This is a genomic window from Nonomuraea sp. NPDC051298 (assembly GCF_055586305.1).
On sequence record NZ_JBVJIM010000016.1, the window covers coordinates 1 to 110814 of the forward strand.

Here is a 110814-nt window from a genome sequence, read left to right on the forward strand (position 1 = left end):
GACAGGACCTTAGACAAGCCCCATCCTCCCAGCTCAGAAGCACTTTTCTCATGTAACTGGTCTACTCGCGGGAAATTCGCCGCGAAAGCCCGAGGCTAGTCGTACTCCAGGTCCGGGAGAGCCGAGGGGGGATCGGGGCTGCGCCAGACGACCACGACCCCGTCGTGCGCCGAGTCGGCCGCCACGGCCAGCCGGTCGAGGTCGAAGTCGGGCAGATAGCGCAGGCGGGTGAGAAACGTGGCGTCCGTGGCCGAGCGGGGCACAACACAGCCCTCGCCGTCACGGTCGAGCAGGATGAACAGGACGTCTTCGCCACTTTCGGTGACGACACGGACCTCCACCACGTCCTCCCAGGCGAGGGCCTCGACGCTCCCGTCCGCATAGTGACGAGTGACGCCCTCTTCCGTGACATACACGTAGGAGTCCGGCATCGGATTGCCGTGCATGGCCGCGATTCTTGCGAGTTCTGGGGCTGTCTCGCAAGGGTTCGCGCGCATTGGTGCTCATGCACCGGACGACCCGCCGATCGCCGGGCTCACCGCTGAGTGCGCTCGCCGCCCCACGAGTGACCGAGATGGGCCGCCACCGCCGCCCGCGCGACCTCGACCGGGCCGTTCGCGATGGCGTCGAGCAACTCCCGGTGCTCGCGGATCAGCACGTCCCTGTCCTTGTACACCTCGCGCAGTCGCACCACCCCGAGCTGCGTCTCGGCGGCCAGCGTGCTGTAGAGCCGCTCCAGCCGCGGGCTGCCGACGGCCTCGATCAGCGCCTGGTGCAGCAGCATGTGCTCGGCCACGGTGTCCGACCACGGCGCCTCGGGGGGCAGGGCGGCCATCCGGTGCAGCGCGGCCTCCGCCTCCGGCACCCTCCGCCCGACCACGGCGCGGGCCATCAGGTCCTCCAGGGGGCGGCGGACGTACATGAGGTCTTCGAGGTCCGAGAGCGTCACCTCCGGGACGTAGGCGCTGCGGTTGCGCTCGCGCCTGAGCAGCCCCTCGTGGACCAGGCTCGCCAGCGCCTCCCGCACGGTCGGCCTGGCCACGCCGTACGTCGCGGCGATCTCCTGCTCAGGCAGCGGGGTGCCGGGCGCGATCTCGCCGGACAACACCCTGCTGCGCAGGGCGTCGGCGAGCGCGCCAACGGTGGAGACGGGTCTGAGCGGCAACGTCACGGCTGCGACTCTAGCTCCATTTCCGGCCCGTGATCCGCCGCGCGTGTCGGCCCCTCGGCCTTCGGCACGGACCCGCGTTCGGGCCCTGGCTCTGGCTCTGGCTCTGGCTTGGGCTTGGGCTCAAGCCCGCGTTCGGGTACGGCCGCCGCGAGCAGGCTCGCCCCCAGCAGGACCAGCCCGGCGATCGAGACCGGGGACAGCCGTTCGCCCAGCACGACCAGGCCGAGCAGCGCGGCGACGGCCGGCTCGGTCAGGGCCAGCGTGGCGGCCGTGGCCACGGGGGTGGTGCGCAGGCCCCGGCCGTACAGGAGGTAGGACAGGGCCGTGGTGCCGAGCCCCAGGTAGAGCACGACGAGCAGGGCGCGCGGCTCGGCCGCCCACCCGGGCCAGGTCAGCGCCAGGACGGGCAGCATGATGATCGCCGCGCCGCCGAACATCACCCCCATCACCGCGTCGGAGTCGCCGCCGCGGCCGATCGCGCGGGCCGCCATGACGGCGTAGTACGCGTACACCAGCCCACCCAGCAGGGCGAACAGCACGCCCGACACCGCCCGCGTCCCCGCTTCTGCCCCGCCGCCCACGATCAGCGCCGCGCAGCCGCAGATGGCGACCGCGGTGGTCAGGGTCCAGCGCCGGGTGGGGCGACGGCCCTGCATGAGCCAGGAGAGCAGCCCGGTGAAGACCGGCCCGCTGCCGATCGCGACGACGGACCCGATGGCGACCCCCGTACGCGTCACGGCGGCGAAGAAGCAGAGCTGGTACGCGGCCACGGCCACCGCGCCGAGCAGAAGGCCGGGCCTGATCACGCGCCTGAGCCCCCTACGGGCGACGAACGCGAGCGCCGCGCCTCCGATCACCAGCCTGGCGGCGGCCAGGGCGGTCGCGTCGGAGGCGGAGCCGGTGGACACCAGCAGTCCGACCGTGCCCGCAGTCCCCCAGAGCACAGCAGCGCCGATCACGGCAAGAGGTCCGTTCCCCATGCCGTCATTGTCTGACAATTAGACACGCTTCGTCTAGTTGTCAGACAATTCTTCCAGAAGCTGGCCGATGAGCCGCGCCGCCGGAGCCGCCACCTCCCCCACGTAGTCGTCGAACACGGCCAGCCCGTCCCGGACGCCGGGCAGGCTCTTGCGTGGCAACTCCAGCAGCGGCTCGCCCTCCGCCTCGACCCCGCCCTCGACGTGGAACGCGCCCCCGGAGGCGGCGATGGAGACCTCGAACCGGACCTCACGGCCGTCCGGCAGGACGAACGTGACGCCCACGCGCGCGCCCGCGGGCGGGAAGAAGTGGGAGAAGCGCTCACTGCGCACGAACGGGTGATGTAACTCCGCGAGGATCTCCGACGCCCGGCCCAGGGCCGCCAGCAGCCCAGCCGCGGCCAGACTCTCGCTGTCCATCCGCAAAGATTAGTTCAGCGACCCCGAGCCTCACCAGGCGAACCACATCACCCCGACTGCGACCCCGACTCCGACCTCGGCCGCCGGTCGGGGCCGGACGGCGCGACGGCCGGACGGTCAGCGGCCGGACGGTCAGTGGCCGGGCGGGATCAGTGGCGCCGGAGGGTCGGTGGCCAGGCGGGCGTGCCGTTCGACGTCGTAGCGGACACCCTCGTAACTGAGCTTCCCCCGCTCGACCCCCTCGGGCAGGAACCCGGCCTTCACCGCCACCCTGCACGAGGCGGGGTTGTCGGTCCTGTGCCCGAGTTCGAGCCGGAAGAGCCCCCGCACCTCGAACGCCCACCGGGCCAGCAACTCGGTGGCCGCCACCGCGACACCTCTCCCCCTGGCCTCGGGAACGACCCAGTAGGAGACCCACCCATTACCGTGATCGTCGATCCGCGCCACGGCCACGTTCCCGACGACCCGCGCCCCGTCACCCCCGTCCGCTTCACCGACCGTCACCGCGAACGCGTGCCCCACCCCGGACCAGGCGGCGATCCACCCGGAGGCGTCCTTGAGCGTCACGACGGGCCAGGGGGCCTGCCGGCGCAGGTCAGGCGACTGGAAGGCGCGGAGCACGACGGGGGCGTCATCGTCGCGCCACTCCCGCAGCCGGACGTTCGCAGGGGTCACGACGCCCGAGATTACCCGGACTGCACCCTCTGCCCGATCGGGTGGGTGGCCTCGAAGTCGGCCACGAGCTGCTTGGGCGCGGTCAGGCACCACGCCTCGGCCACCAGCTCGAACAGCTCATCCGAGTCGATCCTGTCGAGATGCACCACCACCCAGCCGAACCGCCCCGCCGTGAACTGCACCTCGAACACCTCGGGCCGCTCACTGACCAGCGCGATCTGCTCCTCGATCGTCGCCTTGAGCCCGACGGTCTCCGTCGCCTCCCACAGGTAGGCGAACCCCTTGTCGCGCACCTTGAGGCCGACCCACTCGCCCCCGTGGCTCAACCGGACCTCGGGCAACTCGTCCAGCATCGCCAAGAACTCATCGACGGTCACACCCATGCCGCCTGTGTACCAGACCGCCCTGACACTTCAGAACCCGAGGTGGACGTGCACCTCTACGTCGAGACCCTGACCGGGAGGCCCTGCGGCTGGAGACCGGCTGGAGCCGTACGAGGGCGTGGACGCTCAGTCGTAGTACCGAACCTCGATCACGTTCCCGTCGGGATCGGGGAAGTAGATGGTCTCGGGCGCGATGCCCTGAGCCCCGAACGAGTTCGTGCCGCTCCCGGTGATCTCCACTTTGTGCTGCTTCAGCCGTACCTGGAGGGCGTCGAAATCCTCCTTGCCGACCGCCAGGCAGAGATGGTTGAGCGGATGCCCGGAACTGCCCTGCACTCCGGTGCCCTCGTCCACGCCCCGCATGGACTCGAAGGTCATCAGGTCGATGACGCACTCCGGCGAGATCCGCACGCTGGGAAAGGGCGCCTTCCCCTCGCGGAACTCCACTGCCCGCACCCCTGGCAGGCCGATCACCCGTTCATAGAAATGCAGGGAGACGAGTTGGTCGGAAACCCAACAGACGAGATGGTCAAGGCGTGCGTGCATCAAAACACCTCCGCTTCCCCCCTAATATCCGGTTTCTGAATCCCCGTGTCCACCTGCCGCCTCAGATGGCCGCCTGTTTGCCAGAGGCGGTTCATTCCGGGTTCAACGGACTGTCCTCCATAATCCAAGGCATGACGCCCTCGTCCACGGCCTCCGAACGAATGCCGGGCACCGTGAAAGCGGCTCAATACGTCCTGACGTTCCAGATGGCCTTCGGGCTCGTGGGGTTCGCCGCGGGGATCGGCGGCTTCTTCGCCACGTTCCACTGGATGCCGCTGATCCCGCTCGGCTACGTCGCCGTCAGCCTGTCCGCCGTTGGCTGGCTGCTGAGCCGCTGGTCCACGCGTCGGAGGGCGGTGCGCGTGCTGATCGTCGGCGTCGAGACGGCGTACATCGCGGGCGGCCTCGCGCTCCATGCGATGGATCCGGGCTTGACCTGGCGCGACACGATTCTCATGGTGGCGGGGTTCCCGCTGGTCGCCATCGTCCTCATGCTGCTGCCCCCGGCCGGGCGCTGGTTTCACGTCACCTCGCAGTCACGACCGTTCACCGGGACATGAAACCCGCCTGCCGCTGATGGGCCGTGGAAAGTCACCACGAAAGGCCGGAAGTTGTCGCAGGAATTATCCGGAAATCGTGACGGCAATATAACGGCCTGCCATCAGAGGCGAACTTTCCGTGCCGATACGCCCTCCAACAGGAAAGCGAGGGCCGGCACCACGTCGAAACGGGGAGATCATGAACTTGACCACCTGCCTGCGGACCGCATCGGTGATCACTCTGGCGGCGCTCGGCTCCGCCGTACCCGCGTCGCCTGCGACGGCCGCGACCGGCGCCCCGCCGCCCGCGCTGCCCGACTCGGGGGCGGGCCGAGCGACGTTCGCCTACCTGTGCGTCAATCCCAAGGACCGCGACAGCATCCCTTCAGGGCCCTGCCAGAGCTGGCGCCTGGTCACCGCCGACGGGCAACGCTTCACCGTCCCCGACGCGCTGGGCTGGGAGAAGAGCAAGAACCCCGACGAGCTGGGCGAGTCCGGCGCGCTCGCGATCAGCCCCGACGGTACGCGCATCGCCTACCAGCGGGCCGCCGACGACGCCGTCGTGGTCCGCGACCTGGCTTCCGCGCAGACCTGGACGGTCCCCTACCGGGTGCCGCGCGACTCCGTGGGCTCGCCGTTCACACTGCGGTTCGTACGCGACGGCAGCGGGCTGGCGATCACCCCGGCCGACACCGACGTCCCCTCGGTCACGTTCGCCGACGTGGCGGCCGGGACGACCCGACGCCTGCCGAAGGGCTGGACCCTCCTGGACGCCGACCCGGACACGGGCCGCCTCACCCTGCTCAAGCCACCCGGCCTGTCGGACCGCGGAGCCTTCCGCACCATCGACGGCACCCGCGGCACCACCGTCAAGATCCCGACCCACGCCCACAAGCACCTCATCTGGGGCGCCTTCGCCGCACGCGACGGCCGGGCCGCCAACCTGGTGCCCAAGCAGGCGCCCGCCTGCGGTCCCGACATGACCCCCGTGTGGCTGGCCGCGTTCTCCACCCGGACGGGCAAGATGACCACGGTCAAGCCACGGCTGCCCGCCGACGTCTACCAGGCCGACGTGATCGACTGGCTCGGCGACGAGGAGATCGTCGCCGCGGCGGGACGGGAGCGTCCGGGCAAGGCGGCCACCAAGCCCGTCGGCTCGTACGTCTACGCCCTCAACGTCTCCACCGGCGCGGCCCGCCTCCTCGCCACGCTGTCGACCCCCGACCAGATCTACGGAGACCGCCTGACCGTGGGCGGCTACCTGGGCCCGCAGAACGGCGCGGCAGCCGGCAAGACCGCCAAGCCCGGCCGCCGCGGCTGCGGCTGACGAGGCCACACCCCGAGCGCCCGCCCCCTATGCGGAACCACGCACCTGCGGGTCCCCCGCGCCGGACGCACGTGACGACCCTCACCCCTGGACGCTCCCGCACGCCGTTCTGTGCCAGGGTGGGGGCCATGCCGGAAACCACAGCGGCGACCGAGGACGGCCGCCGACTGGTCGGAGCAGGCGAGGAAGCCGTCGCGACACTGGTCGACGGGCTGGGACCGCACACCTACAGGTTCGTGACCCTTCAACGAATCCCCGACCTGCCGGACGTCTTCCTGCAGGTATGGCATGACGGAGCCGCCTACACGATCGAGCATCGTGCAGGCGGGGCCGACCGGCACTTCCAGGTCATCCTTCCTCGACAGTCCCGACCCAGTGATCGCAACCATGACCGCGTGGCCGCGCCAGGACAACGGTCGGCGGTCCATGCTCTCCTGGACCCGTTGCCCATGCTCTCCTGGACCCGTTGGATCTGACCCCGCCCGAGCCACCTCCCACTCAGCCTGGAGGCCGACGATCGGGAGTGCTGTGGGTGACCCTGCGATGGCCAGCCTGACCACGGTCTGGTTGTAGCCCCGCGACGGCCCGATCGTGGTGGACATGAATGACAAGCACAATCTGGCGATCATCATTGGCAGCGTCCGCGAGGGCCGGTTCGGCCCGGTGGTGGCCTCGTGGGTCGCCGATCAGGCCCGCGGTCATGGTGGGTTCGAGGTGGAGGTCGTCGATCTGGCGCAGGTCGAACTCCCGCTGGCTCTCCCAGACATCTCGCCGAGCCTCTCCGACGAGGACTACCCGCGTCCGGCCGGAATGGCGCCGCTGACCTCGGCCCTGGATCGCGCTGACGCGTTCATCGTGGTCACGCCGGAGTACAACCACAGCTACCCCGCGTCACTGAAGGCGGCCATCGACTGGCACTTCACCCACTGGACGGCCAAGCCCGTGGCCTTCGTCAGCTACGGCGGCGCGGCGGGCGGGCGGCATGCCGTGCTGCACCTGGAGAACGTACTGACCGAGCTGCACGCGGTGACCATTCGCGACGGTCTGTCCTTCCCCTACTACTACACGGCGTGGCAGGACGGCCGCCCGCTCGACCCTGAGTCGTCCGGGTACGCCAAGACACTGCTCGACCAACTGGCCTGGTGGGCAGGCGCACTCCGATCAGCCCGCGAGACCACCCCTTACCCGGCATGAACCCGACAACACCGACGAACGCCCCACTCACCTACACCAATGCCCTGACCCGCCGATCGCCCCCAGCCCGATCCTGAGATCAACCAGACTCAGGCGTTCGTAGACCGCACCAGAGCACGGCGCTCGAACCAGCCCCCTGCGAGCGGCTTGCCTCCTCCCACCGGGACCGGCCCTCGGGCCGCACGCCCGGCGAGGGGGCAGCCCGAGCGGCGCCAACGCCTTGACCCCGTTGAGAAGATCGTCGCCGCGAGCACTCCGCGTGTTCTTCGAAGCGACCAGGGCTACGGTCGGCTGAGCCAATGGTCGTAGTCAGCCTGGATCTTCTCCCGTCCACCTGGCTGGTCATCGCGAAAGCGCGAGAAGCGCTCGATCGCATCGAAGAGAGTGCTCACAGCGACCATGTTGCGCTCCTCGTCCATACCGGCGAGAAGGGGCCCGACAGACTCGCCGGGAAACGCCAGCATGAGCACCAGCGCCTCCCATATGAGGTTGCTGCCGCCATTCACCTGAGGTATCAGCCACTCCCGGAAAGTGTGACCGCTGCCCGCGTCAAACCCGGCGATGTACGTCGTGAACAGCTTGTACGAGCCGTCCAGTCCGTACATCCCCGGTCGTCTGCGAATCAGCTCCATGTGCTCCCGAGGAGTGTGTAAGCGCACCTGCTCAGTCCTCGCCGAAGGTCAAGCCGACCGGGCAGAAGACGCCCGTGCCACCGATGCCGCAATAGCCGTTCGGGTTCTTCCACGATCATTGCTGGTGGTAGCGCGTGGCTTCGCGCTACAGATCCAGTTGGGGGGACTTCAGCCGGCTCGAAGGGCAGCGACCGCTTCGATGAGGCCCGCTGACTCCAAAGCGTCGAGCACATCATCAACGGTCTCCGGCGGGCTGGTCCGCGAGTCCGCGATCTGCTGCACACAAGCCCAGACGACCCTTCCGTCCAGGTCGATTTGGTCCAGCACGAAGTCATCGGGCGACTTCACCTCGATATCCCATGGAGCCAAGTAGTCGGCAGGGAAGTCCTTGGGTTCGACGTAACGATGACCTCGCGCCCACCTTGATCGCCGCAGCCAGCACATGCCGATCGTCGGCGTCGGGAAGTTTCAGCCCTTCGATCAGTGGCTCATACCCCTCGACAAGGCAGTCTCGGACAGCGGAGGTCATCAGGCGCCGGAGCTTGTCGAGCTTCTCCGCGGGAATGTCGGGCCGGTTGGCGGCGAGGTTGCGCTGCATCTCGTCAAGGATGCGCCACCACGAATGTCATGGCTCAGATGCCCAACTCTTGCCCCAGCGCAGCGAGTTCGTCGGCCGCGGTCCGGCGCTTGGCGTCATCGCGACGCTTGTATTCCTGGAGATCCTCGTACTTGATTCGGCGGTGCTTGCCGATCAACCGGAAGGGAATTTCTCCCGTCTCCAGAAGTTTGATCACATACGGGCGGGAGACGTTCAGCATGTCCGCCGCTTGCTGTGTCGTCAGCTCAGCATGCGATGAAATCACCGTGACTCCACGCCCTTCGGCTGCTTGGGCAAGGATAAAGGCAAGCAGAGTCAGGGCTTCACGAGGCAGGATCAAGGGGCCCTCGTCCCCGTGCTCACCTACGACATGCACGGTCGGTCGACGCCTCACTCGCCGGCAGGCGCGATATCGACCGGGCAGGCGACGCCCGTGCCGCCGATCCCACAGTACCCATTGGGGACTTTGTACAGGTACTGCTGGTGATAGTCCTCGGCGTAGTAGAACGGGCCCGCTGGGGCGAGTTCTGTGGTGATCTCGCCGTAGCCCGCCTCCTTCAGCACCCGCTGGTACGCGTCCCGCGACGCCTCCGCCGCCTTCTGCTGCTCCGGCGAGTGGTAGTAGATCGCCGAGCGGTACTGTGTCCCGACGTCGTTGCCCTGGCGCATGCCCTGGGTGGGGTCGTGGGCCTCCCAGAAGACCTTCAGGAGCTCCTCGTACGAGACCTTCGCGGGGTCGAAGACGACCCGGACGGCCTCCGTGTGGCCCGTAAGCCCGCTGCACACCTCTTCGTACGTGGGGTTGGGCGTGTGGCCCCCCTGGTATCCGACGGCCGTCGTGACGACCCCCGGGGTCTGCCAGAACTTGCGCTCGGCGCCCCAGAAGCAGCCGAGCCCGAAGTCGGCGGTCTCCAGCCCCTCCGGGTAAGGGGGCGCCAAGGGGGCGTCGAGGACGGCGTGGCGGGGCGGCACGGGCATCTGCTCCGCGCGGCCGGGAAGGGCGTCTTCAGGTCGGACCATCGATGTCTTGTTGCCGCCGAACAGCCAGCCCATAGCGCTACCTCCATAGGTCAGATCCAGCCTACACAGAGGTCAACACTTTAGGATCGCTACACATTTCCATTCAATGGACGAAATTTGTGTTTAAAGGTGGTAATGCTCGAAACTGGAGGACATGCCTGACCTTCGGCGTGGCGTCTTGTTCGGGATCGCCGCCTACACCATGTGGGGCCTGTTCCCCCTCTACTGGCCGCTGCTCAAGCCCTCCGGATCCGTCGAGATCCTCGCCCACCGCATGGTGTGGTCCCTGGTCGTCGTCGTCGCCGCCCTCGCCGTACGCAGGCACTGGTCCTGGATCAAGCAGATCGCCCGGCAGCCCGCCAAGCTCGCCCTGCTGACCGTGGCCGCCATCGTCGTGACCGTCAACTGGGGCACCTACATCTACGCGGTCAACACCGGTCACGTGGTGGAGAGCGCACTCGGCTACTTCATCAACCCGCTCGTCAGCGTGTTGTTCGGCGTCGTGCTGCTGCGTGAGAGGCTGCGGCCGTTGCAGTGGGTGGCGGTGGGGTTCGCGGCGCTGGCGGTGCTGGTGCTGACGATCGACTACGGGCGGCTGCCGTGGATCGCCCTGACGCTGGCGTTCAGCTTCGGGCTCTACGGCCTGGTGAAGAAGCAGGCCAACGTGGCGGCCACGGAGAGCCTGGCGGTCGAGACGCTGGTGCTGCTGGTGCCGGCGCTGGCGTACCTGGTCTTCCTTCAGGGCAGCGGTGCGGCCACGTTCGGGCGGGAGGGGATGTGGCATACGGCGCTGCTGGTCGGGGCCGGGCTCATCACGGCCGTGCCGCTGATCTGCTTCGGGGCGGCGGCCATCCGGGTGCCGTTGAGCACGATCGGGGTGCTGCAGTACATCGCGCCGATCCTGCAGTTCGTCTGCGGGGTGCTGATCATCGGGGAGGTCATGCCGTCCAGCCGGTGGATCGGGTTCTCGATCGTGTGGCTGGCCCTGGCGATCTTCACGTACGACGGCTTCCGGACGGCTCGCACCGCCGCCCGGAGCCGCGTCACCACCCCGAAGGCTCAGCCCGAGCGTTCGACCACGTAGTCGCAGAGGGCCAGGAACGCGTCCTTGGCCGGGATGTCGGGCAGGCCCGAGATGTCATGGCGCGCCCGGTTCACCCAGGCGTCCAGTTCCGCCCGCGCCCGCGCCATCCCCGAGTGGGCGCGGAGCAGCGTGAGGGCCTCGTCGAGGTCCTCGTCGGCGACCGGGCCCGACATCAGGGCGGTCAGGCGGGGGTGGTCGCCGGCGGCGAGCGCGTACAGGACCGGGAGGGTCTTGACGCCCTCCTTGAGGTCGGTGCCGGGCGTCTTGCCCGACTCGGCGCCCGTGGAGGCCACGTCGAGCAGGTCGTCCCCGAGCTGCCAGGCCACGCCGATCGCCTCGCAGGCGCGGCTCAGGCGCTCCTCCACGTCGGCGGGGGCGCCGGAGAGCAGGGCGCCGAAGCGGCCGGAGGCGGCGATCAGCGACCCCGTCTTGTCGGCCAGGACGTGCAGGTAGTGCCCGACGGGGTCCTCCCCGTCCCGCGGGCCGATGGTCTCACGGATCTGCCCTTGGACGAGGCGGGAGAACGTCTGGGCCTGCACCCGGATCAGCTCGGGGCCGAGGTCGGCGAGGAGGTCGGAAGCCTGAGCGAACAGGTAGTCGCCGGTGAGGATGGCCACGGTGTTGTCCCACCGGGCGTTGGCGGAGGGCGAGCCCCGGCGCACCGGGGCCTCGTCCATGACGTCGTCGTGGTAGAGCGAGCCCAGATGGGTCAGCTCGATGACCACGGCGCCGGGCACCACGCCCGGCGCCGACGCGTCGCCGAACTGGGCGGCCAGCAGCACCATCAACGTACGGAACCGCTTGCCCCCCGCCTCGATGAGGTGCTTGGACGCCTCCGTGACGAAGGCGTCCTCACTCTCCACCGACGAGCGTAGGAGCTTCTCGACCGCGGCCAGTCCGTTGGCCACATCCTGCGCCAACCGTTCGTCCTCAATGGGAAGGTCAACCACGGGAGGCGCAGACATACAGATCCCCTTATCTGATGAACAGGCTGCTTGCAGCGTCGTTGGCTACACCGAGCACGGACTCCGGGTAGAGCCCCACTCCTACCGTAACCAGCAACGAAACTGCGATGACGGCCACGGTCCCCATACTCGGGACCGCGATGGCCGGGCCGTCGGCGGCGGGCTCGCTGAAGAACATCAGCACGATCACGCGGACGTAGAAGAACGCCGCGATCGCGGAGGCCACGACACCGACGACGACCAGGCCGGCCATCCAGCCGCCCATCGAGTCGCCGGGCTGCGTCCCGCTGTTCAGCGCGGCGGCGAAGACGGCGTACTTGCCGAAGAAGCCGCTCGTCAGCGGGATGCCGGCGAAGGCCAGCAGGAAGAAGGCGAACACCCCGGACAGCACCGGCGCGCGCTTGCCGAGCCCGGCCCAGCGTGACAGGTGTCCCGCCTCGCCGCCCGGGTCGCGTACGAGCGTCAGCACCGCGAACGCCCCGACCGTGGTGATGCCGTAGACCGCCAGGTAGAACAGGATCGCCTTGAGCGAGCCCGCGTTCCCCTCGGCGCTGCCGAACGTGGCCATCACACCGACCAGCAGGAAGCCGGCGTGCGCGATCGACGAGTACGCCAGCATGCGCTTGATCTCGGTCTGCGTGATCGCCAGGATCGAGCCCACGATCATGGTGAGCGCGGCCACACCCCAGATGACCGGCCGCCATTCCCAGTCGAGGTTCCCCAGACCCACCCAGAACACCCGCAGCACGGCACCGACGGCCGCCACGAGCGTGCCGGAGGCCATGAGGGCGGTGATCGGGGTGGGGGCGCCCTGGTAGACGTCCGGCTTCCACGCCTGGAACGGCGCCGCGCCGATCTTGAACAGCAGGCCCACGGCGAGCATCGAGAACCCGATCAGCAGCAGCGGCTCGAGCCCGGTGGCCCCGGCCAGGGCCTGGTTGATGCCCGGCAGCGAGACGGTGCCGGCGAAGCCGTAGACCATGGCGGTGCCGTACAGGAAGAACGCCGAGGAGAACGCGCCCAGCAGGAAGTACTTCATCGACGCCTCCTGCGACAGGAGGCGACGCCTGCGGGCCAGGCCGCACAGCAGGTACAGCGGCAGCGACATGACCTCGAGGGCCACGAACATCATCAGCAGGTCGTGCGCGGCCGGGAACAGCAGCATGCCGCCGACCGCGAACAGGACCAGCGGGTAGACCTCGGTCTGGCCGCTGCCGTTGTCGTGGGCCTCGGCCTCCTCCTCGTCGGCGCTGCCGGGTACGGCCGCGGCGGAGGCCACGAAGTGCCCCTCGTCGTTGATCAGCAGCACACAGACGAACGACAGGACGAGGATGACGCCCCAGATGAACAGCGACGGCCCGTCGACGGCGACCGCGCCCATCGCGGAGGCCGTGGTGGACACCTGGCCGCGCATCGTCTGCACCAGGACCAGCGCGAACGCGCCGGCCAGGCTCAGCAGGGTGAGCGGCACGTGGATGGACTTGCGCAGGTAGCGCGGTGCGAACGCCTCGACGAGCACGCCGATGACGGCCGCGCCGAAGACGACCAGCAGCGGCGCCAGCGTGCCGTACTCGATCGTCGGCGCTTCGATGGCGGGGTTCACTGGCCTGTCCCCTTCTCAGCGATGGTGGAGGTGGGTACCTTCACGTTGGTCAGCGTGTGTTGCACCGACGGGTTGATCACGTCCAGCAGCGGCTTGGGGTAGAAGCCGAACCCGATGATCAGGGCGACCAGCGGGGCCAGCACCCAGACCTCGCGGGCGTTCAGGTCCCTGAACGCCTTGACCGGCTCGGCCGTGGGACCGTTCATGACCCGCTGGATCATCCACAGGATGTAGACGGCCGCCAGGACCACGGCCACCGCGGAGATGATCGCCGCCGCCGTCAGCGCGCCCGAGCCGTGGGCCGTGCTGGAGTAGGTGCCGATCATGACCATGAACTCGCTGACGAAGGACGACAGGCCCGGCAGCGACAGACCGGCCAGACCGGCGACCAGGAAGAAGCCCGCCAGCAGCGGCGCGACCTTCTGCACGCCTCCGTAGTCGCCGAGGAACGGCGAGCCGCGCCTGGCGATGAGGAAGCCCGCGGCCAGGAACAGCGCGCCGGTGGCGAAGCCGTGGTTGACCATGTAGAGGGCCGCCCCGGACTGGGCGACGCCGGACATGGCGAACACGCCCAGCACGATGAAGCCGAAGTGCGAGATCGACGTGTAGGCGATGAGCCGCTTCATGTCGGTCTGCCCGATGGCCACGATGGCGCCGTAGATGATGCTGATGACCGCCAGTACGACGATCGGCATCGTGAACGCCTTGGCGGCGTCGGGGAACAGCTCCAGGCAGAAGCGCAGCATCCCGAAGGTGCCGACCTTGTCCAGCACGCCCACCAGCAGCACCGCCGCGCCGGCCGGGGCCTGGGCGGCCGCGTCGGGCAGCCACGTGTGCACCGGCCACAGCGGGGCCTTGATCGCGAAGGCGATGAAGAACCCGGCGAACAGCCACTTCTGCATGACCGGGTCCTGGATGGCCCCCACCAGCTCGGGGAACATGAACGACTGCTTGCCCGCGACCACGAAGAGCCCGATGACCGCGACCAGCATGAGCAGGCCGCCGAACAGCGAGTACAGCAGGAACTTGACGGCCGCGTACGACCGCTGGGCGCCGCCGTACGACCCGATCATGAAGTACATCGGGATCAGCATGGCCTCGAAGAAGACGTAGAACAGGAAGATGTCGGTCGCCGCGAAGACGCCGATCATCATCGTCTCGAGCACCAGCAGCAGCGAGAAGTACGTCTTCACCGACCGCTTGGGCGTGATCAGCGTGCCGTCGGCGGCCTTCACGCCGTCGGCGTCGTGCCAGGAGGCCAGTACCACGATCGGCACGAGCACCACCGACAGGGCGATGAGCACGAGCGCCACGCCGTCCACGCCGACCCCGAACTTCACGCCGAAGCTCGGGATCCAGTTGTACTCGGCGGTGAACTGGAACCGCTCGCCGCCGGGCTTGAACCCGGCGGCCATGACGCCCGTCAGGACCAGCACCAGCAGCGAGACCAGCAGCGTGACCTGCTTGGCCAGCTTGTCACTGCCCTTGGGAAGCAGGGCCACCACGATGGCGCCCACCACGGGCACCGCCATGAGTATCGGAAGCCAGGGTGACATCAGATGTTCCCAACGAAGAGCAGGGCGCCGGTCAGCAGGGCGGCGCCGATCAGGATGGACAGCGCGTACGTTCTGGCGAAGCCCGTCTGGATCCGCCGCAGGCGCCCGGAGGTGCCGCCGACGCCTGCCGCCAGACCGTTGACCAGCCCGTCGATGCCCCGGTTGTCGAAGAACACCGCGATGCGGGTCAGCCACTGGCCGGGGCGCATGAAGAGCGACTCGTTGAGCGCGTCACCGTACAGGTCGCGCCGGGCGAACGTGGTGAGGAAGGAGCCGCGCGGCTGCACCGACGGCACCGTGGCCCGGCCGTACCGCATCCAGGCGATGACCGCGCCGACCGCGACGAGCGCCAGCGTGGCCAGACCCGGCGTGGTGAACGGGTCGAAGTGCGGCGCCCCTTCCGGCGTGCCGCCCACGGCCGGACGCAGGAAGTCGTACAGCGTGCCGCCCAGGACGAGGTAGCCGCCCAGGCCCAGCGCGCCCAGCGAAAGGATCATCAGCGGCACGGTCATCACGGTCGGCGACTCGTGCGGGTGGGCGTCGTCGGCCCAGCGCTTCTCGCCGAAGAAGGTCATGAAGACCATCCGCGACATGTAGAAGCCGGTGATGCCCGCGCCCAGCACGGCCAGCCAGCCGAGCACCGGCTGGTGGTGCACCGCGGTCTCGATGATGCCGTCCTTGGTGAAGTAGCCGGACAGCAGCGGGAACCCGATGATCGCCAGGTAGCCGATGAAGAACGTGACGAAGGTGATCGGCATGTACTTGCGCAGGCCGCCGTACTTGCGCATGTTCACCTCGTCGTTCATGCCGTGCATGACCGAGCCGGCGCCGAGGAACATGTCGGCCTTGAAGAAGCCGTGCGTGATCAGGTGGCCGATCGCGAACGCGTAGCCCGCTGGGCCGAAGCCCGCGCCCAGCATCATGTAGCCGATCTGCGACATCGTCGAGCCGGCCAGGCCCTTCTTGATGTCGTCCTTGGCGCAACCGATGATCGCACCGGCGAGCAGCGTGGCCGCGCCGACGATGGCGACGGCCAGCGCGGCGCCAGAGCCCTCGGGGAAGAAGAACGCCCCGGAGCGGACCACGAGGTAGACGCCGGCGGTGACCATGGTCGCGGCGTGGATCAGGGCCGAGACCGGGGTCGGGCCCTCCATGGCGTCGAGGAGCCAGGACTGCAGCGGGAGCTGCGCCGACTTGCCGCACGCCCCGAGCAGCAGCAGCAGGCCGATGGCCAGCGTGGTGCCGTTCTGCACGCCGTTGACCTGGGCGCCCAGGTCCTTGAAGGCCAGGGTGCCGAACGTGGTCCAGATGACGAACATGCCGACCAGCAGCCCGAAGTCGCCGACGCGGTTGACCACGAACGCCTTCTTCGCCGCGACCGCCGCCGACGGCTTGAACTGCCAGAACCCGATCAGCAGGTACGACGCCAGACCGACGCCCTCCCAGCCGATGAACAGCCCCACGTAGTTGTCGGCCAGCACCAGCAGCAGCATCGCCGCGACGAACAGGTTGAGATAGGCGAAGAACCTGCGCCGGTGCTCGTCGTGGGCCATGTAGCCGATGGAGTAGATGTGGATCAGCGAGCCCACACCGGTGATCAGCAGCGCGAAGCTGATCGACAGCGGGTCGATGAGCAGCCCCATGTCGACCATGGCCGGCTCGCCGGGCATGCCCGGGATGAACTCGAAGAGATGGACGGCCCGGCGGCGCGTCTCCTCCCCGAATCCGATCAGCTCGAAGAACGCCAGCACCGCCACGACGAACGAGGCGAGGGACATGGCCACGCCCAGCAGATGGCCCCAGCGGTCGGTGATCCGGTTGAACACCAGCAGGATGAACGCCCCGACGAGCGGGAGGGCGATCATCAGCCAGGAGACGCCGATCACTCCACCGGTGTGCTGGACGATCTCAGCGATTTGAGATTCCACCAGTCACCTCTTAGTACTTCAGCAGGTTCGCGTCGTCGACAGACGCTGACCTGCGGGTTCGGAAGATCGTCACGATGATGGCCAGGCCGACCACGACCTCGGCCGCGGCCACCACCATCACGAAGAACGCGATGATCTGGCCTTCCAGGTTGCCGACCTGCCTGGAGAAGGTGACGAAGGCGAGGTTGCAGGCGTTGAGCATCAGCTCGACGCACATGAACACCACGATCGCGTTGCGCCTGACCAGCACGCCGATCGCGCCGATGGCGAAGAGCAGCCCGGACAGGACCAGGTAGTGCGTGGTCACTTGGTCACCTCATTGGTCTCGGCGTCCCGCTCGGCGACCTTGTCGACGTCGGCGGGGGCCTCGTCCTCCTCGGCCGTGTGCTTGATGGCCGCGGCGAGCTTGGGGTTCTCGGGCAGGTGGTCGTGCTCGACGTCGTAGCGCGCGATGTAGCGGTTGACCGAGGACTCCGCGACCGACCCGTCGGGCAGCAGCGCCGGCATGTCGATGGCGTTGTTCCTGGCGTACGTGCCGGGGCCGGGCAGCGGCGAGGGCTGGTCGCCCAGGAACCGGGCGCGGGCCAGGTCCTTCTGCGTGACCTTCTCGGTGAGCCGCTCGCGGTGCGCCAGCACCATCGCGCCGAGCGCGGCGGTGATCAGCAGCGCCGAGGTGATCTCGAACGCGAACACGTACTTGGTGAACAGTTGCAGCGCGATCGAGCGGATGTAGCCGCCCTGCTGGGTGGCCGCCGCCAGCCCGACCTGGGGGGCGAAGACCGCGTTGCCGATGGCCAGCACGAACAGCGCCAGGAAGCCGAGGCCCGCGAGGACGGCCCAGAAGCGCTGGCCCTTGAGCGTCTCGACGAAGGAGTCGGAGGAGTCGACGCCGACGAGCATGAGCACGAACAGGAACAGCATCATGATCGCGCCGGTGTAGACGATGATCTGCACCGCGGCCAGGAAGGGCGCGTCCTGCACGGCGTACAGGACGGCCAGGCAGAGCATCACCGTGCCGAGCATCAGCGCGGAGTAGACGGCCTTCCGGTTGAAGACCATGCCGAGCGCGGCGCCGACGGAGACGACGGCGAGCACCCAGAACGTGATGGTCTCACCCATTGGTCCGCCCCAGCCGGTAGTAGTCCTCTTCGGTCTCACCGAGCCGCATGGGGTGCGGCGGCTGTTCCATGCCCTGGGTCAGAGGCGCGAGCAGCATCTCCTTGGTGTAGATGAGGCTCTCGCGGTTGGTGTCGGCGAGCTCGTACTCGTTGGTCATGGTGAGCGCGCGGGTCGGGCACGCCTCGATGCACAGGCCGCACAGGATGCACCGCAGATAGTTGATCTGGTACGTGCGCCCGTAACGCTCGCCCGGCGAGAAGCGCTCCTCCTCGGTGTTGTCCGCGCCCTCGACGTAGATCGCGTCGGCCGGACACGCCCAGGCGCACAGCTCGCATCCGATACATTTCTCCAGCCCGTCGGGCCAGCGGTTGAGCTGGTGACGCCCGTGGAAGCGCGGAGCCGTCGGCTTCTTCTCCTCCGGGTAGTTCGTCGTGACAGGCTTCTTGAACATCGTGTGGAAGGTGACCCCGAAGCCTTTGACGGGGTTCAGCCAGTCAGTTAGTCCCACTGGGAATCTCCTTGTGCTGCACCCCGTGGTAGTGCGGCAGGTCGAGCGGCGGCACAGGGAAGCCGCCGGCCGTCGGCTCGTTGGACAGTTCCTCGAACTCGGCCTCTACCTGTGCCTTCATGGCCTCCTTGCGCCGCTGGTTGACGGTGTCGAACCGCATCCAGATGGCCAGCGCGCCGATCACGATGACCACGCCGAGCGCGATGCCGAGCGTCCTGTCGCCCTCGTTGACCACCAGGTTGCGGACCGCGGCCACCAGCAGGATCCAGGCCAGGTTGACCGGGATCAGCACCTTCCAGCCCAGGGACATGAGCTGGTCGTAGCGGACGCGCGGCAGCGAGGCCCTGACCCACACGATGAAGCTGAAGGTCAGCACGAACTTGATGAAGAACCACAGCACCGGCCACCAGCCCAGGTTGGCGCCCTCCCACAACGAGATCGGGAACGGCGCCCGCCAGCCGCCCAGGAACAGGGTGACGGCGATGGCGGAGGCGGTGAAGGTGTGCAGGTATTCGCCCATCATGATCAGGGCGAACTTCAGCGACGAGGAATATTCGGTCTGGAAGCCGCCGACCAGCTCGCCCTCGCCCTCCGGCAGGTCGAACGGGATGCGCGCGGCCTCGCCGAACATGCAGATCACGTAGATCAGGAACGACGGGATCAGCAGCACCGCGAACCAGGTGCTCTCCTGCGCCTTGACGATCTCCGAGGTGGACAGCGTCCCGGCGAACAGGAAGACGGCCACGAACGACAACCCCATCGCGATCTCGTACGAGACCACCTGGGCCGCCGAGCGCAGACCGCCGAGCAGCGCGTACGGCGAGCGCGACGACCATCCGGCGAGCACCACGCCGTAGACCGACAGCGCGCCCATGGCCAGCATGAACAGCACCGCCACCGGCAGGTCCACCAGTTGCAGCGGCGTCTCCACGCCGAACAGGTTCACCTTCCCCGCGAACGGGATGATGGAGAACGCCAGGAACGCCGGCACCACCATGATCACCGGTGCCAGGAAGTAAAGCACCTTGTCCACGGTCCGCGGGAAGATGTCCTCCTTCAGCCCCATCTTCAGCGCGTCGGCCACCGACTGGAGCAGGCCGAACTTGCCGGCCCTGTTGGGGCCGCGCCGGTTCTGCATCCAGGAGATGAGCTTGCGCTCGTACCAGACGAACATCATGACGCCCAGCATGAGGAAGAGGAACAGCATCACGGCCTTGATGATGGTGATCCACAGTGGGTCCTTGCCGAAGTCGGCGAGGGTGGGATCGGCCGCGAGAACGTGGGTCATGAGGCGCTCCCGATGGTGACGATGTCGCCGGCCACCGCACGCAGGTCACGCGTGACCGAGCAGCCGCCGTTGTTGGCCGGCACCCAGACCACCCGGTCCGGCAGGTCGGCGATCCTTACCGGCAGCGTCACGGAGCCGGTCTCCGTGTCGCCCACGACGAGCTTGTCGCCGTCGGCCACGCCCAGTTCGGCCGCGGTGCTCCCCGAGACCAGCGCTTCGGCGGTGCGGGCGGTGCCCGCGAGGTACGGCTCGCCGTCCTGCAGCCTGCCCTCGTCGAGCAGCAGGTGCCAGGTGGCCAGCAGCGCCTGCCCCGGCTCCGGCATCTCCTGGGTGCGGGTCAGGGCGTTGGGCGCGCTGACCCGGCTGCCGCGCCAGGCGCCGAGCCCGGACAGCTCGCGCCGGGCGGCCTTGGCGTCCGGCAGGCCCAGGTGCACGTCCAGCCGGTCGGCCAGGTTGCCGACGACCGCCAGGTCGGACTGCAGGCCGGGCACCCTGAGCGGCGCCTCGAACGAGCGGCCCCTGCCCTCCCAGTTGACGAACGTGCCGCTCTTCTCCTGCACGGCGGCGACGGGCAGGACCACGTCGGCGCGGTCGGTGACGGCGCTGGCGCGGATCTCCAGGCTGACGATGAACGGCGTGTGCTCGAGGGCTTCGAGCGCCGTCGCCGGGTCGGCCAGGTCGTAGGGGTCGACGCCGGCGACGACCAGCGCGTCCAGCTCGCCGTCGCGGGCGGCGGCGAGGATGCCGGCGGTGTCGCGGCCGGGGGCGGCGGGCAGCGAGGCCACGTTCCACGCCCTGGCGACCTCGGCACGGGCGCTCTCGTCGTCCACCGGGCGGCCGATCGGCAGCAGGTTGGGCAGCGCGCCGGCCTCGACCGCGCCGCGCTCACCGGCCCTGCGCGGGATCCAGGCGACCTTGGCGTCGGAGAGGGCGGCCAGGCGGACGACCGCGGACAGCGCGCCCGGGATACTGGCCAGGCGCTCACCGGCCAGCACGATCGTGCCCTCGGCCAGCGTGCCGACCAGGTCGCCGATCGCGTCGGCCTCGGCGCCCGGCGCGGTGCGGATGAGCGTGCCGCCCATCTTCGCAAGGCCCGGGGAGGCGAACGGCGCGATCGAGGTGACCTTCAGGCCCTTCTTCAGCCACGCCTTGCGCAGGCGCAGGAAGACGATCGGCGACTCCTCCTCGGGCTCGAACCCGACGAGCAGGACGTGCGGGGCGTTCTCGAGGTCGGCGTAGCTGATCTCGATGCCCTTGCCGGCCACCGCGTGGGCCAGGAACTGCGCCTCCTCGGCGGAGTGCGGCCGGGCGCGGAAGTCGATGTCGTTGGTGCCGAGCGCGAGGCGGGCGAACTTGGCGTAGGCGTAGGCGTCCTCGACCGTGACCCGGCCGCCGACCAGCACGCCGGCCTTGCCGCGGGCCTTGGCCAGCCCTTCGGCGGCCACCGCCAGCGCCTCCGGCCACGAGGCGGGCACGAGCACGCCGTCCTCGTTGCGGACCAGCGGCTGCTTGAGCCGGTCGGGCTGCGTGGCGTAGGTGAAGGCCCAGCGGCCCTTGTCGCAGTTCCACTCCTCGTTCACCTGCGGGTCGTTGCCCGCCAGGCGGCGGGTGACGCGACCGCGCCGGTGGTCGGTGCGCTGGGCGCAGCCGGAGGCGCAGTGCTCGCACGCGCTGGGCGTGGAGACCAGGTCGAACGGGCGGGCCCTGAACCGGTAGGCGGCGCCGGTGAGCGCGCCGACCGGGCAGATCTGCACCGTGTTGCCGGAGAAGTAGGAGTTGAACGGCTTGCCCTCGGCCGTACGCACCTGCTCCTTGGCCCCGCGCTCGAAGAACTCGATGAGCGGGTCACCGGCGATCTGGTCGGAGAAGCGGATGCAGCGCGCGCACTGGACGCAGCGCTCGCGGTCGAGCAGCACCTGCGTGGACAGCGGCAGCGGCTTGGGGAAGGTGCGCTTCTGCTCCTGGAAGCGCGACTCGCCCTGGCCGTTGGACATGGCCTGGTTCTGCAGCGGGCACTCACCGCCCTTGTCGCAGACCGGGCAGTCGAGCGGGTGGTTCATGAGCAGCAGTTCCATGGCCCCGCGCTGCGCCTTCTCGGCGACCGGGGAGGTGAGCTGGGTCTGCACCACCATGCCCTCGGCGACCTCGATCGCGCACGACGGCTGCGGCTTGGGGAAACCGCGGCCGTTGCCCGCGTCGGGGATGTCGACCAGGCACTGACGGCAGTTGGCCGCCGGGTCGAGCAGCGGATGGTCGCAGAACCTGGGGATCTGGATGCCCAGCAGCTCGGCGGCTCTGATGATCAACGTACCCTTGGGGACGCTGACCTGGAACCCGTCGATGGTCAGGGTCACCAGGTTCGTCTGGGTCTCTACGACTGTCACTGCTCACCCCAGAGAGTGGACTTCTTCGGGTCGAACGGACAGCCGCCGATCTCGAAGTGCTTGAGGTACTCCGCACGGAAGTGCTTCACCGAGGAGTGGATGGGGCTCGTCGCGCCGTCGCCCAGGGCGCAGAACGAGCGGCCCAGGATGTTGTCGGCGATGTCGGTGATCGTGGCCAGGTCGTCCTCGCTGCCCTGGCCCTTCTCCAGGCGCTTGAGCACCTGCTTGAGCCAGTACGTGCCCTCGCGGCAGGGCGTGCACTTGCCGCAGGACTCGTGGGCGTAGAACTCGGTCCAGCGCAGCACGGTGCGGACCACGCAGGTGGTCTCGTCGAAGATCTGCAGCGCCCGGGTGCCGAGCATGGAGCCCTTGGCGCCCACCGCCTCGAAGTCGAGCGGCACGTCGAGGTGCTCGTCGGTGAAGATCGGGGTGGAGGAGCCGCCCGGGGTCCAGAACTTGATCCGGTGCCCCTCGCGGACGCCGCCGGCCATGTCGAGCAGTTCGCGCAGCGTGATGCCGAGCGGGGCCTCGTACTGGCCGGGCCTGGTGACGTGGCCGCTGAGGGAGAAGATGCCGAAGCCCTTCGACTTCTCGGTGCCCATGCCGGCGAACCAGTCGGCCCCGTTGGCGATGATCGAGGGAACACTGGCGATCGACTCGACGTTGTTCACGACAGTAGGCGAGGCGTACAGGCCCGCCACGGCCGGGAACGGGGGCTTGAGCCGCGGTTGACCTCTGAAGCCTTCGAGCGAGTCGAGCAGGGCGGTCTCCTCGCCACAGATGTAGGCGCCCGCGCCGCTGTGCACGACCAGCTCCAGGTCATAGCCGGAGCCGAAGATGTCGTTGCCGAGATACCCCTTCTCGTACGCCTCCCGCACGGCCGCGTGCAGCCGCCGGATGACGTGCAGCACCTCGCCGCGCACGTAGATGAAGGCGTGGTTGGCCCTGATCGCGTACGCCGTGATGATGATGCCCTCGACCAGCGAGTGCGGGTTGGCCATCATCAGCGGGATGTCCTTGCAGGTGCCCGGCTCCGACTCGTCGGCGTTGACGACGAGATAGTGCGGCTTGCCGTCGCCCTGCGGGATGAAGCCCCACTTCATGCCGGTGGGGAAGCCCGCGCCGCCGCGGCCGCGCAGGCCCGAGTCCTTGACGGCCTGGATGACGGCGTCGGGGTCCATGCCCAGCGCCTTCCTCGCGGCCCCGTACTCGCCGTAGACGTCGAGGGTGAAGGAGTTGGGCTGGTCCCAGTTCGCGGTCAGGACCGGTGTCAGAGTCGTGGTCATGCTTCTGGGGCCTTCCATCCCTTGGCCTTGGCGACCTTCAGGCCCTCCAGCGAGGCGCCGGCGGCCGACGGGCCGTCGCCCGCGAGGTCGTCGGGCAGGCCGGCGAGCACCCGCGACGCCTCCTTGAAGGTGCACAGCTTCTTCGGGCCGCGCGTGGGCCGCACATCCTTGCCGTCACGCAGGTCGTCGACGAGCTGCTTGGCCGACTCGGGCGTCTGGTTGTCGAAGAACTCCCAGTTGACCATCATGACGGGGGCGAAGTCGCAGGCCGCGTTGCACTCGATGCGCTCCAGCGAGACCTTGCCGTCGGGGGTCGCCTCGTCGTGGCCGACGCCAACGTGCTCCGACAGCTCCTCCCAGATCTGGTCGCCGCCCATGACCGCGCACAGCGCGTTGATGCACACGCCGACGTGATAGTCACCGGCGGGCTTGCGCTTGTACATGGTGTAGAAGGTCACCACGCCCGTGACCTCGGCCTTGCTGACACCCAGCATCTCGGCACAAAACTCCTGCCCGTCGTCGGAGACGTAGCCGTCCTCCGACTGCACGAGGTGCAGCAGCGGCAGCAGGGCCGAGCGCGCCTTGGGGTAGCGGCCGATGATCTCCTTGGCGTCTCTCTCCAGACGCTCACGGACCTCTGGTGAATACGTCATGACCGTGCCTCCGGCGCACTCATGACATCAACCGTGTGGTGACCCATCGTTCGCTCGCGCAACGCGCTCATCTGTCCACACCTCCCATGACGGGGTCGATAGAAGCCACCGCGGCGATCACGTCGGCGACCTGGCCGCCCTCCGCCATGGCGGGGAAGCTCTGCAGGTTGCAGAAGGACGGCTCGCGGAAGTGCACGCGGTAGGGGCGCGTGCCGCCGTCGCTGACCACGTGGGCGCCCAGCTCGCCCTTGGGCGACTCGATGCTGGCGTACGCCTGCCCGGCCGGCACCCGGAAACCCTCGGTCACCAGCTTGAAGTGGTGGATGAGGGCCTCCATCGAGGTGCCCATGATGTGGGCGATGTGGTCGGGCGAGTTGCCGAACCCGTCGGGGCCGAGCGCGAGCTGCGCGGGCCAGCCGATCTTCTTGTCCTCGATCATCACCGGGTCGCCCTTGAGCGGTCCTGCGATGCGGTCGAGAGCCTGCTCGACGATCTTGAGGGACTCTTCCATCTCCCTCATGCGGACGAGGTAGCGCGAGAAGACGTCGCAGCCGCGCTCGGTGGCGACGTCGAACTCGTACGTCTCGTAGCCGCAGTAGGGCTGCGACTTGCGCAGGTCCCACGGGAGGCCGGCGGCGCGCAGGATGGGCCCGGTGACGCCGAGCGCCATGCAGCCGGTCAGGTCGAGGTAGGCCACGTCTTTGGTGCGGCGCAGGTAGACGGGGTTCTCGTCGAGGAGCTTGCGGATGTCCTTGATCCGCTTGGGCATCTCCTTGAGGAACTCACCGACCTTGTCGACCGCGCCCGCGGGCAGGTCGACGCTCACGCCGCCCGGCCTGATGTAGGCGTGGTTCATGCGCAGCCCGGTGATGTACTCGAACAGGTCCATGACCATCTCGCGGTCGCGGTACCCGAACAGGAACGGCGTGGTCGCGCCCAGCTCCATGCCGAAGGTGCCCATGGCCACCAGGTGCGAGGCGATGCGGTTGAGCTCCATCATCATCACGCGGATGGCCTGCGCCCGCTCGGGGATGCGCTCGGTGATGCCGAGCAGCCGCTCCACGCCCAGGCAGTAGGCGGTCTCGTTGAAGATCGGCGAGAGGTAGTCCATGCGGGTCACGAACGTGGTCCCCTGGGTCCACGTCCGGTATTCCATGTTCTTCTCGATGCCGGTGTGCAGGTAGCCGATGACGCCGCGCGCCTCGGTGACCGTCTCGCCGTCGAGCGTCAGCACCAGCCGGAGCACGCCGTGCGTGGACGGGTGCTGCGGGCCCATGTTGACGACGAGGCGCTCTTCCTCGGAGTCGCGTACGCCGGTGACGACCTCGTCCCAGTCGGCGCCGGTGACCGAATAGACCTTGCCCTCGGTCGCCTCGTCATAAGCGGTGCTCATGAGTAGCTCCTCCTCTGGTCGGGCGACGGGATGGTGGCGCCGCGGTATTCGACCGGGATGCCGCCGAGCGGGTAGTCCTTGCGCTGGGGGTGCCCGTCCCAGTCGTCCGGCATCATGATCCGGGTGAGCGCGGGGTGGCCGTCGAAGACGATCCCGAAGAAGTCGTACGTCTCGCGCTCATGCCAGTCGTGACCAGGGTAAACGCTCACCGTGGATGGAATGTGCGGGTCGGAGTCCGGCGCGCTCGCCTCGACGCGCACCCGCCGGTTGTAGGTGATCGAGCACAGGTGGATGACCGCGTGCAGCTCCTCGCCCACCAGGTGGGGGTAGTGCACGCCGGACACGCCGAGCGAGAGCTCGAAGCGCAGGGCGGGGTCGTCGCGCAGCTTCTGGCAGACCTCGACCAGGCGCTCGCGCTTGACGTGCAGGGTCAGCTCGCCGCGGTCGACGACCACCCGATCGAGGGCGTCGTCGAGGGCCAGGCTGTCGACGATCTCGTCGAAGTAGCCCCCGTACGGGCGCGGCGTGGAGATCTCCGGCGCCCGGCGTACGACGAGGCCGCCGTAGCCGGAGGTGTCGCCGGTGTCGTGGGCGCCGAACATGCCGTGCCGGGCGATCGGCGGCTCCTGGGCCGCCGGTACCTCGGGGACCTGCGCTTCTGGGACCTCGGGGAGGTTGTCGGGCGAGGTCACTTCGCGGCCCCCTGCTCGATCAGCGGCAGCGTGCGCAGCGCCTGCAGCTCGAGCTCCTCGATCTGCTTGGCCCGGTGCGCGCCGAACTTCATGTTCTGGATCTTGTCGTGCAGCTTCACGATCGCGTCGATGAGCATCTCCGGCCGCGGCGGGCAGCCCGGCAGGTAGATGTCGACGGGGACGACGTGGTCGACACCCTGCACGATGGCGTAGTTGTTGAACATCCCGCCGCTGGAGGCGCACACGCCCATGGAGATGACCCACTTGGGCTCGGCCATCTGGTCGTAGATCTGGCGCAGGACGGGGGCCATCTTCTGCGACACGCGCCCGGCGACGATCATGAGGTCGGCCTGGCGGGGAGACGCCGAAGCGCGCTCCATGCCGAAGCGCGCCAGGTCGTAGTGGGGGCCGCCGGTGGCCATCAGCTCGATGGCGCAACATGCGAGGCCGAACGTGGCCGGCCATACGGAGTTCTTGCGCGCCCATCCGGCGGCCGCTTCGACCGTGCTGAGGATGAACCCGCTGGGGAGTTTTTCTTCGATTCCCATTTTCAGTCCCAGTCCAGACCCTTGCGGCGCCACACGTACGCGTAGGCGACGAGCACGGTGACGATGAACAGCAGCATCTCGACGAGCGCGAACAGGCCGAGGCCCGAGGAGAGTACGCGGCCGAGGTCGTCCGTCTGCGGAGCGAACGAGACGGCCCACGGGTAAAGGAAGATGATCTCGATGTCGAAGACGATGAAGAGCATCGCCGTGATCATGTATTTGAGTGGGAACCGTCCACCACCGACAGGCTGGGGCGTCGGCTCGATGCCGCATTCGTAGGCGTCAAGCTTGGCGCGGTTCCAGCGCTTGGGACCGGTGAAGGGAGCGATGGCGACCGAGAAGATCGCGAAGCCCCCCGCGAGAACGGCGAGCACCAGGATGGGCACGTAAAGGTCCATCGCTACGCCTCCTCCGGAGTCGCCGCGCGCGCGGGCGCGCAGCCGGGTCTGTTGATTACGGGATTCATGCTGGTGGCGCGACCTTCGAGAGAGCGTTTATGATCATGTCGGACGCATCGCCTCGCCGGTCGGTGAGATTACCAAGGAGTTTGAGCGCGAAGCGCATCAGCCTCGGGTGGGGCAACCCGTGCCTGGTGCCGAAGCGCATCACGCCCGGCGTCCCGATCGCCTCGACGAACCACCTCCCGAGCGTGAAGTATCCGCCGTAGGCGTCCTTCAGCACCCGAGGATAGGTCCGCAGCGTCCGTTCGCGTTGCGCGGGGGTGGCGTCCTTGTACGCCCGCGCGATGACCTCGGCGGCGATCTCGCCGGTCTCCATGGCGTAGGCGATGCCCTCGCCGTTGAACGGGTTGATCGACCCACCGGAGTCTCCGACGAGCATCAGGCCGCGCGTGTAGTGGGGCTGCCTGTTGAATGCCATCGGGAGCGCGGCGCCACGGATCGGGCCCGTCATGTTCTCCTCGGTGAACCCCCACTCCTCCGGCATCGACCGGCACCAGCGGCGCAGCAGGTCGCGGTAGTCGATGTTCTTGAACTGGGCACTGGTGTTGAGCAGGCCCAGCCCGACGTTGGAGGTGCCGTCGCCCACGCCGAAGACCCAGCCGTAGCCGGGCAGCAGCGTGTCGCCGTCCCACAGCTCCAGCCAGGTCTCGAGGTAGTCGTCGTCGTGGCGCGGGCTCTCGAAGTACGTCCGCACGGCCACGCCCATCGGGCGGTCCTCGCGCTTGTGCAGGCCCATGCCCAGGGCCAGGCGGGTGCTGTTGCCGTCGGCGGCCACCACCAGGGGGGCGCGGAACTCGCGCTCGTCCTTGGTCGTCACGCCCACGATGTGGCCGCTGCGGTCGTCGAGCAGGGGGCCGGTGACGGTGACGCCCTCCATGAGGCGTACGCCGTTCGCGACCGCGTTGGCGGCGACGATCTGGTCGAAGTCCTGGCGGGTGCGGACGAGGCCGAAGTCGGGGAAGCGGTCGAGTCGCGGCCAGTCGAGTTCGAAGCGCAGGCCGCCGCCCACGACGCGCAGGCCCTTGTTCCTGATCCAGCCCGGCGCGTCGATGTCGACGCCCATGTTCTGCAACTGCTTGACCGCGCGGGGGGTCAGGCCGTCGCCGCAGACCTTCTCGCGGGGGAATCTGGTCTTCTCCAGGAGCAGCACGTCGAGCCCGGACCGGGCGAGGTAGAAGGCGGCGGCGGAACCGGCGGGACCTGCGCCGACGACGATGACGTCGGCGTCGACAGTGCTCATGGTCGCGCCCGCTTCGCCACTCGTCGGCTCCTGCGTCGCTCTCTCGCGGCGCGCTCCCGCACTGGGCGGATGGCTGTTGGCACGGTCACTGGACTGTCCTGTCCCTACACGCTCGAAGGCCGTGGGGTGTCGCGCCTTCGTTCCTTTGTGAACCCCTTCACAAACTTACCGGCCCGCAGTCTACTGCTTTTCCTGCACATAGTGGCAGTCGGGGTGCTGTCTTGTGATCCAGGAGGACGGCGTGTCGCCTGTGGTGGCGCAGACATGATCGTCACGCTAGCAGCAGGCTCCGCGCCGCCCGGAGCCCTGCGGGTGAGGCGATGCCGTCTCGAGACTTCCGCGGGGCCGCGCCGGGGCGCCGGAGTGATTTCGCGGCCCGCCCCGCCCGCTCCCGGGAATCGGCCGCCAAGAATTGCGCTTGTTTTGGACGATCCACACCCAGGAAAACGGGCCGACCAAAAACAGCAAGGACAGAAAAGGCCCGGGTCAAGTCAGGCGGGCTTGAACCCTCGGTGCATCGCGACGATCCCCATGCTGAGATTGCGCCAGGCCACCCGCTCCCATCCGGCGTCCTGGATCGTGCGGGCCAGGGTGCGCTGGTCGGGCCAGTCTCTGATCGACTCGGCCAGATACTCGTAGGAGTCGTCGTTGGAGCCGAACACCTTGGCCACCTTCGGCAGCAGCCGCATCAGGTATTCGCGGTAGACCAGGTCGAACGCACCCACCGTCACGTGGGAGAACTCCAGCACCACCAGCCGCCCGCCCGGCCGCGTCACGCGGAGCATCTCCCGCAGCGCCCGCTCGGTGTCGTGCACGTTGCGCAGCGCCACCGAGATCGTCACCGCGTCGAACGCGTCGTCGGCGAACGGCAGCCGCAGCGCGTCACCCGCGATGAACGGCACTCCCGGCCCCGACAGCGCGTTGCCGCCGTGCCTGCGCACCCCCGTGCTCAGCATGCCGAGCGAGAAGTCGGAGGCGATCGCCCGCGCGCCCAGCGTGGTGAACGCGTCGGTGGACGTGCCCGTGCCCGCCCCCAGATCGAGGACCAGCTCGCCCGGACCGGCGTCGACGGCGGCGGCCACCGCCTTGCGCCAGAGCCTGACCTGCCCGAGGGAGATCACGTCATTGACCAGGTCGTAGCGCCGGGCGGTGCGATCGAACATCGCGGCGACCTCGTCCGGCTGTTTGTCCAACTGAGCGCGCGTCATGCCCCACAGCCTATTGCGACGGGCCCTCGGGGTCGCTGCCATGCCCATCCGGGACAATCAACGGAAAGTAGTCTCATGACTACCGAACGTCTGCTAGATATTGGCGAATGTTTGCCCGTGTCGCCCTTGCGGCGATCATCGCCTCGGCTCCCGTCCCGCATTCGCGGGTCGTGTCGGCCGACCCGATCGACAGCACCCCTCACGTGCTCGACGGCATCGTCAACGCCATAGCCGTCGTCGGGCGCACCGTCGTCGTCGGCGGCTCGTTCACCGAGGTCGCCGACTCGGCCCGCCGTACGGCCCAGCCACGGGCCAACCTGTTCGCCTACGACCTGGCCACCGGTCGCATTCTGCCCGGCTTCGCGCCGAGCGTGGCGGGCCCGGTCTACAGCCTGGCCGCCGGCGACGACGGCACCCTCTACGTGGGCGGCGAGTTCCACGGCGTCGACAACCAGCGAGCGCGCGGGCTGGCCCGGGTGCGCCTGGCCGACGGCTCGCTGGTGGCCGGCTTCGAGCCGCGCATCGGCGGAGGCATGGTGACCTCGCTGGCCAGGCAGGGCGCCAAGCTCTACGTCGGCGGCGACTTCGCCAGCCCGCGTGTCGCGCTGGCCAGGCTCGACGCCACCACAGGAGCGGCCGACCCGGCCTTCGACATCGCGCCGGACGATCCGCTGACGGCGAAGGTGAAGGTCTACGCGCTGGCCGTCTCAGGCGGCAGGCTGGCCGTGGACGGCTCGTTCACCACGCTGGGCGGCCAGTCCCGGCCGCAGCTCGGGCTGATCGACATCGGCGGCCGCACCGCCAGGGTGGCCCCGTGGCGCACCGACGCGTACGCGCGCCCGTGCAACAGCAGCGCCTTCCCCTCGTACGTGCGCGGCCTCGACTTCTCCCCCGACGGCCGCTATTTCGCGGTCGTCACCACGGGCGGCCCCAGGGGCGGGATGTGCGACACCACGGCGCGGTTCGAGACCCACGCCAAGGGCACGGCCATCAAGCCCACCTGGGTGAACGCCACGGGCGGCGATTCGCTCTACGCGGTCGCGGTGACCGGGGCCGCCGTGTATGTCGGCGGGCACCAGCGCTGGCTGGACAATCCGCGCGGACGCGACTCGGCGGGCCCCGGCGCGGTGGCCCGCGAGGGCATCGGGGCCATTCATCCGCGTACGGGAAAGGCGCTGAGTTGGAATCCCGGACGCGAGCGGGGGATCGGCGTGAAGGCGTTTTACGCGCACAGCAGTGGACTACTTGTCGGTAGTGACACAACACGACTCGGACGGGAGTACCATGCCCGAATTGGCATGTTCCCCCTGCCCTAGTCGTCCTGCGGCTTCGGCCGGTCGATCTTGGCGCTGAGACGTTGACTCATGGCGTCGCGCTGCTTGGAGAGCAACACGTAGCTGACCACTCCGCTGATCAAGAACGAAACCACGATCAGCAACAGTGGCTGTTGCAGACCGAGCAGCGCGAGGACAGCGGCGGTCACGCCAAACAGCAGGATCCGCAGCAGGGTGTAAACGAGAACTGGACGCACGGGTTCGAGGTTACTCCGACCTGCGGAGCGGTCGCTCTTCGCATCGGACGCGAGCACTGCTACTGTTCCCAGTTAGGGAGTTTCGTAAAGAAACACCCACGAGAGCCCCAAAGAGGCTCTATCATATAACAATCGGGCAGTCAGCCGATAACAACCCGTGATCTTTGTAGAAAACCACGGATAAATCAGGCTTCGCTCGACACACTGGTACCTGTCCGCCCGCTGGCAGGAAGCGGGATGCGAGGGGGAGAGATTGGTGGAGAGTAGCAGCGAGCGTCTGCTGACCCCAGGAGAGGTTGCCGCCCTCTTCCGGGTTGACCCAAAGACGGTTACGCGCTGGGCTGCGGCAGGCCGCATCAGCAGTATCCGCACCCCCGGAGGGCACCGGCGCTTCCGCGAGTCGGAAGTCCACGCCCTTCTGCGAGGCGAGGACGTTCTCACGGCCGACAGGCCGGCAGGTGAGTCCCCGCGCGTCTGACGTTCCGTCAAGTCGGTGATCCTGCACGGTGGGCCGCCTGATCCGCGGCCCTAGCCGCCAGGATCACCGCTGGCGGGACCCACTGTTCGCGTGCTTTCCGGCCACACGCACGTACGGGAGGTACGGGGCGGCGCCATCCGCCGACCGTGGCTGGCGCCTGTCCGGTAGCTCAGGCAGACCTACGCCTCCCCCGCTCAGGCGTCCTCCTGCTCCGCCTTGAAGGCCAGGAACTCCCGCTCCAGGTCGTCGTTCTCCTCTTCCCAGCGCCGACGGCGCAACTCGGCCTCCTCCTCGGTCAGCGACTCGGGCAACCACTGCTCGTAGTCGGGGTCACCGGGCTGGACCTCCACGAACGCGTTGCCGATCAGTCGCCCGTCCTCGCTGGTCAGGCTCTGCGGTACGCGCAAGGTGCCGTCCGCGAGCCGGATGACGTACATGGCCGATCACCTAGATTCCGTAGCGCCGGTTGAAGAACAGCATGATGTCGAGCGCCATGCGCGTGTCGCCCCCGAGCATGTCCACGAGCGCGGGACGCTGGCGGGCGGCGATGGCGGCGAAGGCGTCGGCGAAGAACTCCTTGCGGCCGAGCCCGCCGCCCTGGCGGTGGAAGGTCGAGGTCAGCAGCGGCGCGGCGGCCTCGTAGAGGCGTACGAACTCCGGTGAGTCCGACACCCACTCCCCGTGGAACGCGTCGACGTCGTCGATGGCGTGACCGACCTCGTGCATCATCACGTCAGGCGTGGGCGAGGGACGGTCGCCGACGACGATCTTGCGGTCGCCGTACGCTCCGGCGCAGATGTCCCAGGTCGCGCGCCCTGACGGAAGCGGCGCGCCGCGTAAGTAGCCCATGTCGTCGAGGTCGGGCACGCCTCCAGGGCCGACGTAGATGCCCTCCAACCGGGCCGCCAGCAGTTCCTTCAGCCGGTCGGGCAGCCGGGCCAGGCTCTCCACGGCCCTGATGACGTCCGCGGGCGGCGGGCCCAGCCTGGCGTCCCACTGGCGGTGCAGGATCGACTCCAGCGCGCCGCAGTGGCGCAGGCCGTCGCCGAGCGAGGGCAGGTCGGGCCGGTTGGGCCGGGCTCTGAGCGGCTGGTCGGCGAGCTCGAAGTCGTACCAGGTGTAGCTGGGCCGGTCGACGACCACGGCGGCGGGCAGCCGCTCGCCGCGCTCGCGTACGTCGAAGGCGTCCCAGGTCGTCTCCTGCGGGTGCCGCGGCGTCCGTTCCTTCGCGTCGCCGCCCGGCCACGTCATCCTCTCGGGCTCGCCGCCCCGGCCTCGCTCGGGCCGCCCCTTCAGCCCGTCGCCTCCCGGCCAATGGCGCCGCTCCGCGCCGTTGAGACCCCTGGCCGCCGCGCGGGCCTCCTGGCGCCTCTCGCGGACGCTGGACCAGAACGAGCGGTCGGCTTCTGGCGGCGCCTCGGTGCGGCGCGAGAACAGGTACGAGCCCCGCCGCCACCAACGGCCGCGCCGATGCCGCCCTCTGTCACCGGGACCCTTGTCGTGAGAAAAGGCCATCGCACCCCTCAACGCCCCGTGAAGTCCCATGGACACCGTCGGATCGGTTTCCACCGTACGACGCCGATCTTCCGCTAGTCATCCGAAATGGGACATCGGGCAGCACGATCACACAGCTCCATGGCTTACAGTTCGGGACATGGCAGGTGTTCTGATCGGCCTCGCGCTGCTGGCCTTCTGGCTCTTCTCGTTGTTCGACGTCGTCACGACGCCCGAAGACGAGGTCAGGAACGTACCAAAGGCGCTCTGGATCCTCATCGTCGTGCTGATCCCGCTGCTCGGCGGCCTGGTGTGGATGGCGCGCGGCCGTCCGCGGGCCCCGCGCGCCGCCTGGCCCGTGCCCCCGGGTCCTGGCGCGCCGAAGGGGCCGGACGACGACCCCGACTTCCTTCGCGACCTCGACCGGCGGATGCGCGGCGACGACCTGAGCTAGCCCCCCGGCGGGGTCACTTCACGTCGGCGTAGCTGTGCAGCCCGTCGATGAAGATGTTGACCCCGATCAGGTTGAACAGCAGGCACCCGAACGCCACGAGCTGCACGATCGTCGCGGCCCTGCCCCGCCAGCCCGCCGTCACCCTGGCGTGCAGATAGGCGGCGTAGGCCACCCAGGTGATGAACGACCACACCTCCTTGGGGTCCCAGCCCCAGTAGCGGCCCCACGCCCGGTCCGCCCACAGCGCGCCCGCGATGACGGCGAACGTCCACAGCGGGAAGGCGAAGACGATCGCCCGGTGCGCCACCTTCTCCAGGTCGGCGCGGGAGGGCAGGCGTGACATCCCGTCGCCGCGCACCAGATAGAGCACCCCCGCGACCCCGGCCAGGGCCAGCAGGCCGCTGGCAATGATCGCCGCGGAGACGTGGATGGCGATCCAGTACGAGTCGAGCGCGGGCACCACCGGCCCCGCGACGGTGTAGAAGTATCTGACCGCCAGCCCGAGCCCGAGCGCGCTGATGACCATGACGAACGCGCCGAGGAAGCGTACGTTGTGGCGGACCTGGGTGCCGAGGAACGCCGACACGGCGGCGAAGCAGATGGCCACCACGAACTCGTACATGTTGCCCCACGGCCACCGGTCGACGGCCAGGCCGCGGGTGACGATGGCGCCGAAGTTGGCGGCCCAGCCGATCCAGGCGAGCACGAGGGCCACGGTGCCGGCCTTGGGGGCCCACGCCGGAGGCGCGGCGGGCGCGGCGGGCGTCTCGGCCTCCTCCACCGGCCCGGTGGCGGCGGCGGTGTCACTGCCCGACGCGCCGACCGCGACCGGCTGCCTGGCCTCGGCCTCCCGCTTCGTGGCGGCCTTCGCCTTGCCGGGACGCGCCCGGTCGAAGGCCAGCTCGATCGCGAACCCGACCATGGCGACGACGTAGAGCAGAACGGCCGCGACGACGAAGAGGTCGCTCAGCTCGGCGAGTTGCTCAGCGTTCATCCTTCACTCCCGCTGATAGAACCTTGACGATGTCGGCGAACTCCTCGGCGAAGCCCGCCGCTGAGCCCTCTGTACGGGTCAGACCGCCCACGTCGACCCGGCCCCCGCCGATCCGTACGAACACCCTGCGGCGGCGGATCATGAGCGAGAGCGCGATGGCGACGACGGCGGTGGCCGCGGCCACCAGGGCGGGCATGCGCCCCGGGTCGTAGGCCATCTGGAGCGTGATCCATTCCTTCACGCCGGTGAACTCGATCTTGCCGGCCCCGTCGGGCAGGTCGACCGACTGCCCCACGGCCAGCGGCTTGGCCGTGGCGGTCCCCATGACCAGGGGCTTGAGCTTCTTCAGCAACTCGGGCTCGGCCAGCTCGTAGACCGACTGCGGCCTGCCCGAGCGCATCCCCAGATCGCCGGAGAAAGCGCCGAGGATCTGCACCTCGGGATTCAGCTCGCCGGGGAAGGCCGAGGCGTGGCCGCCGTCGGTCAGCGGCACGCTGGTGGGCATGAACTGCAGCAGGAAGCCGAGCTGCGACGGCTGCGCGTCGGGCGCCTTGACCACGCAGCCCGAGGTCATCGTGGTCTTGTCCTCGATCAGGCAGGGCACGGGCCCCTCGTAGGCCACCTGCCCCTTGCCGTCGGTGACCTTGAAGACGGGCGCGTAACCGTTGCCGATCAGGTAGGTCTGCGTGCCGTCGATCTCCAGCGGCTCGTTGACCTTGAGGTCGTAGTCGCGGGCCGGCGACTCCGGCGAGTCGTTGACCTTGAGCCGGGCCGTGTAGTCGAGCGCCTGCCCGCGCTTGTCACCGGTGACCTGGTAGGCCACCTTGAAGTCGGCGAGCTGGAACGAGAACGGCTCCAGCGACTCGGCCGAGACCTGGCTGCCCGGGATGAAGCGGTCGTAGGCGGCCACGGTGTTGGCGAACCCGTCGCCCTCGACGACCAGCACGTTGCCCCGGTAGCCGAAGAGGGAGCCGGCGCCGATCGCGAGCAGGATGCCGAGCAGCGCGATGTGGAAGAACAGGTTGCCGGTCTCGCGCAGGAAGCCCTTCTCTGCCGACACCCAGCCGTCGCCGGTCACGACCCGGAAGCGCAGCTTACGCAGCCGCGCGGCGGCCTCCGCGACCTCCAGCTCGCCCTCGAACGAGGCGGCGTGCGGCAGGCGGGACACGTTCTTGGGGGCGGCTGGCGGCTGGCGGCGCAGCTCGCGCAGGTAGGTCGCGGTGCGCGGGATGATGCAGCCGATCAGCGAGGTGAACAGCAGCAGGTAGACCGCCGCGAACCAGGCCGAGGTGAACACCTCGAAGAGCTGGAAGCGGTCGTACCACTCGGCCAGGCCCGGGTTCTGCTCGTAGAGCCGGGCGACCTTGTCGGGGTCGACGCCGCGCTGCGGCACCAGCGAGCCGGGCACCGAGCCCAGCGCGAGCAGGAACAGCAGGATCAGCGCCGTCCGCATCGAGGTGAGCGTGCGCCACACCCAGCGCAGCCAGGCCGTCGCCCCGAACGCCTGCCGCTCGGGCGCCTTCTTCCGCTCCAGCTCTTCGACGCTCATCAGATCACCGGCTCGAACGAGCCGATCAGCCCCTGCATGGCCGCGATCATCTCTCCCCAAAGCCCGGTCACGAGCAGGACGCCGACGGCCACCATCATGCCGCCGCCGACCCGGGTGATCAGGCGCGAGTGCTGGCGAATGGCCCGGAACGTACGCAGGGCCCGGCTGTAGGCGAGCGCCGCGGCCACGAAGGGCAGGCCCAGGCCCAGCGCGTACGCCATGGCCAGGAGGGCGCCCCGCCCGGCGCTGCCCTCGTTGAGCCCGAGCGTGAGCACGACGGCCAAAGTGGGCCCGATGCAGGGGGTCCAGCCCAGGCCGAACACCACCCCGAGCAGCGGCGCGCCCGCCAGCCCCGCGGCGGGCAGGCGGTGGATGCGCACGTCGCGCATCAGTCCGGGCACCACGCCCAGGAACACCAGCCCGAGCACGATGGTCAGCACGCCGAGCACCCGCGTGATGTGGACGGCGTTGCCCAGCATGACCGACCCGAGGCCGCCGAACAGCGCCCCGCTGAGCACGAACACCAGCCCGAACCCGGCCACGAACAGCGCCGCCCCCAGCACCAGCCGGCCCCGCTTGGGGTCGGCGCTCATGCCGGTGACGTAGGACAGGTAGCCGGGCACCAGCGGCAGCACGCACGGCGACAGGAACGACACCACCCCGGCCAGCACCGCGATGGGCACGGCCAGCAGCAGCGAGCCGGAGGCGACGACGTCACTCATCGCGCACCTTGGTCACGGTGTTCATCAGGTCGGTGTATTTGACCGCGCCCAGCGCCCTGGCCGCGATGCGGCCCTGCTTGTCGATGATGAGCGTGGACGGGATGGCCGCGGGCGGCACCGTGCCCTGGAAGGCCAGCGCGACCTTGCCGGGCTGGTCGAAGATGTGCGGGTAACCGGTCTGCTCGGTGCGCTCGAACGCCTGCGCGTCGGCCTGGCGGTCCTTGAAGTCGACGCCGAGGAACTGCACGCCGGTGTCCTTCGTCTTCGCGGCGACCTCCTTGAGCACCGGCGCCTCGGCCCTGCAGGGCCCGCACCACGACGCCCAGAAGTTGAGCACCACGACCTTGCCCTTGTGCGCCGCCAGCGAGGCGGTGCCGCCGTCGAGGGTCGGCCCCTCGACCACGGGCGCCGGTTTGCGCTCGGCCGCCTCGAACACCTGCATCTTCCCGTCGCCCGCGACGAACCTGGTGTCGCCTGCCTGCGGCTGGCCGCTCTGGTTGCCCGCGCAGCCGGCGACGAGCACGGCCAGCAGGAGGAGGGGGATGGACTTGGCGCGCACGGAGGAAGATCTCCTTGTACTACAACCGGTAGAGCTTGCAACTCTACCGGGGTGCCCGCGCGCCCCGGACATCAGGCCCCGGGGATGGGCCGTCCGGTCTGCAACGATCCGGCGGGCTCGCTGTAGCCGATGCTGACCAGGCGGTCGCCGGCGAACATGAGCGTGGTGAGGCTGGCCAGCGTGCACTGCCGACGCCGCGGATCGTGCCAGAGCCTGCGGCCCTCCGCGGCGCACCTGATGGCCCAGATCGGGAGCTGGTGGCTGACGAGCACCGCCTCGTGGCCGCGCGCGGCGGCCCTGGCCTCGTCGATCACCGACTTCATGCGCCGCAAGATGACCGAGTAGGGCTCTCCCCAGGACGGGCGCAGCGGGTTCCAGAAATAGCGGTAGTTGCGCAGGTCGCGCAGCACCCGGAGATCCTTGCCCACGACGCGCCCCTGGAGGAAGTTGCCCGCCTCGATCAGCCGGTCGTCCTGGACGATCTCCAGACCGAGCTTGTCGGCGAGCGGGGTCGCCGTCTCCACGGCGCGCTCGAGCGGCGAGCTGTAGAGCGCGACGATGTCGCGGCCGCCGATCGCCTTGGCGACCGTCTCGGCCATGAGCTGACCGGTCTCGGACAGGTGATAGTCGGGCAGCCTGCCGTACAGGATGCCCAACGGGTTGTGCACCTCACCGTGGCGCAGCAGGTGGACGACGGTGGTTTCAGCCATGGTTTGCACAGCCTATCCGCTCACCCGGGCCGTGCCGTCGGCGCCCGCACGTGAAACGGACACCCTCAGTTCACCGCCCAGGCGTTCTCCTGTTTCCTGCTCGCCTCTGCCAGCGCCTCCACCATGGCCCTGATCGCGGGACGGCGCGCCGCGTCCGTACGCCACACCGCGTAGATGCGCCGCGACTGGCGCGGCCGGATGGGGATGAGCCGGGTGCCCGCGGGCACGCAGTCACGGCCGAGCCGCGGCACGATCGCGCAGCCCAGGCCCGCGGCCACCAGGGCGAGCTGGGTCGGGTACTCGTCGGCCATGCAGGCGATCACCGGCTCCAGCGAGGCGCTGCGCAGCGTGAAGACCAGCCAGTCGTGGCAGATCGTACCGGGCGAGGAGCTGATCCACTGCTCGCTGTGCAGCGCGGCCAGCTCGACCTCCCGCTCCCCGGCCAGCGGGTGTGCCGCGGGCATGGCCACGTCGGCCACGTCGTCGAGCAGCGTGGCCTTGGACAGGCCCTCGGGCAGGGCCATGGGCCGGTTGAGCCAGTCCTGGATGACGCCCAGGTCCAGCTCGCCCCTGGAGACGTCGCGTACCACGCGTTCCGGCTCGCGCTCGGTGAGCTGCACCCACAGGTCGGGGTGGCGCTGCCTGAGCGAGACCAGCGCGCCGGGCATCAGGCCGCGCGCGGCGGTGGGGAAGGCGGCGATGTTGAGCCGACCCACGACCTCGCCCCGGAGCGCCTCGAAGTCGGCCTCCGCGGTCTCGACCAGGGCGAGGATGCGCTCGGCGTGCTCGGCCAGCAGGCCGGCGGCGTCGGTCAGGCGCACGCCGCGCCCGCTGCGCTCCATGAGCCGGGCGCCGGTCTCCCGCTCCAGTTTGGCGATCTGCTGCGAGACCGCCGACGGGGTGACCATGAGCGCCTCGGCCGCCGCGCCGACCGACCCGTAGACGTGCACCGCGTGTAGGGCCTTGAGGCGGTTCAAGTCCAACATGTAAGCCAGCCTAAATGGTTTAGCGTAGAAAGTCTCGCTTGTCGTTGAATGTGTAGCAGATGAAAATAGTTGCATGAGAATACTGAAGACGAAGAAGCCGCAGCCCACCCCCGTGTCGTACCTCAAGGTGCTCGCCGAGCAGGCGCGCGACCAGCGCATCCGCTACGAGAAGCCCGCTCGCTGAGCGGGCTCGGCGCATGGTGAGCCCCTCGCCGTCGGCGCTTCGGCGCCACAGCCCCTCAGGTAGCCGCCCCGTCGGTCACAGGACGGCGGCGGCCGCCTTCGCCGCCGCGGGAAGAGCGTCGGCGATCCGGTTGAGCGCCTCGTCGTCGTGCGCGGCCGACAGGAACCACGCCTCGTACGCCGACGGCGGCAGATAGACGCCCTGGTCGAGCATGGCGTGGAAGAACGCCGTGAACGCGTCGGTGTTCTGGGCCTTGGCCTCGGCGAAGTTCGTGACCCGCGACTCGGTGAAGAAGATCGAGAACAGGCTGCCCGCCCGCTGCAGCCGGTGCGGCACCCCCGCCGCGCCCAGCGCCTCGGAGGCCGCCTCCCCCACCCTCAGCGCGGCGGCGTCGACCCGCGCGTACGCCTCGGCGTCGAGGGCCCGCAGCGTGGCCAGGCCGGCCGCGCAGGCCAGCGGGTTGCCCGACAGGGTGCCCGCCTGGTAGACGGGGCCCTCCGGCGCGAGGCAGGCCATCACGTCGGCCCGGCCGCCGAACGCCGCCGCCGGCAGCCCGCCGCCCATCACCTTGCCGAACGTCATCAGGTCGGCGTCGACCGGGTCGAGGCCGTACCAGCCCGCCGGGGAGACGCGGAAGCCCGTCAGCACCTCGTCCACGACGAGCAGCGCGCCGTGGGCCGTGCACAGCTCGCGCAGGCGCGCGTTGAAGCCGTCGAGCGGCGGGACGACGCCCATGTTCGCCGGGCACGCCTCCGTGATCACGCACGCGACGTCGGCCGTGGCGAACGCCTCCTCGACGGCCGCGACGTCGTTGTACGGCAGCACGATCGTGTCGGCCGCCGACGCCCCCGTCACGCCGGGCGTGTCGGGCAGCCCGAACGTCACCACCCCCGACCCGGCAGCGGCCAGCAGCGCGTCGACGTGCCCGTGGTAGCAGCCCGCGAACTTGATCACCTTTGACCGCCCGGTGAACCCACGGGCCAGCCGCACGGCACTCATCGTCGCCTCGGTGCCCGAGCTGACCAGGCGCACCTTCTCGACCGGCGCCACCCTGGCCACGATCTCCTCGGCCAGCTCGACCTCGCCCGGGGTGGCGGTGCCGTAGGAGAAGCCGGCGGCCACGGCCCCCGAGACGGCCTCGACGACGGCGGGGTGGCGGTGGCCGAGGATCATCGGGCCCCACGAGCACACCAGGTCGACGTAGCGGTTGCCGTCGACGTCGGTGATGTAGGGGCCGGAGCCCGAGGCCATGAAGCGGGGGGTGCCGCCCACCGCGCCGAACGCGCGTACCGGGGAGTTGACGCCTCCCGGCACGATCGCGCGGGCGCGGGCGAACAGGTCCTCGGAGTTCTGTGTACGGCTCACGGCAACCAAGGTTAGCCGCGCCGTCCACCACCCCCACGCTCGGGCACAAGACGAGGCACAGCGGTGCTCACGTCGCGCGGGGCAGACGGCTCGAAGCGCTGGAGAAGCTCGCGGCACGCGCTCAGCGGGGCGAGTTCGACCAGGCTGAGGCAGCGCGTTTGGCGGAGAAGGCCGCATGGAGGGAAGTGGCCGTGGCCAAGGTCATGGCCGAGGTGGAGCAGCGCGACCTTCGACGGTTCTGACCTCAGTCGGCCAGCCACTCCAGGAGGCGCAGCGGGTCGGGGAGCGGGCGGCCGTCGGGAGGGCGCAGCCAGGCGACGGACTGGCCGCCGGGCAGCGCCGAGGGCGGCGCGAGGACGTAGCTGTCGCGGCAGTGCCAGCGCAGCCCAGGCGTGTCGTCGATGGTCGCCGGGTCGCAGTCGAGCTGGCACGACCACCATTCGTCCTCGTCCTCCGGGTTGCCCCGGGTGGCCACATAAAACAGGACCCGGTCGCCGTTGGCGGCGACCGGGCCCGGGTGTGCTCCGGCGGCGTCGATTCGCGTGAGCGCCGACAGGCCGGAGGCGAGCGGTACGTCGAAGACGTCGAACACGCGCCCCGTGGGCACGATCACCCCGGCCTCGGGCTCGTTCTGCCACCAGCGTGTGAGCAGGGCGGGGTCGGTCGTGGCCTGCACGTGCCAGGCGGGCGAGAGCGGATGCGCGCCCGGGTCGGGACAGCCGACCCTGTCACAGGAACAGGCGCGCGGCCCGTGGCGCAGCGGATAGGCGCCCGGCACGACGGGCCAGCCCAGGGCGGCGTATTCGAGCACGGCCTCGATGCGTGTCGGCCGCGACCGCTTTTTGGTACGCCGAGCCAGTGGTACCCCCACCATTGGTGTCTCCCGTCGAGTAACAGCGCCTGAGCAGGCCCCGGCTCCGGGCGGCACGGTCGGCCGTCTTCAGCGGCCGACCGGCAGGTCGCGGGATCCGCGCCTGCGGCGGGCCGCGGCACACGGCCAGCGCGACCAGCGGAGTCTGCACCAACGCACACGCGGGACACACCAGCACTTGTCATGCAACTCTAACCCACACGTCCCACGAGTTGACGGGAAACCCCTTGGTTAGAGCGTTCGTGCCACCTCCGTGGCCCAGTACGTCAGGATCAGGTCGGCCCCGGCCCGCTTGATCGCGACCAGCGACTCCATGATCGTCCGGTCCCGGTCGATCCAGCCGTTGGCCGCGGCGGCCTCGACCATCGCGTACTCGCCGCTGACCTGGTAGGCGGCGACCGGCACGTCCACCTCGTCGCGGACGCGGGTGATGACGTCGAGGTAGGCCAGCGCGGGCTTGACCATGACCGCGTCGGCGCCCTCTGCCAGGTCGAGACGGACCTCGCGCAGCGCCTCGTCCAGCGGCCCGGCCGGGTCCTGCTGGTGGGTGCCGCGGTCGCCGAACTGCGGCGCGCACTCGGCGGCGTCGCGGAACGGGCCGTAGAAGGCGGAGGCGTATTTGACGGAGTAGGACAGGATCGGCACGTTCGCGTGACCGGCCCCGTCGAGGGCGGCGCGGATGGCGCCCACCTGGCCGTCCATCATCCCGCTCGGCGCCACCATCTGCGACCCGGCCTCGGCCTGGGCCACCGCGATCGAGGCGTACCGCTCCAGGGTGGCGTCGTTGTCCACGTCGCCGGACGGGGTGAGGATCCCGCAGTGCCCGTTGTCGGTGAACTCGTCGAGGCACGTGTCGGCCATCACCACGATGGCGTCGCCGACCTCGGCGGTCACGTCGCGCAGGGCCACCTGCAGCACGCCGTCGGGGTCGTCGGCGGCCGAGCCGCGGGCGTCCTTCACGGCGGGGACGCCGAACAGGATGATCCCGCCGACGCCCGCCTCTGCGGCCTCGCGGGCGGCCTTGCGCAGCGAGTCACGGGTGTGCTGCACGACGCCGGGCATCGAGGCCACCGGCTGCGGCTCGGCGATGCCCTCCTTGGCGAACATGGGCAGGATCAGGTCGGCGGGGTGCAACCTGGTGCCCGCCACCATCCGGCGCAGCGCGGGGTTGCGCCGCAGCCTGCGGGGGCGGGCGACGGGGAATCGCGCGCTCATTTCGCTCTCCTTCTTGCGCCCCTGCGGTTCTGCGAGGGCCTGCGCGGCGTGTCGCCCGCCGCCAGGGCCGCCTGGCGCTGTTTGGCCCCGAACTCGGCCACCGCGGCGGCCAGGGCTGAGGCGGACGGTTTGTCGGCCATGACGTCGACCCGGAGCCCGAACTCGTCGGCCGTCTTGGCCGTCTGCGGCCCGATGACCGCGATCACGGTGACGTTGTGCGGCTTGCCCGCGATGCCCACGAGGTTGCGCACGGTGGACGACGACGTGAAGAGCACGGCGTCGAAGCCGCCGCCCTTGATGGCCTCGCGGATGGGCGCGGGCGGCGGGGCCGCCCGCACGGTGCGGTACGCGGTGACGTCGTCGCACTCCCAGCCCAGCTCGGTCAGCCCGGCCACGAGGGTGTCGGTGGAGATGTCGGCCCGCGGCAGCAGCACCCGGTTGATCGGGTCGAGCATCGAGTCGTACGGCGGCCACTCGGCCACCAGCCCCTCCGACGACTGCTCACCGGACGGCAGCAGGTCGGGCTTGACCCCGAACTCGACCAGGGCCCGCGCGGTCGCGTCGCCCACGGCGGCCACCTTGAGCCCGGCGAAGGCGCGGGCGTCGAGGCCGTACTCCTCGAACTTCTCGCGGACGGCCTTGACCGCGTTCGCGCTGGTGAAGGCCACCCACTCGTAGCGGCCGGTGACCAGGCCCTTGATCGCGCGGTCCATCTGCTGCGGGGTGCGCGGCGGCTCGACCGAGATGGTCGGCACCTCCTCCGGCACCGCGCCGTACGAGATGAGCTGCTCGGACAGGCTGCGCGACTGCTCCTTCGTACGCGGCACCAGCACCCGCCACCCGAACAGCGGCTTGGTCTCGAACCACGACAGCTTGTCGCGCATCCGCACGGCCTCGCCCACCACGATCAGCCCTGGCTCGGTCATGCCGGCGTGCTTGAGGTCGGCCTGGAGCCGGCCGAGCGAGGACACCACGGTGTACTGCTCGGTCGTGGTGCCGCCGCTGCTGACCGCGACGGGCGTGGTGTCGGGCTTGCCCCCGGCCACCAGCGCCTTGCCGATGGCCACGGCGTCGCCGATGCCGTTGTAGATGACCAGCGTGCCGCGGCAGGCGGCGTGCACGGCCCAGTCCTGGTCCTGGGCGGCGTCGACGACCCGGAACTCGGGCACGTCGGTCGCGGACGGGATGCCGGCGTAGGTGAGCACGGCGGTCGCGGGCGGCACGCCGGGCACGATCTCGAAGTCCACCTCCGCCGCGGCACAGGCCGCGACCTCCTCGGTGATCGAGGAGAACAGCATGGGGTCGCCCTCGACCAGGCGTACCACGAGCTGCCCGCGTGCGGCGCGTTGGACGAAGTCGCCCTCGGCGATCTCGACGCCTTCGCGGCAGTGACGCAGCAGCGGGGTCTGCGTCTCTTCGTCGAGCACCACCGCGTCGGCCTTGCCGAGCAGCTCGGCGGCGCGGAGCGTGAGCAGGTTGGGATCACCGGGACCCGCGCCCACGAACGCGACGAAACCGGAGGTTGGACTATCGGAGCTCAATGGGAATGCTCCCCCATCAATCTGTCGGCCCCTTCGGCGATCATCTCGGCCGCGAGGAGGCGGCCCAGGTTCGCTGACTCCGAAGGAGAGCCGGCGGCGGACTTGCGGACCGCTTCGCGGCCGTCGATGGAGACGACCACAGCGGTCAGGTTCAGAGTGTGCCCGTCATCGAGCGCGAAAGCACCCACCGGAGCCGAGCACCCGGCCTCCAGGGCGCTCAGCACGGCGCGTTCGGCGGTCACGGCGGAGCGAGTGTGCGGGTCGTCGAGCACGCTCAGGAGCTCGATCAGGTCGGGCCGGTCGGAGCCGCACTCCACGGCCAGCGCGCCCTGTCCTGGCGCGGGCAGCAGCTCCTCGATCTCGAAGACCTGGGCGATGTCGGCGCCGCGGCCGAGCCTGGTCAGGCCGGCCGTGGCCAGGACGACCGCGTCCAGCTCACCCGACTTGACCCTCTCGATGCGCGTGTCGGCGTTGCCGCGGATGGCCACGTACTCGAGGTCGGGACGCAGCGCGCTGAGCATGGCGACGCGCCGCGGCGACCCGGTGCCGACCCGGGCGCCGGGCGGCAGGTCGGCGAACTTGTGCGCGCCGACCAGCGCGTCGCGGTGGTCGTGGCGGGCGGGGATGGCGGCCAGCGTGAAGCGCGGGTCCTGCGTGGTCGGCAGGTCCTTCAGCGAGTGGACGGCGAAGTCGATCTCGCCCTCGGCGATCTTGTCGCGCAGCGCGCTGACGAACACGCCGGTGCCGCCGAGCTGGGCGAGGTGGGCCTTGGTGACGTCGCCGAAGGTCGTGACGCCGACGAGTTCGACGGCGCGCCCGGTGCGCTCGGTGCAGGCGTCGGCCACGGTCTGGGACTGCGTGGTCGCCAGGAGGCTGCGGCGGGTGCCGAGCCGCAGCGCGCCGGACCGGGACGTCACAGCTCCACCTCCCTCACGGCCTCGGGCATCTTCGGATCCAGGTTGAACAGCTCACGCAGGGCTTCCGCATAATGATCGCCTCCTGGGCAGGTGGCGAGCTGCTTGACACGCACAGTCGGCTCGTGAAGCAGTTTGTCGACCACCCGCTGGACGGTCATGGCGACCTCGTCGCGCGCCCGTTCGTCGAGGTCGGGCATGCGCAGCATGAGGCGGCCCAGCTCCGACTCGACCACCCCGGCCGCCTTGCTGCGCAGCGCCACGACGGTCGGGGTGACCTTGGCCGCCCGCTCGGCGTCGAGGTAGGCGCGCAGCTCGTCCGCGACGAGCGCGCGTACGGACTGCACGGCGTCGCCCTCGCGCGAGCCGATGCCCGAGTCCTTGATCGTCTCCAGGTCGACCAGCGTGATGCCGGGCACCTCGCGCACGGCCGGGTCGATGTCGTGCGGCAGCGCCAGGTCCAGCAGGAACGCCGGCCGCGTGAGCATCGGCGGCGTGATGACGTGCTTGCCCGCGCCCGTGCAGGTGATGACGATGTCGGCCCCGGCCAGCTCGCCGGCCACGGCGGCGAACCCGACCGCCCGGCCCCCGACGGACTCGGCCAGCCGGGCGCCCCGCTCGTACGTGCGGTTGGCCACCACGATGTCGGTGACCCCGGCGCGGGCGAGCGTGACGGCGGCCAGCGAGCTCATCGAGCCCGCGCCGACCACCAGCGCCCGCCGCCCGGCCAGGTCGCCCGCCAGGGCGAGGCCCGCGGAGACGAGGGAGGCCCCGTGCTTGTCGATGCCGGTCTCGTGGTGGGCCCGCTTGCCGACCCGCAGGGCCTGCTGCACCAGCTCGTTGAGGGTGGCGCCCACGGTGCCGTGGCGCTGGCCCAGCTTGAGCGCCTGGCGTACCTGCCCGAGGATCTGGCCCTCCCCGACCACCATGGAGTCGAGGCCGCACACCAGGGAGAACAGGTGCTCGACCGCCCGCTCCTCGTAGTGCACGTAGAGGTGCGGCGTCAGCTCTTCGGCGGGCACGCCGGAGTGCGTGCCCAGCAGCGTGCTGACGGCGGTGACGGCGGCGTGGAACCGGTCGACGGTCGCGTAGACCTCGACCCGGTTGCAGGTCGAGACCACCATCGCCTCGGCGACGCAGGGGTCCTGCTGCACGTCGTGCAGCAGTTTGACCAGCGCGTCGCCCGCGACCGAGACGCGCTCCAGCAGGGCCACCGGAGCCGTCCGGTGACTGAGTCCGATAGCCAGAACACTCATTGACCGTCCACCGCCATGAGTGGCCCCCCAGCCTTGCGTTGCTCGTGGAACGCGAGAATCTGCAGTTCGATTGATAGGTCGACTTTACGGACATCGACGCTTTCTGGCACGGACAGCACGACTGGGGCGAAGTTCAGGATGCTGGTGACGCCCACGGCGATCACGCGATCGCACACTTTCTGCGCCGCTGCCGCCGGTGTCGCCAGAACCACGATCGAGACTCCACGCCGTTTGATCACGGCTTCCAGTTCGTCGATGTGCTCCACATTCAACCCCGCGATGGTGTCGCCCACGACTTCGGGGTCGGCGTCCACGAGCGCCGCGACCCGGAAGCCCCTGGAGACGAACCCACCGTAGTTGGCCAGCGCGCGGCCGAGGTTGCCGACCCCGACGATCGCGACCGCCCAGTCCTGCGTCAGGCCCAGCTCGCGGGAGATCTGGTAGACGAGGTACTCGACCTCGTAGCCCACGCCGCGGGTGCCGTACGAGCCGAGGTGCGACAGGTCCTTGCGGAGCTTGGCCGAGTTGACCCCGGCGGCCACGGCGAGGTCCTCCGAGCTGACGGTCGCGACACCCCGCTCCGCCATCCCGTGCAGCGCCCTGAGGTACAACGGAAGCCTCGCGACCGTCGCCTCGGGAATGCCGCGGTCACGCGGCTGGGACGCGCTCTTCACGTGCCGGTGCTCCAGGGGACGGGCGGCTTGGGGACCGCGTGAACGGAATCGAACCGTCTTTCAGGTTAATCCCTTTGTGAACCGATGCACAAAGTCGGCGGGGTACGGTTGCTCCATGCACCGCATCACCTTGCTCGGCAAGCCCGGCTGTCACCTGTGTGACGACGCGCGTGAGATCATCGCCAGGGTCGCGGGCGAGCTGGGCGTGCCATGGGAGGAGATCGGCATCGACTCCTCCGAGGAGCTGATGGAGAAGTACGGGGAGATGATCCCGGTCACGCTGGTCGACGGCGTGCAGCACGACTTCTGGCGGGTCGACGAGGCCCGTCTGCGGGCCGCGCTCGGCGCGTAGCGGGGCCTCGGGTCAGTACGCGGCCATCGGGAGCGGCATCACCTTCGCGGCGTTGACGTTGAGCTCGATGACGTTGGTGGCCAGCACCATGGCCTGCCGGTCGTTGACGAACCGCTCCACGTGTGGCTGCCGCTGGTGGTCGCGGTAGGCCACCTCGTCGCGGTAGAGCTCGTAGATGATGCGCTGCAGCGGCGCCGACTTCACCGCGTGGCAGACGTAGATGAGCGTGTCGGGCTCGCCGCGGCGCACGGCCTCGACGGTCGCCTCGGCCAGCCGGTCGAACGCGTCGCCCGCGCCGTCCATGATCGTGAAGACGGTGAGCAGGCCGTAGATGTCCGGCGCGGGCCTGCCGGAGCCGGCCTGCTGCTGCGCCGCGGGCGTGAACAGCTCGGCGCCGGGGTAGACGGCGCCGGTGCCGGGCATCGCGTAGTCGGGCCGCGAGGGCGTGCCGTTCATGATGTAGCCGGTCGAGGGGCCGGCGTCGGGCGGCGGCGTCATCCGCGAGGCGTAGTCGACCTCCCTGTCGCCCGCCCGGTACTCGGCGACCAGGTCTCCCAGCCCCGACGACCGGCGCGGCGGCGCGGCCGGCGGGTCGGCGGCGGGCACCGGCTCGGGCCCGCCCCGGCGGCCGCCGCCCTGCTGGGGCACCTCGTCGCGGAACATCGGGCGCTCCCCCGGCGGCATCTGGCGCTCGTCGCGCGCCACGGGACGCTCCTCGCGGTGCTGGGCACGCTCCTCGCGGCGCTGAGAGCGCTCGTCACGGCGCGGGGGCCGCGCGTCGCCGTCGGAGTCGAAGTCGTCCTCGTCGTCGTCCTCGTACGGCGCCAGGGGCCGCAGCACGGTGTACCAGACCGCCGCCGCGGCCACGGCCAGCAGCGCCGTGGTGAACAGCGGCGGCACCGCGAACCGCATCGCGCCCACGACGGCCAGCCCCGACGGGACGATGACGAGGGTGGCGTGCAGGTTGTCGGTGTCGTACTCGTCGCCGCCGCGCCACTTGAGCCCGGCCACGACCAGCATCGCCAGCATGAGCACCAGGTCGACCGCGTGCACGCCGACCATCAGGTAGCTGGGGAAGACGTTCCAGTGGTTGGCGGCCGAGGGCAGGAGCCTGCTCATGTCGTCGGTCTTCAGCGGGTCGAGGACCATGATGACGGTGGCCACGAAGGTCAGCGCGATGCCGAGCAGCCACGCCAGGAACCGGGGCGGCACCTTCTCCGACAGCAGTTGCACCAGACCGACGGCCAGCCAGAGCGGCGCCAGCAACGACCCTGTCACCTGGTAGATCCGGAACGTGACGCCGCCGAAGCCCGCGAGATAGCCGATGCCGATCGCGCCCAGGGACAGGCACAGCGCACAGACTGCAACGGTCCAGGCGATCAACCATCCCTCGGGATCGTCGCGCAGTCGTTGGATCAGGGCGCCCGCCGCGATCGCGGCCAGGAGCGCACCGGCAAAAGCTATGACAGCAACGAGGATCTCCATGGTGACTCCAATGCTGCCGGACGATGCCTCCCAGCCGGTAGCCGAAGAGGGAACGGGTCGGTCCACCACGGTATCCGCCGATTACACCTAGTCATGCAAGCATGCTGTGGATTGTGGATTTTCCGGTTGATTTCTAGAGTGTTCGAGCACGCCGCACCCCTTACCCCTAGGGATACCGGATGCCTGACTCGTCGCCGTTCGCCGGGCTGCTGGCGCCAGCGGTCGCTGGACCTGCCCGGACGGGCGAGGTCGCCGTGCGCGAAGACCCGCCCGACGACCTCCGCTCGCTGGTGATGGAGGCCAAGAACGGATGCAACCAATCGTTTGGCACGCTCTATGACCGCTACGTGGACCTCGTCTACCGCTACATCTACTTCCGGGTCGGCTCCCACCCGCTGGCCGAAGACCTGACCAGCGAGACCTTCCTCCGGGCGCTGCGCAGGATCGGCGACTTCACCTGGCAGGGCCGCGACTTCGGGGCCTGGCTCGTGACCATCGCGAGAAACCTGGTGACCGACCACTTCAAGTCGGGCCGCTACCGGCTGGAGATCCCGACGGGAGAGGTGATCGACGTTCCGCTCGACGGCTCCCACATCCCCGAGAACGCCGTGGTCACGGCCATCATCAACGACCGGGTGCTGCGTGCCGTACGAGATCTCAATCCCGAACAACAGGAATGCGTCGTGCTGCGCTTCCTGCACGGCCTCTCGCTCGCGGAAACCGCGCTGATCATGGGGAAGAAGAGTGGAGCGATCAAAGCGCTGCAGTTCCGTGCCGTACGGGCGCTGGCCAGGGCACTCAAGCACGACCTGGCGTAACCTCCCCCATGCGCCCTTCGTTAGGCAGATGTCGTGGCCGCAACGGTCAGGGAGCACTCATGAGTAGCGCGCGCGAGCGGCAGGAGCGCCTGCTCGCGCACCTCACCGAGCTGCGCGAGCTGCCGCTCGGCGGCGCCCCCGAGCCCGCCTTCAGGGAACGGCTGCGCGCCGAGCTGCTGTCCGGCGCGATCGAGCCGGAGCCCGAGCCGCCCGCGCGGGCGGCCGGACACCGGCGGCGGCGTCGAGGGCGGGCGACACAGCGGCCGGCACGGCGGCAGCCGTTGCTGTCCCAGCTCGCCGCCGTGGGGCTGGCGGCGGCGATGATGGTCTCCTCGTTCGCCACCTACCGGGCCGTGCCGGGCGACACGCTCTACCCGCTCAAGCGCGCCGCGGAGAGCACGCTGGTACGCCTCAGCGCCGACGAGGCCGAACGCGGCCGGCGCGAGCTCGACTCGGCCCAGACCCGCGCCAAGGAGGTCGCCAGCCTGCTCGGCTCGTCGGTCGAGGGCCCTCTGGTCGACAAGACGCTCAAGGACATGGAGGAGTCGACCCGGGCCGGCATCAGCCGGCTCGAACGGGCGGAGCCGCGCTCTCCGAAGATCAAGAAGTTCGCGGAAGATCAGGAGGAGGCCGTCAAGCCGATGCTCCAGGAGCTCGACGACGACCAACTCGCGCAGGCAGAAGGCTATCTCGACTACATAGAAGGACTGGTCGCGCCTGAGTAGGAAAGTAAGCTGAAGCGCATGTGGCGGCTTATGCGACGACGACAGGCAGTGCGGCCCGAGGTCGCCGGTGAGGCGGCGGCGCGGGCCGCGGTCACCGTGCCGCCTGTCGAGCCGGACCTTCGGGTCGCGGCCTTCTTCGACGTGGACAACACGATGATGCGGGGCGCGTCGATCTACCACTTCGCCAGGGGGCTGGCCACGCGCGGGCTGTTCACCACGTCCGACCTGTTCAGGTTCGCCGTGGGGCAGGCGGTCTTCCGGCTGCGCGGCAACGAGAACCCCGAGCACATCGCCGTCGCCAGGGAGACGGCCCTGGCGTTCGTCGCGGGCGCCAAGGTCGACGACGTCGTACGCCTCGGCGAGGAGATCTACGACGAGGTCATGGCCGACCGCATCTGGGGCGGCACCCGCGCGCTCGCCCAGAGCCACCTCGACGCCGGCCAGCGGGTCTGGCTGGTCACCGCCACCCCGGTCGAGCTGGCCAGGGTCATCGCGCAGCGGCTCGGCCTGACCGGCGCGCTCGGCACGGTCGCCGAGACCAGCGACGGCGTCTACACCGGGCGGCTGGTCGGCGACCTGCTGCACGGTCCAGCCAAGGCCGAGGCGGTGCGCGCGCTGGCCCGCCGCGAGGGGATCGACCTGACCAGGTGCACCGCCTACAGCGACTCGGCCAACGACCTGCCGATGCTCTCGCTCGTCGGGCGGGCGGTGGCCATCAACCCCGACAACGAGCTGCGCGAGCACGCCAGAAAGCACGACTGGCCGATCAAGGACTTCCGCACCGGCCGCAAGGCCACGATGGCGGCGCTGCCCATCGCGGCCGGGGTGGGCGCGGTCGCGGGCGGCGTCGCCGCGGGCATCGCCCTGCGCCGCCTCTACCGCGACCGCCCGTGACCCCTGCCGCGCCCGCCCGTCGACCCCGCAGGATCGCCCTGCGCCGCCTCTGCCGCGTCCGCCCGTAGGCCCGTGTGCTTCGGCTACTTCAGCGACTCGAACAGTTCGTCCGCCTCCGGCTGCTTCCACTGGAGCCGGTTGACGTCGGTCTTGGCGGGCTCCCAGGGCACGGACACGGTCTTCATCTCGACCTTCGCGAGTTGCGTGCCCAGCTCGTACAGCTCCTCGAGGCTGAGATCCGTCTTCACCGACCCGCGCACCGCCGTGGCGAGGCTCCTGAACTTGGCGGGATCGGCGACGAGCTGTCGCTGCGCCTTCTTCAGCATCGCCAGCACGAGCACCTGCTGCCGCTTGATCCTGGCGACGTCGGAGCCGTCGCCGTAGCGGCGCAGCCGCGCGTAGCCGAGCGCCTCCTCCCCGTCGAGCACCTGCTCACCCGCGGGCAGCTTGAGTTTCGACTCGCGGTCGTCCACCGGCTGGGGCACCTTGACCGACACGCCCCCGAGCGCGTCCACCATGTCCTTGAAACCGGTGAAGTCCACCTCGACGGTGTGGTGCAGGCGTAGTCCCGTGAGCTTCTCCAGCGTCGTCCTGAGACAGGCGGCGCCACCCGAGTCGTACGCCGAGTTGATCATGCCCAGCCGGGCGGGATCCGAGCCGCAGCGCGCGATCTGGACCATCGAATCGCGCGGAACGCTGACGATGGTGGCCCGGCCCCTGTCGGCCGGCACGTGAATGATCATGATGGTGTCGGAGCGCTGGCCCACGTTCTGCCTGGCCGACTGGGGGCCGTACTGCTCGTTGCCCGCGCCCTCGCGGGTGTCGGAGCCGATGACCAGCACGTTGCGGGTGCCGCTCACGTCCACTGTGTCGGTCCCCGCGGGTGGCGCGGCCAGGTGGCGGACCGCGGTGAACGTCGTCGGCACCACCACGGCGGCGGCCGTGGCCACGGCGACGAGGCCGGCCGTCCACCACCCGGACCACCTGCGCCGTGGCCGGTCGCGCAGGAGCCGGTCACGCTGGCGGACGAGCGTGGCGGGCGGTTCGTGCGTCAGTTCGGCCCCGAGATCGCGGAGCAGCTTCAGGTCGTCCATCTTCACTCCTCCTCCATCGGGTTGGCGTCGCCGAGCGCGGCCCGCACCTTCCGCCTGCCCCTGTTGAGGCGGGAGCGCACGGTTCCCACGGGGATGCCGAGCGCCCGCGCGGTCTCCTCGTACGTCAGGTCGCCCCAGGCGATCAGCAGCAGCACGTCACGGTCTTTGGCGGGCAGTCCGGCCAGGGCGCCGGCCAGCTCCGTGCGTACGGCCTGGGCGCTCACCCCGGCCGCGACCCGGTCGGCGGGCGACTCCACGGCGGAGTCGACAGGGGCACGCAGGAAGGCCCGGTAGCGGGCGGCCTCGGTGCGGCGGTGCCGGGAGATGAGCTTGGTGAGGATGCCGAAGAGCCACGGCCTGGCGTCCTGGCAGGCCAGGTCGTAGCTCTGTCTCCGGGAGAAGGCGACCAGGAACGTCTCGCCGACGAGGTCCTCGGCGGGCTCGGGGCCGAGGCGCTGGGAGGCGTACCGGTAGAGCATGGCGGAGTAGCGGTCGAACAGTTCGGCGAACGCCTCGGGTTCGGTCAGCGAGGCGCTCACCAGCTCGGAGTCCGCACCCCTGATGGCGGGTTGCGTGGTCATCTCCGCCCTTCTGTAGGGGGATCGGTCACGGATGTCTTGCCACAACCCGCCGTCTGGGTTCACGGCCCCGAACGCCCGCCGCGGTCCGGCGGAGGTGTTCCCGGCCCTATCCTCCTCCGGATGGAGCCGGGAACGGGCTCACAGCTCCTTGAGCTGGCCTCCGTCGACCACGAACTCCGCGCCGGTGGTGCTGCCCGAGCGGGGCGAGACCAGCAGGGCGACCGTGTCGGCGATCTCCTGCGGGTGCACGAGTCGCCCGGTGGTGAGCCGCATCATCTCAGGAGCCACCTGGGAGATGACGCTGTCCTTGTCGGTGCCGGCCATCCCGGCGATGACCTCGGCCGCGCCGCCGTCCTTGGTCCACCAGTCGGTCAGCACCGGACCGGGCGAGACGGTGTTCACCCGGACGCCGCGGGGGCCGAACTCCTCGGAGAGCGACTTGCTGAGCGCCGTCACGGCCGCCTTGGCGGCGCCGTAGTCGACGTTCAGGGCGGAGGGCTGCCGGCTCATGGTCGAGGAGACGTTCACGATGGCCCCGCCGCCCCGCTCCAGCATCACCGGTACGGCCGCCCGCACCGTCCGGACGAGCGCGAACAGGTTGAACTCGAACATCGCCCGCCAGTCGGCGTCGTCCGGCGTCATGAAGCCGACGCGCGGCAGCGTGACCCCGGGCGGCGGCCCACCGGCGTTGTTGACCAGGATGTCCACCCCGCCGAACTCCTCCACCGCCCGCGCGACCACCCGTTCGGGCGCCTGCGGGTCCATCAGGTCGACCGCGACGTGGGTCACCTTGAGGTCGGGGACGTCCGGCGCCGTACGGGAGGCGGCGACGACGTGGGCGCCCTCCTCGGCCAGGGTGCGGGCGACGGCGAGCCCGATGCCCTTGGACGCGCCGGTGACGACGGCGACGCGGCCGGAAAGCTGCAGATCCATGGGGAGATTTCCCTTCGGTGTGCGATCAGATCGATCGGAGAACACCGGGGGATCCCGCGGGGTTGCGCATCCGCGTTCGGAGAGTCAGGACGCTCAGAGAAAGGGCGGGAAGGCGTGGCCCCTGCGCAGCCGCAGCTCGTTGAGCAGTTGCTGGATGACCTCGCGCACGTGGTCGGTGAGGTTGAAGACCAGCATGGGGTCGTCGGCCGCCGCCGGCTCGAACTCGTCGGTACGGATCGGCTCGCCGAACTCGATCATCCACTTCGACGGCAGCGGCACCAGCCCGAGCGGCCCCAGCAGCGGGAAGAAGGGCGTGATCGGCAGATAGGGCAACCCCAGCATCCTGGCCACGAGCCGCAGGTCGCCGATCTTGGGATAGATCTCCTCGGCCCCCACGATCGCGGTGGGCACGATGGGCACCCCGGCGCGGATCGCCGACGACACGAAGCCGCCGCGGCCGAAGCGCTGGAGCTTGTACCGCTCGGAGTAGGGCTTGCCGACGCCCTTGAACCCCTCGGGGAACACCCCGACCACCTCGCCCTTGCGCAGCAGCCGGTCGGCGTCCTCCGGGCAGGCCAGCGTGTGGCCCGTCTTGCGGGCCAGGTGGCTGAGGACGGGCAACTGGTAGACCAGGTCGGCGCCGAGCAGCCGCAGCGGCCGGCCGACCTCGTCGTGCATGGCCACCTGCAACATCAGCGCGTCCATCGGCAGCGTGCCCGAGTGGTTGGCGACGATGAGGGCGCCGCTGTCGTCGGGGACGTGCTCCCGCTCGCGGATCTCCACCCGGAACCAGTGGTTGTAGAGCGGCCTGATCAGCTCGAGCACGACCTTGTCGGTCAGCTCGGCGTCGTAGCCGAACTCGTCGACCTCGTAGTCGCCCCTGACGCGCCGCTCCAGGAAGGCCAGCAGCCTGGCCATGGGCTCGGACTCCTCGAACGACGGCGCCGCGCTGATCGGGATCACGCGGGCCGTCCGCCCCTCGTGCTCCCCATGGGGAACGCTCACACGCGCACACCCCCGATCGGGCGCAGACCGCGGGAACGCAGGAAGTCGTCGTAGGCGGCACCGGTGCTGAACTTGGGCCTCCAGCCCAGCTCGGCCTCCAGCCTGGAGGCGTCGACCGCGCGGCCGTGACTCATCAGCCTGACCTGCTCGGGCGAGTATTCGACCAGGCCGAGCCGGCGCACGGCGCCGCCGAGCACCTTGAAGGCGGGCGAGACCAGCGGCAACGACGGCCGTCCCGCCCTCCTGGCGCACTGCGACAGCAGCAGCACGCCCGCCCCGGCCACGTTGAACGTGCCGGGGTGATCCTCGGTCGCCATCCGGCGCAACACCTCGACCGCGTCGTCCTCGTGGACGAACTGCAGCCGCGGGTCGAAGCCGAACACGGTCGGCAGCACCGGCTGGGTGAAGTAACGCGTCAGCGGCGAGTCGACGCCGGGGCCCATGAAGTTGACGAAGCGCAGCAGCGACACCGTCACGTCGGGACGGCGCCGCGCGAAACCGCGCACGTAGCTCTCGACCTCGGCCGCGTCCTTGGCGTAACCGTGGACGGGGCCCTCGTTGGGCTCGAGGTCCTCGGTGAACACCGCGGGGTCACGGGGGGACGAGCCGTAGACGGCGGTGGTGGAGCGGACCACCACGCGCCGCACGGTCGCCGACCGCTGGCACGCACCGAGCAACTGCATGGTGCCGATGACGTTGTGCTCTTTCATGGCCGCCCTGCCACCGCTCTTCGACGGAGCGCTGACCAGGCTCATGTGCACCACGGTGTCGATGTCCGCGGCCGCGATCACCTGGGCGATGTCGGGGCTGCGCAGATCCACCCGGACGAACTCCGTCCGCCCGAGCGTGACGCCGCCGTCTCGCGTGAGCGAGGGGGGCGGCACGGTGTCCACTCCGATGACGCGGCCGATGCCGGGATCAGCCGCCAGAACACTCGCCACGCGGGCGCCTATGTGGCGCGAGACCCCGGTGACGAGCACGGTGTGGGTCATCAGCGCCTCGCAGCAGCGTCGGTTACTTCTTGTTACGCCGCTGGATGCGCGTCTTCTTGAGCAGCTTGCGGTGCTTCTTCTTAGCCATCCGCTTGCGGCGCTTCTTGATGACAGAGCCCACGGGACCCCCAGGTACTGATAGCACGTCTGAATCGGAGTGCGAGCGCACACCGGCTCACAGACTACCGGCGATCCACGGTAGATCGCCCATTGGGGGGTGAGCGCCCGGCCGTACCAGCGTCGGCCGGGCCTCTCCCGCGACAGCACTCACGACACGACCGGGCGTGTCGCTACATCAACCTGCCTCGATGTAGGCCTCCCGTAGATAGTCGTGTACCGCCTGCTCAGGCACCCTGAACGACCGGCCGACACGGATGGCCGGCAACTCGCCAGAGTGCACGAGCCGGTACACCGTCATCTTGGACACCCTCATGACCGTCGCCACTTCTGCGACGGTCAGGAACTTCACCTCGCTGAGAGGTCTTTCGCCTGCACCCATCGGACGCCTCTTCCGCACGTGTTTCCGGGTTATCCCCACTGGTGCCATTGCTCACGCACGTGTACTGCCGTCAGCGTAAGTCGGGACTCCGAGTGCGCAAACCCCCTATTTTCTCAGTTGACGGAGCCACATGTCAGCCGAACCAGCGAAGTCGCTGGCCAGCAGCCTGGCCGAGCACCTCACCTGGACGTTGGAACTGTCCAAGTCGCCTCACATAAGAGTCGCCGGAGGCCCATCAAAAGTTGGCAAAGGGACAGCGAGCCTCTTGGAATGCAGGCGCGAAAAGACAGTATGGGGATGACCGATTTCGACTCAAAGGGCTCGTGAGACCTGTGTGACCAGTCTCTCGGTCAGCGGAGCGTAATGGCGTGGTAGCACGTTGTCGTCGAGCGGCACGACCACGTCGATCTTGCCCTCGGCCTCCCCGAGGAAGAGCCCGGGGTCGTTGCAGTCGGCGAACGCCACCGTCGACACGCCGGCCTCCCCTGCCGCCCCCGCCCAGCCGTGGTCGGCGATCACCAGGTCGGGAAGATCTCCGTCGAGCTCGGCGAGCATGTGCCGCATCGGGTCCGCGTCGTGGGTGTGCACGAGGGCGCCCTTGTCGTCGAGCATGGCGATCTCCTGCAGGTATCTGATCCCCCTCGGCCGCCCGAACCCCGACCCCGCGTACGTCCACCCCTCGCCGGGCGTCAGCAGCACCGCGCCCCTGGCCGCGCAGAGGGCGGCCAGCGGCAGGTGGACGGCCAGCAGACCGGTGGGGTGACCGGTGGCGAACAGGACGCGCGGGCTCGGCCGCGACAGCACTGTGGCGATGCGCTCGGCCATCGCGTCGATCGCGTCGATCGTCAGGTCGGGATCGATGGTGTCCTGGCCCCAGCGGTGGCCGGGATCGGAGACCACGCCCGCGGACTTGGCCATGAGCGAGAGAATGTCGCGGTACGACCACGGCTGGTCGAACGTCAACCCCAGCGCGTAGTAGGGGTCGCCGTTGGCCAGCGAGCTGTAGTGGTCGAGGTTGTTCTCCCGGGAGGTCGCGACATCGCCGGCTATCCGGCTGCGGACAAGCTGATCTCGAAGTTCGTCGCGGGTGAGCACTGCTTATTCCTCGTCAGGGCATCGGATCGAGGCCGTGCAGGGGGAACACCGCTTGCCGGGTCGCCATGACCGCACGGTCAATGGGGTCCGCTGGATCATAACCACCAGACAGGTCACGAAATTCCGGATTTCGACCGTCCGTCATCGTGAGGGGTGGCAGCTCCCCCGTCCTGTCCCGTACGAACTGGCGCCAGTCAGGGGTCGTCGGCGTGTCGGGGTCGATCGGGTGACCGGCCATCTCGGCGATGAGGTGGGTCCACGCCCGCGGCACCACCTGCACCAGCTCGTAGCCGCCCCCGCCGGTCGCGATCCACCGCCCGCCGGCCGTCTCGTGCGCCAGGCGGTGCAGGGCGGCGTACGCGGCCCGCTGGCCGTCGACGCTGAGCATGAGGTTGGCCAGGGGGTCGAGCGCGTGGCTGTCGCAGCCGTGCTGGGTCACCAGGATCTCCGGCCCGAACTCGTGCAGCAGCGGCGGCACGACCGCGTGGAAGGCCCGCAGCCAGCCTGAGTCGCCGCAGCCGGCCGGGAGCGCCACGTTGACGGCCGTGCCGTCGGCCCCGGTCTCCTCGGGGAAGCCCGTGCCGGGGAACAGCGTGCGCGGGCTCTCGTGCAGGCTGATCGTCAGCACCCTGGGGTCGTCGTAGAACACCGTCTGCACGCCGTCGCCGTGGTGGACGTCGACGTCCACGTACGCGATGCGGCCCACCCCCTGCTCCAGCAGCCAGGCGATGGCCAGGGCCGGGTCGTTGTAGACGCAGAACCCGCTGGCCAGGGCCGGCATCGCGTGGTGCAGCCCGCCGGCGACGTTGACCGCGTGCTCGGCCGAGCCCTCCCAGACCGAGCGGGCCGCGGCCAGCGTGGCGCCGGCGATCAGCGCCGACGCCTCGTGCACGCCCTTGAACGCGGGGTTGTCGGAGGTGCCGAGCCCGGCGGCGGGGTCGGGCAGGCCCGAGGCGGACACGCGCTTGACGGCCTCGATGTAGCCGCGGTCGTGCACCATGGCCAGCTCGTCGTCGCTCGCGGGGACGCAGCCGGCCATCTCGACCTTGTCGAGCACGCCCAGCTCACGGGCGAGCGCCATGGTCAGCTCGACGCGCACGGGCGCCAGCGGATGGCTGGGCCCGAAGTTGTAGGAGGTGAGAGCGTCGTCCCAGATCACCCGTGCCGACCGGCTCATGCCAACCCCTCCGCGTGTCCCTCGCCTTGCGCAGACGTTACCGCAGCGCGGACACCGGGTCGTAGCCCGGGTTCGCCGCCGGGGCCGAGCTTCGAGCAGCGGTGATTTAGTGTTTGGGCGTGCGCGTGGCGCGGGCCTTCATGAAGACCGTGCGGTTCTTCCGGCGTCCGAAGGTCTTCGACCGGACGCTAGTGGCCGTGCTGGCCCTGCCTGCGCTCATCGCGCTGGTCGCCCTGACCGCCCGGGGCACGGTGGGAGACTCCCTGACCCTGGCGCACTATCTGCTCGCCATGGTGTGCCTGCTCATGCGCCGCCGCCACCCGATCGTGACGGCCGCCGCGGTGACCGCCATCGACTCCGTGGCCATCCTGACGCAGACCATCGCTATCACCAACCTGCCCACCGCCATCGCCATGTACAGCCTGGGCCGCTACACCATCGGCCGCACCACCGCGACCGCCACGGCCGTCGCCTACGCCTGCTACGCCGTCGTCATGGAGGTGGGCCTGCGGGCGCAGGGCGGCTGGCTGGCGGCCCTGGTCACGGTCGGCGTGTTCGTGGGGGCCGGGCAGTTCGTCCGGCTCAGGATCGAGCTCAACGAGCGCGGCAGGCACGAGGTCGCCGAGGCGGCGGTACGCGCCGAGCGGCGGCGCATCGCCAGAGAGCTGCACGACGTGGTCGCGCACCACATCACCGTGATCAACGCGCTGGTCGGCGGCGCGCGGGCCACGCTCCCACCAGGTCACGAGGTCGCCAGGGGCGCGCTGGAGAGCGCAGAGCAGACCGCCCGCCAGGCGATGTCGGAGATGCGCCGCCTGCTCGACGTGCTCAGGGCCGACGGCAACGAGGGTCCGGACGCCGCGACCGGGGTCGGCGCGGAACGGCTGCCCGCACTGATCAAGGAGGCCGGTTCTGCGGGCCTGCCCGCGAGCCTGACCGTGACAGGAGAGCCGGTCGAGCTGCCCGCCGCCGTCGACCACGCCGTCTACCGGATCGTCCAGGAGGCGCTGACCAACACCCGCAAGCACGCGACCGGCGCCAGGGCCAGCGTCCGCCTGGTCTACGAGCCGGCCGCCGTGGAGGTCGAGGTGCTCGACGACGGCCTCGCCCTGGGCCACGGCACGCCGGGGTTCGGGCTCGGCGGCATGGCCGAGCGGGTGGCCCTGTGCGGAGGCCGGCTCACCACGGGCCCTCGTCCCGAGGGAGGATTCCGCGTGCACGCCCACATCCCGCTGGAGACGACATGACCGCCACGGAGAAGGCCCCAGGAGAGGGGATCAGGATCCTGCTGGCCGACGACCACGCGCTCGTGCGCATGGGCTTCAAGCTCATGCTCGACGCGCAGCCCGACCTCGACGTGGTCGGCGAGGCGGCGGACGGCGAGCAGGCGGTGGAGCTGAGCAGGCGGCTGCGTCCCGACGTGGTGCTGATGGACCTGCACATGCCGGGCCTCGACGGCGTGCGCGCGACCGAGCGGATCACCGCCGAGCTGCCGGGGGTGCGGGTGCTCGCCCTGAGCACGTTCGACCTGGACGAGAACGTGGTCGCGGCGCTGCGCGCGGGCGCCGACGGGTTCCTGCCCAAAGACGTCTCCCCCGAGGAGCTGATCGTGGGCGTGCGCGTGGTGCACCGCGGCGAGTCGGCCGTCGCGCCGCGGCTGCTGACCCGGCTCATCGGCACGTTCGTCCGCACCCCGCCGCCCCGTCAGACGCCCGCCGCGCTGGCCGGGCTCACCGAGCGCGAGCGGGAGATCCTCGTGCTCATCGCCCGCGGCAGGTCGAACGCGGAGATCGCGGAAGACCTGGCCGTCTCCCCCTCGACCGTCAAGAACCACGTGACGAACCTGTTCGCCAAGATCGGCGTCAGGGACCGGGCGCAGGCCGTGATCGTGGCCTACGAGGCCGGGCTGATCCACCCAGGAGAGTAGGACCAGAGTCCTACCCCACCGCCGCGCGAACGGTTCCCCGGCAGGAAGAAAAGCGACGCCCGCGACGGCACGCTGGGTGCCATGACCGCGATACGGGCAACGAGCCTGAGCAAGCGTTACGGCGCCACCGTCGCCGTGGCGGACCTGTCGTTCGACGTCGAGCCGGGTCAGGTGACCGGCTTCCTCGGCCCCAATGGCGCGGGCAAGTCGACCACCATGCGAATGATCCTCGGTCTCGACCGCCCCTCGGGCGGCTCGGTGCTCGTGGGCGGACGGCCGTACGCGGAGCTGCGGCACCCGCTGCGCAAGGTGGGCGCGCTGCTCGACGCCAAGGCCGTGCACGGTGGGCGCAGCGCCCGCAACCACCTGCTGGCCATCGCGCAGAGCAACGGCATCCCTGACCGGCGCGTGAGCGAGGTGCTGGACGTCGTCGGCCTGCGCGAGGTGGCCAAGCGGCGGGTGGGCGGGTTCTCGCTGGGCATGTCGCAGCGGCTGGGCATCGCCGCGGCGCTGCTCGGTGACCCCGAGATCCTGCTGTTCGACGAGCCCGTCAACGGGCTCGACCCCGACGGCATCCTCTGGATCCGCACGCTCATGCGCAAGCTGGCGGCCGAGGGGCGGACCGTGTTCGTCTCCAGCCACCTGATGAGCGAGATGGCGCAGACGGCCGACCACCTGATCGTGATCGGCCGGGGCCGGCTCATCGCCGACACGAGCGTGCGGGAGTTCATCGGGCGCAGCTCCCAGGGCTACGTACGCGTCCGCTCGCCCCGCCTGGCCGAGGTCGCCGAGCTGGTCAAGGTGGGCGAGCTGCACCCCGACCACCTGCGGGTGACCGCGATGAACACCCTCGAGATCGGCACCCTCACGGCACGGGCCGGGCTGCCGCTGGAGGAGCTGACGTTCGTGCCGCCCTCGCTCGAGGCGGCGTACATGGAGCTGACCAAGGACAGCCTGGAGTTCTCCTCATGATCAACATTCTCAGGTCCGAATGGACCAAGATCCGCTCGGTGCGCTCGACGGTGTGGACCCTGGCGGTCACCGCCCTGCTGATGCTGGGCTTCGCGGTCCTCATCGGCCTCTCGCTCAAGAACTCGGCCCAGGGGCCGGTCCCGGGTGGAGACGCGATCATGTCGAGCCTCAACGGCGGCCTCTTCGCCTCGCTGTCCATGGCCACCCTGGGCGTCCTGGTGATCTCCAGCGAGTACCGCACCGGGGGCATCCGCACCTCGCTCATGGCCGTGCCGAAGCGGCTGAGCCTGCTGACCGGCAAGGTCGTGGTGTTCGTGGCGATCTCGCTGGTCGTCTGCGTGGTCGCGTCGGCCGCCGCGATCGCCGCCGGCCTGATCATCCTCCGGCCTCCGTCGGTGGAGGCGTCCGAGGTGGTGCGCGCCGCGCTCGGGTCGGGCCTCTACCTGGCCGCGTGCGGGCTGTTCGGGCTGGGGCTCGGCACGCTGATCAGGCACACGCCAGGCGCGATCGTGGCGGCCATCGCGCTGATCATGGTGCTGCCCACGGTGTCGGCCCAGCTCCCCGGCGCGTGGGGCAGGACGGTGGCCGAGCACTTCACCACCAACGCGGGCCAGCTCATCGTCTCCGGCGGGAGCAACGGCTCGCTGGGGCCGTGGAGCGGGTACGCGGTCTACCTCGCCTGGGTGGCGGCGGCCCTGATCGTGGGAGCCGTCCTGCTCCAGCGCCGGGACGCGTAGTCGCTCCGGCAGGCGCATCACCCGGCGGCGAGTCCGCTCAGCCGCCGGGAGCGCTCAGTCAACAGCGAGTCCGCTCAGCCGGCGGCAAGTCCGCTCAGCCGGCGGCGAGTTCGCGGCTGCGGTCGCGGGCGGCCTCGATGGCGGCCAGGAACGCGGCGCGCACACTGTGCCGCTCCAGCTCCGCGATGGCCGCGATCGTCGTGCCGCCGGGCGAGGTGACCGCCTCGCGCAGGATCACCGGATGCTCGCCGGAGTCGCGCAACATCACCGCGGCCCCCACGATCGACTGCGTGACCATGTCGAGCGCCGCCGCCCGCGGCATGCCGAGCAGGATGCCCGCGTCGACCATGGCCTCGACCAGGTAGAAGAAGTAGGCGGGGCCGCTGCCGGAGAGCGCGGTGGCGGCGTCCTGCTGCGACTCGGGGATGCGCAGCACCTTGCCCACCGGCTCCAGCAGCCCCTCGGCGAGCCTCAGGTGCTCCTCGCCCGCGTGCGCGCCCGCCGAGATGACGCTCATCGCCTCGTCGAACCTGATCGGCGTGTTGGACATGACCCGCACCACGGGCACCTCGACGCCGAGCCGCTGCTCGACGAAGGCCGTCGTGATGCCGGCCGCCGCGCTGATCACCAGGCGCTCGGCGCCGACGAAGGGGGCGATCTCGGCCAGCAGGGTCCCCATGTCCTGTGGCTTGACGGCCAGGATGAGGGTGTCGGCGGCCTTGGCGGCCTCGGCGTTCGACACGGCGCGCACGCCGTACGTCTCGCGCAGCGCCTCGGCCCGCTCGGCCCTACGGGTGGTCACCATGAGGTCGCCGGGCTTGAACCCGGCCCGCAACAGCCCGGACAGCAGGGCCTCGCCCATCTTGCCCGTGCCCAGAATCGCGATCATTTCGGCCCCTCGATGAACTAGACGCTGATCTGGCAGCCTATCCGCTGGCACCCCTGACCTCGGACGCTCTGGGCGGGGGGCGGCTCCCGTCAGTGCCGCGACACGAGCGAGCGCAGGAAGAAGGTCAGGTTGCGGGGGCGTTCTGCCAGGCGGCGCATGAGGTAGGCGTACCAGTCGGACCCGTACGGGACGTAGACGCGCATCCGGGCCCCGAGCCCCGTAAGGCGGAGCTGCTCGTCGGGGCGGACGCCGTACAGCATCTGGTATTCGAAGCCGGTCGCGTCGCGGCCGTGCAGGACGGCGAGCGTGGAGGCGATCCGCAGCAGCCTGGGGTCGTGCGTGGCGACCATGGGGTAGCCGGTGCCGGCCATGAGGACCTTCAGGCACCGGACGAAGGACCGGTCGATGTCGACCGGCCTGGTGTGGCCGCCGGGCGCGGTGTAGGCCCCCTTGCACAGGCGTACGCGGGCCCCGTCGAGCCGCTCGCACCGGTCGAGCGAGTCGGGCAGGTACGCCTGCACCACCACGCCCACGTCGGCGTGGTCCTTGCGCAGCGCGGCGTGCACGGCGTGCAGCCCGGCGACGGTGTCGTGCTCCTCGGCGTCGAGGGTCACGGTCACGCCCTCGCCGGCCGCGGCGGCGCAGATGGCGGCGGCGTTGGCGGTCGCGAGCCGCTGCGACAGCCGCAGCCCCAGTGCCGTCAGCTTGACCGACACGTCGGCGCCGGGGGGCAGCAGGCGCAGCAGCGACAGGTAGGCGGCGACGGCGACCGCGGCCTGTGCCTCGTCGGTCGCGTCCTCGCCGAGGCGGTCGACGGTCACCAGCAGGCCCCTGCGGGTCAGCTCGCCGACCACGGCGCCGACGTCGTCGGCCACGTAGCGCCTGACCACGTCGGCGGTCAGCGGCGAGGTGGTGACGAGCCGCTCGGCACGACGACTCCTGGAGAGGGCGAGCATGGCCTGTCGCAGCACGCGAACCACCCTAATCTGTGAACCGGCGGCGGGCGTGATCCGTCGTAGGGGTATGCGGACTATGACAGCGACTCTCCTGGCCGGATGTCTGGTGCTCGCCACGAGCTGCGGCACGGCCCCACCGGTCGAGCGGGCCGCCTCCTCGGCCCCGGCGAAGCCCCCGGTCGTGTCGCAGCCGGTCACCACCACCCCCACGAAGGCTCCCGAGCCGGTCAAGCCGACGGGCGACGCCATCAACGTCCACAAGGTCCGCTGGACCAAGGCCAAGCCGGTCTCGAAGGGCAAGAAGATCCAGCTCACCTGGTGGTCCGGGGTGGCGCCGTGCACGGTGCTGGACCGCGTCAAGGTGACGGAGACGAGCAAGAAGGTCACGATCACCCTGTACGAGGGCACCTCGCCCAAGGCCAGGAACGTCTCGTGCATCATGATCGCGATCGAGAAGACCACCACGGTCACGCTCAAGAAGCCCCTGGGCAAGCGCAAGGTGGTCGACGGCGCGAAAGCGTGACCTGTCCGTATCCGGACATCCCCAGTGACAAATGATCGATTTGTTGCGATACATCGATCAGGACACCGCGGCGCCCACGGCGCCGTGAGGTCCGGCTCCGAGGAGAATCCGTGGCGCGGCTCCGGCCTGCCCGGTTCCCGCCCCTCCGACCTCGCCGCCTGAGCCACCACCCACGCGGACCCCCGGCCGCACACCCACCGCGCCGGGGGTCCGCCCACGCCGTCCGGCCCAGGCCGCCATGAGCCTGGCACCCCGTCCTCGCGACCCGTGGTGCGCGAAATCACTCCTGCTTCCCCCGTCCTGGCGGGAATGCTTTCGCGCTCACCCAGGTTGAGTCGAGTAGGCTCAAGTCGTTTGACAAAGACGACACGCATCCATAGGTTGAGTCCAATCGACTCAACTTTGACTACAAGGACGTACTCATGGCACGTGCGGTAGGTATCGACCTTGGGACGACCAACTCCGTCGTCTCGATCCTCGAGGGCGGTGAGCCCACCGTCATCGCCAACGCGCAGGGCTCGCGGACCACGCCGTCCGTGGTCGCCTTCGCGAAGAACGGCGAGGTCCTGGTCGGTGAGGTCGCCAAGCGGCAGGCCGTCACCAATGTGGACCGGACGATCCGCTCGGTCAAGCGGGAGATGGGCACGAGCTGGTCCCAGGAGATCGACGGGAAGAAGTTCTCGCCCCAGCAGATCAGCGCGTTCGTGCTGCAGAAGCTCAAGCAGGACGCGGAGGCGTACCTGGGCGAGAAGATCACCGACGCGGTGGTCACGGTTCCCGCCTACTTCAACGACGCCCAGCGCCAGGCCACCAAGGAGGCCGGCACGGTGGCGGGCCTCAACGTGCTCCGCATCATCAACGAGCCGACCGCCGCGGCCCTCGCCTACGGGCTCGACAAGGAGCAGGACCAGACGATCCTGGTCTTCGACCTCGGTGGCGGCACCTTCGACGTGTCGCTGCTCGACGTCGGCCAGGAAGACGGCCACGGCTTCGTCGAGGTCAAGGCCACCTCCGGCGACAACCACCTCGGCGGTGACGACTGGGACCAGCGCGTCGTCGACGAACTGGTCAAGCGCTTCCAGAACGCGCACGGCGTCGACCTGGCCAAGGACAAGATGGCGCTCCAGCGTCTGCGCGAGGCGGCCGAGAAGGCCAAGATCGAGCTGTCCAGCCAGTCCGAGACCAACATCAACCTGCCCTACATCACGGCCTCCTCCGAGGGCCCGCTGCACCTCGACGAGAAGCTCACGCGCAGCGAGTTCCAGCGGCTGACGGCCGACCTGCTCGAGCGCACCAAGGGCCCGTTCCACCAGGTCATCAAGGACGCCGGCATCAAGGTCGCCGACATCGCCCACGTGGTGCTCGTCGGTGGCTCGACCCGCATGCCCGCCGTCTCCGAGCTGGTGAAGGAGCTGACCGGCGGCAAGGAGCCCAACAAGGGCGTCAACCCCGACGAGGTCGTCGCCATCGGCGCCGCGCTGCAGGCCGGCGTGCTCAAGGGCGAGGTCAAGGACGTCCTGCTGCTCGACGTGACCCCGCTGTCGCTGGGCATCGAGACCAAGGGCGGCATCTTCACCAAGATCATCGAGCGCAACACCACGATCCCGACCAAGCGCTCCGAGGTCTTCACCACGGCCGAGGACAACCAGCCGTCGGTGCAGATCCAGGTCTACCAGGGCGAGCGCGAGATCGCTTCCTACAACAAGAAGCTGGCCACGTTCGAGCTGACCGGCATCGCGCCGGCGCCGCGCGGCATCCCGCAGATCGAGGTCACCTTCGACATCGACGCCAACGGCATCGTCAACGTCTCCGCCAAGGACCTGGGCACGGGCAAGGAGCAGACGATGACGATCACCGGCGGCTCCGCGCTGCCGAAGGACGACATCGAGCGGATGATGCGCGAGGCCGAGTCGTACGCCGAGGAGGACAAGAAGCGCCGCGAGGAGGCCGAGGTCCGCAACAACGCCGACGGGCTCGCCTACCAGACGGAGAAGTTCCTCCGCGAGAACGACGACAAGGTCCCCGGCGACATCAAGACCGAGGTCAACGACGCCCTGACCGAGCTGAAGAAGGCTCTGGAGGGCACCGACACCGACGTCATCCGCACCTCGGCGGAAAAGCTCGCCACGGTCAGCCAGAAGATGGGCTCGGCCATCTACGCCGCGAGCCAGGCCCAGCAGGGCGGCGGCCCCGAGGGCGCCCCCCAGGACGCCACCGCCGGTCAGGGCCAGAAGGCCGATGACGACGTGGTCGAGGCCGAGATCGTGGACGACGACCAGCCGAAGAAGGACCAGTGATGCCGGCGCGCGAAAACGGGCACGAGGAACCGGTGATCCGCGACAACCGGAAGATCGACCCGGAGACGGGCCAGGTCAGAGAGCACCCCCCGGCCACACCGCAGGAGGAGTCGGCCGAGGCTCTCGAGCCGCTGGACGGCGAGCTGGCGGCCCAGCTCGCCGAGCGGACCGCTGACCTACAGCGCCTTCAGGCGGAGTACACCAACTACCGCAGGAGGGTCGAGCGCGACCGCGTGGCGGTGCGCGAGCAGGCGGTCGCCGGAGTGCTGGCCGAGCTGCTGCCCATGCTCGACGACATCGGCAGGGCGCGCGAGCACGGCGAGCTGAACGGCGGCTTCGCGAAGGTGGCCGAGTCGCTGGAGTCGGCGCTCACCAAGCTCGGCCTCAGCGCTTTCGGGCAGAAGGGCGACCCGTTCGACCCGACCGTGCACGAGGCGCTGATGCACAGCTATTCGCCCGACGTGACCGAGCCCACCGCCGTGGAAGTGTTGCAGCCTGGATACCGGATGGGTGACAGGGTGCTCCGCCCCGCGCGAGTGGCCGTCGCCGAACCCGAGGACGCTCCCGTGGCGTCCAATGACGACGAAGAAAACTGATCACAAGGACGAAGGGCCGTGATGAGCACCAAGGACTACCTGGAAAAGGACTACTACGCCGTCCTTGGTGTGCCCAAGACCGCCACCGCCGAGGAGATCAAGAAGGCCTACCGGAAGCTGGCCAGGCAATACCACCCCGACACCAACCAGGGCGACGCGACCAAGGAGACCAAGTTCAAGGAGGTCTCCGAGGCTTACGACGTCCTGTCCGACGGCAAGCGCCGCAAGGAGTACGACGAGGCGCGCACGCTGTTCGGGTCCGGGGTGGGCGGCCAGCGGGCGGGCGGTGGCGGTTTCCCGTTCGACTTCGGTGACCTGTTCGGCGGCACCAGCCAGCAGAGCTCCGGCCACAGTGCGGGTGAGCGGCTCGGCGACCTGTTCGGCGGGCTGTTCAACCGGGGCGGCACGACCGGCCGCACCACCACCACGACCCGGCCGCGGCGTGGCCAGGACATCGAGTCCGAGGTCACGCTGACGTTCACCGAAGCGGTCGAGGGCACCACCGTGTCCCTCCGGCTGACCAGTTCGGCCGCCTGCACCGCGTGCAGCGGCACCGGGGCCAAGGCGGGCACGACCCCCAGGGTCTGCCCCACCTGTGAGGGCACCGGCGCGGCCAGCCGCAACCTGGGCAACTTCGCCTTCTCCGAGCCCTGCCGTGACTGCAAGGGCCGTGGGCTGCTCGTGGACGACCCCTGCCCCGTGTGCGAGGGCAGCGGCCGGGCCAAGAGCACCCGTACCATCCAGGCCCGCATCCCGGCGGGCGTGGCCGACGGCCAGCGCGTCAAGCTCAAGGCCAAGGGCGCGCCCGGCGAGAACGGCGGCCCGGCGGGCGACCTCTACATCCAGACCCACGTCAAGCCGCACGCCGTGTTCGGCAGGACGGGCGACAGCCTGACGATCACCGTGCCGGTGACGTTCACGGAGGCCGCTCTGGGGGCCGAGATCAAGGTCCCGATCCTCAAGGGCATGCCGGTCACGCTGCGCATTCCCACGGGCACACCTAACGGGCGCACGTTCCGGGTGCGGGGCAGGGGCGTCACCAGGAAAGACGGCACCAAGGGCGACCTGCTCGCCACCGTCGAGGTGCTCGTGCCGAACACGCTCGACGACAAGTCGCGCGAGCTCCTCAACGAGTTCAACACCGCGACCGCGGGCGACGACCCGCGGGCCGAGCTGATTCAGCGAGCCAGAAGCGAGTAGCCGATGGACGCCAACTATTTCGACCTGTCGGACGACACCCCTGTCTATGTGATCTCGGTGGCCGCGCAGCTCTCCGGGCTCCACCCGCAGACGCTGCGCCAGTACGACCGGCTGGGGCTGGTCAGCCCTGGCCGCACTGCTGGGCGCGGCCGCCTCTACTCCACGAGAGACATCATCCAGCTCCGCGAGGTGCAGCGGCTCTCCCAGGAAGAGGGCATCAACCTCGCGGGGATCAAGCGGATTCTCGAGCTCGAGAACGAAGCTCTGCGGCTGCGTGAGGAGGTTCACCGCCTGCGCGCCGAGATGCGGATGGTCAGAGCGCTGATCCGTTACGAGCTGCCACCGGGGGCCTAGAAGGAATGGACTACAAGCTCACCCAGAAGAGCCAGGAAGCGCTCTCGGGTGCCATGCGCCGCGCCGCCGCGGAGGGCAACCCGGAGATCGCCCCGGCTCACCTGCTGACCACGCTGCTCTCGCAGACCGGCGGCACCGCCGTGCCGCTGCTGGAGGCCGTCGGCGCCGACTGGCGCACGCTGCGGGCCCGTACGGAGGAGCAGCTCGCCACACTGCCCAAGGCACAGGGCGCGACGGTGGGGGCGCCGTCCAGCTCCCGCCAGCTCCTGACCGTGCTCAACACCGCCGCCCAGCACGCCAAGCGGCTCGAGGACCTCTACGTCTCGACCGAGCACCTGCTGGTCGGCCTGGCGGCCGACGGGGGCCAGGCGGCCGAGCTGCTCAAGTCGCAGGGCGCCGCGCCGCAGGCGCTGCTCGACGCGTTCGAGAAGGTACGCGGCCACGCCCGGGTCACCAGCGAGACCCCGGAAGACACCTACCAGGCCCTGGAGAAGTACGGCGTCGACCTGACCGAGCACGCCCGCGGCGGCAAGCTCGACCCGGTCATCGGCCGTGACGGCGAGATCCGCCGCGTGATCCAGGTACTCAGCCGCCGCACCAAGAACAACCCGGTGCTCATCGGCGAGCCCGGCGTCGGCAAGACCGCGGTCGTCGAGGGCCTGGCCCAGCGCATCGTGGCCGGCGACGTGCCGGAGTCGCTGCGCAACAAGCGGCTCATCTCGCTCGACCTGGGCGCGATGGTGGCCGGCGCGAAATACCGCGGCGAGTTCGAGGAGCGGCTCAAGGCCGTGCTCTCCGAGATCAAGGAGAGCGACGGGCAGATCGTGACGTTCATCGACGAGCTGCACACCGTCGTCGGCGCGGGCGCCGCCGAGGGCGCGATGGACGCCGGCAACATGCTCAAGCCGATGCTGGCCCGCGGCGAGCTGCGCATGATCGGCGCGACCACGCTCGACGAGTACCGCGAGCGCATCGAGAAGGACCCGGCCCTGGAGCGCCGCTTCCAGCAGGTCTACGTGGGCGAGCCCACGGTCGAGGACACCATCGCGATCCTGCGCGGGCTCAAGGGCCGCTACGAGGCCCACCACCAGGTGCAGATCTCCGACGGCGCGCTGGTGGCCGCCGCCGCGCTGTCCGACCGCTACATCACCAACCGGTTCCTCCCCGACAAGGCGATCGACCTGGTCGACGAGGCCGCCTCGCGGCTGCGCATGGAGATCGACTCCCGTCCCGTGGAGATCGACCAGCTCCAGCGCAACGTCGACCGGATGAAGATGGAGGAGCTGGCGCTGTCGAAGGAGACCGACGACGCCTCCGTCCAGCGGCTCGAGCGCCTGCGCCAGGAGCTGGCCGACCGCCAGGAGGAGCTCAACGCCCTCGTCGGCCGCTGGGAGCACGAGAAGGCCGGGCTGAACAAGGTCGGCGAGCTGAAGAAGCAGCTCGACGAGGCCCGCGGCGCGGCCGAGCGCGCCCAGCGCGACGGCGACTTCGAGGCGGCCTCCCGGCTGATGTACGCCGAGGTGCCCCGGCTGGAGCAGGCGCTCAAGTCCGCCTCCGACGCCGCGCCGCCCGACAACGCGATGGTCAAGGAGGAGGTCGGCGCCGACGACATCGCCGAGGTGATCTCGTCGTGGACCGGCATCCCGGCCGGGCGGCTGCTGGAGGCCGAGACGGTCAAGCTGCTGCGCATGGAGGGAGAGCTGGGCCGGCGTCTCATCGGGCAGCGGCAGGCCGTCCAGGCGGTCTCCGACGCCGTACGCCGCAGCCGCGCGGGCATCGCCGACCCCGACCGGCCGACGGGCTCGTTCCTGTTCCTCGGGCCGACAGGGGTGGGCAAGACCGAGCTGGCCAAGGCGCTGGCGGAGTTCCTGTTCGACGACGAGCGGGCGATGACCCGCATCGACATGAGCGAATACTCCGAGAAGCACAGCGTGGCCAGGCTCGTGGGCGCGCCTCCCGGCTACGTCGGCTACGAGGAGGGCGGCCAGCTCACCGAGGCCGTGCGGCGGCGTCCGTACACCGTGGTGCTGCTCGACGAGGTCGAGAAGGCCCATCCCGAGGTGTTCGACATCCTGCTGCAGGTGCTCGACGACGGGCGGCTGACCGACGGCCAGGGCCGCACGGTCGACTTCCGCAACACGATCCTGATCCTCACCTCCAACATCGGCTCGCAGTTCCTCGTCGATCCCAAGCTGGAGAACGGCGCCAAACGGGAGGCGGTCATGGGGGCGGTGCGCAGCTCGTTCAAGCCGGAGTTCCTCAACCGGCTCGACGACGTGATCCTCTTCGACGCGCTCGGCTCCGAGGAACTGGCCCAGATCGTCGACCTGCAGGTCGAACGCCTGGCGCGGCGCCTGGCCGACCGCAGGCTGACGCTGGAGGTCACGCCGGCGGCCCGCGAGTGGCTGGCTCTGACCGGCTACGACCCGCTCTACGGCGCCCGCCCGCTGCGCCGCCTGGTCCAGTCGGCCATCGGCGACAAGCTGGCCAAGGCGGTGCTGTCGGGCGAGGTCGTCGACGGCGACAAGGTCAAGGTCGAGCTGGGCGACGACGAGCTGCTCGTCCAGCGCGGGGCCTGACCCGCCCGTACCCTCGACCGCCGGGCCCGGAGATCACCACGATCTCCGGGCTCCCGCGTCCCGGGAGGAACGCGACGGCGGCGTGTCATGGCAGGGTCATCGGGCCGCGCGTTCGGTAAGGTTCGCCCCACCCTTCGGACAAGCCGCCTTCCCCGGCCCGGAACTGTGACTACGTTCGGCGTTCGTCAGATCACCGAAATCGATCAGGGGAACGTCCGGTGTCATTCCAGAAGATCCGAAGCATGATCGCGGTGGCCGCTCTGATCGCGGGTGTCGGCTTGCTGTCCACAGGTCCCTCGACGGCCCAGTCCTGCCCCCGCACCGAACCCTCGCTGCTGTCGCCCACCGCCATCGCCTCGTACTGCGACGAGCACGCGAAGCTGCGCGTTAACGACGGAGGCCCCGGCAACGGCCGGATGGTCACCAAGGAGAGCAACAGGCTGGCCATGGCCGCCGGGGATCTGGCCAGGCATCTCGGCCTGACCGGCCTGGCCACGGGCAAGGAGGTGCTGGGCGCGGCGGACCTGGGCGGCGTCGCGGCCACGTGGGGCATGCCCTCGCTGACCTCGGCGTCGCCGGCGCTGTTCCCCATGGTGCCGGGCCCTCTCGGAATGAAGGACCTGTCGACGATGTCCGGCGTGCCCGCGCTGCCGTCGCTGCCCGAGCTGCCTGCGCTGCCCGCGCTGCCCCAGGAGCCGCAGCTCGCCAATCTGCCCGCCGAGCTGTCACTCGGCCAGGCCACCCATCAGAACCGCATCGCCGGCACCGGGGTCCAGTCGCCGCTGGACCTGAAGCAGCCGGTACGCGAGGTCGGCGCGGACGTCATCGGCGAGCTGCTGCCGAAGGCCGTGGAGAGCGTCGAGGGCACCTCGATGCTGCCGGGCGGCGAACTGGTGGGGACCGGCTTCGCCGGCCTGGCGCAGCAGCTCGGCCTGAAGTGACCCACCCGCTCCCGACGAGCGAGCCGCGGTGAGCCGACCGCGCCGCGCTCCGCGCGAGCGGAGCGCGGCGGGGCAGCCGCGGGCCCGCTCCCTCCGGAGTCGTCGGGTTGTTGAGATGAGCCACCTCGTCCGGGCGCGGGTCGTGCCTGCCGCGCCCGGCGTCCCACAGCCGGAGGGGTCGCGGTCGCCCGGCCGCGGCCCCTTCGGACCCGCCCGCGCGTACCTGCCCACCCAGACCGGCCCGCTCGGAACCCGCCCGTTTTCGGGCACGCCACAGCGAGCCGTGCCGGTGACCACCCCGGCGGGCGTCCGTACGCGCGGTCTCAGGGGACGAGCTCGTCCAGCTCGTCCTCGGGGAGCCCGAGATCGACCCTGATGCGATAGCGGGTACGCAACAGCGCCACCTGCTCCGGGTCGTTCTCGTCACACCTGAGGACGGCCTGGGTGGCCCATTCGAGCCCCCCTTGGAGATCGCCGTAGGCCACCAGCGTCTCGGCGATCGTGTGAGCCGTCGCCGTGGAGACGTTGCCCTCCGCGCGTATGGTCTCGATGACCTCCCTCGCCTCATCCGGCCGGTCGAGTTCGAAGAGCGTGTCGGCGATGCCGGCACGCGGATCGAAGCCCGCGTCGCCGCCGTCCTCGACCGCGCGCTGGAAACACTCCATCGCGCGCGCGGGCTGCCCGGCCGCTCGCCATTCCTCGGCGGCGAGGACCAGGATGGATGCCCTGGAGACGTCGCCGGACGAATAGTCGAGCGCGACGTCGTACAGCCGACTGGCCAGGGAACTGTGGTCGTCGGCCAGCAGTGCCTGCTCAAGCAGACGATCAAGGTGCTCACGGGTCACATGCGCCACACCGCGAGACTACCGAGCCACCCGGCCGTTTGCCCGGTCAATCCGCATCGCCGGTCCCGTGCAAATTCGGTAACGTCTTGTCCAATCCTGCTCACGCTGCGCGTGTCCGTGCAGGTCGGCGGGCATATACCAGTCGCTTTGCCGCCACGCGAGCGAAGGGACTGTGATGGGCATGTCCAAGCAGCTAACCTTCACGCTGGCCTGTGCTGTGGTGTTGTCGGCCGTCATTCCCGGGGTGGCCGGCTACATGTCGGCCCGTCTGGAGGCCATCGACGTGGCCGAGCGCAATCTGCGGGCGCTGGAGGCCCGCCTCGACGTACGCGAGGCCAGGGACGCGCGTCCGGTCTCGTTCCCGGCCCCGTGCTTCCGCACGCCCGCCACGCCAGGTCTGCAGCAGGGGCCCGCGACCGCGCTCGGAGAACGCGAGTACACCAAGCGTCTGTCCCGTGAGGTCCCGGCCTGGCCCGGCGACCCGCTGAGCGACAACTGAGCCCGCCGAGCAACCTTCTCTCCGCCCGCCCGCGTCGTACGGGTGAATGTCACCGGAGAGAGGCTTGTCGCATGGCGGATCGGCCGGAGTACGACGCGTTCGTCTCCGCGGCGTGGCATCGGTTGCTCCGCACCGCCTACCTGCTCACCAGGGACTGGGCCACGGCCGAGGACCTGGTGCAGACGGCGCTGATGAAGGCGTGGCCGGCCTGGCCGCGCATCACGAGCGAGCACGAGGCGTACGTACGCAAGATCGTCGTCAACGTGCACGTGTCGTGGTGGCGGCGGCGCTGGAGACGGGCGGAGGTCACCACCGGCTCGCCGCCCGACCTCGAGGGCCTGCCCGACCACATGGGTCAGGCGGACGAACGTGAACTGGTCTGGCGGGCGCTGGGCCGGCTGCCCGCCCGGCAGCGGGCCGTACTGGTGCTGCGCTTCTTCGAGGACATGACCGAGGCCCAGACCGCCGAGACGCTGGGCTGCAGCGTGGGGACGGTCAAGAGCCAGACCAGCAGAGCGCTGGCCAAGCTGCGGATGGACGAAGCGTTCGCGGCCACCTACGCGAAGGAGGGGTAGAGGCGTGCCGATCGACCGCCGAGAGCTGCACGACCTGCTGGAGGAGCGCAGCCGTCCCGCGCTGGACCGGCCGATCCCGTGGGAGGTGCTGCGCACGGGTGCGCGGAGGGCCCGGCGACGCCGACTGACCGCGTTCGCCGCCGCCGGGGTGGCCGCCGCGGCGGTGGTGGCGACCGCGGGTCTGGTCGTCCTGGGCGGGCCGTGGCGGGACGACGCCTCGATCACGGCGTCCTCCCCCGACCGGCTCCCCGCCGGTTTCGAGGAGGCGGACGGAACCGTCTACCGCCGTCTCACCGAGATCTCGATGCTGCCCGCGATGCAGTCGTTCCTCTTCGAGGTGGAGGTGAGCGGGCGGCCGCTGGCCCTCATGGCGGACTGTCCCGCGGGGGCGAGCGGCCCGCTACCGGACGTCCGCGTCACGACGCCGGAGATCGACCGAGAGGCCCTGACGCCCGTCCCCACACTGCGAGGGGTCTGCGAACGGCATCGGCCGGTCGACGTGGTGCCGCTGCCCGCGGACACCGAGCGCGCGATCTTCATCGTCAAACGTCCGGACGCGCCCGCCGAGGAGACCCCTCAGACGTGGCGGTTCGGCGTCTACGAGTGGACCCCGCCCACCCTCATGGGGCCCGCGCCGACGCCCGTCGCGCCACCGGCCGCTCTCCCGGACGACGGTGGGCGCCGGCTGGTCACCTCGAAGAGCGTCACCTGGCCGGAGGCCAAGGAGGTCACCCTCACGGTCCCGCACACCGGACGGCCGCCGGCGGTGGTGACGTACTGCGGCGGGGTCCTGGCCGGTCGGCTGCGCCAGGAGATCACCGTGAACGGGAAGGCGCTGGACGGCGGCCCCGGCTGCCCCGACGCCCCTTCGTCGGGCACCCCGGCCCGCATCGAACTCGGCCAGGTGGAGCCCGCCGCCGACGGCCTGCTGACCGTACGGGTCAGGGTGTGGGCCGACGCCCCCGAGTACGGCCGCCGCCCCGGCACCCTGACCGTGGCGCTCTACGACTGAGGCTCACCTCGGCGACCACGACTTGAGCTGGCGGGACAGGAAGCCCCTGATCAGGTGTTTGGCCGCGTCGATGATCTCGGGCTCGCCGCCGGGGTCGCGGCGGAAGGCCAGTTTCAGCACCGCGTCGCCCGCCTCCACGGCCACCAGCACGGCGAGGTCGAGCGTGGGGCTGTCGGCCAGCCCGAACTCGGTCAGGAACAGCCCGCGCAGCCGGCCCGCGATCACCGTGTTGTTGTCGGAGTCGGAGTCGAGGAGGTTGAGGTCGACGACGTCGCCGAAGTGCAGGCTCTTGAAGCCGGCGACGGTCCTGTGCATGTCGACGTAGATGTCGATGATCGCGTCGACGGCCTCCCACCAGCCGCGGTAGTCCTCCTCCAGGAACCGGCGGTCGACCCTGCGGACGAACTCCTCGACGTTGCGCCGGGTCAGCTCCTGGGTGATGGCCCGCTTGTCGGGGAAGAACTGGTAGACCGAGCCGATCGCGACGTCCGCCCGCTCGGCTATGCGCGTGGTGGACAGGGTCTCGTATCCGCTCTCGTCGAGCAGTTCGGCGCACGCGTCGAGCATCCGCTCGACGCGCCTGGCGCTGCGGCGTTGTGCGGGTTGCCGCCTGAGGGCTTTGGGGTGGACGCACTCGTCGTCGATTTGCGGCGTGGACACGGATTCATCTTCTCCCGTTTGGGCGTTCATTACCCTCCGCTTCTCGGATTTCCCGCGAGCGCGCTCAGCCGGGCCAGCCCGCGCATCGCTCGGGGCGAAATCCGCGACAGGGCATACCCGATTTTCCCCTCCAAGTTAACCGGCACGACCGGCTGATTTCTCCGCACCGCGCGAAGAATGTGCGCGGCCACCCGCTCGGGCGGGTAACCGCGCCGCGCGAGCCCGCGTACGGCCCCCTCCCGCATGCCGCCACCCGCGCCATTACCAAGGTACGTGGCGTTGCGCGCGATCCCCGTGGAGACGAACCCCGGGCAGACCACGGTGACCCCGATGCCCTGACCGGCCAGCTCGGCCCTGAGACAGTCGCTGAGCGTCTTCACGGCGGCCTTGGCGGTCGAGTACGCCGGCAGCGGCCGGGACGGCACGAACGCGGCCAGGGAGGCGACGTTGACGATGTGCCCGCCCTCCCCGCGCTCGGCCATGGCCGCACCGAACAGACGGCACCCGTGGACGACACCCCAGAGATTGACGTCGATGGTCCTGCGCCAGTCGTCGAGCGTGTGACCGAAGAACGATCCAACGATCGCTATCCCGGCATTGTTCACCACAATGTCCGGCACGCCATATTCGGAGATGATATTTCGCGCGAAGTCCTCCATCTGATCGGCGCTCGCCACATCGACCCGCGCCGCGTGGGCCGTACCGTGGAGATCTTTGTCAATGGCGTCGGCCGCCCGCCTCGCCGCATCTCCGTCGATGTCCGCGCAGACCACTTCCGCCCCGTGCGCCGCGAACGCCCGCGCCGTCGCCAGCCCGATCCCGGACCCCGCGCCGGTGACCACCACCAGCCGGCCGCCGAACGCGCCCCCGGCCCGCGCCCGGCGCGGCGCCGCGCCCTCGACGTGGTCCACGAACTCGGCGATCACGCCGGCCACGGCCTCGGGGTGGCCGCGGCGCGCCCGGCGCCGGGCCGCGATCGTGCGCCGCCAGCGCCTGGACGCCCAGTGTCCTGCTGCCGCCCGTAGCGCGGGGGTGACGCACGGGTCGCGGGTGGCCGCGACGAGTTGCACGGGCACGTCGGGCACGCCCGGGTCGAGGCCCGGGTCGCCCAGCGTGCCGAGCGTGTTCCGCCGGTTGAGCCACAGGTCGCGCCACCGCCCGTGCCGCGTGAAGCCGCCCGCCCGCCGCAGCCCCGGCCCGCCCAGACCGGTGAACGAGGCCAGCCGGTCCCTGATCCCCGCCCGTGCCGGCGCCTCCCACCCCCGCGGCGAGCCCCGGTCGTGCCCGACCAGGTGGACACGGGGCGCGCCACTCGCGTCGATCACCGCGCCGAGGTCGGCGGTCAGCGGGTCGAAGCCGTGGTCGCGCCGGGCCGTCGACGCCCCCGCCCCGCGTACGTCGTAACGCACGACGCGGAAGCGGTCACGCAGGAGCGCCGCGACCTCGTCCCAGACCCGGCGGGTGCCCGGGTGGTCGTGCGGGAGCAGCACGACCGGCCTGCCCGGTTCCCCCTCCTCGAAGACCGCCGGCCGCACGTCACCGGACTCGACCCACCGCATCACGACCCCCTATTGGACGATCTGTCCAGCAGACTAGATCGATCAGGGTCGCGCGGCCAGCCCCGTGCAGGAGCGCAGTGCCTTCCAGTCCGTCACGGCGCTGGTCCTGGCCGACCCTGTCATCGGTATCGGGATACCCCCTTGGATGGTGGCCGGAGTCCAGGTGTCCTTCAGGACCTTCCGCCCGTTGATGGTCAGCGTCAGGACGCCGGTCCTGCCGGTGGTGGCCGGGTTGGAGTTGTAGAAGACGAAGTTGCCCAGGCCGTAGTTGACGTAGGCGTCGTCCAGGTAGCCCGAGCCGAGCAGGATGTGCGCGTGCCCGCCGACCACGACGTCGGCGCCCGCCTCGACCAGCTTGGGGGCCAGTGAGCGCTGCGCCTCGTTGGGGCACTTCTGCATCTCGGTGCCCCAGTGGAGGTGGACGATGACGGTGTCGGAGTTCTTGCGCGCCTGCCGTACGGCCCGCAGCAGCGCCGCCTCGTTCTTGGCCGAGGCCAGGCCGCCCTGGTCCGCCGTGGCCGTCCACGACTGGATGAACTCGGCGTCCAGCACCTGGGTGGCCCCGATGATCGCCACCCGGTTGCCGTTCACCGTCCTGCGGAAGGGCCGGTACGCCTGCGCCGCGTCCTCCCCGATCCCCACCACGGGGAACTTGCTGCGTTTGACCGCCGCCAGCGAGTCGGCCAGCCCGCTCTCCATGTAGTCCATGCCGTGGTTGTTGGCCATGGAGGCGACGTCCACCCCCGCGCCCTTCAGCGCGGTGAGCGCGCTGGCCGGCGCCCTGAACGTGTACTGCTTGCCCGGCGCCGGCGTCCCCGCGGTGGTGATCGCGGTCTCCAGGTTCACCATCGATAAGTCGGCCTTGCGCAGCACGCTCGCGATCGGCCCCAGCGCCGTGCGCGGATCGGCCAGCCGCGGGCGCAGGATCCCCTCGAAGTGCACGTCACCGCCGAAGGCGATGGTGAACGGCTTGCGCTCCGGAGTCGGCGTCGGCTCCGGGGTCGGCTGCTCGGCGGCCGTCGAGGGCGCGACCGGCCGGCGCAGCGGCTCCCTCTCCGGCGCGGGGGAGCACGCCGCCAGCGACGCGACCACAGCGAGCACCGGGAGGGCACGGGGGAGTCTCATCTACCGCCACTTCCGCTCGAACCTGACTTTCAAGGATCGAGCATGCCATGGAGGCGTATTACCGTGCAGTTCCCCTGAGTTTGGACATTGCCCTACGAGTCTCGTCGTCCATCGGCGTGTAGACGATCATCCGGAGTTCGGGCAGCGCCGTGAGGCTGGTCGTGCTGAAGCGCAGGATCCCGTGCTTGACGTGCTTGTACTCCTTGACCCGCGGCCCCGGCTCCGCCACGTCCTGCCGTGCCCACAGCCGGGCGAACTCGGCGCTCTCGGAGCAGAGCCGGCGGGCGAAGTCCTGCCAGCAGGGGTCGTCGGCGTGCCGGGTGTAGGCGCCCCTGAACACCGCCACGGCCCGCGCCAGCTCGCCCTCGCGGTCGAGCAGCAGCGTCGTGGGCGCGGGGTTGACGCACGCCTGCCAGAGCGAGTTGCGCTCCCCCTCGGCGGCGCTGACCAGCTCGGGGAACAGGGTGGCGTACGCGTCGTTCCAGGCCAGGGTGTCGGACCGGCTGTTGGTGACGCAGGCGGGTATGTCGCCGAGCCGGTCGAGGATCTCCTGCATCTCGGGCGTCACCTGGCCCGAGTCGACCGGCATGGGATCGGCCACCTGCCCGGCCAGCCGGTAGAGGTGGTGGCGTTCGGCGCTGTCGAGCCTGAGCGTGCGCGCGATCGCGTCGAGCACCTGCGTGCTGGCGTTGATCGGGCGCCCCTGCTCCAGCCAGGTGTACCAGGTCACGCCCACGCCGGCGAGCTGGGCCACCTCCTCGCGGCGCAGCCCCGGGGTACGCCTGCGCGGCCCCGGCGCGAGGTCGACCATCTCCGGCGTGATCCGCTCGCGACGGGAGCGCAAGAAGGCCGACAGATCCGTACGTCTTTCCTCAGCCACCCTCACAACTCCACTATGGAGGAAGCAACTGCATCTAGTCAGTTACCGTCAATACCAGTATAAAGGGGCTCTCGTTACTGGTACTGGAGGCCCGGCAGACTGCTGAGTATGTCGCAAACTGCCGCTTTCATCCCTCCTGCGGGCACCCAACCGCGGGAAACCCCCAAGTCCAGCGGCCTGCTCCTGGCGATCATCCTCATCGGGCAGTTCCTGGCGATCCTCAACGTCAACATCGTCAACGTGGCCACCCCGACCATCGAGTCCGACCTGGGCTCCTCCGGCGCCGGGCTGCAGATGATCGTGGCGGGCTACACCATTGTCTACGCCGTGCTTCTGATCACTGGAGCCAGGGTCGGCGATCTGTTCGGCTATCGCACGGCGTTCCTGGGCGGCCTGGCGGTCTTCACCGTCACCACGCTCGCCGCGGGGCTGGCTCCCACGACCGGCTGGCTGGTGGCCTCCAGGCTGTTGCAGGGCGCCGGGGCCGCCATGATGATGCCCCAGGTGCTGACGCTGATCCAGCGCAACTACCAGGGCGCGGCCCGCGGCCGGGCGATCGGGCTGTGGTCGCTGATGATCAGTGGTGGCATCGTGGTCGGCCAGGCGCTCGGCGGAATCCTGCTGGGCCTGGGGCTGGGCTGGCGGATCGTGTTCCTGGTGCTGGTGCCGATCGGGGCGCTGCTGCTGGTGGCCGGGCTCCGGGTGCTGCCCGCCGACTCGGGCGGCGGACGTACCGGGCTCGACCCGTGGGGCCTGGTGACCCTGTCGGCCGCCGTGCTGCTCTTCGTGGTGCCGCTGGTGCTCGGGCGCGAGCTGGGCTGGCCGCTGTGGGGCTGGGTCTCGATGGGGCTGAGCGTGGTGATGTTCGTCACGTTCGTCCGCGTCGAGCGGTGGGTGACCTCCCAGGGCGGGCGTCCGCTGGTCGACGCCCGGGTGCTGCGCGCGCCCGGCATGCGGCCGGGGCTGGCGATCCTGCTGTTCGGCCCGGCCACGTGGGGCGCGTTCCTGTTCACCTCGGCCCTGCACCTGCAGGGCGACCTGCACCTGACGCCGCTGGCCTCCGGCCTGATGATGGTGCCGTGCGCGCTCGCCTTCGGCGCGGTCGGGCTCGCCTGGCCGCGCCTGCCGCTGCGGTTGCAGCGCTCGTTGGTGCCCTTCGGCTACGTGGTGGCGGCACCGGCCTACCTCGGCCTCGGGTTCGCCGCCGGCGGCGGGGTGCCGTACGCGGTCATGAGCGCCCTCGTCGGCGCGGGCCTGGGCGTGCAGGTCGCGGTGACCAACCTGGCGACCGAGCGGGTGGACGGCACGTACGCGGCCGACGCCAGCGGCGCGCTGCTCACCGTGATGCAACTCGGTCAGGTCATCGGCGTCTCCACGGTGGGCACGCTGTTCATCACCCTCGACCGGAGCGCCGCCTCCTCGGCGTCGGCCCCGCTGGCGACGTCGATCGCGTTGGCGGGCCTGGCCGTGGTCGCGGGCCTCTGCTCGATCTTCCTGGTCCGCCGCGCACCCGCCGCCGCCTAAACCTGGATAACTCCATAACTTGAGTCGTTCAAGTTAACGCAGTAGGTTGGTCGTCACAGGCGCCTGCCCGAACCACAAATGATCATTCGGAGGACCGTGCCATGACGACCAGGCCCGTAACGACCGACGGCGCGGGCATCCCCGCGCCGAGTGACGACCACTCGCTCTCCGTCGGCCCGAATGGCCCGCTGCTCCTGCAGGACCACTACCTGATCCAGAAGATGGCCCACTTCAACAGGGAACGGGTGCCGGAGCGGGTGGTGCACGCCAAGGGCGGGGGCGCCCACGGCGTACTGCGGATCACCGAGGACGTCAGCCAGTTCACCAAGGCCGAGCTGTTCCGCAAGGGCACGGAGACGCCGCTCTTCCTGCGCTTCTCGACCGTCGCCGGCGAGCTGGGCAGCGCCGACACCGCCCGCGACCCGCGCGGCTTCGCGATCAGGTTCTACACCGAGGACGGCAACTACGACATCGTCGGCAACAACACGCCGATCTTCTTCATCCGCGACCCGCAGAAGTTCTCCGACTTCATCCACAGCCAGAAGCGCCGCGCCGACAACCACCTGCGCGACCACAACATGCAGTGGGACTTCTGGACGCTGTCGCCCGAGTCCGCGCACCAGGTCACGTTCCTGATGACCGACCGGGGCACCCCGGCCACGTGGCGGCACATGCACGGGTTCGGCTCGCACACGTTCCTCTGGTACAACGCGGCGGGCGAGAGGTACTGGGTCAAGTACCACTTCAAGACCGAGCAGGGCGTCCGCAACCTGACCACCGCAGAAGCCGCCGCCCTGCAGTCGGCCGACCCCGACCACCACACCCGCGACCTGTACGACGCGATCAGGCGCGGCGACCACCCGTCGTGGACGGTCAACGTGCAGATCATGCCGTTCGAGGCCGCGGCGGACTACCGGTTCAACCCGTTCGACCTGACCAAGGTGTGGCCGCACAGCGACTACCCGGAGATCACGATCGGCAGGTTCACCCTCGACCGGAACCCCGGCAACTACTTCGCCGAGGTGGAGCAGGCGGGCTTCGAGCCGTCGAACCTGGTGCCCGGCATCGGCGCCTCCCCCGACAAGATGCTCCAGGGCCGCCTGTTCTCCTACCCCGACGCCCACCGCTACCGGATCGGGCCCAACTACCTGCAGCTCCCGATCAACCAGCCGCGCAACGAGGTCCACTCCTACAACGCCGACGGCCCGATGGCCTACCGCAACCCGCGGGACCCGGTGTACGCCCCCAACTCCGCCGGCGGTCCCGTCGCCGCCCCCTCGCTGTACGAGGGCGAGAACTACGACGTCACGGGCGAGATCATCCGCTCGGCGTACGTCCTGCACGCCGAGGACGACGACTATGGCCAGCCGCGCGCCCTCTGGGAGAACGTGCTGTCCGAGACCGACCGCGAGCACCTGGTGGGCAACATCGTCGGCCACGCTTCGGCTCCCGAGGTCACGGCGGCCATGAAGCGGCGGGTCGTGGAGTACTGGGACAACGTCCACAAGGACCTCGGCCAGGGCGTCGCCCGCGGCCTGGGCCTGACCTGACCCGGCCCAGGCCCCGCCGACCGCCGGGACACGAGAAACGGCCCGCGCCTCTCACGAAGGGCGCGGACCGTGATTCTTTCTACGATCTGGGGAGATGAGGTACCACTTTTTCCGCTCATGCGGCCGTGATGAGAAAATCCTCCGCGAAAACCGGTCAAATGCGCACGCGAAAGGCCACCGACACGTTGATCAACATGGTGGCGAGTGTGCCATGATGTGCGGTATTCCGTGCTCGATCCTGCGGGGAGAGCTGGAAATCCGGAGGTTTCGCCATGCCTCCATCCGAACGGCCCTGAAAGGTTGTGCCAGCAACTCGCCAGGGCCGTTCATCTATGCTCCGGCCACGAGCGCGGCCTGATCGAACTCGCCACTACGGACCCCGGCCGTGAAGGCGGCCCACTCCTCCGGCGTGAAGACGAGGACGGGACCGTCCTGCACCTTGCTGTCCCGCAAGGCCACGTTGCCGTCGGCCAGAGGGGCAACCTCGACGCATGTCGCCGCGCCGTTGCAGAAGGTGCTCTTCCGCCAGGCTGCCGTCTTGGTGTGGTTGTACATTTTCTCCCCAAAAGCGTAAAGGGGCACCATTGCCCCTTTCTGAGGTTTTCGTCGCTCAGCGTCGCCACAGCATGGCTTTTCGCTGGATGAGAACACGCGACTCGTCCTCGTCCAGAGCCTCCGACCGGATGTGATCGAAGGCCGTTTCGTATCCGGCCACCCGTTCGAGATCTTCGACGAAGTGAGCAGTATACAACTGTTCTAGGTACACAACATCATCAAAGGCGGAGAACTTCAGGTGAATAAACGCACCGGTGTTAACCGGATGAAGTGACTCTAGAGTGAGAACCCGGACACTCACGTGCGGCAGGTCGGAGATCTCCAGGAGATGCTCCATCTGCTCCCGCATCACCGACGGCTCACCGAAGCGGCGCATCAGGGCCGACTCGTCGAGCACCACGGTGAGAGCACAGGGCTCGGCCCTGTGCAGCACACGCTCCTGCCGGTCGAGCCGGGCCTCCACCCGGCTCCTGACACCGCTGTGCGTGATGCGCGCGATGCCCCGAGTGGCCAGGATCACCTCTCTGGCGTAGTCCTCGGTCTGTAGCAGGCCAGGCACCACCTGGGGTTCCCAGTTGCGCTGGAATGTCGCCTCAGCCTCCAGCCCGAGGAATCTTGTGTACTCCTCGGGCAGGGAGTCCTCATAATCCTCCCACCACCCCCGCTGCGCCGCATCCCGCAGGAAACCGAAGAGCTCGTCAAGCTTCTCCCCGTCGACGCGGTAGAGCTTGGCCAGCGCCTTGATGTCGTCGGTGCTGGGCATGGTCTTGGCCGCCTCGATCCGGCTGACCTTGCTCGGGGACCAGCCGAGGGCCGTGGCCGCCTTGGCCCCCGTGAGCTTGCGCCGCTCCCGGAGGAAACGCAGCTCCTGACCCAGCCGGAGCCGCCGTACTGTTGGACTGCCCTGCTGCGTTGGCACCGTCCACTCTCCTTCTCGGGAATGAAGGTGTAGCCGTAAGGGTTCGTTTGGACCCCAGCTTTCTGGGCCGTTCGTCCAATCTTACACTGCAAGTTGCATGCGTTGTGCCGCAAAGCCTTGCTCGAAGGCTTTCATGCGGAGGGCGCAGGAGCAAGGACGACCTACGCGAAGAGTCTCGGAACCGGACAGGCTTCCCATCACGCGCCGACAGTTCTCGTGCAAGTTGCATGGCAACCAGCGAAGAAACTTAAATCTTCCCTTGCTCGAAGTATTGCAGCATTGACCGCCAAGGGGCACGATCGGAAGCAGGAGGGTTACCGAGAGGTGAGGAGGCCGGAGATGACGACACGGCCGTACACCTCGGGCCTTCCGACCATGATCGCGTGCCCTGTCGAAGAGCGCGTCCCCGGCAACGTCGCCGTCCCGGAAACGAACATCCAACCCAGGGAGGCCACTTGCCGGAAGGACACCGTCATCGCCTGAGGAAAACAGCGCGAATCCGCTCATTCGAGCGCGAAAAAAGCCGGGCCGAGGCTGACCGCCAGTTCGCCGCATATGGGCTGCCACCCTGCGGCGAGACCGGCCATCAGCCGTCGGACCGGCCAAAGAAGCCACCTCTAAATTGCCGCGAAAGGGGTCTTCTGTGTACACACAAGGTACCAAGGGACTCAGCCGAATCAAGTCCTGGTTCCAGGAACTCATCGCCTCCGCCGACTACGAAATTTGCGTGGAGCCGGACGAGTTCGCCTACCGCGTGGGCTGGACGGTGACGAAGACGGGCTTCGGCTCCCGTCGCTACCGCGACCCGCGGTTCGACCAGCTCCGCACGCCACACAGGGTGAGCGAGGAGGTGTCCTGACGTGCCGAGGAACCCGCGCAACCAGATCTACCCGGCCAACGAGGACCTGCCCGCCGCCCGCGGTGGCGGGGCGCTGGTCAGGCTCTGGCGGGCGCGCACAGAAGTGCTCCTGCTCGCCGTGCCCGCCGGGTTCACGCTGGCCCTGCTGAGCGGTGCGCACGAGGGCCGGTGGCTCCCGTTCGTCCTGCTGACCAGCGCCGTATCGGTGCCCGCCGCCACCAGGGTCGGCCGCAACTGGATCGCCGCCCACTTCTGGTGCGTGGTCTCCCGGCACCGCCTGCAGCGGGTCTGCCTGGAGACCACCATGCACACCAGGTCAGGACGCATCCCGCTGATCTTATGGATCACGCCGACGGTCACCGGCGAGAAGGCGCTGATCCTGGTCAGGGCCGGCATCAGCGCCGAGGAGTTCGAGGCGTACGCGGAGGAGATCGCGGCCGCCTGCTGGGCCAGGAACGTGAACGTCTACCGGCACCGCCGCCGGGCCCAGTTCCTGATCGTGGAGATCGTCAGGCGCGACGAGACCGCCGGGGCGGCCTCCCCCGGCCTCGACCGCCTGTACGGCCGCCGCTCCTGGGTCCCGCTGAGACCCGACCTCGAGGAGCCGCCTGATCTTCGTCCGCAGGTGGCACTGCCCCAGATGGGCTGACGGCCCACCCACCGAGCCAGGGAATTCACGCCATTCCCTGGGGTGCAAGCCCCGGAGACCGCGGGGGCTCCGGGGCTTCCCCATGCCCACGGCCCGCGCCGAGACCCGCTTCCCTCGTAGCCCGGGAGCGGCGGCGGCACCGTTGAAACCCCAACTGGTAACGCAGTGTTCAACGGAGTTCCGGTCACGATTTCACCAACCGGGGTGATCACCGCACATTAGGGTGTCGCGCGTGACTATCGCGCCAGAAGAGGACCGCCTGAACGCCCAGATCGCCTTCGCCATCGAGATCGACAAGTTGAAGCGGATCATCCGCCGCAACCATCTCATCGACGGCTCACGGCGGGAGAACACCGCTGAGCACTCCTGGTACGTCGGCATGTTGGCGATGGTCCTCGGAGAGCATGCCCCACCCGGAACCGACCTCCAACGGGTGGTGGCCATGCTCTTGGTGCACGACCTGGTGGAGATCGACGCGGGTGACACGTTCATCTACGACCCGGTGGAGGTGGCGCGCCAGGCCGACGCCGAGCGGGCCGCCGCCGATCGCATCTTCGGCCTGCTGCCCGCGGAGCAGGGGGCGTGGCTGCGGGAGCTGTGGGACGAGTTCGAGGCCAGGCAGACGCCGGAGGCCCAGTTCGCCAAGGCGCTCGACCGCTTCGCGCCGATCCTGGCCAACCACCACACCGAGGGCGGCACGTGGCCGCTGTTCAAGGTGACGGCCGCACAGGTCAGGGAGAAGGTGCGGATCATCGAGGAGGGCTCGCCGTCGCTCGGCGCGTACGCTCTGGAGCTGGTGGACCTCTCCGTGGCCAGGGGCCATCTGTCCGAGTGATCCCCTCTAGGCCGGGGTAGGTGACTTGTCGTGAAAGAGACAGTACGAGCGAGACGTCGGCAATTGAGGGGATTTGGCGGGCCGGTCGCGATCGCCGACCGGCTCGAGAAGTCCAAGGCCATGGATCGGCCGATCAGAGGGCTGGCCAAGGTCGTGCGCCGGCGGTTGCCCCGGGGCAGGCTCCGCGACCTGCTGCACGGCGTCCCCCTGGGTGAGCCCATGCATCCGCCGCTGGCCACGGTCAGCCTGGGTTGCTGGTTGTCCACCGCCGTGCTGGACCTGGCCGACGCCGACCCGCGGGCCGCACGCCTCCTGCTGGCCACCGGCCTGGTCAACGCCCTGCCCACGGCGGCGGCCGGGCTGACCGACTGGTCCTCGCTGCACCGCGAGCAGCAGCGGGTGGGGTTCGTCCACATGCTGGCGAACACGACCGCGCTCGGCCTGTTCGCCGCCTCCCTGCTGGCGCGCGTACGCGGGCACGAGCGGCCCGGCCGGATGTTGTCGTTCGCGGGCCTGGCCGTCGGCGGGATGGGCGCGTACCTGGGCGGTCACCTGGCCTACCGGCAGGCGGCGGGGGCCAACCACGCGCCGCAGGTGACGCACCTGGTGCCGCTGGGCTGGCACGACCTGTGCGCGCTCAAGGACCTGCCCGAGGGCCGGCCGGTGTCGCGGCGGCTCGGCTACATCCAGCTCTTCGTGCTGCGCCAGGGCGACGGCGTGACCGTGCTGGCCGACCGGTGCCCCCACCTGGCGGGCCCGCTGCACCAGGGCAGGCTCGTCATGGAGGACGGCGAGGCGTGCGTGGTGTGCCCGTGGCACAGCAGCACGTTCCGGCTGGCCGACGGCTCGGTCAAGCACGGGCCCGCGACCGCTCCCGCGCCGGTGTTCGAGACGCGGATCAGGCGGGACGGCACGATCCAGGTGCGGCCGGGGTTGACCTGAAGTTCGATTGAGGTCCTACGGTCGACGCCATGGGAAGCATTCTCGTGACCGGCGCGACCGGCAACGTGGGCAGGCATGTGGTGTCCCAGCTCGCCGGGGCGGGGCTGGCGGTGCGGGCGTTCGCCAGGCGTCCTGAGCAGGTCCAGGCGGGGGTGGAGGCCGTACGAGGCGATCTGAACGTCCCCGAGACGCTGGAGCCCGCGCTGAGGGACGTGGAGAGCGTGTTCCTCCTGTGGCCGGGCTTCTCCGCGGGAAACGCCGGAGAGGTCGTCTCGGCGATCGCGGCACACGCGCGGCGGGTGGTGTACCTGTCGGCGGCGGTGGGCGAGGGCGACGGGGCGCCGTCGCACTACCAGGAGATCGAGCGGCTCATCCGGCGCTCCGGGCTCGGCTGGACGTTCCTGCGGCCCGGCGGGTTCGCGGCCAACACCCTGGGGTGGGCGGAGCAGGTCAGGCGGGGGGTGGTGCGGTGGCCGTACGGGGCGGCGTCGCGGGCGCTGATCCACGAGAGGGACCTCGCGGCGGTGGCCGTGCACGTCCTCACCTCGGCGGGGCACAACGGAGCCGCGTACGCGCTCACCGGCCCCGACGAGCTGACCCAGGCCGAGCAGGCGCGCGTGCTCGGCCAGGCCACGGGACGCGAGGTGCGCTGGGAGGAGCAGCCGCCGGAGGAGGCCCGCGAGCAGCTCATGGCGGCTTGGGGAGACCCGGCGTTCGTGGACGCCGCGCTGAGGACCTGGGAGAGCTTCGTGACGAGCCCGGAGCGGGCCACGGACACCGTGGAGCGCCTCCTCGGCCGCCCGGCGCTGACCTTCCGCCAATGGGCGCTCGACCACGCGGCCGACTTCCGCTGACTTCCGAAGGGGAGTCGCCGCGCCTCACCTCGGAGGGGCGGGCGGCGCCTCGTCGGCGGGGTGCTCGACCAGGGCGAGGATGCGGCTGGACATGAAGCGGGCCGTGCGCACCGGCGTGCCGCTGCGGGTGACCTCGCTCACCTCCACGAGCCCCCGGCGGGTGTCCACCTCTACCCGCCGGCCGGCGCGCGTGGCCGTGATCTCGTAGGTGCGGGGCGAGGCGCCGCCCGCGTCGATGACGATCTCCACCCGGTCACCTTTCATGCCAGGGTTATACCCATCACGACTTATCCGTACACCAGTGCGATAATCGCCGCGATGCCCACACACACGATGACGGCCCGCAGCACGGGCGCCGGGATCCGCCTGCCCAGCCTGGCCCCCGCGAACCCGCCGGCGATCGCCCCCAGGGCAACCCCCGCGACGGCCGCCCAGTCCACGTCCGCGACCAGCGCGAACAGCACCGCCGCCACCCCGTTGACGGTCAGCGCCAGCACGTTCTTGGCCGCGTTCACCCGTTGCAGGCCGTCGTCGAGGAAGATGCCGAGCAATCCGATCAGCAACACCCCCTGGGCGGCCCCGAAGTACCCGCCATAGACGCCAGAGGCCAGCACCCCCAGCCACAGGGCCACGCCCCCGTTCTGACGGGGCTCCTCGCGCAACGCCGTCATCCACCCGTTGAGCCTGGGCTGCGCCAGCACCAGGACGCAGGCCACCGCGATCAGCGCCACGACCACCACCTCGAACACGGCGGGGTCCAGGAACAGCAGCAGGATCCCACCGGCCAGCGCCCCGAGCGCGGAGGCGGCCCCCAGCCGGAGCAGGCGCTCACGCTGGCCCGCAAGCTCGACGCGGTAGCCGTACGCGGCGGTGAACGAGCCCGGTACGAGGCCGACCGTGTTGGAGACGTTGGCCGTGACGGGATCGACGCCGAGCGCCACCAGCGTGGGGAACGTGATCAGCGAGCCCGACCCCACCACCGCGTTGATGGCGCCCGCCACCAGCCCGGCGGCGCAGACCACGGCCAGTTCCCACCCCGTCACGAACCCCTCCCGATCGGACCGCCGCGCCGCTGTCGTGCCCGGTCAAGGCTTCGGCGGCAGTCCGTTCAGCAGGTTTCTCACCGGGTGTCCTGATCCTTGGGGGGTGTGAAGAGGCCGCCCAGGCTTTCCAGGACCTTGCCCATTTCGGATGGGACGATCCAGATCTTATTGGCGTCCCCTTTTGCGATCTCGGGCAGGGTCTGCAGGTACTGGTAGGCCAGAAGCTGCTGGTCCGGCCGCCCATCGTGGATGGCCTTGAACACCATGCCGATCGCGTCCGCCTGGCCCTTGGCCCGCATCGCCTGCGCCTCAGCGTCCGCCTGGGCACGCAGCACCGCCGCCTCCGCCTCGCCGCGCGCCCGCAGCACCGCCGCCTGCTTGTCTCCCTCGGCGGCCAGGATCGACGCCTGACGCTGCCCCTCGGCGGCCAGTACGGCGGCGCGCTTGTCGCGGTCGGCGCGCATCTGCTTCTCCATCGAGTCCTGGATGGACGCGGGCGGGTCGATGGCCTTCAGCTCGACCCGGTTGACCCGGATGCCCCACTTGCCGGTCGCCTCGTCCAGCACGCCGCGCAGCGCGGTGTTGATGTCCTCGCGGGAGGTCAGCGTGCGCTCCAGGTCCATGCCGCCGACCACGTTGCGCAGCGTGGTGACGGTGAGCTGCTCGACGCCGACGAGGAAGTTCGCGATCTCGTACGTGGCCGCCTTCGCGTTGGTGACCTGGAAGTAGATGACGGTGTCGATGGACACCACCAGGTTGTCGGAGGTGATCACCGGCTGCGGCGGGAACGACACCACCTGCTCGCGCAGGTCGATCAGGTCCTTGATGCGGTCGACGAAGGGCACCACCAGGTTCAGCCCGGGGGTCAGCGTGCGGTGGTAGCGGCCCAGGCGTTCGATGATGGCGGCCGTGGCCTGCGGGATGATGCGGATCGTCCGGGCCACCCCGAAGCCGACCGCCGCGACCACGACGAGGGCGACGATGAGCTGCTCGACGGACATGGCGACGCTCCGAAGCCGAGGGAACCGACTCCGTGGATCCTATTTGCTTTCACCTTTTGGCGTCTTTTAACGCCATAAATGGCGATCCAATGAGCGCGCGGGCCGATCAGTGGGCGCGCGCGTACCAGCGGCCCTGCGCGCCGCGTTCCAGCGAGAGCGGCACGCCGAACGTCTGGGAGAGGTTGTCGGAGGTCATGACGTGTTCGAGCGGCCCCTGGGCCACCGCGGAGCCGTGCCGCAGCAGCAGCCCGTGCGTGAACCCGCTGGGCACCTCCTCCACGTGGTGCGTGACCAGCACCAGCGTCGGCGAACGGTAGTCGCCGGCCAGCACCGACAACCGGCGCACGAGGTCTTCCCTGCCGCCCAGGTCGAGCCCGGCCGCCGGCTCGTCGAGCAGCAGCATCTCGGGGTCGGGCATCAGCGCGCGGGCGATCTGTACGCGTTTGCGCTCACCCTCCGACAGCGTGCCGAAGCGCCGCCTGATCAGGTGGGCCGCGCCCATCATGTCGATCAGTTCGACGGCCCTGGTCACGTCGTTGGAGTCGTACTCCTCCGTCCAGCGGCCCATGATCGCGTACGAGGCGGTCAGGACGAGGTCGATGACCTTCTCGTCCGGCGGGATGCGCTCGGCCAGCGCGGCGCTCGCCAGCCCGATCCTGGGGCGCAGGTCGAACACGTCGGCCTGCCCCAGCCGCTCACCCAGCACCTCGACCAGACCCTCGCTCGGGTACAGCAACGTGGCCGCGACCTGCAGCAACGTGGTCTTGCCCGCACCGTTGGGACCGATGACGACCCACCGCTCGTCCTCGTTGACCGTCCAGTCGATGCCGCGCAGCAGGGCCGCTCCGTCGCGCCTGACGGCGACGTCCTGGAGCCGCAGCACCTGACCACCCATCCCCGATACCTCCTTAGGAGTCACCCTGGGGACAAACCTATTGCAGGGCGAGCGCTTATCGTGGATCGGTGCGCCCTGAATCGCCTGTCTGTCCGTCCCTGGTCGCCTGGGGCAACGCGTGGCTGTCCGGCCACGTGGGGCTCGACGAGGCGGCTGACCACGTGGAAGCCATCGGCGGACCCGCCGTCGCGGGTGAGGTCCCCTTGCGTAAATACCTCGCAAACCTCCGCTCCGACGGTCTGCGCGAGCTGCGGCTCGCCCTGCCCGCGCCCGGAGACCCGCTGGGGTTGTCGGGGCCGCCGTCGTTCAACTCGGCCGCGGTCGACGCCGGTCAGGCCGCGATCGCCGTGCTCGCCGAGCGCAACCTCGGGCTGGTGCCGCAGCCGGACCGGCGCGGGTCGTCCTATGTCGGGGTACGCCTGGAGGTGCACGACTCCGGGCCCGTACGCCATGACCTGCCGTCGTTGTCCGAGGCAGAACGCGAGCTGTCCGACGCGATGCGTTCGGCCACCGAGACCCTGGCGTCCGTCGATGGCCCCGCGCAGACCCGCCCGGAACGGCTGGAGCGCGGCGGGGAGCTGGCGCCCGGCTACCCCGGTCGCGCCCACCGGGTCTCCGCGCTGGCCACGCGGCTGGCGGCCGTCCTGCGCCTGGCCGACGAGCGCGGCCTCACCTCGGGCCAGGCCGCCGCCCGCGGCGCCGCGCTGCGCGAGCTGGACCGCGCGGTACGCCGCGCGCTCGTGGCGGCCCACCACGCCATCTTCGAACCGGTCAGGAACTCCTAGCGGGCAGCCTCACAGGCCCGCGGCGGCCGCGTCCAACAAGAAGAAGGACACTTGAGCGCGGCCGGAGGAGGTCAGCCCAGGCCGTGGCGTACGGCGTACAGCGCGGCCTGGGTGCGGTCCTGCACGCCCAGCTTCATCAGCACGTTGGAGACGTGGGTCTTGACCGTCTTCTCCGCGACGGCCAGGCTCCTCGCGATCTCCCTGTTCGACCGGCCCGACGCGATCAGCGCGAGCACCTCCCGCTCCCGCTCGGTCAGCGGCACCGGGGCGGGGGCGGGACCGCCCGCCGAGGTGGCCATCATCGCCTCCGCCGCCTCGGGGGCCAGCAGCACCTGCCCGCCGTGCACGGCGCGTACGGCCTGGACGAGCGCGGGCGGATCGACGTCCTTGTAGAGGAACCCGGCGGCCCCGGCCCGCATCGCGGGAGCCACGTCGGACGGGTCGCTCACCGAGGTCAGCACCACCACCTTGGCCGCCGAGCCGGACAACCGCTCCAGCGCGCCGAGCCCGTCGAGCACCGGCATCTTCAGGTCGAGCAGCAGCACGTCGGGCTCCAGCTCCGCGACCAGCTCCACGGCCTGCGCCCCGTCGCCCGCCTCGCCGACGACGGTGATGTCGTCCTGCAGGTCGAGGAACGTCCGCAGCCCCTGCCGCACCACCGGATGATCGTCGGCGATCAGCACCCGGATCACACGCCCACCTCCACGCGCACGGTGGTCCCGCCGCCGCGCACGGACTCCACGCTCATGACACCCCCGACGGACTCCACCCTGTCACGCATCGACACCAGCCCGAGCCCGCGCGAGTCGGCCTGCTCGAACCCGCTGCCGTCGTCGCGCACGGTCAGCTCCAGCGTGCCCGTCTCGTAGGCCAGACGCACCGAGACGGCGACCGCGCCCGAGTGCCGCAACGCGTTGTGCAGCGCCTCCTGAGCCACCCGCAGCACGGCCACCTCCACCGCCGAGTCGAGCGGCGGCAGCTCGCCGCACTCGAACGCCACCAGGGCCGGATGCAGCCGGTCGAGCATGCGTACGTGCTTGCGCAGCGTCTCGGCCAGCCCGTGGCGGTCGAGCTCGGCCGGGCGCAGCTCGACGATCACCGCCCGCAGCTCCGCCAGGGCCTCCCCGGCCAGCCGCTGGACGCGTTCGAGCTCCGCGACGGCCCTGTCGGGGACCTGGTCGGGGGCCTGGTCCAGCATGGTGGCCGCGGCCTGCGCGGAGAGCCTGAGCGAGAACAGCTTCTGGGTGACCGCGTCGTGCAGCTCTCTGGCCACCCTGTTGCGCTCCTCCAGCATGGCCAGCTCGCGCCCGCGCTCGTACAGCCTGGCGTTGGTCAGCGCGATGGCGGCGTGCGCGGCGAACAGCGTGAGCAGCTCCTGGTCGGCCTGCGTGAAGCCGCCGCCGGCGCGCTTGTTGGCCAGGAAGATGATGCCCAGCACCCGTTCGCCGTCGCGGATCGGCACGCCGAGGAAGTCGCGCATCACCGGGTGCGCCTTCGGCCACCACTCGAACCTGGGGTCGTCGCGCAGGTCGGGCAGCCGGACCGGGGTGCCGTCGCGGAGCATCGCGCCGAGCATGCCGTGCTGCCTGGGCAGCGGCCCGATCGCGTCCCACTGCTTGTCGGTCAGGCCCTCGGCGACGAACTCGGCGAACGAGCCGTCGTCGTCGGGCACCCCGAGCGCCGCGTAGCGGGCGTCGAGCAGCCGCTGCGCCGAGCGCACGATGACCTGCAGCACCTCGCGCACGGACAGGTGGCGGGTGACCGCGAGCACCGCGGAGCTCACCGCCTGCAGGATCTCGTCTCGGTCGGAGGCCACGGGCCCACTCTAAGGTCCTAGGACGATGTGCCCAGGCCGAAGGGGCCCGCAGCCCGATGTCCGCGACGCGCCGTGTTCCTACCGTCGGTGACATGACGAACACCGCACTCATCACCGGCGCGTCCCGCGGACTCGGCCTGGCCCTGGCCAGGGCGCTGGCGGCCGACGGCTGGGACCTCGTGCTCACCGCGCGCGGCGCGGCCGGCCTGGAGCGGGCCGCCGCCGAGCTGGGCGCCACCGCGATCCCCGGCGACGTGACCGACCCGGAGCACGTACGGCGGCTCGCCGAGGCCGTACCCGAGCTGGACCTGCTGGTCAACAACGCGAGCGATCTGGGCGTCACGCCGCTGCCGCCGCTGGCGGGCTACCCGCTGGAGGCGTTCAGGGTGGTGCTGGAGACGAACGTGACCGCTCCGCTCGCCCTCATCCAGGCCACGCTGCCCGCACTCCGCGCGGCCGGGGGCGCGATCGTGAACATCACCTCCGACGCCGCCACGGGCGCGTACGAGGGCTGGGGCGGCTACGGCGCCACCAAGGCCGCGCTCGAACAGCTCTCCAACGTGCTGTCCGCCGAGGAACCGGCCCTGCGCGTCTGGTGGGTGGATCCGGGCGAGATGAACACCCGCATGCTCGCCGACGCCGTGGGCTCCGAGGAGGCCGCCGCCGCCACGGACCCGGCCAAGGTGGCGGCCGCGCTGTACGACCTCGTCAGCTCCCGCCCGGCCGGCGGCAAAGTGAGCCTGCAATGACCGCCGCGCTGGACTTCTCGCTGCCGCCCGGCCTGGCCGCCCACGAGCCGCCCGAGGCGAGGGGCATGGCGAGGGACGCGGTACGGCTGATGGTCTCGCGCGGCGACCTGGAGCCGAGCCATCATCACTTCCGCGACCTTCCCGGGCTGCTGGACCCGGGCGACCTGATCGTGGTGAACAACTCGGCGACGCTGCCCGCGGCCGTCCGGCTGGACCGGCTGGCCGTGCACTTCTCGACCGCCGAGCAGGACGGCACGTGGCTGGTGGAGCTGCGCCGCCGTACCGCGAAGGCGTCCGAGCCGTACGGCGGGGGCGAGCCGGGCGAGTGGCTGCCGATGCCGGGACGGGCCACGTTGCGGCTGATCGAACGGGTGACACCACGGCTGTGGCGGGCCGCGCTCGACTGGGACGTGCAGGCGTACCTGCGGGTGCACGGGCTGCCGATCCGCTACTCGTACGTGACGCGGGACTGGCCGATCGAGGCGTACCAGACGGTGTTCGCGACCGTGCCGGGCAGCGCGGAGATGCCGAGCGCGGCGCGGCCGTTCACTCCGGAGCTGGTCACGGCGCTGGTGTCGCGCGGGGTCGGGATCGCACCGATCACCCTGCACACGGGGGTGGCCTCGCCGGAGAAGGACGAGCCGCCCTACGCCGAGCGCTACGAGGTGCCCGCGGCCACCGCGCGGCTGGTGAACCTGGCCAGGCGGAACGGGAGCCGGGTGGTGGCTGCGGGCACGACGGTCGTACGGGCCCTGGAGACGGCCACGCACGCCGACGGGCTCGTCTCGGCGTCGGAGGGCTGGACCGAGCGCGTCGTGACCCCGGAGAGCGGCGTACGGGCCGTCACCGGGTTGATCACGGGCCTGCACGAGCCCAGGTCCAGCCACCTGCTCATGCTGACCGCGATCGCGGGCGAGCGGGCGCTGGCCCGCGCGTACGAGGCGGCGCTGCGGGAGGGATATCTGTGGCACGAGTTCGGCGATACACACTTGATACTCAAGTAATCGGCTTTACATAGATTTTACATTCGTGATAGGAAAAGCCGACATTTGCGGGGGCTTAGTCACTAGGGCTCAGTCGTCGCGACCCCGTTTTCCTTCCTCACCGGAGACGTTGAATGCGTAACTCTTCGACCAAGGTCGCCGCGCTCGCCTTAGCGGCGGGCGCCCTGCTCGTACCGGCCGTTCCCGCCTCGGCCACGACCGTCGCGACCGGCTCGACCGCGGCCGTCCTGGACGAGCCGTTCTCGGTCTTCGATGTTCAGGTGAAGGCGCCCAAGACGGTCAAGCCCCGGGGCGAGATCACGTACAAGATCGTCGCCACCAACAAGGGCCCGCACTACGCGGACGCGTGGTTCGTCGGCGGCGCGCTCCCCAAGGGCGCCGACCTGAGGCGGGTCGAGTACACCACGAGCGTCAAGGGCACCGAGTGCGGCCTGGAAGGCCGCGCGCTCTACTGCCTGCTGCCGCAGATCCTCGAGAAGGGGGACTCGGTGACCATGACCTTCCACGTCAAGCTCACGAAGGCGGCCAAGGGCACGCAGCAGGCCACGCTCGGCGTCATCTCGTATGACGTGCAGACGGGCATGGACAACATGAGCAGGGAAGAGCTGGAGCGGCTCGGCATCCCCGAGCACGGCTACGCCAAGACGGTCAAGACCAAGATCGTTCGTTAGTCCGGACACGCTGCGCCCGTACCCGAATGCCCAACCTGCTGCGCGAGCATCGGACCGGGCGCAGTACCGTGGCTGGATGTGGACCAGCGCACCCTCCTGATCACACTGACCGGCCCTGACCGTCCGGGCGTCACGTCGCGGCTTTTCTCCGTTTTGTCGAGATTTCCGGTGACGGTGGCGGATATCGAACAGGTCGTCATCCGAGGCCGGCTCACACTCGGCGTGCTCGTCGCGTACGCGGGCGGGCCCTCGACCGGCACCGGCACCACTCTCGGCGCCATGTGGACCGCCGTCGAGCGGATCGCCGAGGACCTCGGCATGGAGGTCGAGCTCTCCACCGGGTCGCAGGCCAAGGAGCAGCGCCGCCGCGGCCGTCTGTCGGTCAGCGTGCTCGGCGCCACGCTCCAGCCGGCCGCCATCGCGGGCATCGCCGGCCGCATCGCCGCCGCCGGCGCGAACATCGACCGCATCGAACGCCTCGCCCAGTGGCCCGTCACCTGCATCGAACTGTCGGTGTCCGGCGCCGACCCCGACGCGCTGCGCGTCGAGCTGGCCGCGGAGGCCGCCGAACAAGAGGTCGACGTCGCCGTCCAGCGCACCGGCCTGTCGCGCCGGGCCAAGCGGCTGATCGTCATGGACGTCGACTCGACCCTCATCCAGGGCGAGGTCATCGAGCTGCTGGCGGCCCACGCCGGCTGCCTGGAAGAGGTCGCCCGGGTCACCGAGGAGGCCATGCGCGGCGAACTCGACTTCGCCGAGTCGCTCAAGCGCCGGGTGGCGCTGCTCGAAGGGCTGTCGGCCGACGTGTTCGAGCAGGTGCGCAAGCAGGTCGTGCTCACGCCCGGCGCCCGTACGCTGGTGCGCACGCTCAAGCGGCTCGACTACCGCTTCGCCATCGTCAGCGGCGGGTTCACCCAGATCACCGACGGGCTGGTCGACGAGCTGGGCATCGACTACTCCGCCGCCAACGTCCTCGAGGTCATCGACGGCCGGCTGACCGGGCGCGTCACGGGCGAGATCATCGACCGGCCGGGCAAGGCGCGGGCGCTGGAGCGGTTCGCCCGCGAGGCCCGCCTGCCGATCTCCCAGACGGTGGCCATCGGCGACGGGGCCAACGACCTCGACATGATCGCCGCCGCCGGGCTCGGCATCGCGTTCAACGCCAAGCCCGTCGTCCGGCAGGCGGCCGACACCGCGGTCAACACGCCGTACCTCGACGCGATCCTGTACCTGCTGGGCATCTCGCGCGACGAGGTGGAGGCGGCGGACGCCGAGGACGGCGCGCTGACCGCCTCCTAGTCCTCCTGGGGGCCCTCCTGGGGGCCCTCCTTGGGGTCCCAGCGGGAGAGGAGGCGGCCCTCGTCCGGCTGCAGGTCCGCCCACGCCGACTCCACGCCGATCACCGCGAACGCCCCCGGCCGGAAGCCGTAGTCGCCACCGGCCAGCCCCAGGGCCAGCTCGTGCACGCCCGGGTTGTGCCCGCACAACACGATCGTGCCCAGGTCGGGGTCGGCGCGGCGGACCAGCTCCAGCAGCTCCTCCGGGTACGCCTCGTAGATGTCGCGCTCGTAGCTGATGTCCAGGTCGGGGAAGGCCAGCTCGGCGGTGCGTTTCGTCCTGAGGGCTGGCGAGCAGAGCACCGCGTCGGGGCCGAGCCCCGCCGCCCTGATCTCGTCTCCGGCCCGCCTGGCGTCCCGCTCGCCCCGATCCGTCAGGGGCCGCTCGCGGTCGGCCAGCCCGGGAATGTGGGCGGCCTTCGCATGACGCAGCACGATCAAGGTACGCACGATCATCCCGTCCTCGACGCCCAGACGGACAGGCCGACTATCACGGCCAGGACGGCGATCATGGCCAGGAGGATCAGGCCCAGGGTCTTTCCGCCGCTGGGCCGCTTGTCATCGTTCACGCGCCCAGTTTCCCACCGGGGCACCCAGGTACGCCGCCCGCCCTCCGCGTCCGCCGGGCCCTCCGTGCACGCTGGGACCGGTGGGCGCGCCGGGACCGGTGGGCGGCCGCATGCAGAAGCGCCCGTCCCCCCTTCGGTCCTTTCGCGGGACCGGGGAACGGGCGCCTCGTCAGCGGGCCACGACCCGCACCGCTCAGCGGGCTACGACGCCACGGGCTCGTGCGCGCGGTTGTTGTCGCTGGCCGGTTCGTTGCTCACCGACCGCCGCTTGGACACCACGATGGCGCCGACCACCACGGCCACCGCCACCACCGTGATGCCGATGCGCAGGGCCGGGTTGCCCGCGTACAGCACCACGGCGGGCGCCACCAGCAGCGCCACCAGGTTCATCACCTTGATCAGCGGGTTGATGGCCGGGCCTGCCGTGTCCTTGAACGGGTCGCCGACCGTGTCGCCGATGACCGTGGCCGCGTGCGCATCGGAGCCCTTGCCGCCGTGGTGACCGTCCTCGACGAGCTTCTTGGCGTTGTCCCAGGCGCCGCCGGAGTTGGCCAGGAAGACGGCCATCAGGGTGCCGCAGGCGATGGCCCCGGCCAGGAACGCGCCCAGCGGCGCGTACCCGAGCGCGAATCCGACCGCGATCGGCGTCATGACCGCCAGCAGGCCGGGCGTGGCCAGCTCACGCAGCGAGTCGCGGGTGCAGATGTCCACCACGCGGCCGTAGTCGGGGGTCTCGGAGCCGTCCATGATGCCGGGCTTGGTGCGGAACTGGTTGCGTACCTCGAAGACCACGCGCATCGCGGCCCGGCCGACCGCCATGATCGCCAGCCCCGAGAACAGGAACACGACCGCGGCCCCGATGATCAGGCCGACCAGGACGTTCGGCTGGTCGATGCCCAGGCTGAAGGTGGAGAAGGACCCCAACGCCTCCTTGATCGCCTGGTCGCCCGTGGCCAGAGCCCTGGCCAGCTCGGTCTCCACGGCTGTTCGGAAGGCGCCGAACAGCGCGGTGGCCGCCAGCACGGCCGTGGCGATGGCGATGCCCTTGGTGATGGCCTTCGTGGTGTTGCCGACGGCGTCCAGGCTGGTCAGCACCCGGGCGCCCTCGCCCTCGACGTCGCCGGACATCTCGGCGATGCCCTGGGCGTTGTCGGAGACGGGGCCGAAGGTGTCCATCGAGACGATGACGCCGACCGTGGTCAGCAGGCCGGTACCCGCCAGGGCCACCGCGAACAGCGCGATCGTCACGTTCCCGAACCCGAGCAGGAACGCGCCGTAGACCGCGCCGCCGATGATCAGGGCGGTGTAGACGGCAGACTCGAGGCCGACGCTGATGCCCGCCAGGATGACGGTCGCCGGGCCGGTGGCCGAGCTCTCGCCGATCTCGCGTACGGGGCGGCGGGTGGTCTCGGTGAAGTAGCCGGTGAGGAGCTGGATCGCGCTGGCCAGCACCAGGCCGATCAGCACCGCGCCGATGGCGATGAGCCGCGGGTCGGCGTCCGACTGCACGCCGGAGCCGGTCAGCCCGGAGAAGCTGCTGGGCAGGTACCAGTACGCGGCCGCCGCCACCAGCACCGCCGAGATCCCGGCGGAGATGAAGAAGCTGCGGTTGATCGCCGCCATGCCGTTGCGGTCGCGGCTGCGCATACCGGTGACGAAGATGCCGATGATCGCGGTGATCACACCGATCATCGGGACGATCAGGGGGAAGATCAGCCCCTGCTCGCCGAAGGCCACCTTGCCCAGGATGAGGCTGGCGACCAGCATGACCGCGTACGACTCGAACAGGTCGGCCGCCATACCGGCGCAGTCACCGACGTTGTCGCCCACGTTGTCGGCGATGGTGGCGGCGTTGCGCGGGTCGTCCTCGGGGATGCCCTGCTCGACCTTGCCGACCAGGTCGGCTCCCACGTCGGCGGCCTTGGTGAAGATGCCGCCGCCGACTCGCATGAACATCGCCAGCAGCGCCGCCCCGAAGCCGAACCCTTCGAGCACCCCGGGCGCGTTGCCCTGGTACAGGAGCACGACCACGGCCGCGCCGAGCAGGCCGAGGCCCACGGTGAACATCCCGGCCACACCGCCGGTGCGGAACGCGATGCGCATCGCCCGCTTCTCGCCGGACTCGTTGGCGGCGGCGGCGACGCGTACGTTCCCGCGCACGGCCAGCCACATGCCCATGAACCCGGTCAGCGCGGAGAAGACCGCCCCGACGACGAAGAAGATCGAACGCCCTATGCGGACATCGGTTTCTCCAGGTAGCAGGAGCAGCAGAAAGGGAATCACGACGACGAAGATCGCCAACGTGCGGAACTGGCGCGTCAGATAGGCCGCGGCGCCTTCTTGCACGGCGCGCGCGATGTTCTGCATTCGTTCGGTGCCCTGGCCGGCGGACAGCACTTCGCGCACCAGGCCGCCGGCGACGGCTAGTGCGATCAGTGCGACCGCGGCGACCACGATCACGATGGTGAGATTGTTTCCGCTCAGAACCAGATTGGACGCTGGCTCCGCTGCCAGCAAGTGCCTGCTCATCGTTCTCCTCGGCAAGACCGGTCGTCCTGCCCGGGCGGTGCTGCAGTTTTCCTCGGCGGGTGTTGCGGCACCATCCGGGTTGTGGGTGCCGCTTCCGGTTGAATCCGCGTTCCGCCGGATCACCTTGGCCGGTGCGGGGAGTCTACGCAGGCAGTCAGCGGATATGAAGGCTCTTGCGGTCGTAAATTGTTCGAGTGTCTGGTAACCCCCTGCCAGTGGCCCGATTTGGGGTCTGACAAGAGAAATTTTCCTCGGTTTACGGTCGCGGCAAGGACAGTATACGGTCGGCCCGAAATCTGACCGCCAAGATGACACGCCGGACCAACCCCCGGAACCCCCTGACCGGCGCGCGGAACCCCCCGACCGACGCCCGGAGAGTCCCTGACCGACGCCCGCCAGGGCCCACCGGCCGACGCCCCCAGGTCCGTCCGCCGACGCCCAGAGGTGCCGCAGACCCGACACCGAGCAGACCATCGGCCGACGTCAGGCGGCCCGCAGGGCCCGGCTCCGAACCAACCGCACCGCCCACCCCGGACAAGCCTTACGCCCCACCCCGGACAGCCACGCGCCCCCACACAGACCGCCGAGCACCCCTCCTGCCGCGCCCTGCCGCAACAGCAGACCGAATCAGCTCCACCCACTCCACCCACTTCACCCACTTCACCCACTTCACCCACTTCACCCCACGAACCCACACCCCCACGCCTGACCCCAAGCCACCACTCGCACCCACAGACCCTCGCCGAGAAGGCCCGCCGAACTCCCCCACCTCCGGACACCCTGCCCCACCAGCCCGAACACCGCCGAAGCCAGACAGCTCAAACCCAGAAGCTCCTGTGACCGAGCGGTGCCGTATAACGACGCTATACATCGACACAACGAATCTTGACCATAACTTTACTGATCGATTAATGTCTGGTGAGTTGACAGGCCGAGTCAACCGCTCAAGCTCAGCGGAGCCGTTCGCGGACGCCTCCTCCCGGCGCCTCTGCGGACCTGGGCGTGTTTTCGCCGCAGTGATCAAGAGTCGGAGGCTCGCATGTCACGCACGCATCGAGCGACTGATCCCACAAGGATCCGGCTCTTCGGGTAAGGGCGTGCCCCGCACGACGCCAGTACGGGCGTCTCGTCGCGCGGCCACGCCGTCAAGTAACAAAGGAAGTGCATGGCCAGTAGTGGTTTCACCTACGCCGGCCCCGAAGGTCTTGGGTATCTCAAGAAGGCGGGACTGAGATGTGAGGACGCAGCCGACGATCTCGCCGCGATCCGCAAGATGTTCATGGAACAGGCGAAGGGCGACGTCGACACCTACGCCCTGGTCGCAGACGGCGCAGCGGAACTCGCCAGCGGTTACAACGGATTCTTCCACGACCTGTGCGGCTCCATGTTCACGCGGACCGACGCGCTGAGAAGCTGCGGGGGCGGCCTGACGTACTCCTCGGACAACTACGGCTGGACCGAGGAGCTCCTACCGCCCAGAAACCCTCCTGCCCCGAAAAGCAGCGAGCTGCCGGACCCCAGCACCCTCTCCGTGACGTTCAACGCGACTCTGGACCTGCTGGGCATCAGCGACGACTACGAGCGCCGACTCACCGAGATGCAGCAGGCATGCCTGGCCACGGCGAGAGGGCTCCGCGCGCTGCAGCCGGACATCGACAAGGTCGAAGGCGAGGTCAGGAAGGCGCAATGGGGCGGAGACGCCGCCCAGGCCTACCACGTGGTCTGGACGAGATACGTCAATCCGGCTGGAGGCAACGACCAGGCCCAACCCTTGGAAACGTGGGCCGCGCGGGCGGACCAGGCCGCCCAGATCCTGGGCAACGCGGTCCAGGACACCCAGAAGACCAAGGGCGTCGTCAAGGCGACCATGCAGACGATCGCGGTGGTCACCATCCTCATGATGGGCGCGGTCGCTCTGAACCCGGTGGTTCGGATCTACCTCCGGAACCTGGCCAACAGGCTGCGGACCAACGTCGTCAAGGCGATCAAACTCCTGCGCACCAGGCTCAAGCATCTCGCCAAGGCGTTCGCGAAATCCGCGACCGCACGGGGCCCGGTGTTGCGCGGCTTCATGAAGAACGGCGCCGGCGTCGTCGGCGCCAACTACGTCAACTCCTCACTGGCGAACACGGCCCGGGGAGTGGAGAATCCCTGGTCGATCTCCCCGAGCATGCTCGGCACCCTGGCCTTCCTGCTCGGACTCGGCGGGGCCTTCTCACTTCTGAAGGGCGTCGGCGCGGTCACCAGATTGGCGCAGACCCATCCCCTGGCGTTCAACATGGCGGTGGAACTGGGTATCAACGCCGGGGCCGCCACCGCCCTGAGCATGTTGTTCGAGAAGAAGAGTTTCGGCGCCGCGGTCAAGGACGGCATCATCGTCGGAGGCGTCAGCGCGGTTTTCGGCGCCGGATACTACGGACTTCTCCGTGACTCGACCGGCCTGAAACACCTCGCCTGGCGCAAGGCTGAGAAGTGGGGCGTGAAGAAGCTCGGGGCCGCCAACCCGGCTCAAAAGATGTCGGCGACGAACGTCCGCTACGCAACCCCCCAGTCGCCCAACCTCGCTCAGATGACGCTAAAGGACGGTACGAAGATCTGGGCCCCGAAAAACAGCCTCACCTACCGGGCAAGGCAGATCGCTCCGGTCAACGGCTTCCTGAATTTGGACCCCTTCTGGAAGGGCCGGATCCTCGGTCTCCTCCCAGGGACGATCAACTACACCTTGGTCCCCCGTGGACAGAGCGAGGCCCCCGAACTCACGCTCCCCCACTACCAGAACTGGGATCAGAGTCCCGAGCCTCAGCAGCCGCACTCCGACGCCACGGAGCCGGTGGGCGCCACCGCGCACACGGTGCGATCCGGCGAAACGCTCTGGGAGATCGCCGAGCGGGAGTACGGCGACGGAACTTACGCGTCGCTCCTCATGCAGGCCAACTGGCAACTCGACGGAATCGACCGCGGCGAACTGGTGCCCGGCGCGAGGCTGATGATCCCGCAGCTCGAGAAAAAATAGCTGAAACCCCGCCAAGGAATGCGGAACGGCGCCTCACCGAACTACGCGTGAGGCGCCGTTCCGCATTCCGAACGCTTCGTGCGGTGGAGCCGCGCGTCGGCGGGGCGGGTGACCTGGCGTTCGGACACGGCTGCCGCCCACGGCCAACGGGCCGAACGCGTCGCCGACGCCCTCCACCGGAGGTCCGTCCGAGAGACGTTCCGGTTTCGAGTACCGAGACCCAGCGACGACCCAGCAACGCCCCAACGACACCAGCGGCACCGCGAACGCGGCGGCCAATCCGGCCGGGAGCGCAGACGAGGCACCTACCGCGACCCCGGCGAAAGCACACCAGCGGGCCAGCGGTCAGCGGGCCAGCGGTCAGCGGGCCAGCGGTCAGAGCAGTCAGCGGTTCATTGGGCCAGCAGGTCAGCAGGCGGCAGGCGGCAGGCGGGCCGATCAGCAGGCCGGCCGATTCAGCGGCGTCTTTCCCGAGCGCTGTCCTGAAACAGAAGGTCGACGTCGGCCTCCGGATCGAGATCGGGGAAGGCGTCGAACACCCTCTCCTCCACCTTCGACAGAGCGTCACGCCGGGCACCGCGGACAGCCGCCAACACCTCATCCGCCAACACGTGACTCTCCAACCGCATGGCACGGGACTCGACGGTTATCTCGGTAACCCGTCCCTGCGCGTCGACGGTTGCCGTGACACGCTCTGACGCGCTCGCGCCGGTGCCGACCGCCCTCTCCAGCGCGTCGTACTCCTTCTCGATGAAATCGTGCATCCCCTGCTCTTCGCGGTCCACACCGTCGACGGAGCTGTACATGTCCTGGACACGGCGGAGAATCTCGTTCACTGCCTGTCCGCCTCCGTCGTGCGCCAGGCTCTCGCCGAGCGACTGCGACGTGACCGCGGGCAGGGAGACACCGCTCAGGATCTTCTGGATCTGTTGCCAGGAATCCCGTTGTGCCGCTTTGACCGCCACGCTCACATCGCCCGAGAGGCGGTCGGCGTCGTGTCGCATCGCGCGCGGATCGAGGGCGAGCGAAAAGATCGCGCCGTCGGGATCGGCCTTCGCCGTCACCAGCCCGTCGTCACTCCTGCCGACGCCGACGACCTCGCGCATCCGAGCCTGTGCCGCCAAGGGCTTCTGCACCATTTGGGCGACCCTGCCTTGGATCGCGGCCAGTATTTCGCGATCGTCATCCGACTTGAAGGACTTCGGCATTCGGCCCCCAGCGATATACGTTCCGTTCACCTTAAGTTTAGGATCATCTGGAATGCCCCGTCCTGAACATCCGAAAACCGAACTCCCCGTGACTCGGCCCCACACTTCCCGGGCACGTCAACGCACCCACCAGGACAAGGAAGTAGCCGGAAGAGCCGCCACCAGTTGGCCTCACCAGGCAGGCCGCAGCCAAGCCCGCACAACCAGCGCCCCTGCGCACCGCCCGGAGTGCCGCCCGGAGTGCCGCCCGGAGTGCCGCCCGGAGTGCCGCCCGGAGTGCCGCCCGGAGTGCCGCCCGGGACCCTAACGCCGATGCCCTATCGGGTGTCACCCGAGCGGGGCCCGAAACGGTGACACCCCGCCACGCGTCGCGCAGCGGGGCATATCCCCTGGAAAGTCCTCAGCCCTGGCAGAACAGGCGACGCCCGCCTGACCACTACACCGCGATGGTGTCCGTCAAAGCGGACCAAGCTCAGCCCGCCACGACCGCATCCCGTGCGCTTGCGCCTACGCCTGGTGGGAACGGCCGACTCAGCCGTACCGAGAGAAAGACTGGCTCGTTCGCTGGGCACCGAAAGGCGCGGCACCCAGCGTAGAGGGCGAGGTATGAATCGGGCTCAGCTCACGTTGACGGCGGCGGGCCAGCTCATCCGGATCTTCGTCCCCTTGGGGCTGGGGAAGACCTCGACGTCATCGGCCAGACCTTCGATCACCGCGATGCCGAAGCCTGACATGAACGAGTCAGAGAGCATGCCCAGGTCAAGCGGCTGCTCCAGCTTGATCTCATCGCTGGGGGCCTGGTCGCTGACCGTGACCTCAAAACGCCCGGAGTCATCACGCAGCTCGATGCGGATGGGCTCGCCCGGACAGTGTGCTCGATGCGCCTCGACTGCCCGGGAGCACGCCTCACCCACGGCGAGCCTGACTTCGTCCAGCAAGGACTCCTCCACGCCGGTGCGTCGGGCGATCGCCGTCGCAACCAGCCGGGCGGTCCGCACGTGCGCGGGGAGTGCGCTGAACGTCAGCTCGACGGTAGCCATGCTACTTGTCTTTGCCGTGAGCTTCCTTGGCCTCGTCTACCGAAGCGTAGATCCCGAAGACCTTGGTCAGACCGGTGATCCGGAAGATCTTCAGGATGCGCTCCTGCGTGCAGACCAGTTCCAGCGACCCGTCATGCGCGCGAACCCGCTTGAGCCCCCCGACCAGGACACCGAGGCCCGTGGAGTCGAGGAAGTCGACCTTCTCCATGTTGACAAGAAGGTGGAAGTTGCCCTTGTTGACCAGGTCGATGAGGAGCTCACGCAATCTCGGCGCCGTGTAAACGTCGATCTCACCTTCGACCTCCACGATGGTGAGTCGGTCTTCGGTGCGGTGATCCAACTTCAGATCCACAGATCCTCCAGCGCCTCGCCTGCGAAAGTACTCTTGCGGGCCTGGCAATCTGGAGAGCGGCTCCAGACTGTCCGACCCTGACGCGCGGCATTCAACCACGCGCCTGGCTTGTGTCTATACGAAATCACGATTCCCGGCGACTTTGCCCACGGATGCAAGACTGGAAACAGTGACTTCCTCCGGATACTCCCCAGAACAGGCAGGTCCACTCCTCCGCCACCTGCTTGGCGTTCCCGCACGTCACGAGCGTGTCACCCATGTGGAGCATGTTCCAGCACGTCAGGCGGGTCAAGTCCAATGGCCCAAGTGGACCCCTGACGTGCTTGTTACGCGCTTGGCGAACCGCGGGGTGACAGGACTCTGGCCTCACCAGTACGAAGCCGCCGACCTGGCATTCCGTGGCCGAAACGTGATCATCTCCACGGGCACGGCCTCGGGGAAGTCGCTGGCGTACCTCACCCCGGCGATCGCCTCCTGTCTCGACGGCGGCACGGTCCTGTACCTGACACCGACCAAGGCCCTGGCCGCCGACCAACTCCGCGGCCTGCGCGAACTCCGCATCACGCAGGTGCGCGCGGCCAGCTTCGACGGCGACACCCCGTTCGAGGAACGCACCTGGGTACGCCAGCACGCCAACTACGTCCTGACTAACCCCGACATGCTCCACCGGGGCATCCTCCCCCGCCACGCGCAGTGGTCGTCGTTCTTCCGCCGGCTGCGCTTGGTCGTCGTGGACGAGTGCCACGGCTACCGCGGCGTCTTCGGCTCGCACGTGGCCCAGATCCTGCGCCGCCTGCGCCGCGCCTGCGCCCGCTACAACTCCCGCCCCACGTTCGTGCTCGCCTCGGCGACGGCCAGCGAGCCGGGCGTGTTCGCGATGAGGCTGACGGGGCTTGAGATGGACGAGGTGACCGTGGACGCGTCGCCCAAGGGTTCGACCACCATCGCGCTGTGGGAGCCGCCTCTGACGGAGCTACGGGGCGAGGGAGGGGCTCCCGTGCGGCGTACGGCCACGGCGGAGGCGGCGGACCTGCTCGCAGACCTCGTCCTGGCCGACGTACGCACGCTGGCCTTCGTCCGTTCCCGCCGGGGAGCCGAGACGGTCGCCCTCTCCGCCCGCGCCAAACTCGCCGACGTCGCCTTCTCCATCACACCCCCCTTCCCCATCTCCAGTTCCCCCTGGAACCCCCCGGCCACACCCCCTCCAACCACTCTCCCCGCCACACCCCCTCCAACCACTCTCCCCGCCACACCCCCTCCAACCGCTCTGCCTGCCACACCCCACGACACCTCGGCCCCACCACCGCCGAGCACCCACACTCCCGCCCCTCAAAACACCCCCAACTCACCACCTCAGGACGCCACCACCCCAGAGACGACTCCAACACCCCACACCGCCTCGGCTCCGACTTCACCGCACCCTTCGCACACCCCCAGCCCCCACGCCACGCCCAGGCCCGCCACTCCCACGTCCACTCCCACCACCACCTCCACTCCCAGCGCCATCTCCACACCAAGCCCCCCAAACACCCCGAACACCCCGAAATCCTCAGACACCCCAAAACCCTCAGATACCCCTACTCCGAGTTCCTCGATCTCCTCCTCCCTCACCTGGGCGCTTCCGGACCTCCCAGATCCCGACCTGACCGATCTCCCCAACAAGATCGCCGCCTATCGGGCCGGCTATCTCGCGGAAGACCGCAGGCTCCTCGAGAAGGCTCTCCGCGCCGGCACCATCATGGGCCTGGCCACCACGAACGCCCTCGAACTGGGAGTCGACGTCTCGGGTCTGGACGCCGTACTGATCGCCGGTTGGCCGGGCACCCGCGCCTCCCTCTGGCAGCAGGCGGGCCGCGCGGGCCGTGACGGCCAGGACGCGCTCGCCGTCCTGATCGCCCGGGACGACCCGTTGGACACCTACCTCGTACACCACCCCGACGCCCTGTTCGGCCGGCCCGTCGAGGCGATCGTCCTCGACCCCGACAATCCGTACGTCCTGGGTCCCCACCTCTGCGCCGCCGCCGCCGAGATCCCGCTGACCGAGGACGACCTGCCGATCTTCGGCCCCACCACCTCCAACGTCCTCGCGGACCTCGTGACGCAGGGCCTGCTCAGAAAGCGCCCCGCAGGCTGGTTCTGGACCAGACGCGAACGCGCCACCGACCTCGCCGACATCCGAGGCGGCGGGGGCACCCCGATCCAGGTCGTGGAGTCGTCCACGGGCCGCCTCCTGGGCAGCGTGGACGAGCCCTCGGCCCACACCACCGTCCACACCGGCGCGATCTACCTCCACCAGGGCGAGACCTTCCTGGTGGACCTCCTCGACCTGGATGCCGGAGTCGCCCTGGTGTCGAGCGCCAACCCGGACTACACGACGTTCGCCCGGGACATCACCGACATCTCCATCCTCGCCACCGAGCGCTCCCACCCTCTGGGCCCGGGCACGCTGCACTTCGGCGAAGTGGAGGTGACCCGCCAAGTCGTCTCCTATCTGAAGAGACGCCTCCACTCAGGCGAAATGCTCGGCGACGAACCCCTGGAGCTACCGCCTCGCACCCTCCGCACCCGTGCCGTCTGGTGGACCCTGCCCGCCTCGGCCGTCGCGCCACTCGCCGAAGCAGGCATCGACCTCGGCGGCGCCGCCCACGCCGCCGAACACGCCTCCATCGGCCTGCTCCCCCTCTTCGCCACCTGCGACCGCTGGGACATCGGCGGTGTCTCCACGGAACTGCACGCCGACACGGGCCTGCTCACCGTCTTCGTGTACGACGGCCACGAGGGCGGAGCCGGTTTCGCCGAACGCGGCTACGCCCGCGCCACGGACTGGCTGACGGCCACCCGCGAGGCGATCATGTCCTGTGAATGCGAACGAGGCTGCCCTTCCTGCATCCAATCCCCGAAATGCGGCAACGGCAACGAGCCCTTGGACAAACGCGGCGCCATCCACCTCCTCAACACACTCCTGCTCCCCCAATAAAACCCCGAACCCAAGCACATTCTCAAACCAGAAAACAACCGACCCAGCTTCCCGCAAGCAGTCAAACAGCAACGGCAGCGGCGGCGCTTTCGAGCGGGCGTGACACCGTGGCGAACAACCGACAACAGCACAGCCCCCCGACCAGCGCTCCACCCGGCCCCTGGCCAACACACTTCGCCCAACCCTGGCCAGCACCTCACCCAACCCCGGGCAGCACACTTCGCCCAGCCCTGGCCAGCACCACGCCCAGCCCTGACCAGCACACTTCGCCCAGCCTTGGAGAGCGCCAGGCCACACTTCGCTGAGCCGTGGCCCGCACCTCGCCGAGCCCTGACCCGCGCTCACCAAGCCCCGACCTGCGCCTTAACCGGCCTCGCTCTGCGCTCCCACCTCATGGCCTCGCACCCCGGCCAAACCTGGTGAGCCCAGCCCGAAGTCCAGTGCGCGACGATGCAGGTTACCGGATCACCGATGCTCGAACCTGTTGCCACGGATTTACTCGGCTCACCAATCAAGAATCTCTCTGGAAAAATCATGTAGGCCGTTTCCGGCATAGATACCCGACACCAACAACACCGAGCCCCTGGCCACTCACCTAAATACGCCGGGTCTCGCCATTTCGGTTTCGACGCCAGACATGAGCCCGCTCATCGTCCCGCTTATCGTCGCCATCGTCGCCGTCGCCATCGTCGTCTTCGGCCCAGAAATCGGCGGCACCCGGCTGCGGACGCTCCCAGAACCCGCTGTCCTCCATGGACCTCGGCGACGGCGGCAGATAGTCGTCCCAGCGTTCCTCAAGACGAATGGCAGGCGTGACCGCAGAAGTTGAAGGACCCTCAGGGACGTCCATCACCACCGAACTCGGCAGAGCGAGATGAACCGGCCCTTGCGAAGCACCCCGCCCATCACGCGCGCCGAGGGCCGCATCCCCCGCCCGCCCTCCCGCGCTTTCGGACGGCTCCCACGAACCGGCCAGCGACTCCGCGATCACCCACCGCCCCGGCGCCTCGTTGGGGCCGCACTCCCGCGAGTCCTGACGCGACAGTCCCTCGTCAGTCTGCTCGTCCATGTGTGAGCCCTGAGGCGACGTCCGCTCATCTCTGTGCGACTCATCCCTCGACCGGCGATCACCCATCTGAAGCTCCCGACCCGACAGCCGCTCTCCCGTCAGCGGACCCTCACCCGGCTGATGCTCGTCGACGCAATGGTCCCGACCCAACAGGGGCTCCTCCATGCGCAGATCGTCGCGCAACGACCGCTCATCCACATGCCAATCCTCACGCAACGACCGCTCACCCACGTACGAGTCCTCAAGCAACGACCGCTCACCCACGTGCGAGTCCTCAAGCAACGACCGCTCTTCCGCCTGGGACACCTCGCGCGGCAACCCCTCGTCCAAACTGGGCCCCCGACGCGACAGCCGCCTATCCTCTTGCCGGTCCTCACGTAACTGCAGCTCTTCCACCC

Annotated in this window: 115 protein-coding genes and 1 pseudogene (1 of these 116 only partly in view); 40 read left to right on the forward strand and 76 right to left on the reverse strand. The window is 69.8% G+C overall.

What is annotated here, in order from left to right:
• Positions 1–95 precede the first annotated feature (95 nt).
• The 7 genes from ACZ6S0_RS35880 to ACZ6S0_RS35910 form a co-directional block, all read right to left on the reverse strand.
• Positions 96–446 (reverse strand): hypothetical protein, encoded by a 351-nt coding sequence (locus ACZ6S0_RS35880; protein WP_344876943.1) that lies wholly within the window; start codon positions 444–446, stop codon positions 96–98.
• An 89-nt stretch (positions 447–535) separates the two neighbouring features.
• Positions 536–1171, reverse strand: a complete 636-nt coding sequence (locus tag ACZ6S0_RS35885; RefSeq protein WP_465923779.1) for a GntR family transcriptional regulator — start codon at positions 1169–1171, stop codon at positions 536–538.
• Positions 1168–2151 carry a DMT family transporter gene (locus ACZ6S0_RS35890; protein ID WP_465923780.1) on the reverse strand — a complete coding sequence of 328 codons (984 nt, stop codon included), beginning with the start codon at positions 2149–2151 and terminating at the stop codon, positions 1168–1170. Before ACZ6S0_RS35890 ends, ACZ6S0_RS35885 begins: the two co-directional genes overlap by 4 nt.
• Positions 2152–2184: 33 nt before the next feature.
• Complete coding sequence (locus ACZ6S0_RS35895) at positions 2185–2568, reverse strand: hypothetical protein (RefSeq protein WP_465923781.1); 384 nt, start codon at positions 2566–2568, stop codon at positions 2185–2187.
• Positions 2569–2700: 132 nt separating this feature from the next.
• On the reverse strand, positions 2701–3243 hold the full coding sequence (locus ACZ6S0_RS35900) for a GNAT family N-acetyltransferase (protein ID WP_465923782.1): 543 nt from the start codon (positions 3241–3243) through the stop codon (positions 2701–2703).
• An 11-nt stretch (positions 3244–3254) separates the two neighbouring features.
• Complete coding sequence (locus ACZ6S0_RS35905; RefSeq protein WP_465923783.1) at positions 3255–3626, reverse strand: MmcQ/YjbR family DNA-binding protein; 372 nt, start codon at positions 3624–3626, stop codon at positions 3255–3257.
• A gap of 126 nt (positions 3627–3752) precedes the next feature.
• Entirely contained in the window at positions 3753–4172 is a 420-nt protein-coding gene (locus ACZ6S0_RS35910; protein ID WP_465923784.1) for a VOC family protein, read from the reverse strand.
• Between the two features lie 131 nt (positions 4173–4303).
• Between ACZ6S0_RS35910 and ACZ6S0_RS35915 the strand changes: the two genes are divergently transcribed.
• From ACZ6S0_RS35915 to ACZ6S0_RS35930, 4 genes are all read left to right on the forward strand, one after another.
• Positions 4304–4732 carry a hypothetical protein gene (locus tag ACZ6S0_RS35915; RefSeq protein ID WP_465923785.1) on the forward strand — a complete coding sequence of 143 codons (429 nt, stop codon included), beginning with the start codon at positions 4304–4306 and terminating at the stop codon, positions 4730–4732.
• 178 nt (positions 4733–4910) lie between these two features.
• The gene (locus ACZ6S0_RS35920) at positions 4911–6038 is read left to right on the forward strand and encodes a hypothetical protein (RefSeq protein WP_465923786.1); all 1128 of its coding nucleotides are present in this window, start codon (positions 4911–4913) and stop codon (positions 6036–6038) included.
• 128 nt (positions 6039–6166) lie between these two features.
• Positions 6167–6514, forward strand: a complete 348-nt coding sequence (locus tag ACZ6S0_RS35925; protein WP_465923787.1) for a hypothetical protein — start codon at positions 6167–6169, stop codon at positions 6512–6514.
• A 124-nt stretch (positions 6515–6638) separates the two neighbouring features.
• Positions 6639–7232 (forward strand): NADPH-dependent FMN reductase, encoded by a 594-nt coding sequence (locus ACZ6S0_RS35930; RefSeq protein WP_465923788.1) that lies wholly within the window; start codon positions 6639–6641, stop codon positions 7230–7232.
• A 281-nt stretch (positions 7233–7513) separates the two neighbouring features.
• On the opposite strand, the gene ACZ6S0_RS35935 is transcribed toward ACZ6S0_RS35930, so the two are convergent.
• From ACZ6S0_RS35935 to msrA, 5 genes are all read right to left on the reverse strand, one after another.
• Positions 7514–7864, reverse strand: coding sequence for a hypothetical protein (locus tag ACZ6S0_RS35935; RefSeq protein WP_465923789.1), 351 nt, complete (start codon positions 7862–7864; stop codon positions 7514–7516).
• 168 nt (positions 7865–8032) lie between these two features.
• Complete coding sequence (locus ACZ6S0_RS35940; RefSeq protein ID WP_465923790.1) at positions 8033–8212, reverse strand: VapC50 family PIN domain-containing toxin; 180 nt, start codon at positions 8210–8212, stop codon at positions 8033–8035.
• Complete coding sequence (locus ACZ6S0_RS35945; RefSeq protein ID WP_465923791.1) at positions 8196–8462, reverse strand: hypothetical protein; 267 nt, start codon at positions 8460–8462, stop codon at positions 8196–8198. Before ACZ6S0_RS35945 ends, ACZ6S0_RS35940 begins: the two co-directional genes overlap by 17 nt.
• A 34-nt stretch (positions 8463–8496) precedes the next feature.
• Complete coding sequence (locus ACZ6S0_RS35950) at positions 8497–8802, reverse strand: helix-turn-helix domain-containing protein (RefSeq protein WP_465923792.1); 306 nt, start codon at positions 8800–8802, stop codon at positions 8497–8499.
• Positions 8803–8852: 50 nt separating this feature from the next.
• A complete protein-coding gene (msrA, locus tag ACZ6S0_RS35955) occupies positions 8853–9515 on the reverse strand; it encodes a peptide-methionine (S)-S-oxide reductase MsrA (RefSeq protein ID WP_465923793.1) in 663 nt (220 codons plus the stop codon).
• A gap of 121 nt (positions 9516–9636) precedes the next feature.
• Here msrA and rarD point away from each other — a divergent pair, with 121 nt between their 5' ends.
• Positions 9637–10566: an EamA family transporter RarD gene (gene rarD / locus ACZ6S0_RS35960; RefSeq protein WP_465923794.1), complete on the forward strand. Its 930-nt coding sequence runs from the start codon at positions 9637–9639 to the stop codon at positions 10564–10566.
• Here rarD and ACZ6S0_RS35965 read toward each other — a convergent pair.
• The 17 genes from ACZ6S0_RS35965 to ACZ6S0_RS36045 all read right to left on the reverse strand — a co-directional run bounded on the left by ACZ6S0_RS35965 (position 10542) and on the right by ACZ6S0_RS36045 (position 29398).
• Positions 10542–11531, reverse strand: coding sequence for a polyprenyl synthetase family protein (locus ACZ6S0_RS35965; RefSeq protein ID WP_465923795.1), 990 nt, complete (start codon positions 11529–11531; stop codon positions 10542–10544). The two genes, rarD and ACZ6S0_RS35965, sit on opposite strands and share 25 nt — an antisense overlap.
• A gap of 10 nt (positions 11532–11541) precedes the next feature.
• Positions 11542–13134 (reverse strand): NADH-quinone oxidoreductase subunit NuoN, encoded by a 1593-nt coding sequence (gene nuoN, locus ACZ6S0_RS35970; protein WP_465923796.1) that lies wholly within the window; start codon positions 13132–13134, stop codon positions 11542–11544.
• Positions 13131–14690, reverse strand: coding sequence for an NADH-quinone oxidoreductase subunit M (locus tag ACZ6S0_RS35975; RefSeq protein WP_465923797.1), 1560 nt, complete (start codon positions 14688–14690; stop codon positions 13131–13133). Before ACZ6S0_RS35975 ends, nuoN begins: the two co-directional genes overlap by 4 nt.
• Entirely contained in the window at positions 14690–16555 is a 1866-nt protein-coding gene (gene nuoL, locus ACZ6S0_RS35980; protein ID WP_465923964.1) for an NADH-quinone oxidoreductase subunit L, read from the reverse strand. The genes ACZ6S0_RS35975 and nuoL overlap by 1 nt, the downstream gene beginning before the upstream one ends.
• Positions 16556–16628: 73 nt before the next feature.
• Complete coding sequence (nuoK, locus tag ACZ6S0_RS35985) at positions 16629–16925, reverse strand: NADH-quinone oxidoreductase subunit NuoK (protein ID WP_344876897.1); 297 nt, start codon at positions 16923–16925, stop codon at positions 16629–16631.
• On the reverse strand, positions 16922–17737 hold the full coding sequence (locus tag ACZ6S0_RS35990) for an NADH-quinone oxidoreductase subunit J (protein WP_465923798.1): 816 nt from the start codon (positions 17735–17737) through the stop codon (positions 16922–16924). Before ACZ6S0_RS35990 ends, nuoK begins: the two co-directional genes overlap by 4 nt.
• Positions 17730–18245: an NADH-quinone oxidoreductase subunit NuoI gene (nuoI, locus tag ACZ6S0_RS35995; RefSeq protein ID WP_308193318.1), complete on the reverse strand. Its 516-nt coding sequence runs from the start codon at positions 18243–18245 to the stop codon at positions 17730–17732. Before nuoI ends, ACZ6S0_RS35990 begins: the two co-directional genes overlap by 8 nt.
• Positions 18232–19533, reverse strand: a complete 1302-nt coding sequence (gene nuoH / locus ACZ6S0_RS36000; RefSeq protein ID WP_465923799.1) for an NADH-quinone oxidoreductase subunit NuoH — start codon at positions 19531–19533, stop codon at positions 18232–18234. Before nuoH ends, nuoI begins: the two co-directional genes overlap by 14 nt.
• Positions 19530–21917: an NADH-quinone oxidoreductase subunit G gene (locus ACZ6S0_RS36005; RefSeq protein WP_465923800.1), complete on the reverse strand. Its 2388-nt coding sequence runs from the start codon at positions 21915–21917 to the stop codon at positions 19530–19532. Before ACZ6S0_RS36005 ends, nuoH begins: the two co-directional genes overlap by 4 nt.
• A complete protein-coding gene (gene nuoF / locus ACZ6S0_RS36010) occupies positions 21914–23203 on the reverse strand; it encodes an NADH-quinone oxidoreductase subunit NuoF (protein WP_465923801.1) in 1290 nt (429 codons plus the stop codon). Before nuoF ends, ACZ6S0_RS36005 begins: the two co-directional genes overlap by 4 nt.
• A complete protein-coding gene (gene nuoE / locus ACZ6S0_RS36015; protein WP_344876884.1) occupies positions 23200–23856 on the reverse strand; it encodes an NADH-quinone oxidoreductase subunit NuoE in 657 nt (218 codons plus the stop codon). Before nuoE ends, nuoF begins: the two co-directional genes overlap by 4 nt.
• Positions 23857–23923: 67 nt before the next feature.
• The gene (locus ACZ6S0_RS36020; protein WP_465923802.1) at positions 23924–25249 is read right to left on the reverse strand and encodes an NADH-quinone oxidoreductase subunit D; all 1326 of its coding nucleotides are present in this window, start codon (positions 25247–25249) and stop codon (positions 23924–23926) included.
• Positions 25246–25941, reverse strand: coding sequence for an NADH-quinone oxidoreductase subunit C (locus ACZ6S0_RS36025; protein WP_465923803.1), 696 nt, complete (start codon positions 25939–25941; stop codon positions 25246–25248). The genes ACZ6S0_RS36020 and ACZ6S0_RS36025 overlap by 4 nt, the downstream gene beginning before the upstream one ends.
• Entirely contained in the window at positions 25938–26489 is a 552-nt protein-coding gene (locus ACZ6S0_RS36030; RefSeq protein ID WP_344876880.1) for a NuoB/complex I 20 kDa subunit family protein, read from the reverse strand. The genes ACZ6S0_RS36025 and ACZ6S0_RS36030 overlap by 4 nt, the downstream gene beginning before the upstream one ends.
• Positions 26490–26491: 2 nt before the next feature.
• On the reverse strand, positions 26492–26887 hold the full coding sequence (locus tag ACZ6S0_RS36035; protein WP_080043646.1) for an NADH-quinone oxidoreductase subunit A: 396 nt from the start codon (positions 26885–26887) through the stop codon (positions 26492–26494).
• A 64-nt stretch (positions 26888–26951) separates the two neighbouring features.
• Positions 26952–28190 carry a geranylgeranyl reductase family protein gene (locus ACZ6S0_RS36040; protein ID WP_465923804.1) on the reverse strand — a complete coding sequence of 413 codons (1239 nt, stop codon included), beginning with the start codon at positions 28188–28190 and terminating at the stop codon, positions 26952–26954.
• 491 nt (positions 28191–28681) lie between these two features.
• Complete coding sequence (locus ACZ6S0_RS36045; RefSeq protein ID WP_465923805.1) at positions 28682–29398, reverse strand: demethylmenaquinone methyltransferase; 717 nt, start codon at positions 29396–29398, stop codon at positions 28682–28684.
• 107 nt (positions 29399–29505) lie between these two features.
• Here ACZ6S0_RS36045 and ACZ6S0_RS36050 point away from each other — a divergent pair, with 107 nt between their 5' ends.
• Positions 29506–30714, forward strand: coding sequence for a hypothetical protein (locus ACZ6S0_RS36050; RefSeq protein WP_465923806.1), 1209 nt, complete (start codon positions 29506–29508; stop codon positions 30712–30714).
• Here the strand turns inward: ACZ6S0_RS36050 and ACZ6S0_RS36055 are convergent.
• A complete protein-coding gene (locus ACZ6S0_RS36055; protein WP_465923807.1) occupies positions 30711–30929 on the reverse strand; it encodes a DUF4229 domain-containing protein in 219 nt (72 codons plus the stop codon). The genes ACZ6S0_RS36050 and ACZ6S0_RS36055 overlap by 4 nt on opposite strands.
• A gap of 256 nt (positions 30930–31185) precedes the next feature.
• Between ACZ6S0_RS36055 and ACZ6S0_RS36060 the strand changes: the two genes are divergently transcribed.
• Positions 31186–31407 (forward strand): BldC family transcriptional regulator, encoded by a 222-nt coding sequence (locus tag ACZ6S0_RS36060; protein ID WP_026214226.1) that lies wholly within the window; start codon positions 31186–31188, stop codon positions 31405–31407.
• Between the two features lie 194 nt (positions 31408–31601).
• Here ACZ6S0_RS36060 and ACZ6S0_RS36065 read toward each other — a convergent pair whose 3' ends face one another.
• The gene (locus ACZ6S0_RS36065; protein WP_465923808.1) at positions 31602–31844 is read right to left on the reverse strand and encodes a hypothetical protein; all 243 of its coding nucleotides are present in this window, start codon (positions 31842–31844) and stop codon (positions 31602–31604) included.
• Between the two features lie 10 nt (positions 31845–31854).
• On the reverse strand, positions 31855–32922 hold the full coding sequence (locus ACZ6S0_RS36070; RefSeq protein ID WP_465923809.1) for a hypothetical protein: 1068 nt from the start codon (positions 32920–32922) through the stop codon (positions 31855–31857).
• 139 nt (positions 32923–33061) lie between these two features.
• On the opposite strand from ACZ6S0_RS36070, the gene ACZ6S0_RS36075 reads away from it, so the two are divergent.
• On the forward strand, positions 33062–33355 hold the full coding sequence (locus ACZ6S0_RS36075) for a PLD nuclease N-terminal domain-containing protein (RefSeq protein ID WP_344876864.1): 294 nt from the start codon (positions 33062–33064) through the stop codon (positions 33353–33355).
• A gap of 13 nt (positions 33356–33368) precedes the next feature.
• Here the strand turns inward: ACZ6S0_RS36075 and ccsB are convergent, their stop codons facing one another.
• The 13 genes from ccsB to ACZ6S0_RS36140 all read right to left on the reverse strand — a co-directional run bounded on the left by ccsB (position 33369) and on the right by ACZ6S0_RS36140 (position 46895).
• Positions 33369–34349 carry a c-type cytochrome biogenesis protein CcsB gene (ccsB, locus tag ACZ6S0_RS36080; protein ID WP_465923810.1) on the reverse strand — a complete coding sequence of 327 codons (981 nt, stop codon included), beginning with the start codon at positions 34347–34349 and terminating at the stop codon, positions 33369–33371.
• Complete coding sequence (gene resB / locus ACZ6S0_RS36085; protein WP_465923811.1) at positions 34339–35898, reverse strand: cytochrome c biogenesis protein ResB; 1560 nt, start codon at positions 35896–35898, stop codon at positions 34339–34341. Before resB ends, ccsB begins: the two co-directional genes overlap by 11 nt.
• A complete protein-coding gene (locus ACZ6S0_RS36090) occupies positions 35898–36620 on the reverse strand; it encodes a cytochrome c biogenesis CcdA family protein (protein ID WP_465923812.1) in 723 nt (240 codons plus the stop codon). The genes resB and ACZ6S0_RS36090 overlap by 1 nt, the downstream gene beginning before the upstream one ends.
• Positions 36613–37179 carry a TlpA family protein disulfide reductase gene (locus ACZ6S0_RS36095; protein ID WP_465923813.1) on the reverse strand — a complete coding sequence of 189 codons (567 nt, stop codon included), beginning with the start codon at positions 37177–37179 and terminating at the stop codon, positions 36613–36615. The genes ACZ6S0_RS36090 and ACZ6S0_RS36095 overlap by 8 nt, the downstream gene beginning before the upstream one ends.
• Positions 37180–37250: 71 nt before the next feature.
• Positions 37251–37889, reverse strand: coding sequence for a histidine phosphatase family protein (locus ACZ6S0_RS36100; protein ID WP_465923814.1), 639 nt, complete (start codon positions 37887–37889; stop codon positions 37251–37253).
• A 65-nt stretch (positions 37890–37954) separates the two neighbouring features.
• On the reverse strand, positions 37955–38875 hold the full coding sequence (locus ACZ6S0_RS36105) for a LysR family transcriptional regulator (protein ID WP_465923815.1): 921 nt from the start codon (positions 38873–38875) through the stop codon (positions 37955–37957).
• 259 nt (positions 38876–39134) lie between these two features.
• Positions 39135–40424, reverse strand: a complete 1290-nt coding sequence (hemL, locus tag ACZ6S0_RS36110; protein WP_465923816.1) for a glutamate-1-semialdehyde 2,1-aminomutase — start codon at positions 40422–40424, stop codon at positions 39135–39137.
• 244 nt (positions 40425–40668) lie between these two features.
• Positions 40669–41298, reverse strand: a complete 630-nt coding sequence (locus ACZ6S0_RS36115) for a bifunctional DNA primase/polymerase (RefSeq protein WP_344876848.1) — start codon at positions 41296–41298, stop codon at positions 40669–40671.
• Between the two features lie 228 nt (positions 41299–41526).
• Positions 41527–42510 carry a porphobilinogen synthase gene (hemB, locus tag ACZ6S0_RS36120; RefSeq protein ID WP_465923817.1) on the reverse strand — a complete coding sequence of 328 codons (984 nt, stop codon included), beginning with the start codon at positions 42508–42510 and terminating at the stop codon, positions 41527–41529.
• Positions 42507–44051, reverse strand: a complete 1545-nt coding sequence (locus ACZ6S0_RS36125; RefSeq protein WP_465923818.1) for a bifunctional uroporphyrinogen-III C-methyltransferase/uroporphyrinogen-III synthase — start codon at positions 44049–44051, stop codon at positions 42507–42509. Before ACZ6S0_RS36125 ends, hemB begins: the two co-directional genes overlap by 4 nt.
• Positions 44048–44968 carry a hydroxymethylbilane synthase gene (gene hemC, locus ACZ6S0_RS36130; RefSeq protein ID WP_465923819.1) on the reverse strand — a complete coding sequence of 307 codons (921 nt, stop codon included), beginning with the start codon at positions 44966–44968 and terminating at the stop codon, positions 44048–44050. Before hemC ends, ACZ6S0_RS36125 begins: the two co-directional genes overlap by 4 nt.
• A complete protein-coding gene (locus ACZ6S0_RS36135; RefSeq protein WP_465923820.1) occupies positions 44965–46221 on the reverse strand; it encodes a glutamyl-tRNA reductase in 1257 nt (418 codons plus the stop codon). Before ACZ6S0_RS36135 ends, hemC begins: the two co-directional genes overlap by 4 nt.
• A complete protein-coding gene (locus tag ACZ6S0_RS36140) occupies positions 46218–46895 on the reverse strand; it encodes a redox-sensing transcriptional repressor Rex (RefSeq protein WP_344876838.1) in 678 nt (225 codons plus the stop codon). Before ACZ6S0_RS36140 ends, ACZ6S0_RS36135 begins: the two co-directional genes overlap by 4 nt.
• 115 nt (positions 46896–47010) lie before the next feature.
• Between ACZ6S0_RS36140 and ACZ6S0_RS36145 the strand changes: the two genes are divergently transcribed.
• Positions 47011–47247 carry a glutaredoxin family protein gene (locus ACZ6S0_RS36145; RefSeq protein WP_465923821.1) on the forward strand — a complete coding sequence of 79 codons (237 nt, stop codon included), beginning with the start codon at positions 47011–47013 and terminating at the stop codon, positions 47245–47247.
• A gap of 12 nt (positions 47248–47259) precedes the next feature.
• Here ACZ6S0_RS36145 and ACZ6S0_RS36150 read toward each other — a convergent pair whose 3' ends face one another.
• A complete protein-coding gene (locus tag ACZ6S0_RS36150; protein WP_465923822.1) occupies positions 47260–48732 on the reverse strand; it encodes a putative quinol monooxygenase in 1473 nt (490 codons plus the stop codon).
• A 179-nt stretch (positions 48733–48911) separates the two neighbouring features.
• Between ACZ6S0_RS36150 and ACZ6S0_RS36155 the strand changes: the two genes are divergently transcribed.
• Genes ACZ6S0_RS36155 through ACZ6S0_RS36165 form a run of 3 tightly spaced genes read left to right on the forward strand, consistent with a single transcriptional unit; the run spans position 48912 to position 51169 of the window.
• Positions 48912–49550, forward strand: a complete 639-nt coding sequence (locus ACZ6S0_RS36155) for a sigma-70 family RNA polymerase sigma factor (RefSeq protein WP_465923823.1) — start codon at positions 48912–48914, stop codon at positions 49548–49550.
• Between the two features lie 59 nt (positions 49551–49609).
• Positions 49610–50275, forward strand: coding sequence for a DUF5667 domain-containing protein (locus ACZ6S0_RS36160; RefSeq protein WP_465923824.1), 666 nt, complete (start codon positions 49610–49612; stop codon positions 50273–50275).
• An 18-nt stretch (positions 50276–50293) separates the two neighbouring features.
• Positions 50294–51169 carry an HAD family hydrolase gene (locus tag ACZ6S0_RS36165; RefSeq protein ID WP_465923825.1) on the forward strand — a complete coding sequence of 292 codons (876 nt, stop codon included), beginning with the start codon at positions 50294–50296 and terminating at the stop codon, positions 51167–51169.
• An 83-nt stretch (positions 51170–51252) separates the two neighbouring features.
• Here ACZ6S0_RS36165 and ACZ6S0_RS36170 read toward each other — a convergent pair whose 3' ends face one another.
• The 9 genes from ACZ6S0_RS36170 to ACZ6S0_RS36210 all read right to left on the reverse strand — a co-directional run bounded on the left by ACZ6S0_RS36170 (position 51253) and on the right by ACZ6S0_RS36210 (position 58545).
• Positions 51253–52263 carry an LCP family protein gene (locus ACZ6S0_RS36170; RefSeq protein WP_465923826.1) on the reverse strand — a complete coding sequence of 337 codons (1011 nt, stop codon included), beginning with the start codon at positions 52261–52263 and terminating at the stop codon, positions 51253–51255.
• 2 nt (positions 52264–52265) lie between these two features.
• Positions 52266–52844: an RNA polymerase sigma factor gene (locus ACZ6S0_RS36175; protein WP_465923827.1), complete on the reverse strand. Its 579-nt coding sequence runs from the start codon at positions 52842–52844 to the stop codon at positions 52266–52268.
• Between the two features lie 138 nt (positions 52845–52982).
• Positions 52983–53777: an SDR family NAD(P)-dependent oxidoreductase gene (locus ACZ6S0_RS36180; protein WP_465923828.1), complete on the reverse strand. Its 795-nt coding sequence runs from the start codon at positions 53775–53777 to the stop codon at positions 52983–52985.
• Between the two features lie 93 nt (positions 53778–53870).
• Positions 53871–54782, reverse strand: coding sequence for a lysophospholipid acyltransferase family protein (locus tag ACZ6S0_RS36185; protein WP_465923829.1), 912 nt, complete (start codon positions 54780–54782; stop codon positions 53871–53873).
• A complete protein-coding gene (locus tag ACZ6S0_RS36190; protein ID WP_465923830.1) occupies positions 54779–55774 on the reverse strand; it encodes an NAD-dependent epimerase/dehydratase family protein in 996 nt (331 codons plus the stop codon). The genes ACZ6S0_RS36185 and ACZ6S0_RS36190 overlap by 4 nt, the downstream gene beginning before the upstream one ends.
• A gap of 22 nt (positions 55775–55796) precedes the next feature.
• Positions 55797–55895, reverse strand: a complete 99-nt coding sequence (locus ACZ6S0_RS36195) for a 30S ribosomal protein bS22 (RefSeq protein ID WP_018654693.1) — start codon at positions 55893–55895, stop codon at positions 55797–55799.
• A 174-nt stretch (positions 55896–56069) separates the two neighbouring features.
• Complete coding sequence (locus tag ACZ6S0_RS36200; protein ID WP_026214222.1) at positions 56070–56273, reverse strand: helix-turn-helix domain-containing protein; 204 nt, start codon at positions 56271–56273, stop codon at positions 56070–56072.
• Between the two features lie 312 nt (positions 56274–56585).
• Positions 56586–57368, reverse strand: a complete 783-nt coding sequence (locus ACZ6S0_RS36205; RefSeq protein ID WP_465923831.1) for a phosphatase — start codon at positions 57366–57368, stop codon at positions 56586–56588.
• A gap of 13 nt (positions 57369–57381) precedes the next feature.
• Entirely contained in the window at positions 57382–58545 is a 1164-nt protein-coding gene (locus ACZ6S0_RS36210; RefSeq protein ID WP_465923832.1) for an acetoin utilization protein AcuC, read from the reverse strand.
• A gap of 119 nt (positions 58546–58664) precedes the next feature.
• Between ACZ6S0_RS36210 and ACZ6S0_RS36215 the strand changes: the two genes are divergently transcribed.
• From ACZ6S0_RS36215 to ACZ6S0_RS36230, 4 genes are all read left to right on the forward strand, one after another.
• The gene (locus ACZ6S0_RS36215; protein ID WP_465923833.1) at positions 58665–59792 is read left to right on the forward strand and encodes a sensor histidine kinase; all 1128 of its coding nucleotides are present in this window, start codon (positions 58665–58667) and stop codon (positions 59790–59792) included.
• On the forward strand, positions 59789–60472 hold the full coding sequence (locus ACZ6S0_RS36220) for a response regulator (protein WP_465923834.1): 684 nt from the start codon (positions 59789–59791) through the stop codon (positions 60470–60472). Before ACZ6S0_RS36215 ends, ACZ6S0_RS36220 begins: the two co-directional genes overlap by 4 nt.
• Positions 60473–60553: 81 nt before the next feature.
• The gene (locus ACZ6S0_RS36225) at positions 60554–61444 is read left to right on the forward strand and encodes an ABC transporter ATP-binding protein (protein ID WP_465923835.1); all 891 of its coding nucleotides are present in this window, start codon (positions 60554–60556) and stop codon (positions 61442–61444) included.
• Positions 61441–62181, forward strand: a complete 741-nt coding sequence (locus ACZ6S0_RS36230; protein ID WP_465923836.1) for an ABC transporter permease — start codon at positions 61441–61443, stop codon at positions 62179–62181. The genes ACZ6S0_RS36225 and ACZ6S0_RS36230 overlap by 4 nt, the downstream gene beginning before the upstream one ends.
• A gap of 94 nt (positions 62182–62275) precedes the next feature.
• Here the strand turns inward: ACZ6S0_RS36230 and proC are convergent, their stop codons facing one another.
• Both proC and ACZ6S0_RS36240 read right to left on the reverse strand, forming a co-directional pair.
• Positions 62276–63070 (reverse strand): pyrroline-5-carboxylate reductase, encoded by a 795-nt coding sequence (gene proC, locus ACZ6S0_RS36235; protein WP_465923837.1) that lies wholly within the window; start codon positions 63068–63070, stop codon positions 62276–62278.
• Between the two features lie 89 nt (positions 63071–63159).
• Complete coding sequence (locus ACZ6S0_RS36240) at positions 63160–64041, reverse strand: proline dehydrogenase family protein (RefSeq protein WP_465923838.1); 882 nt, start codon at positions 64039–64041, stop codon at positions 63160–63162.
• Between the two features lie 61 nt (positions 64042–64102).
• On the opposite strand from ACZ6S0_RS36240, the gene ACZ6S0_RS36245 reads away from it, so the two are divergent.
• From ACZ6S0_RS36245 to ACZ6S0_RS36275, 7 genes and pseudogenes are all read left to right on the forward strand, one after another.
• Entirely contained in the window at positions 64103–64549 is a 447-nt protein-coding gene (locus ACZ6S0_RS36245; RefSeq protein ID WP_465923839.1) for a hypothetical protein, read from the forward strand.
• Positions 64550–64971: 422 nt separating this feature from the next.
• The gene (gene dnaK / locus ACZ6S0_RS36250; protein WP_465923840.1) at positions 64972–66846 is read left to right on the forward strand and encodes a molecular chaperone DnaK; all 1875 of its coding nucleotides are present in this window, start codon (positions 64972–64974) and stop codon (positions 66844–66846) included.
• Positions 66846–67442: a nucleotide exchange factor GrpE gene (grpE, locus tag ACZ6S0_RS36255; RefSeq protein ID WP_465923841.1), complete on the forward strand. Its 597-nt coding sequence runs from the start codon at positions 66846–66848 to the stop codon at positions 67440–67442. Before dnaK ends, grpE begins: the two co-directional genes overlap by 1 nt.
• Positions 67443–67463: 21 nt before the next feature.
• Positions 67464–68642 (forward strand): molecular chaperone DnaJ, encoded by a 1179-nt coding sequence (gene dnaJ / locus ACZ6S0_RS36260; RefSeq protein ID WP_465923965.1) that lies wholly within the window; start codon positions 67464–67466, stop codon positions 68640–68642.
• 3 nt (positions 68643–68645) lie between these two features.
• Positions 68646–68969: pseudogene (locus tag ACZ6S0_RS36265) on the forward strand (heat shock protein transcriptional repressor HspR); the annotation flags it as partial.
• A 32-nt stretch (positions 68970–69001) separates the two neighbouring features.
• Positions 69002–71575, forward strand: coding sequence for an ATP-dependent chaperone ClpB (gene clpB, locus ACZ6S0_RS36270; protein ID WP_465923842.1), 2574 nt, complete (start codon positions 69002–69004; stop codon positions 71573–71575).
• A gap of 242 nt (positions 71576–71817) precedes the next feature.
• Positions 71818–72516 (forward strand): hypothetical protein, encoded by a 699-nt coding sequence (locus ACZ6S0_RS36275; RefSeq protein ID WP_465923843.1) that lies wholly within the window; start codon positions 71818–71820, stop codon positions 72514–72516.
• A gap of 323 nt (positions 72517–72839) precedes the next feature.
• Here the strand turns inward: ACZ6S0_RS36275 and ACZ6S0_RS36280 are convergent, their stop codons facing one another.
• The gene (locus ACZ6S0_RS36280) at positions 72840–73370 is read right to left on the reverse strand and encodes a tetratricopeptide repeat protein (RefSeq protein WP_344876791.1); all 531 of its coding nucleotides are present in this window, start codon (positions 73368–73370) and stop codon (positions 72840–72842) included.
• A 172-nt stretch (positions 73371–73542) separates the two neighbouring features.
• On the opposite strand from ACZ6S0_RS36280, the gene ACZ6S0_RS36285 reads away from it, so the two are divergent.
• The 3 genes from ACZ6S0_RS36285 (at position 73543) to ACZ6S0_RS36295 (ending at position 75447) form a co-directional block, all read left to right on the forward strand.
• Complete coding sequence (locus ACZ6S0_RS36285) at positions 73543–73860, forward strand: hypothetical protein (protein ID WP_465923844.1); 318 nt, start codon at positions 73543–73545, stop codon at positions 73858–73860.
• Positions 73861–73931: 71 nt separating this feature from the next.
• Positions 73932–74435 carry a SigE family RNA polymerase sigma factor gene (locus tag ACZ6S0_RS36290; protein ID WP_465923845.1) on the forward strand — a complete coding sequence of 168 codons (504 nt, stop codon included), beginning with the start codon at positions 73932–73934 and terminating at the stop codon, positions 74433–74435.
• Positions 74436–74439: 4 nt separating this feature from the next.
• Positions 74440–75447 carry a hypothetical protein gene (locus ACZ6S0_RS36295; protein WP_465923846.1) on the forward strand — a complete coding sequence of 336 codons (1008 nt, stop codon included), beginning with the start codon at positions 74440–74442 and terminating at the stop codon, positions 75445–75447.
• Between the two features lie 3 nt (positions 75448–75450).
• On the opposite strand, the gene ACZ6S0_RS36300 is transcribed toward ACZ6S0_RS36295, so the two are convergent.
• From ACZ6S0_RS36300 to ACZ6S0_RS36315, 4 genes are all read right to left on the reverse strand, one after another.
• Positions 75451–76014, reverse strand: a complete 564-nt coding sequence (locus ACZ6S0_RS36300; RefSeq protein WP_465923966.1) for a TetR/AcrR family transcriptional regulator — start codon at positions 76012–76014, stop codon at positions 75451–75453.
• 122 nt (positions 76015–76136) lie between these two features.
• Entirely contained in the window at positions 76137–77666 is a 1530-nt protein-coding gene (locus ACZ6S0_RS36305; protein WP_465923847.1) for an SDR family NAD(P)-dependent oxidoreductase, read from the reverse strand.
• A gap of 42 nt (positions 77667–77708) precedes the next feature.
• The gene (locus tag ACZ6S0_RS36310) at positions 77709–78791 is read right to left on the reverse strand and encodes a CapA family protein (RefSeq protein WP_465923848.1); all 1083 of its coding nucleotides are present in this window, start codon (positions 78789–78791) and stop codon (positions 77709–77711) included.
• A 58-nt stretch (positions 78792–78849) separates the two neighbouring features.
• The gene (locus ACZ6S0_RS36315; RefSeq protein WP_465923849.1) at positions 78850–79671 is read right to left on the reverse strand and encodes a helix-turn-helix transcriptional regulator; all 822 of its coding nucleotides are present in this window, start codon (positions 79669–79671) and stop codon (positions 78850–78852) included.
• Positions 79672–79779: 108 nt separating this feature from the next.
• Here ACZ6S0_RS36315 and ACZ6S0_RS36320 point away from each other — a divergent pair, with 108 nt between their 5' ends.
• Complete coding sequence (locus ACZ6S0_RS36320; protein ID WP_465923850.1) at positions 79780–81195, forward strand: MFS transporter; 1416 nt, start codon at positions 79780–79782, stop codon at positions 81193–81195.
• A gap of 101 nt (positions 81196–81296) precedes the next feature.
• Complete coding sequence (locus ACZ6S0_RS36325) at positions 81297–82745, forward strand: catalase (protein ID WP_465923851.1); 1449 nt, start codon at positions 81297–81299, stop codon at positions 82743–82745.
• A gap of 330 nt (positions 82746–83075) precedes the next feature.
• Here the strand turns inward: ACZ6S0_RS36325 and ACZ6S0_RS36330 are convergent, their stop codons facing one another.
• Both ACZ6S0_RS36330 and ACZ6S0_RS36335 read right to left on the reverse strand, forming a co-directional pair.
• Positions 83076–83300 (reverse strand): DUF397 domain-containing protein, encoded by a 225-nt coding sequence (locus ACZ6S0_RS36330; protein WP_344876773.1) that lies wholly within the window; start codon positions 83298–83300, stop codon positions 83076–83078.
• A gap of 55 nt (positions 83301–83355) precedes the next feature.
• On the reverse strand, positions 83356–84219 hold the full coding sequence (locus ACZ6S0_RS36335) for a helix-turn-helix domain-containing protein (RefSeq protein ID WP_344876771.1): 864 nt from the start codon (positions 84217–84219) through the stop codon (positions 83356–83358).
• 643 nt (positions 84220–84862) lie between these two features.
• On the opposite strand from ACZ6S0_RS36335, the gene ACZ6S0_RS36340 reads away from it, so the two are divergent.
• The 5 genes from ACZ6S0_RS36340 (at position 84863) to ACZ6S0_RS36360 (ending at position 88358) form a co-directional block, all read left to right on the forward strand.
• On the forward strand, positions 84863–85078 hold the full coding sequence (locus ACZ6S0_RS36340; protein WP_465923852.1) for a hypothetical protein: 216 nt from the start codon (positions 84863–84865) through the stop codon (positions 85076–85078).
• A gap of 1 nt (position 85079) precedes the next feature.
• Entirely contained in the window at positions 85080–85727 is a 648-nt protein-coding gene (locus ACZ6S0_RS36345; RefSeq protein WP_465923853.1) for a hypothetical protein, read from the forward strand.
• Positions 85728–85950: 223 nt separating this feature from the next.
• The gene (locus ACZ6S0_RS36350; RefSeq protein ID WP_344876765.1) at positions 85951–86562 is read left to right on the forward strand and encodes an HD domain-containing protein; all 612 of its coding nucleotides are present in this window, start codon (positions 85951–85953) and stop codon (positions 86560–86562) included.
• Positions 86563–86625: 63 nt separating this feature from the next.
• Positions 86626–87504, forward strand: coding sequence for a Rieske 2Fe-2S domain-containing protein (locus tag ACZ6S0_RS36355; protein ID WP_465923854.1), 879 nt, complete (start codon positions 86626–86628; stop codon positions 87502–87504).
• Between the two features lie 29 nt (positions 87505–87533).
• On the forward strand, positions 87534–88358 hold the full coding sequence (locus ACZ6S0_RS36360; protein WP_465923855.1) for an NAD(P)H-binding protein: 825 nt from the start codon (positions 87534–87536) through the stop codon (positions 88356–88358).
• A 24-nt stretch (positions 88359–88382) separates the two neighbouring features.
• On the opposite strand, the gene ACZ6S0_RS36365 is transcribed toward ACZ6S0_RS36360, so the two are convergent.
• The 4 genes from ACZ6S0_RS36365 to ACZ6S0_RS36380 form a co-directional block, all read right to left on the reverse strand.
• Positions 88383–88622 carry a hypothetical protein gene (locus ACZ6S0_RS36365; RefSeq protein ID WP_465923856.1) on the reverse strand — a complete coding sequence of 80 codons (240 nt, stop codon included), beginning with the start codon at positions 88620–88622 and terminating at the stop codon, positions 88383–88385.
• A gap of 23 nt (positions 88623–88645) precedes the next feature.
• Complete coding sequence (locus ACZ6S0_RS36370; RefSeq protein WP_465923857.1) at positions 88646–89401, reverse strand: sulfite exporter TauE/SafE family protein; 756 nt, start codon at positions 89399–89401, stop codon at positions 88646–88648.
• Positions 89402–89478: 77 nt separating this feature from the next.
• Positions 89479–90402: an SPFH domain-containing protein gene (locus ACZ6S0_RS36375; RefSeq protein ID WP_465923858.1), complete on the reverse strand. Its 924-nt coding sequence runs from the start codon at positions 90400–90402 to the stop codon at positions 89479–89481.
• 106 nt (positions 90403–90508) lie between these two features.
• Positions 90509–91297 carry an ABC transporter ATP-binding protein gene (locus ACZ6S0_RS36380; protein ID WP_465923859.1) on the reverse strand — a complete coding sequence of 263 codons (789 nt, stop codon included), beginning with the start codon at positions 91295–91297 and terminating at the stop codon, positions 90509–90511.
• 68 nt (positions 91298–91365) lie between these two features.
• On the opposite strand from ACZ6S0_RS36380, the gene ACZ6S0_RS36385 reads away from it, so the two are divergent.
• On the forward strand, positions 91366–92082 hold the full coding sequence (locus ACZ6S0_RS36385; RefSeq protein WP_465923860.1) for a hypothetical protein: 717 nt from the start codon (positions 91366–91368) through the stop codon (positions 92080–92082).
• Between the two features lie 71 nt (positions 92083–92153).
• On the opposite strand, the gene ACZ6S0_RS36390 is transcribed toward ACZ6S0_RS36385, so the two are convergent.
• Both ACZ6S0_RS36390 and ACZ6S0_RS36395 read right to left on the reverse strand, forming a co-directional pair.
• Positions 92154–92774 carry a response regulator gene (locus ACZ6S0_RS36390; RefSeq protein WP_465923861.1) on the reverse strand — a complete coding sequence of 207 codons (621 nt, stop codon included), beginning with the start codon at positions 92772–92774 and terminating at the stop codon, positions 92154–92156.
• Positions 92771–93898 (reverse strand): GAF domain-containing sensor histidine kinase, encoded by a 1128-nt coding sequence (locus ACZ6S0_RS36395; RefSeq protein WP_465923862.1) that lies wholly within the window; start codon positions 93896–93898, stop codon positions 92771–92773. Before ACZ6S0_RS36395 ends, ACZ6S0_RS36390 begins: the two co-directional genes overlap by 4 nt.
• Before the next feature lie 92 nt (positions 93899–93990).
• Between ACZ6S0_RS36395 and ACZ6S0_RS36400 the strand changes: the two genes are divergently transcribed.
• The 4 genes from ACZ6S0_RS36400 to serB all read left to right on the forward strand — a co-directional run bounded on the left by ACZ6S0_RS36400 (position 93991) and on the right by serB (position 97621).
• Positions 93991–94647 (forward strand): SDR family NAD(P)-dependent oxidoreductase, encoded by a 657-nt coding sequence (locus ACZ6S0_RS36400; protein WP_465923863.1) that lies wholly within the window; start codon positions 93991–93993, stop codon positions 94645–94647.
• Positions 94644–95651: an S-adenosylmethionine:tRNA ribosyltransferase-isomerase gene (locus ACZ6S0_RS36405; protein ID WP_465923864.1), complete on the forward strand. Its 1008-nt coding sequence runs from the start codon at positions 94644–94646 to the stop codon at positions 95649–95651. Before ACZ6S0_RS36400 ends, ACZ6S0_RS36405 begins: the two co-directional genes overlap by 4 nt.
• Before the next feature lie 113 nt (positions 95652–95764).
• Positions 95765–96322 (forward strand): hypothetical protein, encoded by a 558-nt coding sequence (locus ACZ6S0_RS36410; RefSeq protein ID WP_465923865.1) that lies wholly within the window; start codon positions 95765–95767, stop codon positions 96320–96322.
• A gap of 78 nt (positions 96323–96400) precedes the next feature.
• The gene (gene serB, locus ACZ6S0_RS36415; protein WP_465923866.1) at positions 96401–97621 is read left to right on the forward strand and encodes a phosphoserine phosphatase SerB; all 1221 of its coding nucleotides are present in this window, start codon (positions 96401–96403) and stop codon (positions 97619–97621) included.
• Here serB and ACZ6S0_RS36420 read toward each other — a convergent pair.
• Positions 97618–98115 carry a SixA phosphatase family protein gene (locus ACZ6S0_RS36420; RefSeq protein ID WP_465923867.1) on the reverse strand — a complete coding sequence of 166 codons (498 nt, stop codon included), beginning with the start codon at positions 98113–98115 and terminating at the stop codon, positions 97618–97620. The two genes, serB and ACZ6S0_RS36420, sit on opposite strands and share 4 nt — an antisense overlap.
• Positions 98116–98429: 314 nt before the next feature.
• Positions 98430–100757, reverse strand: coding sequence for a sodium-translocating pyrophosphatase (locus tag ACZ6S0_RS36425; RefSeq protein ID WP_465923868.1), 2328 nt, complete (start codon positions 100755–100757; stop codon positions 98430–98432).
• Positions 100758–101922: 1165 nt separating this feature from the next.
• On the opposite strand from ACZ6S0_RS36425, the gene ACZ6S0_RS36430 reads away from it, so the two are divergent.
• Complete coding sequence (locus tag ACZ6S0_RS36430) at positions 101923–103770, forward strand: LysM peptidoglycan-binding domain-containing protein (protein ID WP_465923869.1); 1848 nt, start codon at positions 101923–101925, stop codon at positions 103768–103770.
• Positions 103771–104225: 455 nt separating this feature from the next.
• Here the strand turns inward: ACZ6S0_RS36430 and ACZ6S0_RS36435 are convergent, their stop codons facing one another.
• From ACZ6S0_RS36435 to ACZ6S0_RS36445, 3 genes are all read right to left on the reverse strand, one after another.
• On the reverse strand, positions 104226–104909 hold the full coding sequence (locus tag ACZ6S0_RS36435) for a YbaB/EbfC family nucleoid-associated protein (RefSeq protein WP_465923870.1): 684 nt from the start codon (positions 104907–104909) through the stop codon (positions 104226–104228).
• Positions 104910–105595: 686 nt separating this feature from the next.
• Complete coding sequence (locus ACZ6S0_RS36440; protein ID WP_465923871.1) at positions 105596–106018, reverse strand: ATP-binding protein; 423 nt, start codon at positions 106016–106018, stop codon at positions 105596–105598.
• A 1-nt stretch (position 106019) separates the two neighbouring features.
• On the reverse strand, positions 106020–106370 hold the full coding sequence (locus ACZ6S0_RS36445; RefSeq protein WP_043629845.1) for an STAS domain-containing protein: 351 nt from the start codon (positions 106368–106370) through the stop codon (positions 106020–106022).
• Positions 106371–106779: 409 nt separating this feature from the next.
• Between ACZ6S0_RS36445 and ACZ6S0_RS36450 the strand changes: the two genes are divergently transcribed.
• A complete protein-coding gene (locus ACZ6S0_RS36450) occupies positions 106780–109347 on the forward strand; it encodes a DEAD/DEAH box helicase (protein WP_465923872.1) in 2568 nt (855 codons plus the stop codon).
• A gap of 595 nt (positions 109348–109942) precedes the next feature.
• On the opposite strand, the gene ACZ6S0_RS36455 is transcribed toward ACZ6S0_RS36450, so the two are convergent.
• Positions 109943–110814 carry the final stretch of a hypothetical protein gene (locus tag ACZ6S0_RS36455; protein WP_465923873.1) on the reverse strand. It continues 1642 nt past the right edge of the window, so 872 of the gene's 2514 nt are visible here — the last part of the coding sequence; its start codon lies beyond the right edge, outside the window; it ends in the stop codon at positions 109943–109945.

Excerpts from the sequence above, each read along its gene's own strand:
- ACZ6S0_RS36180 (WP_465923828.1), bottom strand. The coding sequence starts at position 53,777 with ATGGATCTGCAGCTTTCCGGCCGCGTCGCCGTCGTCACCGGCGCGTCC.
- ACZ6S0_RS35990 (WP_465923798.1), bottom strand. The coding sequence starts at position 17,737 with ATGGGTGAGACCATCACGTTCTGGGTGCTCGCCGTCGTCTCCGTCGGC.
- ACZ6S0_RS35915 (WP_465923785.1), top strand. The coding sequence starts at position 4,304 with ATGACGCCCTCGTCCACGGCCTCCGAACGAATGCCGGGCACCGTGAAA.
- ACZ6S0_RS36135 (WP_465923820.1), bottom strand. The coding sequence starts at position 46,221 with ATGAGTGTTCTGGCTATCGGACTCAGTCACCGGACGGCTCCGGTGGCC.
- ACZ6S0_RS36435 (WP_465923870.1), bottom strand. The coding sequence starts at position 104,909 with ATGGTGCAGAAGCCCTTGGCGGCACAGGCTCGGATGCGCGAGGTCGTC.
- grpE (WP_465923841.1), top strand. The coding sequence starts at position 66,846 with ATGCCGGCGCGCGAAAACGGGCACGAGGAACCGGTGATCCGCGACAAC.
- msrA (WP_465923793.1), bottom strand. The coding sequence starts at position 9,515 with ATGGGCTGGCTGTTCGGCGGCAACAAGACATCGATGGTCCGACCTGAA.
- ACZ6S0_RS36325 (WP_465923851.1), top strand. The coding sequence starts at position 81,297 with ATGACGACCAGGCCCGTAACGACCGACGGCGCGGGCATCCCCGCGCCG.
- ACZ6S0_RS36220 (WP_465923834.1), top strand. The coding sequence starts at position 59,789 with ATGACCGCCACGGAGAAGGCCCCAGGAGAGGGGATCAGGATCCTGCTG.
- ACZ6S0_RS36045 (WP_465923805.1), bottom strand. The coding sequence starts at position 29,398 with ATGACGCGCGCTCAGTTGGACAAACAGCCGGACGAGGTCGCCGCGATG.
- ACZ6S0_RS36310 (WP_465923848.1), bottom strand. The coding sequence starts at position 78,791 with ATGAGACTCCCCCGTGCCCTCCCGGTGCTCGCTGTGGTCGCGTCGCTG.
- ACZ6S0_RS36210 (WP_465923832.1), bottom strand. The coding sequence starts at position 58,545 with ATGAGCCGGTCGGCACGGGTGATCTGGGACGACGCTCTCACCTCCTAC.
- ACZ6S0_RS35910 (WP_465923784.1), bottom strand. The coding sequence starts at position 4,172 with ATGCACGCACGCCTTGACCATCTCGTCTGTTGGGTTTCCGACCAACTC.
- ACZ6S0_RS36035 (WP_080043646.1), bottom strand. The coding sequence starts at position 26,887 with ATGGACCTTTACGTGCCCATCCTGGTGCTCGCCGTTCTCGCGGGGGGC.
- ACZ6S0_RS36160 (WP_465923824.1), top strand. The coding sequence starts at position 49,610 with ATGAGTAGCGCGCGCGAGCGGCAGGAGCGCCTGCTCGCGCACCTCACC.
- ACZ6S0_RS36425 (WP_465923868.1), bottom strand. The coding sequence starts at position 100,757 with ATGAGCAGGCACTTGCTGGCAGCGGAGCCAGCGTCCAATCTGGTTCTG.
- ACZ6S0_RS36050 (WP_465923806.1), top strand. The coding sequence starts at position 29,506 with ATGTTTGCCCGTGTCGCCCTTGCGGCGATCATCGCCTCGGCTCCCGTC.
- ACZ6S0_RS35925 (WP_465923787.1), top strand. The coding sequence starts at position 6,167 with ATGCCGGAAACCACAGCGGCGACCGAGGACGGCCGCCGACTGGTCGGA.
- ACZ6S0_RS36170 (WP_465923826.1), bottom strand. The coding sequence starts at position 52,263 with ATGGACGACCTGAAGCTGCTCCGCGATCTCGGGGCCGAACTGACGCAC.
- ACZ6S0_RS36365 (WP_465923856.1), bottom strand. The coding sequence starts at position 88,622 with ATGAAAGGTGACCGGGTGGAGATCGTCATCGACGCGGGCGGCGCCTCG.
- ACZ6S0_RS35935 (WP_465923789.1), bottom strand. The coding sequence starts at position 7,864 with ATGGAGCTGATTCGCAGACGACCGGGGATGTACGGACTGGACGGCTCG.
- hemB (WP_465923817.1), bottom strand. The coding sequence starts at position 42,510 with ATGAGCGCGCGATTCCCCGTCGCCCGCCCCCGCAGGCTGCGGCGCAAC.
- ACZ6S0_RS35890 (WP_465923780.1), bottom strand. The coding sequence starts at position 2,151 with ATGGGGAACGGACCTCTTGCCGTGATCGGCGCTGCTGTGCTCTGGGGG.
- ACZ6S0_RS35965 (WP_465923795.1), bottom strand. The coding sequence starts at position 11,531 with ATGTCTGCGCCTCCCGTGGTTGACCTTCCCATTGAGGACGAACGGTTG.
- ACZ6S0_RS36400 (WP_465923863.1), top strand. The coding sequence starts at position 93,991 with ATGACGAACACCGCACTCATCACCGGCGCGTCCCGCGGACTCGGCCTG.
- ACZ6S0_RS35930 (WP_465923788.1), top strand. The coding sequence starts at position 6,639 with ATGAATGACAAGCACAATCTGGCGATCATCATTGGCAGCGTCCGCGAG.
- dnaK (WP_465923840.1), top strand. The coding sequence starts at position 64,972 with ATGGCACGTGCGGTAGGTATCGACCTTGGGACGACCAACTCCGTCGTC.
- ACZ6S0_RS35905 (WP_465923783.1), bottom strand. The coding sequence starts at position 3,626 with ATGGGTGTGACCGTCGATGAGTTCTTGGCGATGCTGGACGAGTTGCCC.
- ACZ6S0_RS36070 (WP_465923809.1), bottom strand. The coding sequence starts at position 32,922 with ATGGCCTTTTCTCACGACAAGGGTCCCGGTGACAGAGGGCGGCATCGG.
- ACZ6S0_RS35975 (WP_465923797.1), bottom strand. The coding sequence starts at position 14,690 with ATGTCACCCTGGCTTCCGATACTCATGGCGGTGCCCGTGGTGGGCGCC.
- ACZ6S0_RS36380 (WP_465923859.1), bottom strand. The coding sequence starts at position 91,297 with ATGGGTGGTCAGGTGCTGCGGCTCCAGGACGTCGCCGTCAGGCGCGAC.
- ACZ6S0_RS36145 (WP_465923821.1), top strand. The coding sequence starts at position 47,011 with ATGCACCGCATCACCTTGCTCGGCAAGCCCGGCTGTCACCTGTGTGAC.
- ACZ6S0_RS35880 (WP_344876943.1), bottom strand. The coding sequence starts at position 446 with ATGCACGGCAATCCGATGCCGGACTCCTACGTGTATGTCACGGAAGAG.
- ACZ6S0_RS36300 (WP_465923966.1), bottom strand. The coding sequence starts at position 76,014 with ATGCTCGACGCGTGCGCCGAACTGCTCGACGAGAGCGGATACGAGACC.
- ACZ6S0_RS36405 (WP_465923864.1), top strand. The coding sequence starts at position 94,644 with ATGACCGCCGCGCTGGACTTCTCGCTGCCGCCCGGCCTGGCCGCCCAC.
- clpB (WP_465923842.1), top strand. The coding sequence starts at position 69,002 with ATGGACTACAAGCTCACCCAGAAGAGCCAGGAAGCGCTCTCGGGTGCC.
- ACZ6S0_RS36330 (WP_344876773.1), bottom strand. The coding sequence starts at position 83,300 with ATGTACAACCACACCAAGACGGCAGCCTGGCGGAAGAGCACCTTCTGC.
- ACZ6S0_RS36065 (WP_465923808.1), bottom strand. The coding sequence starts at position 31,844 with ATGTACGTCATCCGGCTCGCGGACGGCACCTTGCGCGTACCGCAGAGC.
- ACZ6S0_RS36155 (WP_465923823.1), top strand. The coding sequence starts at position 48,912 with ATGCCTGACTCGTCGCCGTTCGCCGGGCTGCTGGCGCCAGCGGTCGCT.
- ACZ6S0_RS36190 (WP_465923830.1), bottom strand. The coding sequence starts at position 55,774 with ATGACCCACACCGTGCTCGTCACCGGGGTCTCGCGCCACATAGGCGCC.
- ACZ6S0_RS36075 (WP_344876864.1), top strand. The coding sequence starts at position 33,062 with ATGGCAGGTGTTCTGATCGGCCTCGCGCTGCTGGCCTTCTGGCTCTTC.
- nuoH (WP_465923799.1), bottom strand. The coding sequence starts at position 19,533 with ATGACCCACGTTCTCGCGGCCGATCCCACCCTCGCCGACTTCGGCAAG.
- ACZ6S0_RS36360 (WP_465923855.1), top strand. The coding sequence starts at position 87,534 with ATGGGAAGCATTCTCGTGACCGGCGCGACCGGCAACGTGGGCAGGCAT.
- ACZ6S0_RS36105 (WP_465923815.1), bottom strand. The coding sequence starts at position 38,875 with ATGTTGGACTTGAACCGCCTCAAGGCCCTACACGCGGTGCACGTCTAC.
- ACZ6S0_RS36320 (WP_465923850.1), top strand. The coding sequence starts at position 79,780 with ATGTCGCAAACTGCCGCTTTCATCCCTCCTGCGGGCACCCAACCGCGG.
- ACZ6S0_RS36020 (WP_465923802.1), bottom strand. The coding sequence starts at position 25,249 with ATGAGCACCGCTTATGACGAGGCGACCGAGGGCAAGGTCTATTCGGTC.
- ACZ6S0_RS36285 (WP_465923844.1), top strand. The coding sequence starts at position 73,543 with ATGTCCAAGCAGCTAACCTTCACGCTGGCCTGTGCTGTGGTGTTGTCG.
- ACZ6S0_RS36225 (WP_465923835.1), top strand. The coding sequence starts at position 60,554 with ATGACCGCGATACGGGCAACGAGCCTGAGCAAGCGTTACGGCGCCACC.
- ACZ6S0_RS36175 (WP_465923827.1), bottom strand. The coding sequence starts at position 52,844 with ATGACCACGCAACCCGCCATCAGGGGTGCGGACTCCGAGCTGGTGAGC.
- ACZ6S0_RS36040 (WP_465923804.1), bottom strand. The coding sequence starts at position 28,190 with ATGAGCACTGTCGACGCCGACGTCATCGTCGTCGGCGCAGGTCCCGCC.
- ACZ6S0_RS36100 (WP_465923814.1), bottom strand. The coding sequence starts at position 37,889 with ATGGCTGAAACCACCGTCGTCCACCTGCTGCGCCACGGTGAGGTGCAC.
- ACZ6S0_RS36290 (WP_465923845.1), top strand. The coding sequence starts at position 73,932 with ATGGCGGATCGGCCGGAGTACGACGCGTTCGTCTCCGCGGCGTGGCAT.
- ACZ6S0_RS36200 (WP_026214222.1), bottom strand. The coding sequence starts at position 56,273 with ATGGGTGCAGGCGAAAGACCTCTCAGCGAGGTGAAGTTCCTGACCGTC.
- ACZ6S0_RS36150 (WP_465923822.1), bottom strand. The coding sequence starts at position 48,732 with ATGGAGATCCTCGTTGCTGTCATAGCTTTTGCCGGTGCGCTCCTGGCC.
- resB (WP_465923811.1), bottom strand. The coding sequence starts at position 35,898 with ATGAGCGTCGAAGAGCTGGAGCGGAAGAAGGCGCCCGAGCGGCAGGCG.
- ACZ6S0_RS36090 (WP_465923812.1), bottom strand. The coding sequence starts at position 36,620 with ATGAGTGACGTCGTCGCCTCCGGCTCGCTGCTGCTGGCCGTGCCCATC.
- ACZ6S0_RS36275 (WP_465923843.1), top strand. The coding sequence starts at position 71,818 with ATGATCGCGGTGGCCGCTCTGATCGCGGGTGTCGGCTTGCTGTCCACA.
- ACZ6S0_RS35945 (WP_465923791.1), bottom strand. The coding sequence starts at position 8,462 with ATGCAGCGCAACCTCGCCGCCAACCGGCCCGACATTCCCGCGGAGAAG.
- ACZ6S0_RS36165 (WP_465923825.1), top strand. The coding sequence starts at position 50,294 with ATGTGGCGGCTTATGCGACGACGACAGGCAGTGCGGCCCGAGGTCGCC.
- ACZ6S0_RS36230 (WP_465923836.1), top strand. The coding sequence starts at position 61,441 with ATGATCAACATTCTCAGGTCCGAATGGACCAAGATCCGCTCGGTGCGC.
- nuoL (WP_465923964.1), bottom strand. The coding sequence starts at position 16,555 with ATGATCGCCCTCCCGCTCGTCGGGGCGTTCATCCTGCTGGTGTTCAAC.
- ACZ6S0_RS36420 (WP_465923867.1), bottom strand. The coding sequence starts at position 98,115 with ATGATCGTGCGTACCTTGATCGTGCTGCGTCATGCGAAGGCCGCCCAC.
- rarD (WP_465923794.1), top strand. The coding sequence starts at position 9,637 with ATGCCTGACCTTCGGCGTGGCGTCTTGTTCGGGATCGCCGCCTACACC.
- ACZ6S0_RS36440 (WP_465923871.1), bottom strand. The coding sequence starts at position 106,018 with ATGGCTACCGTCGAGCTGACGTTCAGCGCACTCCCCGCGCACGTGCGG.
- ACZ6S0_RS35895 (WP_465923781.1), bottom strand. The coding sequence starts at position 2,568 with ATGGACAGCGAGAGTCTGGCCGCGGCTGGGCTGCTGGCGGCCCTGGGC.
- dnaJ (WP_465923965.1), top strand. The coding sequence starts at position 67,464 with ATGAGCACCAAGGACTACCTGGAAAAGGACTACTACGCCGTCCTTGGT.
- ACZ6S0_RS35920 (WP_465923786.1), top strand. The coding sequence starts at position 4,911 with ATGAACTTGACCACCTGCCTGCGGACCGCATCGGTGATCACTCTGGCG.
- ACZ6S0_RS36030 (WP_344876880.1), bottom strand. The coding sequence starts at position 26,489 with ATGGGAATCGAAGAAAAACTCCCCAGCGGGTTCATCCTCAGCACGGTC.
- ACZ6S0_RS36115 (WP_344876848.1), bottom strand. The coding sequence starts at position 41,298 with ATGGTGGGGGTACCACTGGCTCGGCGTACCAAAAAGCGGTCGCGGCCG.
- ccsB (WP_465923810.1), bottom strand. The coding sequence starts at position 34,349 with ATGAACGCTGAGCAACTCGCCGAGCTGAGCGACCTCTTCGTCGTCGCG.
- nuoF (WP_465923801.1), bottom strand. The coding sequence starts at position 23,203 with ATGACCACGACTCTGACACCGGTCCTGACCGCGAACTGGGACCAGCCC.
- proC (WP_465923837.1), bottom strand. The coding sequence starts at position 63,070 with ATGATCGCGATTCTGGGCACGGGCAAGATGGGCGAGGCCCTGCTGTCC.
- ACZ6S0_RS36375 (WP_465923858.1), bottom strand. The coding sequence starts at position 90,402 with ATGTCCGTCGAGCAGCTCATCGTCGCCCTCGTCGTGGTCGCGGCGGTC.
- ACZ6S0_RS36410 (WP_465923865.1), top strand. The coding sequence starts at position 95,765 with ATGCGTAACTCTTCGACCAAGGTCGCCGCGCTCGCCTTAGCGGCGGGC.
- nuoE (WP_344876884.1), bottom strand. The coding sequence starts at position 23,856 with ATGACGTATTCACCAGAGGTCCGTGAGCGTCTGGAGAGAGACGCCAAG.
- ACZ6S0_RS36430 (WP_465923869.1), top strand. The coding sequence starts at position 101,923 with ATGGCCAGTAGTGGTTTCACCTACGCCGGCCCCGAAGGTCTTGGGTAT.
- ACZ6S0_RS36245 (WP_465923839.1), top strand. The coding sequence starts at position 64,103 with ATGACAGCGACTCTCCTGGCCGGATGTCTGGTGCTCGCCACGAGCTGC.
- ACZ6S0_RS36305 (WP_465923847.1), bottom strand. The coding sequence starts at position 77,666 with ATGCGGTGGGTCGAGTCCGGTGACGTGCGGCCGGCGGTCTTCGAGGAG.